The sequence below is a fragment of the Kitasatospora sp. NPDC032757 genome, assembly GCF_055579305.1.
The window spans coordinates 9293-120021 of the sequence record NZ_JBVINN010000028.1; the positions used below are offsets into that span (position 1 = coordinate 9293).

The 110729-nt window shown below is 70.0% G+C and carries 104 protein-coding genes and 5 pseudogenes; 55 read left to right on the forward strand and 54 right to left on the reverse strand.

What is annotated here, in order from left to right; all coding sequences use genetic code 11:
- Positions 1–1782 (reverse strand): glycoside hydrolase domain-containing protein (locus ACZ5WK_RS26455; protein ID WP_465550726.1); only part of this gene is annotated, 1782 nt, incomplete at its 3' end.
- Between the two features lie 877 nt (positions 1783–2659).
- On the opposite strand from ACZ5WK_RS26455, the gene ACZ5WK_RS26460 reads away from it, so the two are divergent.
- Together ACZ5WK_RS26460 and ACZ5WK_RS26465 are read left to right on the forward strand one after the other, a co-directional pair.
- Complete coding sequence (locus ACZ5WK_RS26460) at positions 2660–3178, forward strand: hypothetical protein (RefSeq protein ID WP_465550728.1); 519 nt, start codon at positions 2660–2662, stop codon at positions 3176–3178.
- Between the two features lie 96 nt (positions 3179–3274).
- On the forward strand, positions 3275–3526 hold the full coding sequence (locus tag ACZ5WK_RS26465; protein ID WP_465550730.1) for a hypothetical protein: 252 nt from the start codon (positions 3275–3277) through the stop codon (positions 3524–3526).
- Positions 3527–3686: 160 nt separating this feature from the next.
- Here the strand turns inward: ACZ5WK_RS26465 and ACZ5WK_RS26470 are convergent, their stop codons facing one another.
- Complete coding sequence (locus tag ACZ5WK_RS26470) at positions 3687–4532, reverse strand: SDR family oxidoreductase (RefSeq protein WP_465550732.1); 846 nt, start codon at positions 4530–4532, stop codon at positions 3687–3689.
- A 90-nt stretch (positions 4533–4622) separates the two neighbouring features.
- Positions 4623–5387 carry an SDR family NAD(P)-dependent oxidoreductase gene (locus ACZ5WK_RS26475; RefSeq protein ID WP_465550734.1) on the reverse strand — a complete coding sequence of 255 codons (765 nt, stop codon included), beginning with the start codon at positions 5385–5387 and terminating at the stop codon, positions 4623–4625.
- A gap of 224 nt (positions 5388–5611) precedes the next feature.
- On the opposite strand from ACZ5WK_RS26475, the gene ACZ5WK_RS26480 reads away from it, so the two are divergent.
- The gene (locus ACZ5WK_RS26480; protein ID WP_465550736.1) at positions 5612–6496 is read left to right on the forward strand and encodes a helix-turn-helix domain-containing protein; all 885 of its coding nucleotides are present in this window, start codon (positions 5612–5614) and stop codon (positions 6494–6496) included.
- Between the two features lie 926 nt (positions 6497–7422).
- Here ACZ5WK_RS26480 and ACZ5WK_RS26485 read toward each other — a convergent pair.
- Positions 7423–8304, reverse strand: a complete 882-nt coding sequence (locus ACZ5WK_RS26485; RefSeq protein ID WP_465550738.1) for a phenylalanine 4-monooxygenase — start codon at positions 8302–8304, stop codon at positions 7423–7425.
- A 124-nt stretch (positions 8305–8428) separates the two neighbouring features.
- Here ACZ5WK_RS26485 and ACZ5WK_RS26490 point away from each other — a divergent pair, with 124 nt between their 5' ends.
- The 5 genes from ACZ5WK_RS26490 (at position 8429) to ACZ5WK_RS26510 (ending at position 15398) form a co-directional block, all read left to right on the forward strand.
- A complete protein-coding gene (locus ACZ5WK_RS26490; protein ID WP_465550740.1) occupies positions 8429–8650 on the forward strand; it encodes a hypothetical protein in 222 nt (73 codons plus the stop codon).
- A gap of 385 nt (positions 8651–9035) precedes the next feature.
- On the forward strand, positions 9036–9719 hold the full coding sequence (locus ACZ5WK_RS26495; RefSeq protein WP_465550742.1) for a TnsA-like heteromeric transposase endonuclease subunit: 684 nt from the start codon (positions 9036–9038) through the stop codon (positions 9717–9719).
- A gap of 11 nt (positions 9720–9730) precedes the next feature.
- Positions 9731–11800 carry a transposase family protein gene (locus tag ACZ5WK_RS26500; RefSeq protein ID WP_465550744.1) on the forward strand — a complete coding sequence of 690 codons (2070 nt, stop codon included), beginning with the start codon at positions 9731–9733 and terminating at the stop codon, positions 11798–11800.
- A complete protein-coding gene (locus tag ACZ5WK_RS26505; RefSeq protein WP_465550746.1) occupies positions 11797–12936 on the forward strand; it encodes a TniB family NTP-binding protein in 1140 nt (379 codons plus the stop codon). The genes ACZ5WK_RS26500 and ACZ5WK_RS26505 overlap by 4 nt, the downstream gene beginning before the upstream one ends.
- Positions 12933–15398 (forward strand): DUF6262 family protein, encoded by a 2466-nt coding sequence (locus tag ACZ5WK_RS26510; protein WP_465550748.1) that lies wholly within the window; start codon positions 12933–12935, stop codon positions 15396–15398. The genes ACZ5WK_RS26505 and ACZ5WK_RS26510 overlap by 4 nt, the downstream gene beginning before the upstream one ends.
- A gap of 97 nt (positions 15399–15495) precedes the next feature.
- On the opposite strand, the gene ACZ5WK_RS26515 is transcribed toward ACZ5WK_RS26510, so the two are convergent.
- From ACZ5WK_RS26515 to ACZ5WK_RS26530, 4 genes are all read right to left on the reverse strand, one after another.
- Positions 15496–17994, reverse strand: coding sequence for a translocation/assembly module TamB domain-containing protein (locus tag ACZ5WK_RS26515; RefSeq protein WP_465550750.1), 2499 nt, complete (start codon positions 17992–17994; stop codon positions 15496–15498).
- A gap of 1029 nt (positions 17995–19023) precedes the next feature.
- A complete protein-coding gene (locus ACZ5WK_RS26520) occupies positions 19024–19668 on the reverse strand; it encodes a dihydrofolate reductase family protein (RefSeq protein ID WP_465550752.1) in 645 nt (214 codons plus the stop codon).
- 565 nt (positions 19669–20233) lie between these two features.
- Positions 20234–20563 carry a hypothetical protein gene (locus ACZ5WK_RS26525; RefSeq protein WP_465550754.1) on the reverse strand — a complete coding sequence of 110 codons (330 nt, stop codon included), beginning with the start codon at positions 20561–20563 and terminating at the stop codon, positions 20234–20236.
- Between the two features lie 21 nt (positions 20564–20584).
- Entirely contained in the window at positions 20585–20740 is a 156-nt protein-coding gene (locus ACZ5WK_RS26530) for a hypothetical protein (protein ID WP_465550756.1), read from the reverse strand.
- 280 nt (positions 20741–21020) lie between these two features.
- Between ACZ5WK_RS26530 and ACZ5WK_RS26535 the strand changes: the two genes are divergently transcribed.
- A complete protein-coding gene (locus tag ACZ5WK_RS26535; RefSeq protein WP_465550758.1) occupies positions 21021–21530 on the forward strand; it encodes a transglycosylase SLT domain-containing protein in 510 nt (169 codons plus the stop codon).
- Between the two features lie 339 nt (positions 21531–21869).
- On the opposite strand, the gene ku is transcribed toward ACZ5WK_RS26535, so the two are convergent.
- From ku to ACZ5WK_RS26550, 3 genes are all read right to left on the reverse strand, one after another.
- Positions 21870–22952, reverse strand: coding sequence for a non-homologous end joining protein Ku (ku, locus tag ACZ5WK_RS26540; RefSeq protein ID WP_465550760.1), 1083 nt, complete (start codon positions 22950–22952; stop codon positions 21870–21872).
- Positions 22953–23230: 278 nt separating this feature from the next.
- Positions 23231–23638: a hypothetical protein gene (locus ACZ5WK_RS26545; RefSeq protein ID WP_465550762.1), complete on the reverse strand. Its 408-nt coding sequence runs from the start codon at positions 23636–23638 to the stop codon at positions 23231–23233.
- Positions 23639–23728: 90 nt separating this feature from the next.
- Positions 23729–24289: a TetR family transcriptional regulator gene (locus ACZ5WK_RS26550; RefSeq protein WP_465550764.1), complete on the reverse strand. Its 561-nt coding sequence runs from the start codon at positions 24287–24289 to the stop codon at positions 23729–23731.
- A 176-nt stretch (positions 24290–24465) separates the two neighbouring features.
- Between ACZ5WK_RS26550 and ACZ5WK_RS26555 the strand changes: the two genes are divergently transcribed.
- The 7 genes from ACZ5WK_RS26555 (at position 24466) to ACZ5WK_RS26585 (ending at position 30485) form a co-directional block, all read left to right on the forward strand.
- A complete protein-coding gene (locus tag ACZ5WK_RS26555; RefSeq protein ID WP_465550766.1) occupies positions 24466–25314 on the forward strand; it encodes a patatin-like phospholipase family protein in 849 nt (282 codons plus the stop codon).
- A 232-nt stretch (positions 25315–25546) separates the two neighbouring features.
- On the forward strand, positions 25547–26410 hold the full coding sequence (locus tag ACZ5WK_RS26560) for an LLM class flavin-dependent oxidoreductase (protein ID WP_465550768.1): 864 nt from the start codon (positions 25547–25549) through the stop codon (positions 26408–26410).
- A 187-nt stretch (positions 26411–26597) separates the two neighbouring features.
- Complete coding sequence (locus ACZ5WK_RS26565) at positions 26598–26912, forward strand: hypothetical protein (protein ID WP_465550770.1); 315 nt, start codon at positions 26598–26600, stop codon at positions 26910–26912.
- A gap of 89 nt (positions 26913–27001) precedes the next feature.
- Positions 27002–28030, forward strand: a complete 1029-nt coding sequence (locus ACZ5WK_RS26570) for a homoserine dehydrogenase (RefSeq protein WP_465550772.1) — start codon at positions 27002–27004, stop codon at positions 28028–28030.
- A 108-nt stretch (positions 28031–28138) separates the two neighbouring features.
- On the forward strand, positions 28139–28768 hold the full coding sequence (locus tag ACZ5WK_RS26575; protein WP_465550774.1) for an RNA polymerase sigma factor: 630 nt from the start codon (positions 28139–28141) through the stop codon (positions 28766–28768).
- The gene (locus ACZ5WK_RS26580) at positions 28765–29826 is read left to right on the forward strand and encodes a CU044_5270 family protein (protein WP_465550776.1); all 1062 of its coding nucleotides are present in this window, start codon (positions 28765–28767) and stop codon (positions 29824–29826) included. Before ACZ5WK_RS26575 ends, ACZ5WK_RS26580 begins: the two co-directional genes overlap by 4 nt.
- A gap of 320 nt (positions 29827–30146) precedes the next feature.
- The gene (locus ACZ5WK_RS26585) at positions 30147–30485 is read left to right on the forward strand and encodes a cyclic-phosphate processing receiver domain-containing protein (RefSeq protein ID WP_465550778.1); all 339 of its coding nucleotides are present in this window, start codon (positions 30147–30149) and stop codon (positions 30483–30485) included.
- On the opposite strand, the gene ACZ5WK_RS26590 is transcribed toward ACZ5WK_RS26585, so the two are convergent.
- Complete coding sequence (locus tag ACZ5WK_RS26590) at positions 30445–30798, reverse strand: DUF4259 domain-containing protein (RefSeq protein ID WP_465550780.1); 354 nt, start codon at positions 30796–30798, stop codon at positions 30445–30447. The two genes, ACZ5WK_RS26585 and ACZ5WK_RS26590, sit on opposite strands and share 41 nt — an antisense overlap.
- 130 nt (positions 30799–30928) lie before the next feature.
- On the reverse strand, positions 30929–31699 hold the full coding sequence (locus ACZ5WK_RS26595) for an SDR family NAD(P)-dependent oxidoreductase (protein ID WP_465550782.1): 771 nt from the start codon (positions 31697–31699) through the stop codon (positions 30929–30931).
- A gap of 56 nt (positions 31700–31755) precedes the next feature.
- Between ACZ5WK_RS26595 and ACZ5WK_RS26600 the strand changes: the two genes are divergently transcribed.
- The gene (locus tag ACZ5WK_RS26600) at positions 31756–32727 is read left to right on the forward strand and encodes an ArsR/SmtB family transcription factor (RefSeq protein ID WP_465550784.1); all 972 of its coding nucleotides are present in this window, start codon (positions 31756–31758) and stop codon (positions 32725–32727) included.
- A 532-nt stretch (positions 32728–33259) separates the two neighbouring features.
- Here the strand turns inward: ACZ5WK_RS26600 and ACZ5WK_RS26605 are convergent.
- The 3 genes from ACZ5WK_RS26605 to ACZ5WK_RS26615 form a co-directional block, all read right to left on the reverse strand.
- On the reverse strand, positions 33260–33679 hold the full coding sequence (locus ACZ5WK_RS26605) for a hypothetical protein (protein WP_465550786.1): 420 nt from the start codon (positions 33677–33679) through the stop codon (positions 33260–33262).
- A gap of 881 nt (positions 33680–34560) precedes the next feature.
- Positions 34561–35103, reverse strand: a complete 543-nt coding sequence (locus tag ACZ5WK_RS26610; protein WP_465550788.1) for a hypothetical protein — start codon at positions 35101–35103, stop codon at positions 34561–34563.
- Positions 35104–35388: 285 nt separating this feature from the next.
- Positions 35389–35769: a hypothetical protein gene (locus ACZ5WK_RS26615; RefSeq protein ID WP_465550920.1), complete on the reverse strand. Its 381-nt coding sequence runs from the start codon at positions 35767–35769 to the stop codon at positions 35389–35391.
- Positions 35770–36456: 687 nt separating this feature from the next.
- Between ACZ5WK_RS26615 and thpR the strand changes: the two genes are divergently transcribed.
- Complete coding sequence (thpR, locus tag ACZ5WK_RS26620) at positions 36457–37074, forward strand: RNA 2',3'-cyclic phosphodiesterase (RefSeq protein WP_465550790.1); 618 nt, start codon at positions 36457–36459, stop codon at positions 37072–37074.
- Positions 37075–37219: 145 nt separating this feature from the next.
- Here the strand turns inward: thpR and ACZ5WK_RS26625 are convergent, their stop codons facing one another.
- Together ACZ5WK_RS26625 and ACZ5WK_RS26630 are read right to left on the reverse strand one after the other, a co-directional pair.
- Positions 37220–37591: an undecaprenyl-diphosphate phosphatase gene (locus ACZ5WK_RS26625; RefSeq protein WP_465550792.1), complete on the reverse strand. Its 372-nt coding sequence runs from the start codon at positions 37589–37591 to the stop codon at positions 37220–37222.
- Positions 37588–38301 (reverse strand): phospholipid carrier-dependent glycosyltransferase, encoded by a 714-nt coding sequence (locus ACZ5WK_RS26630; protein WP_465550794.1) that lies wholly within the window; start codon positions 38299–38301, stop codon positions 37588–37590. The genes ACZ5WK_RS26625 and ACZ5WK_RS26630 overlap by 4 nt, the downstream gene beginning before the upstream one ends.
- A gap of 619 nt (positions 38302–38920) precedes the next feature.
- Between ACZ5WK_RS26630 and ACZ5WK_RS26635 the strand changes: the two genes are divergently transcribed.
- Positions 38921–39514 carry a hypothetical protein gene (locus tag ACZ5WK_RS26635; protein WP_465550796.1) on the forward strand — a complete coding sequence of 198 codons (594 nt, stop codon included), beginning with the start codon at positions 38921–38923 and terminating at the stop codon, positions 39512–39514.
- Between the two features lie 490 nt (positions 39515–40004).
- Here the strand turns inward: ACZ5WK_RS26635 and ACZ5WK_RS26640 are convergent, their stop codons facing one another.
- Positions 40005–41105 carry a hypothetical protein gene (locus ACZ5WK_RS26640; protein ID WP_465550798.1) on the reverse strand — a complete coding sequence of 367 codons (1101 nt, stop codon included), beginning with the start codon at positions 41103–41105 and terminating at the stop codon, positions 40005–40007.
- An 839-nt stretch (positions 41106–41944) separates the two neighbouring features.
- On the opposite strand from ACZ5WK_RS26640, the gene ACZ5WK_RS26645 reads away from it, so the two are divergent.
- The 3 genes from ACZ5WK_RS26645 to ACZ5WK_RS26655 all read left to right on the forward strand — a co-directional run bounded on the left by ACZ5WK_RS26645 (position 41945) and on the right by ACZ5WK_RS26655 (position 45864).
- On the forward strand, positions 41945–42136 hold the full coding sequence (locus tag ACZ5WK_RS26645) for a hypothetical protein (protein ID WP_465550800.1): 192 nt from the start codon (positions 41945–41947) through the stop codon (positions 42134–42136).
- A gap of 257 nt (positions 42137–42393) precedes the next feature.
- Entirely contained in the window at positions 42394–42936 is a 543-nt protein-coding gene (locus tag ACZ5WK_RS26650) for a hypothetical protein (RefSeq protein ID WP_465550802.1), read from the forward strand.
- Between the two features lie 84 nt (positions 42937–43020).
- Positions 43021–45864 (forward strand): M48 family metallopeptidase, encoded by a 2844-nt coding sequence (locus ACZ5WK_RS26655; RefSeq protein ID WP_465550804.1) that lies wholly within the window; start codon positions 43021–43023, stop codon positions 45862–45864.
- Positions 45865–45939: 75 nt separating this feature from the next.
- Here ACZ5WK_RS26655 and ACZ5WK_RS26660 read toward each other — a convergent pair whose 3' ends face one another.
- Together ACZ5WK_RS26660 and ACZ5WK_RS26665 are read right to left on the reverse strand one after the other, a co-directional pair.
- A complete protein-coding gene (locus ACZ5WK_RS26660) occupies positions 45940–46299 on the reverse strand; it encodes a DoxX family protein (RefSeq protein WP_465550806.1) in 360 nt (119 codons plus the stop codon).
- Between the two features lie 184 nt (positions 46300–46483).
- On the reverse strand, positions 46484–46978 hold the full coding sequence (locus ACZ5WK_RS26665; protein WP_465550808.1) for a cupin domain-containing protein: 495 nt from the start codon (positions 46976–46978) through the stop codon (positions 46484–46486).
- Between the two features lie 81 nt (positions 46979–47059).
- On the opposite strand from ACZ5WK_RS26665, the gene ACZ5WK_RS26670 reads away from it, so the two are divergent.
- Positions 47060–47911, forward strand: coding sequence for a LysR family transcriptional regulator (locus tag ACZ5WK_RS26670; RefSeq protein WP_465550810.1), 852 nt, complete (start codon positions 47060–47062; stop codon positions 47909–47911).
- A gap of 792 nt (positions 47912–48703) precedes the next feature.
- Here the strand turns inward: ACZ5WK_RS26670 and ACZ5WK_RS26675 are convergent.
- Positions 48704–49648 carry a LysR family transcriptional regulator gene (locus tag ACZ5WK_RS26675; protein ID WP_465550812.1) on the reverse strand — a complete coding sequence of 315 codons (945 nt, stop codon included), beginning with the start codon at positions 49646–49648 and terminating at the stop codon, positions 48704–48706.
- Positions 49649–49763: 115 nt separating this feature from the next.
- On the opposite strand from ACZ5WK_RS26675, the gene ACZ5WK_RS26680 reads away from it, so the two are divergent.
- The 5 genes from ACZ5WK_RS26680 to ACZ5WK_RS26700 all read left to right on the forward strand — a co-directional run bounded on the left by ACZ5WK_RS26680 (position 49764) and on the right by ACZ5WK_RS26700 (position 54832).
- Positions 49764–50576, forward strand: a complete 813-nt coding sequence (locus ACZ5WK_RS26680) for an inositol monophosphatase family protein (protein WP_465550814.1) — start codon at positions 49764–49766, stop codon at positions 50574–50576.
- Positions 50577–50625: 49 nt separating this feature from the next.
- Entirely contained in the window at positions 50626–51270 is a 645-nt protein-coding gene (locus ACZ5WK_RS26685) for an NADPH-dependent F420 reductase (RefSeq protein ID WP_465550816.1), read from the forward strand.
- Positions 51271–51625: 355 nt separating this feature from the next.
- Positions 51626–52819 (forward strand): hypothetical protein, encoded by a 1194-nt coding sequence (locus ACZ5WK_RS26690; RefSeq protein ID WP_465550818.1) that lies wholly within the window; start codon positions 51626–51628, stop codon positions 52817–52819.
- 879 nt (positions 52820–53698) lie between these two features.
- On the forward strand, positions 53699–54298 hold the full coding sequence (locus ACZ5WK_RS26695) for a hypothetical protein (protein ID WP_465550820.1): 600 nt from the start codon (positions 53699–53701) through the stop codon (positions 54296–54298).
- A gap of 33 nt (positions 54299–54331) precedes the next feature.
- The gene (locus tag ACZ5WK_RS26700; protein WP_465550822.1) at positions 54332–54832 is read left to right on the forward strand and encodes a hypothetical protein; all 501 of its coding nucleotides are present in this window, start codon (positions 54332–54334) and stop codon (positions 54830–54832) included.
- Here the strand turns inward: ACZ5WK_RS26700 and ACZ5WK_RS26705 are convergent.
- From ACZ5WK_RS26705 to ACZ5WK_RS26715, 3 genes and pseudogenes are all read right to left on the reverse strand, one after another.
- Positions 54748–55392: a dihydrofolate reductase family protein gene (locus tag ACZ5WK_RS26705; RefSeq protein WP_465550824.1), complete on the reverse strand. Its 645-nt coding sequence runs from the start codon at positions 55390–55392 to the stop codon at positions 54748–54750. The genes ACZ5WK_RS26700 and ACZ5WK_RS26705 overlap by 85 nt on opposite strands.
- A gap of 515 nt (positions 55393–55907) precedes the next feature.
- Positions 55908–57102 (reverse strand): annotated as a pseudogene (locus ACZ5WK_RS26710) (IS3 family transposase).
- A 494-nt stretch (positions 57103–57596) separates the two neighbouring features.
- The gene (locus ACZ5WK_RS26715; protein ID WP_465550826.1) at positions 57597–58142 is read right to left on the reverse strand and encodes an NUDIX hydrolase; all 546 of its coding nucleotides are present in this window, start codon (positions 58140–58142) and stop codon (positions 57597–57599) included.
- 572 nt (positions 58143–58714) lie between these two features.
- Between ACZ5WK_RS26715 and ACZ5WK_RS26720 the strand changes: the two genes are divergently transcribed.
- Positions 58715–59494 carry a hypothetical protein gene (locus tag ACZ5WK_RS26720; protein ID WP_465550828.1) on the forward strand — a complete coding sequence of 260 codons (780 nt, stop codon included), beginning with the start codon at positions 58715–58717 and terminating at the stop codon, positions 59492–59494.
- Positions 59495–60320: 826 nt separating this feature from the next.
- On the opposite strand, the gene ACZ5WK_RS26725 is transcribed toward ACZ5WK_RS26720, so the two are convergent.
- Both ACZ5WK_RS26725 and ACZ5WK_RS26730 read right to left on the reverse strand, forming a co-directional pair.
- Positions 60321–60821: a cupin domain-containing protein gene (locus tag ACZ5WK_RS26725; protein WP_465550830.1), complete on the reverse strand. Its 501-nt coding sequence runs from the start codon at positions 60819–60821 to the stop codon at positions 60321–60323.
- Positions 60822–60881: 60 nt separating this feature from the next.
- Positions 60882–61541, reverse strand: coding sequence for a hypothetical protein (locus ACZ5WK_RS26730; protein ID WP_465550832.1), 660 nt, complete (start codon positions 61539–61541; stop codon positions 60882–60884).
- A gap of 239 nt (positions 61542–61780) precedes the next feature.
- Between ACZ5WK_RS26730 and ACZ5WK_RS26735 the strand changes: the two genes are divergently transcribed.
- Complete coding sequence (locus ACZ5WK_RS26735) at positions 61781–62167, forward strand: DUF6193 family natural product biosynthesis protein (RefSeq protein ID WP_465550834.1); 387 nt, start codon at positions 61781–61783, stop codon at positions 62165–62167.
- A gap of 10 nt (positions 62168–62177) precedes the next feature.
- Here the strand turns inward: ACZ5WK_RS26735 and ACZ5WK_RS26740 are convergent, their stop codons facing one another.
- The 4 genes and pseudogenes from ACZ5WK_RS26740 to ACZ5WK_RS26755 form a co-directional block, all read right to left on the reverse strand.
- Positions 62178–63074 (reverse strand): IS5 family transposase, encoded by an 897-nt coding sequence (locus tag ACZ5WK_RS26740; protein WP_465550922.1) that lies wholly within the window; start codon positions 63072–63074, stop codon positions 62178–62180.
- Between the two features lie 40 nt (positions 63075–63114).
- Positions 63115–63869, reverse strand: a pseudogene (locus ACZ5WK_RS26745) (IS701 family transposase); the annotation flags it as partial.
- A gap of 98 nt (positions 63870–63967) precedes the next feature.
- Complete coding sequence (locus ACZ5WK_RS26750; protein WP_465550836.1) at positions 63968–64096, reverse strand: hypothetical protein; 129 nt, start codon at positions 64094–64096, stop codon at positions 63968–63970.
- A gap of 72 nt (positions 64097–64168) precedes the next feature.
- Positions 64169–65122 carry an AraC family transcriptional regulator gene (locus tag ACZ5WK_RS26755; protein ID WP_465550838.1) on the reverse strand — a complete coding sequence of 318 codons (954 nt, stop codon included), beginning with the start codon at positions 65120–65122 and terminating at the stop codon, positions 64169–64171.
- Between the two features lie 142 nt (positions 65123–65264).
- On the opposite strand from ACZ5WK_RS26755, the gene ACZ5WK_RS26760 reads away from it, so the two are divergent.
- Positions 65265–65981: an SDR family oxidoreductase gene (locus tag ACZ5WK_RS26760; RefSeq protein ID WP_465550840.1), complete on the forward strand. Its 717-nt coding sequence runs from the start codon at positions 65265–65267 to the stop codon at positions 65979–65981.
- Positions 65982–66598: 617 nt separating this feature from the next.
- On the opposite strand, the gene ACZ5WK_RS26765 is transcribed toward ACZ5WK_RS26760, so the two are convergent.
- Positions 66599–67129: a DUF6326 family protein gene (locus ACZ5WK_RS26765; RefSeq protein WP_465550842.1), complete on the reverse strand. Its 531-nt coding sequence runs from the start codon at positions 67127–67129 to the stop codon at positions 66599–66601.
- 124 nt (positions 67130–67253) lie between these two features.
- On the opposite strand from ACZ5WK_RS26765, the gene ACZ5WK_RS26770 reads away from it, so the two are divergent.
- From ACZ5WK_RS26770 to ACZ5WK_RS26780, 3 genes are all read left to right on the forward strand, one after another.
- On the forward strand, positions 67254–68393 hold the full coding sequence (locus tag ACZ5WK_RS26770) for a sensor histidine kinase (protein WP_465550844.1): 1140 nt from the start codon (positions 67254–67256) through the stop codon (positions 68391–68393).
- On the forward strand, positions 68390–69046 hold the full coding sequence (locus ACZ5WK_RS26775; RefSeq protein WP_465550846.1) for a response regulator: 657 nt from the start codon (positions 68390–68392) through the stop codon (positions 69044–69046). The genes ACZ5WK_RS26770 and ACZ5WK_RS26775 overlap by 4 nt, the downstream gene beginning before the upstream one ends.
- A gap of 43 nt (positions 69047–69089) precedes the next feature.
- Positions 69090–69964, forward strand: a protein-coding gene (locus ACZ5WK_RS26780; RefSeq protein ID WP_465550848.1) for an IS5 family transposase whose coding sequence is annotated in 2 segments (ribosomal slippage) — positions 69090–69480 and positions 69480–69964 — 876 coding nt in all. Because the reading frame shifts where the segments join, the coding sequence is not laid out codon by codon here.
- A 354-nt stretch (positions 69965–70318) separates the two neighbouring features.
- On the opposite strand, the gene ACZ5WK_RS26785 is transcribed toward ACZ5WK_RS26780, so the two are convergent.
- Positions 70319–70549: a hypothetical protein gene (locus ACZ5WK_RS26785; protein ID WP_465550850.1), complete on the reverse strand. Its 231-nt coding sequence runs from the start codon at positions 70547–70549 to the stop codon at positions 70319–70321.
- 421 nt (positions 70550–70970) lie between these two features.
- On the opposite strand from ACZ5WK_RS26785, the gene ACZ5WK_RS26790 reads away from it, so the two are divergent.
- Entirely contained in the window at positions 70971–72314 is a 1344-nt protein-coding gene (locus ACZ5WK_RS26790) for an outer membrane protein assembly factor BamB family protein (protein ID WP_465550852.1), read from the forward strand.
- Between the two features lie 83 nt (positions 72315–72397).
- On the opposite strand, the gene ACZ5WK_RS26795 is transcribed toward ACZ5WK_RS26790, so the two are convergent.
- A complete protein-coding gene (locus ACZ5WK_RS26795) occupies positions 72398–72877 on the reverse strand; it encodes a hypothetical protein (protein WP_465550854.1) in 480 nt (159 codons plus the stop codon).
- Positions 72878–72921: 44 nt separating this feature from the next.
- On the opposite strand from ACZ5WK_RS26795, the gene ACZ5WK_RS26800 reads away from it, so the two are divergent.
- On the forward strand, positions 72922–73170 hold the full coding sequence (locus ACZ5WK_RS26800) for a hypothetical protein (protein WP_465550856.1): 249 nt from the start codon (positions 72922–72924) through the stop codon (positions 73168–73170).
- A gap of 187 nt (positions 73171–73357) precedes the next feature.
- Here the strand turns inward: ACZ5WK_RS26800 and ACZ5WK_RS26805 are convergent, their stop codons facing one another.
- Positions 73358–74251, reverse strand: a complete 894-nt coding sequence (locus tag ACZ5WK_RS26805) for a hypothetical protein (protein WP_465550858.1) — start codon at positions 74249–74251, stop codon at positions 73358–73360.
- Positions 74252–75088: 837 nt separating this feature from the next.
- Here ACZ5WK_RS26805 and ACZ5WK_RS26810 point away from each other — a divergent pair.
- The 4 genes from ACZ5WK_RS26810 (at position 75089) to ACZ5WK_RS26825 (ending at position 79640) form a co-directional block, all read left to right on the forward strand.
- Positions 75089–75883: a C40 family peptidase gene (locus ACZ5WK_RS26810; RefSeq protein WP_465550860.1), complete on the forward strand. Its 795-nt coding sequence runs from the start codon at positions 75089–75091 to the stop codon at positions 75881–75883.
- Positions 75884–76249: 366 nt separating this feature from the next.
- Complete coding sequence (locus tag ACZ5WK_RS26815; RefSeq protein WP_465550862.1) at positions 76250–77284, forward strand: endonuclease/exonuclease/phosphatase family protein; 1035 nt, start codon at positions 76250–76252, stop codon at positions 77282–77284.
- Positions 77285–77508: 224 nt separating this feature from the next.
- Entirely contained in the window at positions 77509–78216 is a 708-nt protein-coding gene (locus ACZ5WK_RS26820) for a hypothetical protein (protein ID WP_465550864.1), read from the forward strand.
- Between the two features lie 449 nt (positions 78217–78665).
- On the forward strand, positions 78666–79640 hold the full coding sequence (locus tag ACZ5WK_RS26825; protein ID WP_465550924.1) for a GNAT family N-acetyltransferase: 975 nt from the start codon (positions 78666–78668) through the stop codon (positions 79638–79640).
- Positions 79641–79672: 32 nt separating this feature from the next.
- Here ACZ5WK_RS26825 and ACZ5WK_RS26830 read toward each other — a convergent pair.
- The 6 genes and pseudogenes from ACZ5WK_RS26830 to ACZ5WK_RS26855 form a co-directional block, all read right to left on the reverse strand.
- Positions 79673–80062 (reverse strand): annotated as a pseudogene (locus tag ACZ5WK_RS26830) (transposase); the annotation flags it as partial.
- A gap of 290 nt (positions 80063–80352) precedes the next feature.
- Complete coding sequence (locus tag ACZ5WK_RS26835) at positions 80353–80499, reverse strand: hypothetical protein (protein WP_465550866.1); 147 nt, start codon at positions 80497–80499, stop codon at positions 80353–80355.
- Between the two features lie 715 nt (positions 80500–81214).
- Complete coding sequence (locus ACZ5WK_RS26840) at positions 81215–81472, reverse strand: pentapeptide repeat-containing protein (RefSeq protein ID WP_465550868.1); 258 nt, start codon at positions 81470–81472, stop codon at positions 81215–81217.
- A gap of 29 nt (positions 81473–81501) precedes the next feature.
- Positions 81502–82017 (reverse strand): hypothetical protein, encoded by a 516-nt coding sequence (locus ACZ5WK_RS26845; protein WP_465550870.1) that lies wholly within the window; start codon positions 82015–82017, stop codon positions 81502–81504.
- 895 nt (positions 82018–82912) lie between these two features.
- Entirely contained in the window at positions 82913–83296 is a 384-nt protein-coding gene (locus ACZ5WK_RS26850; protein WP_465550872.1) for a hypothetical protein, read from the reverse strand.
- Between the two features lie 557 nt (positions 83297–83853).
- Positions 83854–84126 carry a hypothetical protein gene (locus ACZ5WK_RS26855; protein WP_465550874.1) on the reverse strand — a complete coding sequence of 91 codons (273 nt, stop codon included), beginning with the start codon at positions 84124–84126 and terminating at the stop codon, positions 83854–83856.
- A 244-nt stretch (positions 84127–84370) separates the two neighbouring features.
- On the opposite strand from ACZ5WK_RS26855, the gene ACZ5WK_RS26860 reads away from it, so the two are divergent.
- The 3 genes from ACZ5WK_RS26860 to ACZ5WK_RS26870 all read left to right on the forward strand — a co-directional run bounded on the left by ACZ5WK_RS26860 (position 84371) and on the right by ACZ5WK_RS26870 (position 87757).
- Positions 84371–85381: an ArsR/SmtB family transcription factor gene (locus tag ACZ5WK_RS26860; protein WP_465550876.1), complete on the forward strand. Its 1011-nt coding sequence runs from the start codon at positions 84371–84373 to the stop codon at positions 85379–85381.
- A 229-nt stretch (positions 85382–85610) separates the two neighbouring features.
- Positions 85611–86963, forward strand: a complete 1353-nt coding sequence (locus ACZ5WK_RS26865) for an ISL3 family transposase (protein WP_465550926.1) — start codon at positions 85611–85613, stop codon at positions 86961–86963.
- 23 nt (positions 86964–86986) lie between these two features.
- A complete protein-coding gene (locus ACZ5WK_RS26870) occupies positions 86987–87757 on the forward strand; it encodes an IS3 family transposase (RefSeq protein WP_465550878.1) in 771 nt (256 codons plus the stop codon).
- Here ACZ5WK_RS26870 and ACZ5WK_RS26875 read toward each other — a convergent pair.
- From ACZ5WK_RS26875 to ACZ5WK_RS26890, 4 genes are all read right to left on the reverse strand, one after another.
- Complete coding sequence (locus ACZ5WK_RS26875) at positions 87705–88379, reverse strand: hypothetical protein (protein WP_465550880.1); 675 nt, start codon at positions 88377–88379, stop codon at positions 87705–87707. The genes ACZ5WK_RS26870 and ACZ5WK_RS26875 overlap by 53 nt on opposite strands.
- A gap of 385 nt (positions 88380–88764) precedes the next feature.
- Entirely contained in the window at positions 88765–89307 is a 543-nt protein-coding gene (locus tag ACZ5WK_RS26880) for a hypothetical protein (protein WP_465550882.1), read from the reverse strand.
- Positions 89308–89334: 27 nt separating this feature from the next.
- A complete protein-coding gene (locus ACZ5WK_RS26885; protein ID WP_465550884.1) occupies positions 89335–89787 on the reverse strand; it encodes a hypothetical protein in 453 nt (150 codons plus the stop codon).
- Between the two features lie 1147 nt (positions 89788–90934).
- Positions 90935–91282: a hypothetical protein gene (locus ACZ5WK_RS26890; RefSeq protein ID WP_465550886.1), complete on the reverse strand. Its 348-nt coding sequence runs from the start codon at positions 91280–91282 to the stop codon at positions 90935–90937.
- 573 nt (positions 91283–91855) lie between these two features.
- Between ACZ5WK_RS26890 and ACZ5WK_RS26895 the strand changes: the two genes are divergently transcribed.
- Both ACZ5WK_RS26895 and ACZ5WK_RS26900 read left to right on the forward strand, forming a co-directional pair.
- The gene (locus tag ACZ5WK_RS26895) at positions 91856–92401 is read left to right on the forward strand and encodes an SMI1/KNR4 family protein (protein ID WP_465550888.1); all 546 of its coding nucleotides are present in this window, start codon (positions 91856–91858) and stop codon (positions 92399–92401) included.
- A 42-nt stretch (positions 92402–92443) separates the two neighbouring features.
- Positions 92444–92683 carry a hypothetical protein gene (locus tag ACZ5WK_RS26900; RefSeq protein WP_465550890.1) on the forward strand — a complete coding sequence of 80 codons (240 nt, stop codon included), beginning with the start codon at positions 92444–92446 and terminating at the stop codon, positions 92681–92683.
- Here the strand turns inward: ACZ5WK_RS26900 and ACZ5WK_RS26905 are convergent, their stop codons facing one another.
- A complete protein-coding gene (locus tag ACZ5WK_RS26905; RefSeq protein WP_465550928.1) occupies positions 92684–93802 on the reverse strand; it encodes an IS630 family transposase in 1119 nt (372 codons plus the stop codon). It abuts the gene before it with no gap.
- Positions 93803–94707: 905 nt separating this feature from the next.
- Here ACZ5WK_RS26905 and ACZ5WK_RS26910 point away from each other — a divergent pair.
- From ACZ5WK_RS26910 to ACZ5WK_RS26930, 5 genes are all read left to right on the forward strand, one after another.
- Positions 94708–94893: a hypothetical protein gene (locus ACZ5WK_RS26910; RefSeq protein WP_465550892.1), complete on the forward strand. Its 186-nt coding sequence runs from the start codon at positions 94708–94710 to the stop codon at positions 94891–94893.
- A 21-nt stretch (positions 94894–94914) separates the two neighbouring features.
- Positions 94915–95214 carry a reverse transcriptase domain-containing protein gene (locus tag ACZ5WK_RS26915; RefSeq protein ID WP_465550894.1) on the forward strand — a complete coding sequence of 100 codons (300 nt, stop codon included), beginning with the start codon at positions 94915–94917 and terminating at the stop codon, positions 95212–95214.
- Complete coding sequence (locus ACZ5WK_RS26920; RefSeq protein ID WP_465550896.1) at positions 95211–95969, forward strand: reverse transcriptase domain-containing protein; 759 nt, start codon at positions 95211–95213, stop codon at positions 95967–95969. The genes ACZ5WK_RS26915 and ACZ5WK_RS26920 overlap by 4 nt, the downstream gene beginning before the upstream one ends.
- Positions 95970–96584: 615 nt before the next feature.
- A complete protein-coding gene (locus ACZ5WK_RS26925; protein ID WP_465550898.1) occupies positions 96585–97628 on the forward strand; it encodes a winged helix-turn-helix domain-containing protein in 1044 nt (347 codons plus the stop codon).
- 93 nt (positions 97629–97721) lie between these two features.
- Positions 97722–99296: an ISL3 family transposase gene (locus ACZ5WK_RS26930; RefSeq protein WP_465550900.1), complete on the forward strand. Its 1575-nt coding sequence runs from the start codon at positions 97722–97724 to the stop codon at positions 99294–99296.
- Positions 99297–99651: 355 nt separating this feature from the next.
- Here ACZ5WK_RS26930 and ACZ5WK_RS26935 read toward each other — a convergent pair whose 3' ends face one another.
- From ACZ5WK_RS26935 to ACZ5WK_RS26950, 4 genes are all read right to left on the reverse strand, one after another.
- Entirely contained in the window at positions 99652–100152 is a 501-nt protein-coding gene (locus tag ACZ5WK_RS26935) for a hypothetical protein (protein WP_465550902.1), read from the reverse strand.
- A gap of 250 nt (positions 100153–100402) precedes the next feature.
- Positions 100403–100930 carry a hypothetical protein gene (locus ACZ5WK_RS26940; RefSeq protein ID WP_465550903.1) on the reverse strand — a complete coding sequence of 176 codons (528 nt, stop codon included), beginning with the start codon at positions 100928–100930 and terminating at the stop codon, positions 100403–100405.
- Positions 100931–102001: 1071 nt separating this feature from the next.
- Positions 102002–102391: a hypothetical protein gene (locus tag ACZ5WK_RS26945; RefSeq protein WP_465550905.1), complete on the reverse strand. Its 390-nt coding sequence runs from the start codon at positions 102389–102391 to the stop codon at positions 102002–102004.
- Positions 102388–102756, reverse strand: coding sequence for a hypothetical protein (locus ACZ5WK_RS26950; protein ID WP_465550907.1), 369 nt, complete (start codon positions 102754–102756; stop codon positions 102388–102390). Before ACZ5WK_RS26950 ends, ACZ5WK_RS26945 begins: the two co-directional genes overlap by 4 nt.
- A 74-nt stretch (positions 102757–102830) precedes the next feature.
- On the opposite strand from ACZ5WK_RS26950, the pseudogene ACZ5WK_RS26955 reads away from it, so the two are divergent.
- The 4 genes and pseudogenes from ACZ5WK_RS26955 to ACZ5WK_RS26970 form a co-directional block, all read left to right on the forward strand.
- Positions 102831–103136, forward strand: a pseudogene (locus ACZ5WK_RS26955) (helix-turn-helix domain-containing protein); the annotation flags it as partial.
- The gene (locus ACZ5WK_RS26960) at positions 103054–103482 is read left to right on the forward strand and encodes a transposase (protein WP_465550909.1); all 429 of its coding nucleotides are present in this window, start codon (positions 103054–103056) and stop codon (positions 103480–103482) included. The pseudogene ACZ5WK_RS26955 and the gene ACZ5WK_RS26960, both read left to right, overlap by 83 nt.
- A gap of 707 nt (positions 103483–104189) precedes the next feature.
- Positions 104190–104549 carry a reverse transcriptase N-terminal domain-containing protein gene (locus ACZ5WK_RS26965; protein WP_465550930.1) on the forward strand — a complete coding sequence of 120 codons (360 nt, stop codon included), beginning with the start codon at positions 104190–104192 and terminating at the stop codon, positions 104547–104549.
- Positions 104550–105201: 652 nt separating this feature from the next.
- Entirely contained in the window at positions 105202–105504 is a 303-nt protein-coding gene (locus ACZ5WK_RS26970; RefSeq protein WP_465550911.1) for a hypothetical protein, read from the forward strand.
- A gap of 408 nt (positions 105505–105912) precedes the next feature.
- Here the strand turns inward: ACZ5WK_RS26970 and ACZ5WK_RS26975 are convergent, their stop codons facing one another.
- Positions 105913–106815, reverse strand: a complete 903-nt coding sequence (locus ACZ5WK_RS26975) for a hypothetical protein (protein ID WP_465550912.1) — start codon at positions 106813–106815, stop codon at positions 105913–105915.
- Between the two features lie 80 nt (positions 106816–106895).
- Between ACZ5WK_RS26975 and ACZ5WK_RS26980 the strand changes: the two genes are divergently transcribed.
- A complete protein-coding gene (locus tag ACZ5WK_RS26980; protein WP_465550914.1) occupies positions 106896–107378 on the forward strand; it encodes a hypothetical protein in 483 nt (160 codons plus the stop codon).
- Positions 107379–107698: 320 nt separating this feature from the next.
- Here ACZ5WK_RS26980 and ACZ5WK_RS26985 read toward each other — a convergent pair whose 3' ends face one another.
- From ACZ5WK_RS26985 to ACZ5WK_RS26995, 3 genes and pseudogenes are all read right to left on the reverse strand, one after another.
- Positions 107699–108361 (reverse strand): TniB family NTP-binding protein, encoded by a 663-nt coding sequence (locus ACZ5WK_RS26985; RefSeq protein WP_465550916.1) that lies wholly within the window; start codon positions 108359–108361, stop codon positions 107699–107701.
- Positions 108362–108710: 349 nt separating this feature from the next.
- Complete coding sequence (locus ACZ5WK_RS26990) at positions 108711–109472, reverse strand: hypothetical protein (RefSeq protein WP_465550918.1); 762 nt, start codon at positions 109470–109472, stop codon at positions 108711–108713.
- A pseudogene (locus ACZ5WK_RS26995) lies at positions 109363–110729 on the reverse strand (hypothetical protein); the annotation flags it as partial. The gene ACZ5WK_RS26990 and the pseudogene ACZ5WK_RS26995, both read right to left, overlap by 110 nt.

Genomic DNA, 110729 nt, shown 5'->3' on the forward strand with positions numbered 1-110729 from the left:
AGGGCTGTTCACACCGGGGAGCGCGGCGAAGCCGGACCAGTTGCCGTTGGCGAAGCGGGTCTGGTGGTAGACGTTGCCGTCGTTGCCGATCGCCAGGACCTGGCTGGACCCGTCGGGCAGGCCGGCGATGGCGACGTCCCCGGCCGCCATTCGCGGGCTGTTCACACCGGGGAGCGCGGCGAAGCCGGACCAGTTGCCGTTGGCGAAGCGGGTCTGGTGGTAGACGTTGCCGTCGTTGCCGATCGCCAGCACCTGCGAGGAGCCGTCCGGCAGACCCGCGATGCCGGCCCGGCGGGCCGCCATGGTGGGCGTGCCGATCCCGGGGAGCGCCGCGAAGCCGCTCCAGCCGCCGTTCGCGGCGCGGACCCCGTGGTAGAGCTGGCCGTCCAGGCCGATGCCCAGCTCCTGCGAGGAGCCTCCCGGCAGCCCGGCGACCGCGGCCTCCGAGCCGCGGAACACACCCGCCCCGCCCGCCAGCGGGCTGAAGCCGGGCCAGTTGCCCGAGCTCTGGCGCACGCCGAGGAAGAACCCGGAGGACTGCGACGGCGGGGCGCCGGTGAGCTGGATGTCGAGGTAGTCCTGGTCGATCCCTATCGTGAAGCCGCCCCAGGTCTCCGGGTCCTTCGGTGAGGCGTACTGGTGGGCCCGCTGGTGGTTGGACCAGTAACCGGCCGGTATCGCCGGGTCGTTGGTGTCCTCCTGGCCGTTCCAGTTGGCGCTGAGGACGGCGTCGGGCATGGTGTAGGCGCTGTTGCCGGCGTTGGTGGCCAGGTCCTTCATGCCGGACGAGGAGCTGCTGTAGACACCGGAGTTGTAGCCCAAGGCGTGCAACTCGTTGGTCCAGGCAGTGAGGAAGCCCAGCACGTTGCCCGAGTACTGCGCGACGTAGGCCTCCATGTCGTAGTAGAGGATCGTGCCGGGGCCGAAGCCGAGGGCCTGGGCCTGGCTCACCGCGTCGTCGGCGGCGTTGGCGCCCTCGGCGGCGGGGGAGGCGATCTTCGAGGCCTGGACGCCGACGTACAGCGGCATGAAGGCCCAGCCGCCGGCCTGCTGCTGCTGGACCCAGGAGGCCGTCAGGTTCGGCTGGGCGCAGGCCCGCTTGGCGCCGCCGATGTAGATGCCGACCGCCCGGTACGGGGAGGAGGTCATCCACGCGTTCATCGCGGCGCCGGAGGGCGCCGTACAGGCGTCGAACCCCTTGCCGGTGTAGTTCGTCGCCGACGCGGGTATCGACGCCGACGCCGCGGCCATGGCCAGGTCGGACGGCGGGGCCGCGGCGCTGGTGGACCGCGGTGCGACGGCCGCCCGGGGTGCCGCGGGTGCCGGCGCCGGCTGGTGCGCCGGCTCGGGGGTGAGCCCGGCGCCGGTGATGATCCGCCGCACCAGCGGCTGGTCCGCGTCGTACGTCCCGGTCACCGCGACGACACCGTCGTTCGCCAGGATCGTGTGCGCGACGGGGTTGGAGCCCTCCCGGTCCGGTGCGGCCGCCGTGGCGGGCTCGACCAGCAGGGCCTCCGTGCGGCCGATCAACCGCGGCGGACAGACCTGCTGTTCGCCCGGATGCCCGAGGTACACGGCGTGCTGGTCGAAGCGGACACAGGCCTGCGGGTCCACAGCCAGATCCACCACCGGCCAGGCCGCCGGCACCTGGAAGACGTGGCCCTTGTACGTCACCGTCTTGGTGTCCGGACCTCCGGCGGGCGCGGCTTCGGCGGAGCCGGCGGCGGGCGCCGCCATGAGCACGGCCGCCGCGACGGCCGTGGCGCTCCGGAGCGCTGTCATACGGGACTTCACCCAGATCTCTCCTGACATGGCGAAGGCCGCGCGCTGAGAGGTCGGCCGCGGCGTCGGCGGCCACGATATACACGCCCGCAACGGCCGACCGTCGCGGGCCCCTCCCGTCCGGCCTCGCGGCCCATCTCGGGGCCAGTGCGGATCACCCGGCCGTGGATGCGGCGGAGGTGGGCCAGGACCGAAGCCGGACCAGCTGCTCCTTGCCGAGCTCCGCCCGGCGGGCCTTCGAGCTGGCCGGCCAGGCCCCGGCGGCAGCCCCTCGTCCGCTTTTGCGCGCGCGGCACCTTCGTATGTCCTTCCCCTCCACGAACGCTGCTGCTGGCGCCGCTGGAGGCCGCCACCGCCGGTGACGGTCTCCAGTGACACCCCCGACGGTTCGCCGCTGAACGACGTCTCCTGACAGTGAGTCAGGGGAGCCGGGTGACGAAGGGGGGCGCGGCGACAGCGCGGCCCGCGGCGGGTCCTTTCGGGCGAGCTTCATCCGCATTCGAATCTATTTGTCCGGAGCATCGTTGACGGAGCATCGGCACGGGCCGAAGGTGCGCCGTCGGGTCCGCGTTCGGGGCCCTCCCACCTCCTGGGTGACGGCGTTTGACGAGATCAGCAGGCCGCTGACCGTGCTCGAGAGCTCCGGCAGCTGCTGGACGGAGAACCAGGTACCGCAGGCCGTCGTCCGCACCAGCCGGGACTCGGACGTCTCCAACAGCTCCCTGTCCCGGCTGTCACGGGCGCGAGGGGGGATCCACCGGTGTGATGCCGAACGAGCCGCCCGGACCCTGGCGCCGGCGGGCATCACGGCGAGTCCGAGTCGGTACGTCCGCGTGTGCTGCGGCCGAGGGCGGTCCCGCCCCGATACGCTGGATCGGTGAACCGCCTCCTGCCGTGGCCGCGCAGACATCCGGTCGGCCGGCCGGAATCGCGGACGGACTACGCGGGCGCGCTCTACGGCTCCCTCCTCGCCGCCTCCGTCATCGCCGCGGCGAGCGCGGTGGGCGACTTCCCCCGGCTCCAGCTCGTGGTGCTGCTCCTCGTGACCGGCCTGGTCTTCTGGGCGGCCCACGTCTACGCCCACCTTGCCGGCGAACGACAGGTCGGCCAGACGATCGGCTGGGCCGAAGCACGACAGGTCGGGCGGCACGAGTGGTCGATCGTCGAGGCGGCGGTGCTGCCCGCCGTGGCCGTGGGGCTGAGCCCCTTGCTGGGACTGGGGCTGAGCGGCACGGCGTGGCTCGCCCTCGCGGTCGCGGTGGCTCAGCAGGTGGCCTGGGCCTACCTCGGCGCCGTGCACGCCGGAGCGTCCCGCACCCAGGCCGGTGTCGAGGGGATGATCAACCTCGTCCTCGGTCTGGTCATCGTGGCGGCGAAGGCGGCCATCGGACACTGAGCGGGGCGAGGGGGACGGGATCGCTTCGGTCGCGGACCAGCCGTCCCGGCTCGGTCTGGCCGGGACGGGTTGTGCCCGGACACCGTGCTGGCCCGCGTGTCGTACGGGCAGGCCCGCGCTCTGCTGGACGAGCACACCGCGGTGCGCGGGCCTGGCACGGGCCGGGACCTGCACGAATGGCGGCACTCCGGTCTGACCCACCTCGGCGAGGCCGGGGCGAGCCTGCTGATGCCGATGGCGAAGTCGCGGCACAAGAAGGCGGAGAACGTCCGCCGCTACTTCAAGCCGTCCCCGGACGCGACCGCCGAGGTCACCAGCCTGCTCGCGCCCGGCGACAGCCGACGCTGAGTCACTTCTGAAGTTGCGTTGCCGCCCTGGTCGGAGTCCCTTGGGCATCGAGCATGAATCGAAGAGGCCGATGTGACCATCAGGGTCCGCCGCTGCTTTGCCTACCTGCGGCCCGCCGGGCGGGCTGGCCCCGCCTGGCGCGTGGCGTCCGGTCAGCAGTTCAGTCGGCGGTGTCGTCGTGTGCCAGGTTGCCGCCCAGCTCGCGGGAGGCCTCGGCCTGTGCCAGCAACTCCTGAGCCTTGGCCTTCACGCCCTCGATGGCGTCGGCGCCGGCGACGAACCGCAGCGGCGGTTCCTGCCGATCGGCGATGGTGAGCAGGGCGCGGGCGAGCTTGGCGGGGTCGCCGGTCTGCTGGCCGTTCATGCTCTTCCAGGCATCGATCGTGGCGCGGGTGCGCTCGGCGTAGTCGTCGATGGTCGGCTCGGGCCAGGTGGTGGAGGCGTCCACCAGCAGTTCGGTGCGGAAGAAGCCGGGCTCCACCACCGTGGTGCGGATGCCGTACGGCTCGACGTCATAGCGCAGCGACTCCATCCAGCCCTCCACGCCGAACTTGGAGGCGGCATACGCAACACAGAACTCCTGGCCGATCAGGCCGGCGGACGAAGAGAGGGTGATGACGTGGCCGGCACGCTGCTTGCGCATGAGCGGCAGGATCGCGCGGGTGACGTTCATGGGGCCGAAGAGGTTCGTCTCGATCTGCTGGCGCATCTGCGCGGGCGTGATCTCCTCGAAGTAGCCGGCGAAGAAGTTCCCGGCGTTGTTGATCAGGACGTCGATGCGCCCGAAACGGTCGACGGCGGCCCGCGTGGCGGCCTCGGCATCGTCCAGGCTGGTGACGTCCAGCCTGGTGACCAGCAAATCGTCCTGCGGCCCGCCCAGGGTCTTCTCCACCTCCTCGGGGCGCCGGCCGGTGGCGACGACCTGATGGCCGGCGGCGAGGGCCTCGCGGGCGATGTCCGTGCCCAGACCGCGTCCGGCACCGGTGACGAAGATGACCTTGCTCATGAGAGGTTCCTTTCGGGCGCGGTCGGCGCCCTGTGCGGGGTGTGGTGGCGATGCGTGGCAATGCCACGAGCTGTCTCGGTGGATGCGTGGTCAGGCCTGGTCGGTGGGCATGATCCACAGCTCGCCGACGGAGGCGTGGCGGGGACGGGTGACCATGTAGGCGACGCCCTCGGCGATGTCCTCCGGCGTGAGGACCTCGGTCTGCTCGTAGAAGGGGTCGGTCATCTCACCACGCATCTCGGGCTTGTTGTGTGAGGCCAGTTCGGTGTCCACGCCGCCCGGCTCCAGGACGCCTACCCGCACGTGCCGCTGGGTGACCTCTTGGCGCAGGGACTCGGTGAAGCCGTTGACGCCGAACTTGGTGAGGTTGTAGACGCCGTAGCCGTTCCACGCCACGCGGCCGGCGATCGAACTGATGTTGACGATGTCGGCGACCCGGCGCGGGACCTGTTCGGCTGCCGGCAGCAGGTGCGGCAGGGCGGCGCGGGTGGTGTAGAGCAGGCCGTGCACGTTGACGGCAACCATGCGCTCCCACTCCTCGGCGTCCGCGCCGACGACCGGGCCCAACAGCATCAGGCCGGCGTTGTTGATCAGGATGTCGAGGCGTCCGAACCGCTCGGCGGTCTGCCGCACGGCAGCCTCGGCCTGGAGGCGGTCGGTGATGTCCGCCTCCACCACCTGTGCGGTGCCGCCCGCCGTCTCGATCTCGGCGGCCAGGTCGTCCAGGCGGTCCCTGCGGCGGGCCACGAGCGCGACGGCGGCACCGTGCTCGGCGAGCCGACGGGCGGTGGCGGCGCCGATACCGCTGCTCGCGCCGGTTACGAGGGCGACGGTACCGGTCAGTTTCAATGCCATGGATGGTTTGTCCTGTTCTCTGGCCTTACAGCACAGGCGGTCACATTCAGACCAATCAGAGACCGGCCGGCGAGTGCCATGAAGTGCGTTGAAGTGGCTTCGCTATCCAGGCAACCACCCGCCGACCCCGCCCGGACGCCCGTACGGGGTACCGCTCTTCGGGGGGTCTGCCAGTACCCCTTCCAGGGCACGCCGCCCGCCCGGGCCCGCCGTACGGTGGACCCATGGACCGCAGCACCGAGATACGCGAGTTCCTGCGCACCCGCCGGGCCCGGATCACCCCCGAACAGGCCGGTCTCGCCCCGGACCCGCGGGCCCGCCGGGTCCCGGGGCTGCGCCGCGAGGAAGTCGCCCAGCTCGCCGGGGTCAGCGTCGACTACTACATCCGCCTGGAGCGGGGCCGCAGCCAGGGCATCTCCGAGACGGTCCTGGACGCCGTCGCGCGCGCCCTGCAACTGGACGACACCGAGCGCTCCCACCTCTTCGACCTTGCCCAGCCCACCGCCGCCCGGGCCCGCAGCAGCCGCCCGCTCAGCCCGCAGAAGGTCCGACCCGTCCTGTACCGGGCGCTGGACTCCCTCAGCGTTCCCGCGATGGTCCTGGGACGACGCATGGACGTCCTGGCAGCCAACCGCCTCGGTTACGCCCTCATCGCCGACTTCCAGGCCCGACCCCACCGGGAGCGCAACTCCGCCCGCTTCATCTTCCTCGACAAAGCCGCCCGCACCTTGTACACCGACTGGGAGCGGGTTGCCGGTGACTGCGTGGCCACCCTGCGTCTGTACGCCGGGCGCCACCCCGACGACCCCCAGCTCACCGAGCTGATCGGCGAGCTGTCCGTCCACAGCGACGCCTTCCGCCGTCTGTGGGCCGACCACGACGTCGTCGCCCACACCGGCGGCACCAAACGGCTGCACCACCCGCTCGTCGGCGATTTGACCCTTGACTACGTGGTCCTGGCCGTCGAGGGCGACCCCGACCAGACCCTCGTCATCTACACCCCCGAGCCCGCCTCCCCAACAGCAGAAGCCCTCGGCATCCTCGCCAGCTGGACCAGCACCTCCACCACCAGGCCTCAGGCCCCGGAAGAGACTCGCCGAGCCGGCTGATCCCGCCCAGGACCCCAGCTCCCCATCACTGGTCGGCCGCCCCCGGGTCGCGCAGAGGCCGCAGGACCCCGGGCAGCTCCGGCAGCTGGAAGGAGTACCGGCCGAGCAAGTAGACGTGATGCGTGGGCGAGGGTGAGGGCGGGTTCCCGGTCGAGGTGGACGGCCAGATCGACGGCCCGCCGGACGAGCCCGCCTCGGATGCTGGCGATGATGACGGGGTGCCGGTGCAGTGCCAGCCGGGCCCACGGGTCCAGGGCCTCGACGACGCGGTTGAGCTCTCTGCGCCCCGATTCCCTTCCTCGACCGTCGACGGGGACCCAGCCGGCGTTTCCGGGTTCGTCTGCAGAACTGCGGCCAGGCCTGTTTCGAGGTCGAGTGTGGTTCCGAGGGCATCGACAAGAGTGGCGTGGTGCGCGTAGACCATGACTTCCCGGATCCCTGTTCCCAGGTCCAGGAACCCTGCAAGGTCGTGAACCAGCTTCATCTGCTGTGCGGTGAGCCACCGGTTGACCGCCTCGTCCTCCGGAACGGGCTCCGACGTGTTGGTCAGGCGATCTCCGACGGGCTGTAGCCGGACACACTCCAGGCCAGAACCTGACGCTGGCGAGGCGGAAGGTCTCCGAGCAGTTCCATGAGTTCGTGTCGGCTCTCCCACTCTGCCAAGAGGCGGTGCGCTCTGTCAGCGTGAACTGGCGGCAGCGGGAATTCTGGCGTTCGATTCGGGGGTCAGGCTGTGCGCCGGAGGAAGACGCCGTGGAGCCCGGTCATGGGTCGCTGCTCACGGGTCGCTGCCAAGCCGGGGTGTCGGCGCACGCCCCCCGATGACCGGGTCCAACGCCCTCGTGCGGCTTCCGGTCCCCTCGGTCACACGCAGGCAGTGCTGAGCAACTGGTCGGCCGGCTCCGGAGCCCGCCCGCGGAAGCCCCCTACCGGCGGACACTCCTAGCGGTCCTCAGCCGGGCCCCGGTGTCGTCGTCGAAGTCCTCGCAGAACGCGGCGAGGGCATCGGTGAGGTGATCCATCGAGCGTGCGGCGAACAGGACGGGCTGGTACCCCTCGACCCGGTACGCGGTGCCTGCCATCGCGCGCAGGTCCCAGTCGCGGATCTCGCACCAGGGCAACCGGCGCAGCTCGCCGGGCGAGGAGAGCAGCGCCGCGCCGTACGCCTTGACCGCCCCGGCCTCGGTGACCACGCCGCATTCGAGGGTGTACCAGTACACCTGGCTGAGCAGGCTGAGGGCTTCCTCGGTCCGCACCTGTGCGGCTGCCCGGCCGACCAGGCGGTACAGCTCGGCGAACCGCGTCGAGGCCAGGTGGACGCCGTGGCCGAACACGTCGTGGATCACGTCGGGTTCGGGCGTGTACAGCGGAGCTGCGGGGTGCCGGACGAACTGCACCGCGTGGAAGTAGCCGTGCCGCAGCGCCCCCAGGAACCGCCGGTTCGGCACGAAGCCACCGGCCAGGGTGAAGTCGAATCCGGTCCGGGCCCGCAGGTGCGCCCCGACCTCGCCGTGCTGCGGGATGCGGTCCGCGGGGATGCACGCGTCCTCGCGGGCGGCCAGCACCGCCCGGCACGCGTGGGCCCGCAAGGCGGGCTCCAGCGCCGCGTGGACCGTGCGCCACGTCGCGTGCTCCGCAGTGCGGTAAGCGACCGACGGCGAAGGGTCGCCGACCCAGTGGCTGCGCGCCAACGCGACGAGCGCGCCTCGCCGCGCCAGATAGCGGGGGTCACGCAGACCGGGGTGCAGAGCGACAGGAGCGAGCCTGCCGTCCGGCGTGACCGGGACCAGCTCCGATGCATCGCTCATGGCTTCTACCGTTCCCCGGTGGGACCGTGAATCACCATCAACGACTCCAAGGCGCCCCCGGCTGGGCTGGAACGATGAGGCTTGCCCGAGGTCTGCGTCGTACCAGCGGGAAGGAGCTTTCTGCGTGCACACCGCCGGGGCACGTCCCAAGCTCGTCGTCACCTCCGACGGCCGCGGGGTGGTCGGTCACGCCGGCTCGTTCCTGGTCGCCGACCCGGCCGACGCCACCGACCTCACCGGCGCGTTCAGCAACGCCCTGCGCCGACTGCGCCCGCGCGGCACCGGACACGACCGCGCCGTCGAGTCCAGACCGGATGAGCCGGAGACTTCGGGGACACTTTTCTGACCCCAGACCCGCAGCAGGCCGACCGCTCCCATGCCCCTCATGTCGCTCACATGGCCGTATGCCCGTGGCCAGCACGGATCCTCTCCCGACCCCGGACAATGACCGTGCCGAGCACGGTGGAGACGTACGCGATGCGCACTTGTAGGTTCCGCGCTTCGGCGTCCAATTCCGGGCCGCCATGTCCAGCGGATGCCCAATTGGACAAGACGCGTGGAAGCGCTGGCCAGCGCGTTCACTCTTTCGGGCTACCTCGTAGTCGTCGCTGAGACAGCGGTCACGGCCTGGACTCACCGTGGTCGTGGCGGTTGAAGGGCGGCAGAAGGGGGGCGACGTACTCGTGTCCGTAGGAAGTGTTGTTTCGTCAGCGACGTTACATGCAAGGCACGTGGACGGCAGTGCGTTCGCGGAGTGCGCCTTCAGTGAGGCGTCGCTGAGCGACCTCTTCGACGCGGTCCCCTGGCGCACGTTTCGCTGGCACCTGGGCCAGAAGCACTATTCTGGGTCCTTCTGGTCGGCGACGGAGCAGGCTCTGGTGATCTACGAGTCCCGGCTGGAACTGGCCCGGTTGCTGTTCGCGGATTTCGACCCTGCTGTGTCCCGGATCGTCGCACAGCCATTCCTGATGACCGCGCACGTCGATGGCGCGGTGCGCAAGCACATCCCTGACTTCCTGCTTCGCACCGCCAAGGGCCCGCTGGTCGTGGACGTCAAACCGGCGCACAGGGTGTCACGTCCGGACGTCGCCTTCACGTTCGACTGGAGCCGACTCGTCATCGAGTCGCGTGGCTGGGGCTACCAGGTGTGGAGCGAGCCGCCAGTGGCGCTGTTGGAGAACGTACGTTTCCTGGCCGGCTACCGCCGGGCCTGGCTGTTCGACCCGATGCTCCTGGACGCACTTCGGCTGGCCGATCTGAACGGCGCGACGCTGGCCGAGGCATTCGGCTCAGTCCCGGCCTTCGATCCCGACGCGGTGCGCTCGTCGGTGTTCCATCTGCTCTGGTCGGGGTGGCTGACCACGGATCTGGACCGTCCGCTGGGATCGGCGCACGTTCTGCGGCGGCGGCCGTGAACTCCGGGACCGTGAGGCTGGGAGTCGGCACCCGGATGCTCTATGACGGCGAACTGGTGGAAGTCGTCGAGACCGTAGCGACGACGGCTGGCAACGAGGTCGTCCTGAAAGACAGACTCAGCCGGTTGCTGCGGGTATCGGTCAAGGAACTGCTGTTCTCCGACCGGGTGCAGTTCGTGCCCGACGAGCCGGGACCGTCCTCGGCCGACGACATCGACCTGGCGGCCGTTGTGCTGTCCCGGCTGGGTCTTGAGGAGCGACAGCAACTGCTGGAGAGAGCTGCGCACGTCCGGGAGGTCCTCTACGGCTACCGGTCGGGCAGCCGTGAGCTGGCCGGCGAGGGCGAGCCGCGTCCCGGCTACGATCCGGCGCTGCCGAAGATGGTCCGCTATCAGACCAAGGCCGACGAGCTCGGCGTCTCGGTACGCACCATCGGCCGCTGGGTGGCAGGGCTGGAGAGCGGCGGCGAAGCCGCTCTGGCGACCATGGCGTTGACGAAGAGCGTCCTGGATCGGTGTGATCCGCGCTGGGTGGAGACGGCGATCGAGGTGATGGTCGAGTACGTCGACCAGGCCACGCCGATGCGCAAGACCGTGATCGACCGAACCCGGGCCAGGCTGATCGCCCGTTTCGGAGAGGGCGCGGTGACGGTGCCCTCGAAATCCAAGGCTTACGAGGCACTGGCGCTGCTGGAGAAGCAGCATCCGACGTTCCGGTTGAGTACCAAGCGGAACAGGGACATCGCCGGTCGGCCGAAGGAGGCTTACGGCAGACTGCGTGCGACCCGGCCGGGTGAGTACGTGCTGATGGACACCACCCGGCTGGACGTGTTCGCCTTGGACCCGCTGACACTGCGATGGGTGAACTGCGAGCTGACGGTCGCGATGTGTTGGTACACGCGCTGCATCGTGGGGATGCGTCTGACGCCGGTCTCCACCAAGGCGGTGGATGCAGCTTCGGTCCTCTACCAGGCATACCGGCCGCTGCCGGTGCTGCCGAGCTGGCCGGCCGAGGCGGTCTGGCCCGAGCACGGGATCCCGCGGTCGGTCCTGATCGACCCGCAGGCGATCGAGGGGCCGATCGCGCGGGCTGCTGGGCCCGCGTTGGCACCGGAGACGATCGTCATCGACCACGGGAAGATCTACGTCTCGGATCACCTGACCAGCGTCTGCGCGCGGATGGGGATCTCTATACAGCCGGTCCGGCTTCGCACGGGCCGGGACAAGGGACCGATCGAGCGATTCTTTCGGACCCTGCGTCAGGACCTGCTCTATGGCTTGCCCGGCTACAAGGGCCCTGACATCTTCTCCCGCGGGGTGCACCCGGAGGGTGAGGCGTTCTTCTTCCTCGATGAGCTCGCCGACAAGATCCGGCAGTGGATCGCGGCAGTGTACCACCACAAGCCGCACCGCAGTCTCGTGGAGCCGGGGGTTCCCGGCCTGCGGATGTCCCCGGCGCAGATGTTCGCTCACGGCATGGCCAGGGCCGGCCATATCGAGGTGCAGCGGGATCCTCATCTGGGCCTGGAGTTCCTGGAGACCTCCTGGCGGACGATCCAGCCCTACGGGGTGGAGATCGGGGGGTGCCGCTACGACGGCACGGGGCTGCCCAAGGACGGGCGGCCGAGTCCCTACCCGAATGGGCTGTGGCCGTTCCAGGTCAATCCGGACGACATCACCCGTGTCTACTTCCGTGACCAGGACCGGCGCTGGCGCGTCCTGCACTGGGAGCATGCCCCGGTCCTGAACATGCCTATGAGCAGGGACGCACTGCGATATGGACGCGCATTGGCCGCGAAGCAGTATCGGCATCCCAACGACCGCCTGGTGACAGCTGACTTGTTCGAGCGGTGGAATCTGGGATTCGGCCAAACGCTGGCCGAGCGACGGATGGCGTTGCGCATGGCTCGTGATCAGGCGGCGTTCGTGATCGACATCGAGGACGACAAGCCTGTGGCCGAGGATTCAGGACCGCCTGCACAGGAGGTTGGCGATGACGACGCGGCCGACTTCGAGGGCTTCGACGGCGGAACTGACCTCGACGAAGACGCCTTCTACGCCGACGCCCTGGAGGACCTGTGACCGCGGTGGGGGCCGGCCCGGCGGCACCGGAGGATCCGGCGTGGCGTGCCTTGCCCCTGGACAACCTGACGCTCACCAGGAAGGAAGGCTTCGCGGCGTTCGCCGAGGCGAGAGAGACACCCGCTCCGCCCATACTGACCATGGCCAGCCTCAAGGCGCTCGATCCGCAGGCGCTCGAACACTACAACGATGACCGTCGCAGGTTCCTCTCCAACCTGCGGCCGATCAAGACCATGCAGGCTCGGGAGCTGTCCGCGGACCTCGCTGACATCTTCGACGCGGGGGTGCACCAGCCCAGTTGGCAGGCCAAGGGCATGGCAGCGATCGACGCGTTCCCCGGCCTGGGCAAGACCACCGTCGGCCTCTCGTTCGCCAAGAAGGTGCACAACACCCTGATCGGTCAGTACGGGAGGTTCACCGAGGCCGGGCACGAGCGCTGGCCCGTGATCCGGGTCGGCATGATGGGCGATACCAGGGTCAAGGACTTCAACTGGGCGATGCTGGAGTTCTTCGCCCACGCCGGGCGCAACAGCGGCAGCGCCAACTCGTTCCTCTCGCGCGCCCTGGACTGCGCCGTGTCCTGTGAATCGAGGCTCCTGCTGGTCGACGACCTGCAGTTCCTCCAGTTTCGTTCCCGCCGCGGCACCGAGCTGGCCAACCAGTTCAAGACGATCGCCAACGAATTCCCGCTGATGATCCTGTTCATCGGCCACGACCTTGAGGGCAAAGGGCTCTACGACGATCCCCAACTGGCCCGCCGGGTCACCCCGCTGGGACTCCAGGCGTTCAGCATCGAGCATGAGCCCGGCCGCGAGCAGTGGCGCCGCTTCCTGCTCTCCCTCGAACAGCGCTTGGTCCTGGCCGGCAAATACCCCGGGATGCTCGCCGATGACCTGTCCGACCAGCTCTACGCCCGCTGCAGTGGGCACATCGGCTCGCTCATGTCGCTGATCAGGCTCGGCTGCCTCCGCGCGATGCGCACTGGGGAGGAGCGTCTGACCGAGAACGTGCTCGCCCAGGTCAAGCTCGACCGGGCAGCCCAGCAGCAACTGGCCGAGTGGGAGGCGTCCCTCGCCTCCGGGAAGTCGACCAGCAAGCCGAACAAAGGCGGGAACAAGGACAGAGGGCAGCGATGACGGTGGTGCCCCGGACGCTGCCGATCCGGTTGCCCCCGATTCCGGGTGAGGCGCTGGACTCGTGGCTGGGTGCCATCATGCACCGCAGCAGCATCGATCTCCGTGACCTGCTCATTGCCGCTGGAACGCCGTTCCCCACCCGGCTCGACCACGCTCCGGACTACACCACCTACCTCACAGCTGAGGAAGCCGACCGACTCGCCCGGATCACCGGCACCGAAGCAGACCTCCTTCACGCCATGACGTTACGCCGCTACGACGGCTCCGCGCTGGCGCTGCACGACACCCGCAGAGCGGTACGCCGTGTCAGGCTCTGGGGCCGCGGCGTCGGCTCCCGGTACTGTCCGCGATGCCTGGCCGAAGGCGGCGGCCGCTGGCCCCTCCGCTGGCGTCTGACCTGGTCGATCGCCTGCACTCACCACCAGGTGCTGCTCGCGCACACCTGCCCGGTCTGTGGGCGATGGCCGCACCGCCGACCTTCCACCAGCCATCAGGTGCGCCGGCATGAATGCTCGGCACGAACCTCCAGTGGCGGGACCTGCAGAGCCGACCTGACGCGCAGCGAGCTCATCCCACTTCCCCCGGGCAGCCCGGTCCTGCCCGCACAGGAATGGGTCAACGGACTGCTGAGTCGGATCGAGGCCGGCGACGCCGACCCCAGCCTGCGCGAAGCCTTCACCGATCTCACTGCCATCGCCGCCCGCAGCCTCCTGCGGGCCGAGCCGGGCGACTTCATCGCCTGCGGGCAGCGGATCGAGCAGGCACGCCAACGCCACGGGAACAGCGCGCTATACGCGCCGGTCGACGCGGCCGTGATCGCCGGACCCTTCACCCGCGCGGTCGAAATCGTGCGCGATCCGCTCTCCGAAGCCGCCTTCACCGCCATTCGCACGCTGGTCGACCGCGAGGCCACGGTCATGCCGAAGGGGCCGACAGAGCAGATACGCCGCGGCATCACACGGCTGGCCTCGGCGTGTCTGGAAGAGCAGTTCTGGCGAGCCGTCGATCCCCACCTCTCTCTGGGGCCTCGGCTTCGCTATCGCACCTGCACCACCCGACCCCGGGCCCCAGCACACCGAGACCGCGTGGTCGTCGCGCGGACGCACTCGCTGCCACAGTTGCTCTGGCTGGACTGGGCGCTGCTGCTGTTCCCTCCGCAAGCCAACCTCTCCGACCGCTACAACTACCATTTATGGCGAGCAGCCCTGGCCGCGACCGTCATGCTCCCGGGCTGGTGGCAACAGCGCTACGACCTCGCGACCTCACTCCTGCACGGCGATCGACGGCTACCCCTCGCGGAGTTCCTTTCCAAGATCGCCAGGGGCAGCACCGACCTGCCCGCCGCGATCTGTCTTCTCGCCGAGCACCTCGACCAGCACCCAACACCCATCGACTATGCCCGCCGACGGAAGTTGAAAGGCACCGACCTGCTGCCCGAGGCCACATGGACCGACATCCGCCGCCGGACCGGAACGCCGCCTGACGACCAGTACCGACTCCCGGCGGTTCGCAGATACCTCTACCAACGCATGACCGGCTCGGACCTCTACTCATCCTCCGGTTCGCTGAACCTGGACTCCGTCGACAGGACCAGGAACCTACCGGTCATCTTGACGCCGTCGCTTCTGGAGGCTCTCGACGAGCACGCCGCGAACTACCTGACCTCGCAGCGCATCAGTGAGCCCGTCACCTGGTCACCCCCCCTGGCGATGGTCGACCACCTTGACCTGCCAGGCCGAGACATGCCTCTGCCTGACACCGAACATGCAGCCAGATTGATCAGGAGTCGCCTCTCACCAACAGCCGCCGCCAACGCACTCGGCACCAGCCCTGAGCACCTCAGGCTCGCTTTCGAGGCTCGGCACCAGGCAGCCGGGGCGCCATTGCGACAGCATCGACCAGATCGCTGCGAAGGAGTTGAGGAACCCGTGCCCAGACGCATTGATGTCAACTCTTCGGCCGAGGCCCGAGCCAAGCCGCCGCACGGGTCCACGGCCAAACGGACACCCGCCCAAGTACTGCGCGAGGCCAGAGCCCGCGACAGCGACGCCAAACGAGCCCGGGTACTCAAGACCCTCAACGAGATGGCCACGACGGGAGAGAAGATCACCTTCCTCAGACTCGCTCGCACAGCACGGGTCTCGAACTGGCTGGTATACGCCGAGGGACTGCGCGAGCACATCGAGGAAGCGATCAAGAAGCAGAGCGGGGCTGCACAACGCGAGGCGGAGGTGGGTTCGCCCACCTCCGCCGAATCGCTGGCGGCCGACCTGGAGTTGGCCAGGGCAGAACTCAGAATCTTGCGCGCGGAGCGGGATCGGCTCAAGACAGGCATGGCGCGGCTGCGGGAGACCGAGGCCGAGCGTGATCGGTTGCGTAAGGCGCTGAAGGAGACCGAGGAGAAGCTGGAGTCCATGCTCAATGAGAGCCGCTCGTCTTCAAGTCACCGCGCAGAGAAATGACACGAAAGCCGGAACGATCAAGAAGATTCAGAGTGCGGAATCAGACAAAGGCACAGCCCATGGATTCACCACATCTGAACGCGGAACCTACAAGCCCTCAGCTCTTGCGGATCAACCCGGTGAACCCAGCGACAGCGAGCGTGGTGAACCCCCATCCCAGGAGTGGGGCCGCCGAATTGTAGACCCTGTAATACGTTCCCAGTCCAACATCATCCTTTGGCTGCCAGTATTCTGCCTGATGGACATCCACGAGCGGCACGACGACGTCCAATGCATAAGTCCAAGAATTGAAGCACGGATATGAATTCGTGCAATGTGCTGCATTCGGTGGCTGCGATGGAGTTTGACTGCTTGTGACCTGCGGGCGAGTCGGCAACATGTCATCAGGGTGCAGTGAATAGAGGAACGCCCCCGCCAGGTAGACGGCGGTCAGCCAAAGTGCGGCCAGGATCGGGAGATACCCATACCGAATGGTGGCCGCAAGCACGAGGTTTCCGAACTTACCGAGAGTACCCATGTTGCCGAGCTTTCGGCGATTAGACTCCCGGGCAATCAATACCTTTCGCGCCTCGCCGTCATGGCCAGTGTTTCCATACACGCGAGCGAGTTGATCGTATGTTTGGGCGTGGAATTCCCCCTGCCTGGAGAGCCATTTACAGCGGTCCTTTGCTCGCGCGGGAGCGCCACCATTGAACCCATTGTACGAAAACCCTAGAAGTTTAAGCTTACCGCTTGCCGGCCATCGATCCCTGGAATCCTCCAGCATATCAATACTTGCCCCGTCCAGCCGCATATCCCCGGGCATCTTGAACTTTGGCGTCCATGCAAAAATCTGGGACACGCGCATCTTAACGCAGGTCAATCCGATATCCTGGCCCCGCAGGGCGCCAGAGCAATGGAAGCTTCCATCTATCTGACAGTTGTCGAAGTCGACGACTCCTGCCGATTCGAAGTGATACCTGTCTACGTTGCCCAGCCAAACGCTTCTCGAAATTCTGGCCCCATCGGCAGACAGTGAGTTATCAGTACTGCGGAAGCATCCTCCATCGCAATCGAGCTCGCCGCCGATCTGCATGTGCAAGAGCAGAACTGTTCCCACGGCGGTCAGTCGAATGGTTCTCCCGGAGCCCTGCCATGCCCCTAATAGGACACCTTCGCTAGTGGTCGCCCTGCTGGCATCCAGCGAGGCGCCCAGGTATGCTCCACGGCAGTCCATTTGGCCGCCAAACTGCGCATTTCTGAATATCACTGGCCCTATCGACTTGAAGCGTAGGGGGCTGCCGGCCTGATCCTCAACATCGAGCCTGGCATCGCCGTTTATTGTGATTCTGGCGGCATTCAGTCCGTTTCCGAAGACCCCGCCTTGGCAGAGAAGGTTCCGCGAAATTGTGGCACGACTCAGCGAGACGGCTCCGGCAGCAGAAAAGCGAAGCCAGTTCTCCCAGCCGAGGCGAGCATTCCCTCCCACCACAGCCCCTTTCCCAGTAAGCGCCAGCGGGTATCCGCCAAAGGCCCCCCCATCGCAGTCCAGATCCGTTCCGACCCTTGCCATGTCGAGATCTACGGTGCGACGGGCCTCAAAACGCGCCACCCCGCCGTTCATCCTCAGGGTTCCGAGTCTCAGGTAGCCCCGGACAACCACCCTCTCCGCCGATATGCCTCCGTGGAACAACCCGCCTCGGCAGTCCAAGTCGCCGCCGATTTCAGCGGACACAAGGCCAACGGAGCCTCGTGCCCTGAAGCGACTGGAGACTGTCGTCTCAGCCCAGAGGATCGCACTTCCCCTAATTCTCATTAAGGATAGATCGAGAGCCCGTGGGATGCCGTAGAACTGGCCTCCGCCACATTGGACGTCTCCGTCAATCTGCGCTGCGGTGAATCGCACCGGGCCAGTTGCCAAGAAAGATGTGAGGCCGTCCTGAGAGTTGAGCCAAACACTTCGCGTGATCTTGGCGCCTGCAGCGTCCAGCGCCGCCCCCTCTGAATAAAGGAACGCTCCCCCTGAGCAGTCCAGATCCCCCCATATCTTCGCCCCGGTAAGATCAACCGGCCCATCCGACTGAAATCGGATAATATTTCCCTTGCTATCTGGGGTCGCGCGAAGATTAACGTTGCCGGAAACATCCAAGCCTGGCGCTTTTAATCCGCTCGACAGGCGACCACCGTCGAGATCCAGATTGCCATCAATGCGCGATCGCGCCAGGTTCACCTGCCCAGTTGATCGAAACCCACCATCCAGGAGAACATCACCCTGAACATGGAGCCGGTTGGCCCGCAGTCCAGGGATGGCTGTTCCGGTAAGGGCCAGACTCTTGATGGCGGAACTCGCAAGATATACCTCTCCCCGAAGGGTGCATTCTTCCATCCTAAGATGGTGACCAACTACCATCGCCTGCAGGTCGAGAATTCCGGTTATTTCGGCATTCTTGATCACGACCCCGGCTGCCGCGACCTGCCCAATCTCGCCGGCAAGGAGTCCCCGCACTACGAGTGCGCGTATTTTCGAGTTTGACACTTCCCTAAAGTCTGCCACCTCCCCCAATCCAACCTTTTCAACCAGAATCTTCTCTGCCTGCGTTAAAAAGTCGGCTAACATGGCGCACGTCAATCCTGTCCATGGCCCTATGCCACTATCAATTGTGATACAGTGTGGTGTGGTCTGCAACTCGAAGTATTCGCGGATCGTTACAGAAGTCACATTCGCAGTGGAGCGCGCCCGAAGCGCCCGCGAAAAGGACTGCATGCATAACAATTACTGAGCCCGAAACTCCGCTACAGTACCGCCTCCTGCACGCCACCGCCCGGATCACGGGCGGAGCCCGCCGCCTACGCCTGCGGATCGCCGCCACCAGGCTCTGGCGCCACGAACTGACCGCGGCGTTCGACCGCCTGGTGGCACTACCCCGACCGGCCACGTGACAGACCAGGCCGCCCCTGACCACCCATGACCCGAGGCCCCAGGAGCACCCGGCCATCGCGCCGGGCCCTCGGCATGCCCAACAACCGATGGCAGCCCCGCGACCTCCGACACCGGGATCACCCCAGATCAGCCGAAGCGAACCGAAGCGCGGAGGCTAACAGCTGTTGGGCGGGTCCGATAGCCCTAAGCGGCTATCGAGGCCGTGATCGTGCCGAGTTTGGTGTTCGCCACAGGCTGAGAGTAGGCCCCGGCAAGCGGTGCGTCAGGTTCTTCGGCATGGGGACCTCGTTGCACAGTGCGCTCCCCAGCTGACGCAGTCCCGCAATTCGCCCGCTTGCGTGCGCCGGCCTCGACCGCCGCCGCACCGTCAGAGCAGAGGATTGGACACGGTTCCCTGGAACGCGTCCGATGGACACGACCACGGAACGCCGATGCCCTGCAGGTCACAGCGATGCCGTCGGACACCGGAACGCGGAACCTACAGCACTTCGTCCGTGGCGTACTCGCGGACCGGGCTGTCAGGGTGCAACCGGACGCCGGCTCTGGCTGCCCGGCTGTTGTCCGTACGGCGCGACGGGAGCAGCCCGCCGCAGGAGGCGGCGCGGGGCGGGGCGGGTGTCGGCGGGCAGGGCGGCGAGGACGTCCTCCGGTCGGAGGCCTGCTGCGCTCTGTCCGCCGGCGCGCGGGATCTGCTGTGGGGCGGTTTCAGTCGTCGCGCCCGGTACCGCGATCGGGTGCGCTCATGTCGCCCGTCCCGGGCGTGCCCTCGGCGAGCCCGTAGCGCAGGTACACGGTGCCCTTCGGGCCGGCTGCCGGCGGTTCGAGGAGTGTGACGTTCGTGGGCACCGCGCCACCGTCGAACACCTTCTTCCCGACGCCGAGAACGATCGGGTGCACCCAGAGGTCGAGACGGTCGAAGAGTTTCTCGCGCAGAAGGGTCTGCACCAGGTTGAGGCTCCCGACGACCTTCACGTGCTCGTGCCGGTCACGGATCTCGCGCACCGCGCCGGCCAGATCCGGGCCGAGCTGCGTGGACCCGGCCCATGAGAGGTCGGGCCTGCCGCGGGAGGCCACGTACTTCGGGACGCTGTTGAAGAGCGTGGCGATGCCCTTGTCCTCGCCGCCTTCCTGGTGCGGCCAGTAGGCGGCGAAGATGTCGTACGTCCGCCGGCCGAGCAGGAGGGCGTCCGTGCCCTCGTACGCGGCACCGATCTGCGCCCCGGCGACCTCGTCCAGCAGGGGCGCCTGCCAGCCGCCGAACGGGAACCCCACAGGGTCCTCGTCGGGGCCGCCGGGCGCCTGCCCGACGAGGTCGAGGGTTGCGAACAGCTCGATGTGGATGAGGCCCATGCCTTACTCCCGATTCCTCGAAGAGCACATGCCGACCGGTCTCGAAGCGCGCAGCACGGTGCCCTGCCTACGCCATCAGGCCGGGGCGCTGCACCGGCACTCCTGCTCACGATAGATCACAGGCCGCGTCCGGGCAGGGTGGCCGGCCTGCGTCCGGCGTCATGGCCAGGCCACCCGGTGTGGCGTCGACCAAGGCGATCGGGCAGGTGCCGGGCGACCTCCGGCTTCACAGCCCGGGCGGCATCGGACGGGAGCACCGCCGCGCGCCACAAGACGTGGCGCAGGGAGGAGCGGCTGGGCTGGACGCCGCCGCATCGGCGCTCGGGACGGTCCGCTCGGGGGTGGGCGGGGAGGTCCGGGGCGCCGGCCGCCGCTCGGCGCCTCCAGTGCCCACCCTGACGGAGCCGCAGAAGCGCGACGGCCACCTCGTCGACGCGCAACTCCCCGCCACCGGAGCCGGCCTTGCGGTCGGCTCCGGGCGGCAGCCCGGACGCCGGGTCGTGGAGGAGCGACTGTGCGTGGGGTGGGAACCGGTGTGTTGTCGCTGAGGACGGCCCCGAAGGTCTCACGGCAGGCGCTTGAAGCCCGCTGATTGGTCAAGGTGGAACGTGGATCCCGGCTGGTCCGGTTCCCAGCCCAGGGATCGTGCGGAGCGGATACTCGCCGCGATCATTCCCGGCAGGACCGGCCCGGCTGGGGCATTGAGCCAGTTGCTTGGGTGAGACTGTCCAGTTCCGACCACAAGCACGGTGCCCGGACGGTCCGCAAGCTCGACCGCGAAGGTCAGGGGGCTCCAACAGAGCCCCTGGGAGTAGGTGGGTCTCCTGCGGACCCGCCATCGATAGGTCGCGCCATCCACGGTGATGCGTCGTGAGCCCTTCCTGACCAGCGCCATTCGGTCCTCCTCAGCTGGACCTTATCGGGCCGTCTCGGCCCCTGCACCGCCCGGGTCCTGGGCGCCGACGCTGTTCCCGGTCGCCGCGGTCAGGGAGTGGTCGCCGTCGACGGAGGGCGTGCGGTCCGGGGCCGAGGTCGCCCGGCTGCTGCCGGTCCGGGTGCTCTTGTCCCGCATGACCTGGTGGGTGGTGCGGATCCGGGACCGGTGGATCTTCAGCGGGCGCCCGTCGTCCCCAGTGAGGCCGTGGAGATGGGCCCAGCTCGTCCCCGCCTGCCCGCCAGGACTTCGAGCCGCCGGGCGACCTGGACGATCTTGCGGCTCAGACGGCGGAGATCCTCTCGGCATCGCCCGGACCGGCCGTCCATCACTCGTAGATCGCCTGTCTACGCACGCTGCATAGCGTCCTTTCCCACAGCCGGCCCGACCCCGGGCCGTCGCCGAAGGGAGAACTCTCGTGCTGCGCAAGACCCGCGCCCTGCTGACCGGTTCAGTCGCCGTCCTGGCCCTCAGCCTCACCTCGACCTCCTTCACCGCCAACGCCGCCGGGGACCAGAGCGGCATTGACGCCTGCGCCCGCGAGGCCCAGTTGGCGGGCTTCGCGAAGGACAAGTCCGGCGAGGGCCGCAACGACGACGCGATCTACGCCGTGGCGATCGCCATGGCCGAGTCCGGCTGCGACCGCCTGGCCGTCCACACCAACCTCCCCACCGACCCCGACCCGGGCACCAAGGACCTCGGTGCCTGGCAGATCAACGAGCGTTGGTACCCCGAGGTCCACGGCCACGATGCCGGGATCGTCACCGCCGAGAACTGGCAGGACATGGGCTGGGCGGCCCGCAAGGCCTACGCGATCGACAACGACGGCACCGGCCGCGGCTGGGCCTCCTGGGCGGCCTGGCACCTGGGCACCTACCAGCAGTACCTCGGCCAGGCGCGCGACGCCGTCTACCGCGTCTGGCAGTGACGCCCCGCCGCGGGTGACCACCTCGAGTTCCCGCGCCCGCCCGGCCGCCCCTGGTGCCCCCACCCGGCACCAGGGGCGGCGTGCGTCAACCGTCCCCGTGCCCGCACCCCGACCCGCCGCCTTGGGCCACTGCTCCTCGCCGGCCACAAGACGTGGAAGGAGCGGCTGAAGGACGAGGCCGAGACGGCGAAGGCCGAGCGATCCGCGCGAACCGCCGGGGGAGCCAGGCAGCGCTCGACACACCTCCGGGCGGCTCAGGCCCGGTCGGAGTCGCCCGGTGCGGGGACGGGCGGGGCCGGGCGGTGGGGCGGTCGAGGCCTTCCGCGAGGCGCTGTGCCGTCAGGATGCGGCGCGACGGGGTCGGCCGGATTGTTCGAGGGCGTGCTGGAGTTCGTCGCGGGTCATGGTGGAGCGGTGGGGGACGTCGAGGTCGGCGGCTCGTTTGTAGAGCTCGGCCTTGGTGAGCTGGGAGAGCTGCTGCTTGCCGGTGGCGCTCGCGGGTTTCCTGCCCGCGGCCCGGCCGGCGGTCGACGCCTTGGCGGAGGTGCTCTTCTTGCCGCCGGCGGCCTTCGGGGACCGGGACGCGGCTGCGGGGGTCTTCCGGCCCGCGGACCTCTGCGTCCTCTCGGCAGGTTCGCCCTTGCGGGCGCTGTCGACGCTGCGGCGCAGGGCGTCCATCAGGTCGATGACGTTGGTGGCCTCGGGCGCGGGGCCGGTGGAGACGGCGATCTCGCGGCCTGCGAGCTTGTCCTCGATGAGCTGTTTGACCTGGTCATCGTAGGTGTCGTGCCACTCGTCGGGGTTCCATTCGACGGCGAGCATGCCGATGAGCTCCTCGGCGGTCTTCACCTCCTGCGCGGACAGCTTCACGTTCTCGGGGAGGTCGTCGATCTCGCGGCGGGGGTCGCGGACCTCGTCGGCGAAGTGCATGGTGTGCAGCTCCAGCAGGCCGCTCTCGGACCGCACCGCGGTCAGGTACTCCTTGCCGCGCATCGCGAACATGGCCAGTCCGGCCTTGTTCGAGTGCTCCAGGGCCTCGACGAGGAGTGCGTAGATCTTGGCGTACTCCTGGCCCTTCGGGCCGAGGTAGTACGTCTTGTCGAAGAAGATCGGGTCGACCTGATCGAGGTCGACGAAGCCGCTGATGTCGATGGTGCGGGAGCGGCCGGGGGAGATCTGCTCCAGCTCGTCGGGCTCGACGACGACGTACTCGCCCTCGGCGACCGGGTAGCCCTTAACGATCTCGCCGAACTCGACCTCTTTGCCGGTGCGCTCGTTCACCCGCTTGTTGCGGACCCGGTCGGAGGTGCCGCGCTGCAGCTGGTGGAAGTGGACGTCGTGGGACTGCGTCGCGGTGTACAGGGCGACGGGCACGGTCACCAGCCCGAAGGTGAGCACCCCGGTCCACACGGGTCTGGCCATGACGACTCCTCCTTGCACCACGCCGGTGTCCGCCGCCGGTCGTGCGGGACGACGGGTCCACCGCCAGCGTCGCCGCCGGACGGCCGTCTCGCACGCGGTGCTGGGCCGACGGCGACCCCGCCGGCTTCGGCCCGGTCGGAAACACGACGGCGCCCACCTGGCACCTGGGCATGAGTTCACCTGCCCAAACCCCGGCCGGGCTGTCATGACCGGGTGTGGTCGGTCGACCGCGTCGCGACGGACATCCGCATCCACGGGGAACAGATCTCTGCGGGTCGTCATGCCGCCGGTCGGCGGTCCTCGCCCGTGCGATGCCGGGCCGGTCGGGACGCGTCGGTGTGGCGTTCCCGGGCGCGCCTGAGGGCGAGGTGGGTCAGCCAGGCCATGCCCAGGGTGAACGGCGCGGCAGTGTCCTCGGGCGGGCCGGGGATGGCGGAGCAGACCACCATGAGGGCGAGCGGGATCCAGACCCGCAGCAGCGCGTGCCGGACCGCCGCCGTCCCCGGTGCGAGCCCGGCCAGGAAGGGGAGGAGGAGGCCGATCATGGCGCACGGCACGGTGAGGCCCAGGTGCTTCACCGCCTCGAACGCCGTCCAGGCCGACAGGAGCAGGCCGAGCGCGCCCCAGGCGGCCCGCAGTGCCCGCGGCACCGGCCTGGTCCTGCCGCCGGCGGATTCGGGTGTCATGGTGTCAGGTGCTTTCCGGTCGGTGTCGTGCCAGGAGGTCGGCGCGGCGGCCGAGGGGGCCACCCGCGCGGGCCCCGGTCTCTCGTGCGTTCACTGCTTGATGAGTCCAGCGAAGCGGTCCAGCGCTTGGTCGGTGCGGTCGCGGTCGCCGGTGGTTGTGAGATCGAACAGCAGGCCCCGGACAACGGCCATGACCAACGTGGGCGTGACGGTGTCGTCAGGACCGGTGGAGACGTCGCGGAACGTGGCCCCGAGAGTGTCGAACCAGTCCGTGATCGCCTGGCCCCGGTCGGGGTAGTTCTCGGGGTGGGCCAGTCCCTCGGCGTGCACCTCGAAGAACAGCCGGACGAACGGCGCACGTTCGTCTGCGCTGATCCACGCCCAGATACCGCGCAGTCGCTCCTGCACGCAGTCCGTGGCCGCCGGAAGGTGCTCGCCGAGGCGCACCGCACCTCGGCGACGGGCCTCGGCGAGGACCGCGGCGACCAACTCCTGTTTGCTGCCGAAGTCGTAGAGCAGCATCCGTGGGCTGGTGTCGAGGGCCGCGGCCAGGGGTCGCAGGCTCAGCCCGGCCAATCCGTGCGCCAGCACGTAGTCGGTCGCCCGCGCCAGTGTGCGCTCGCGCCGGGCGGGATCTGAAGGGCGCCCCACGGTGGATCTCCTCTCGGCAGCCCAGCAGCCCAGCAGCCCAGCAACTCGGCAAGCCCAGCAACTCGGCATCTCGGCATCTCGGCATCTCGGCATCTAAGCATCTCGGCAACTCGGAACCGAAACGGCGTCAGCAAATATATGGTACGACTGTTTCAATAACGCGAGGGGAGACCATCATGCACACTTTCGACCGAGCACTCGTCCTGGGCCCCGGGGGTCATGTCGGTGCGGCCTGGATGGCCGGCCTGGCCCACGGGTTGCGCCGTGACGGCCTGGACCTGGGGGAAGCCGACCTGATCGTCGGCACGTCGGCCGGCGCGATCGTCGGAGCGCTGCTCGCCACCGGCCAGGACCCGGGGCGGCTCGAGACTCCGGCCCGCCGGCCCGCTCACCGGCTCACGGCGGACCCCGCGCGGATGGGCGCGGTGTTCGCCGTGCTCGGCGATCGCAGCCTGGAACCCGGTGAGGCGAGGCGTCGCGTCGGCCGGCTCGCGCTCGACAGCACGAACCCCCAGGCCGATGAGGCGCTGATCGCGGGCCGCGCCGCCCTGATCGGTGCACAGGCGTGGCCGGAACGGCGACTGCTGATCACCGCCGTGGACGCAACCACCGGTGAGCCCGTGGTGTGGGACCGCGACAGCGGCGTGCCGTTGGTGCACGCGGTGGCGGCGAGCAGTGCCTTTCCCGGGGCCGCGCCGCCCGTTGCCATCGAAGGCCGGCGGTACATGGACGGTGCGCTGCGGTCGGGTACCAACGCCGATCTCGCCGCCGGAGCCCGCACGCTGGTCCTGGTCGAGCCGATGGCCCACATGTCTCCCCGCGAGCCACTCAACCAGCAGCTGGCGGCCGTGGGGGCGGACACCGTGGTGACCATCAGCCCCGATCCGGCCTCGGTGCGCGCTTTCGGCGCGGACATGGGCGACCCGGCAGCCTGGGAACCGGCCTACCAAGCGGGTCTTCGTCAGGCCGGCGACATCGACGCGCAACTCCGCTCCGCCTGGAGGGCGGAAGCCCACGCGGACTGACCGCCGATCAGGTCGGTGATGCGTGGGCGGTGGCAGACCTGCGGATGAGCCGCCGCGCAGGCCGACCCCTGCGTCAGCACGGCGGCGCATTGGGCCGGCCCGCCTGCTTCTGGTACTCGGCCATGCCCGGGCCGTTCCCGGGATCCTGATGCATCGGCGGTCCGGCCTGCCGTGAAGCCGCCCGAAGCCGAATCCGGTTGCCGCGTCGTTTCCGGCTGTGCATCCTGCTGGGATGCGCTTCTCCATCAACATCCCGAACTTCGGTGACTTCGCCGACCCCCGAAACGTCGCGACCGTGGCGGTTGCCGCCGAACAGGCCGGCTGGGACGGGCTCTTCGTCTGGGACCACGTACTGCACCGGCAGCACCAGGGGCGTCCGTTCGGAGACCCCTGGATGCTGCTGACCGCAGCCGCGCTGGCGACCTCCCGGATCCGCTTGGGCACGTTACTGACGCCGGTCCCTCGTTACCGTCCGCAGCAACTGGCCCGCCAAGTGGCCACCCTGGACTGCCTCAGCGGCGGCCGGGTGACCTTCGCCGCGGGCCTGGGCGGTCCGATCGACGACGAGTACCGCAGCTTCGGCGACACCGCCGAGCCACATCTCCTCGCCGAGCGGCTGGACGAGGGACTGGAGCTGTTGCGGCGCTTCTGGTCCGGCGAGCCGGTGAACCACCACGGCCGGCACTACGAAGTCCGGGACGTGACGCTGCTGCCCGCCACCGTGCAGCGGCCCGGTCCGCCGGTGTGGATCGGCGGGTTCTGGCCGCGCCGCCCGCCCATGCGGCGGGCGGCGCGGTGGGACGGCGCGGTGCCGCTCTTCGAGACGGCCCGGCACGGGCATGTGCCCGATGTGGCGGAGGTGGAGGACCTGGTCGGCTATGTACGCAAACACCGCCCGGCCGAGTCCGAGCGTCCCTTCGAGTTCGTGCTCGGCGGTGCCACGCCCCCGGACGCGGCGAAGGCCAAGGACGTGATCGGTCCGCTGTACGACGCCGGCGCCACCTGGTGGGACGAGCGGCAGGTCCAGACCGGCCCCGGCCTGGACCGCCTCACACCGGTGCTGCGCCGCATCGAGGCGGGGCCGCCAGTGCTCTGATCAGCCACTCGAGGTCGTGCCGGACGCGCGACGAAGGGCCCGGCGAGCGGCCCGGCCCGGCGGCGGCCACCGGTCAGCCACAGATCCACCGTGCTGGACCTGTCACCGCCGGACCTGCCACCGCGCCCTCGGTGGGAATACCGCGTCTTCGAGGTTTGCGACGCCGGGCGCGGGTGACACGTAGGACATGGGTAGCTATGTGATCACCGTTCCCGGGACAGTCCAGCGACCGCTGGAGGAGTCGGCGCGCCGTACCGTACTGGCCGTCGTGCACGGTGCGGATCCTGAGGAGGTCGGTGCGCAGGTCCCCGACCTCGACGTGCTGACCCTGGACGAGCCGGAGGGAACGTTCGTCCTGCGCCTGGAGGTCGAGGCCGCCGACCGCACCGCCGCCGGTGAAGCGGCGCTGGTCCTGGCCCGGCGGGCTTTCGCGGCGGCCGGGTACGAGGAGGATGCGGTGGGCATGGGCACTCCGGCGGTCACCGGCATCGACGTCGGCTGATCCGCACCGTCATCCCGTCGTTCCACCGCCGATCGGCCGACGGTTCACCTGTCGAGGGTGTGCACAGCCGAAGAAGGAGACGCTCCGCAGTGACACCTGCCGTGGTGCCGAATTCACCGGACGACGTCGCGGTGGTGCTGTCGGGCTACGGTCCGGTCGGCCGCGCCTACGCCGACCTGCTGCGCACACGGGGCGATGAAATCGCCCACCGGTACGGCGTCCGGCTGCGGCTCGGCGCCGTCCGGACCGGCTCGGCACACTGCCTGCCGCGCCCGGGCGATCCGGTGCCGCCGCGTCCGGCCTGGGGGCCGCCGGTGGCGCTGGAGCAGAGCCTCGACCGGAGCGGCGCACGCGTGCTGGTGCAGGCGCTGCCTTCCTCACCGGCGGTGCGGCGGCAGGCCGCCGCGGAGGCCGTTGTGGCCCTTGGCCGCGGGGTCCACGTGGTCACTGCCGCCAAGGGCCACCTGCTCACCCACTGGCGCGCACTTGGCGAGGCCGCTCAGGCCGGCCGCAGCCTGATCAGGATCTCCGGGGCCACCGGGGCCGCGCTGCCGACGGCCGACCTGGCGCGGGCGGGTGTTCGCGGTCTCGGGTGTGAATCCGTCCGGGCGTGCCCCAACGGGACCGCCACCTTCGTCCTCGACCGGCTGGCGGAGGGGGAGTCCCTGGCCGAGGCGGTCGGCGAGGCGCAGCGGCGGGGCATCGCCGAGGCCGACCCCTCGGCCGATCTCTCCGGTGAGGACGCGGCCACCAAGGTGCGGCTGCTCGCGGCCCTGTTGTGGGGGTGGGAGCCGTCGGCCGTGCGGGTGTGGACGGAGCCGGTGGACGGGCACGCCGTGCCGGTGGCCCTGGCTGCGGCTGCGCGGGGCAACAGGCTGCGGGCGGTGGCGGGCGCGAGCGTCGACGAGCCCTTGGTGGTCCGAGTCAGGCTGGAGGAGACCGCGCCGGGTGATCCGCTCCACGCGCTTTCCGGTCCGGAGAAGGCTGTCGTCTACGGCTGCCCGGAGGCGGGGGACATCACCGTGAGCGGTGGCCGTTCGAGCCCGGTCGGTGCGGCCCTCGCGATGCTCAAGGACACCCTCGACGTGACGACGGCCGGCCGCTTCGGGTTCGGCTGAGGGCTGCTCGGCGGACCGGGGCGGGCGAGCAGTCGGCCGCCCTGACCGTGACACAGCTCACTGGAACTGTTCCGTGCCGGCCGGACAACCACAGGCGTGGACTTTTCGATGCACGAACGGATCAGAGCCGGGGATCCCGGCGCCTTCCGGCAGTTGTTCCAGGAGCACGCGCAGGCGGTCCGCCAGCACGCGGTCCGGGTGAGTGGTGACCGTGCCGGCGCCGAGGACGTCATGGCGGTGGTCTTCCTTGAGGCATGGCGTCTGCGGGGCAAGCTCCGCGACGAGGGGACCACGCCTCGGCCCTGGCTGATGGGCATCACCGTCAACGTGCTGCGCAACCGCGCCCGGGCGGCCCGTCGGCATGCGGCCGCCCTCGCCCGCATGCCGGCGCCCGAACCCGCCCCCGACTTCGCCGACGAGCTGGTCGGCCGCCTCGCCGACCACGATCAACTCCTGGCTGCCAAGGCCGCGCTGGAGAAACTCCGCCGTGGGGAGCGCGAGGTGTTCTCCCTGTGCGTGTGGGCCGGCCTCAGCTATCCCGAGGCCGCCGAGGCGCTGGGCATCCCGGTCGGCACCGTACGTTCCAGGCTCTCCAGGGCCCGCACCCGGCTGCGTGCCCTGGCCGACAAGGAACTCCGGCAGGCTTCGAGAATTCGTCCGGAACCCCTGCGGGCAGCCGGACAAGTACAGGGTGGCCGGATGGTTCCGGCCCGGTCGCACAAGGAGTGGAACAGATGACCAGCACCCCGAAGCGGCGGCAGTCGCTCGACCACACGGAGCTGAGGCACCTGCTGCCCGCGGCCGAAGCAGCTGCCGCCCCGCTCGGCCGGCAGCGCCAGATCGAGGAGTTCCTGATGAACGAGATCGCCCGCACACCCGAAGCCGCAGTGCCGGTCCGCCCGGCGGCCAGGAGCCGTCGTCGGCTGCTGATCGCCGTGCCCGCCACGCTGGCGACCCTCGCCGTGGCCGCCACCGTGGCGGTCCTCACGCCCGGCGAGCAGGGAGCAGCCCCCGCGCGGAGCGAGCGCGTCGCCGCCCCCGTCGTCCCGGTCACGGTCGGCTCCGTCACCGGCCTGGCCGGCGCGGTGGAGCGGATCTCCCAGGCCGCGCAGGCCACGCCCGACCTCGTCCTGCGCCCGGGCCAGTACGTCTACATCGAGAGCACCGTGTCCCACCTCGCGAGCACCGTCGACGCCGACAGCGGCACGGTGAAGTCCTGGGTCGACAAGCCCCACCAGCGGCAGGTGTGGCACTCGGCCGACGGCCGCAGCGGCTGGCTCACCGAGGAGGGCAAGACCCCGGAAGGCGGCACGGCGTTCAACTCGGGCACCGGCGCCGCCCTCAACGGCCCCTCCTACGACTACCTGCGCACCCTGCCCACCGACCCGCAGGAACTGCTGCGGAAGATCTACGCCGAGACGAAGGGAGCCGGCAGCGGGCCGGACCAGGAGGCCTTCGTCACCATCGGCGACCTGATCCGCGAACAGGCCGTGCCCGGCACGCTCGCCGCCGCGCTCTACCAGGCCGCAGCCCGCATCCCCGGCGTCGTCCTGGTCGACAGTGCCACCGACGCCGCCGGGCGCACCGGCATCGCCATCGCCCGCACCAACACCGCCAGCGGCTCCCGCGACGAGATCATCTTCGACCGCACCTCGTACGCCTTCCTGGGCGAGCGCAGCGTCCAGGTCACCGAGGTCTCCGGGGTCAAGCCCGGCACCGTCACCGCCAACACCGCCGTCCTCAAGCGCGCCGCCACCGACGCCCCGGGCATCCGGCCCGGCACCGCACAGGCCTGACCACCCCGCCCGCCGCCCCCGGCCTCATCCCCGGCGGTGGCGGGCGGATGGACCCGATACCTTGTCAGGAACCGCTGCTGCGGTCCACAGCGGGTCGGGTCCGGCGCCGCGGCGCGGTGGTACGACAAGGTGCCCGCGACAACCCGTTCGCCGGCCCCGCTCAGGCCCCACCAGATCAGCGGCGAGGTGGATACGCGTGAGTGAGCAGGGACCGGACGGCGCCGAGCCGGCCTTCGAGGTGCCCCACGACCTGCGTGCCGAGCAGCTGCTCCTCAGCACGACGATGCCCGCCGCAGCCGCTCTACTGCGATGATGATCGGGTGAACGAGGACCCATCCGCGCCGACGCCCGTCATCCTCGGCATTGACGACCTCCGACCGCTCCCCAGAGCCACTCGGATCGCCCGCACCAGCCGCGAAGGTATTCAGCTCTTGCAAGAGCACCGCGCCGGCTTCATCGACGAACTCTGGCTCGACCACGATCTCGGCGGCGACGACAACATCCTGCCCGTGGTCACCCTCATGGAAGAGGCCGCCTTCAGCGGACAGCCCTTCCGAATCGGAACGGTCTTCGTTCACAGCGCCAACCCCATCGGCGCCGCGACCGTCGTCCAGGCACTCACACGCTGGAACTACCGAGTCCGGCGGGCCACGGCCTGAAGAATCCGGCACGGGGCTGAGACCTCAGCATTCGACTCGTGAGACCGGGAAAGCAACCGCGGGCGCGAAAAGCAGCGTCCGACACGAGCGGCGAGACCCTGCACCGACGAAGACGGCACCCGAAACCAGCCCGCGCCCCGGAACCATGCGGCTGGCACATCGTCACTCGAAAAGTGGCGTCAGTACCCGCGAGCTGACGAGCCCCACTGCCCCGGACCAGGGTCTCGCGCTCCTCCTCGGCGGCTTCGTCCAGAGCGCAGGCGAAGTCTGCGGCCATGTCGTTCTCGAAAGGGCCGATGTCCCAGGTTCCCATGACGATCTCCTCCCAGGCCTGCTGCGCCCCGCGTCTTGCGCCCGGGCCTCATGCGCCCGCGTCCTGTGCCCGCCTGCTGCGCCCCGCCTCTTTCGCCCCGTTCGGGCAGGGGCCGAGTTCCCGCCGGCGCTCAGTACACCGATCCGCCGGTGACGTAGATGATCTGGCCGGTGACGAATCCCGCGCCGGGGCTGGCCAGGTAGGACGCGGTGTGCGCGATGTCCTCCGGCCGGCCGACCCGGCCGACCGGGATGGTCTGCGCCACGATGCGCTGGTGCTCCTCGAAGCCGCGGCCTCGCCGTTGGGCCGCGACCTTGGTCATGTCGCTGACGATGAAGCCCGGGCCGATGGCATTGGCGGTGATGCCGTGTCCGCCGAGCTGGAAGGCGAGCGACTTGGTGAAGCCGATGAGGCCGGCCTTGGCGCTGGCGTAGTCGACGCGGCCGGCGTCGCCGAGCGCGGAGATGCTCGACATGTTGACGATCCGTCCCCAGCCGGCGGCGGTCATGTACGGGGTCACGGCCCGGGTGAGGAAGAAGGCCCCGCGCAGACTGACCCCCACGACCGCGTCCCACTGCTGGGTGCTGGTCTCCTCGACGCCGAGGTTGGGGCCGCCGATGCCGGCGTTGTTGACCAGCACGGTCGGTGGTCCCAACGCGGCGGCGATCCGGGCGACGGCGGAGGCCACGGCCGTCTCGTCGTCGACGTCGGAGCCGAACGCCGCCGCCGTTCCGCCGCTGTCCGTGATGGCGTCGACGGTGTCGGCGCAGTCGGCCTCGTGCAGGTCGACCACCGCGACCGCCATTCCGTCGTGCGCGAGTCGTTTGGCGACTGCGGCGCCGATGCCGCGGGCCGCTCCGGTGACGATCGCTACGCGCTGCGTGGGGGCTTCATGTGTCATGGGGGAGAGTCCACCCCACACGCATTTCGCCGCCAATCAATGTAGCCTGCAGCTTAATGATCACTTTCCGGCTCGGCGTCGAGGATCTGGCCGACACGCGGTTCGCCCTCTCCCCGCTGCACGAGACCGTGTGCAGCCTCCGGGTGCTGCGCGAGCCGGGACTGTCCGCACTGCACCTGCCGTGGCGCAGGTCGGTGCTCGGCAGGCTGGGCGCGCTCGACACCCGGCTGCTGATGTCCCTGGTCGCGACGAGGCGCACCCTTCCCGACTTCGTGACGCCGAGGCCGGAGAGCTTCGCCCCGGCCTTCGAGGACGAGCTGGCCGTCGTCCGCCGGACGCCCCCCGAGGTGGTCCGCCGGGACCTGCTGGTCACCCACGAGCCGGACCCGCTCCCCGACGCCCTGCGCGACGCGACCGGCGACGACGCGACCGTCGTGGCGCTGCGTGATGCGATCTGCGAAGTCCTGCGGCAGTACTGGGAAGTCGCCGTCAGACCGGTGTGGCCGCAACTGCGCCTGCTGCTGGAGGCCGACATGACGTACCGCGCGAGGCAGCTGGCCGTGGGGGGTGCCCGCTTGCTGTTCGCCGACATGCACCCGAACCTGCGCTGGCACGACGGCGTGCTGCACATCGACCGGATGATCAGCCGGCACCACGTCACGGCGCCCGGCCAAGGACTGCTGCTCCTGCCGTCCGTGTTCGCCCACAAGCCCGCGCCCCCGGTCAGCCCGGACCGGCCACCCACGGTGGCTTACCCCAGCAGGGGAGTGGCGACGCTCTGGGCCCCGGCCCCCGTGGCCGACGCAGCCGCTCTGGCCTCCCTGCTCGGCGCGCCCCGGGCGGGACTGCTCCGCCTTCTCGAAGAACCGCTGCCCACGGTCGAGATCGCCCGCCGACTCAGGGTCACCCCGAGCGCCGTGTCCCAGCACCTGCGCGTGCTGCACGCCACCGGCCTCGTCACCCGGGCGCGCGACGGGCGCCACGTCCTGTACCGTCGCAGCCCGCTCGGCGACCAACTGACGGGGTAGCGACGGCGCCCGGGGCGGGGGCAGTCAGGGCGAGGGATGGAATGGGAGGAGTCGGTGCTCGTTCGGCAGGCTGACAGGGCTGCTGCTGCCTGCGGCGCTGTTCGTCGCGTAGGTCCTCGCTCGCTGCGTGGACTTTGCGAGCAGCTGATCTTCCTGATCGAGGCCGAACTCCTCGTAGACACCGACTCCCAGAGCCGACGCGTCCCCGCGCGACGTGGGCGGCGCACCGGGGACAGCCTGACCCCGCGACGCGTCTGTGTGTACGGCCGCCTGCCACGTGCGGCCGTCGTCGCACACCGTGCACCGCGCACCCGGAACACCCGCCGGTGCGAGCCGGGCCCGATGGTCGCCCTGTCCAGGCTCTCGTTCAGGCCGGGGTGTCACTGGGCAGCGATCAGTGGGTGCTCCTCGAGGAGGAAGCGCGTGCGACGGGTCGTGATCGTGAACCGTGCGAGGGCACGCTGGCCTCACGTCCGCCCAGCATGCGGTGGCGGTGAACAGGACGATCGCCGCGCGTTCGTCCTCGCTCGGACTACGAGCCCTTGGGGACGCCCGGGTACCACTCGCTCCAGCCGTCCCACGGGGTGAGGGTCCGGGACCAGGTCACGTTGTTGCTGTCGAGGGAACTGATGGTGAAGTTGAAGTCGCCCTGGTGGTTGAGAACCTTCACCTGCCGGACGAAGGGGCCGCCGCCGAGGGAGCCCCATGCTCCGTTGTCGTCGTTGATCCACACCGCGTGGTCCAGGCCGATCACAAAGCGGACCTCGCCCTTCGACGTCTTCATGATGGTCTCGCCGGAGCCGTAGGCGAACCCGCAGTAGAAGAGCCCGCCACGGTTGGAGCAGGTCTTCCCGACGACGACCGGCTTGTCCGATGCCCCAGCGGCGGGGGCGGCGGCCAGTACGGCGGCCAGTGCCGATGCGACCGTGACCGCACTTCGGATCTTGTTCATGGTTCTCTCTCTTGCTTTTGGCAGGGCTGTGCGCCGGAGATGGTGATCCGGGCGCGAACCACCCTGTCGTCCTTGCGGACGCCCGGTCAAGATCCCGCCGTGACAACGGCGCGAGCCCGGGCAGTGCACTGCCCGATCGTGCAGGCCGGCTTCGTTCACGAGATCTCGTGAACGAAGCCACGGCTTCGACCCCCGAGCGCCCGGTGTCGTGGGAGCTGGAGGCCCTGGACCCGGCCGAGCTGCAGCGGCTGCCGACGTCGACCCTTGTGGCGGCCGGACGGGTGCCTGCGGGGTGCTCGCGTAGGAGCGGCGGGCACAGGCAGGCAGAGAAGGCCTGGAGCGCCGGCGCCTGCACCTGGTGCGCTGGGGCCATGGTGTCGACGACCGGGGCTGGTACCTCCACCACCCGGACATGCGCGGCCCCGCCCGGGCGAGAGCACTGGCGCCGACCCTCCCGGGAATGCTCGCGGAGGTTTCCTGTGGCACCTGGGGCGGTGGGCGGAGGCTTCGGCATGTCGGACGTGGAATTCCTGGAGGTATGGCTGCAACACCCTGATTTCCACTTGATCAAGTAGCGCCTCGGCGTCGATCTTCTCGGCGGGGGTCGCCTGGCTGGAGGAGCCTTCGCAGGGTTGCGCGATGCCAGCAAGGATGACAAGCGACGGCTTGGTGCCATGAATTCCGGCAAATCGGTTCCGACTGCTGAAGTTGAATTCGTGATGTCGCTCTGCAGGTCCTGAAGCCGGATCCGCGCCCGCGCGGCCCTCTCGGCGTCGGTCGAACCGCCGCCCTGCGCATACCTCACAGTCCAGGGCCACCGACAGCATCTGCCGGTTGTCAGGCGAACGGTACCGACTCCACCCAATCAAGTTGACCGCATGTCACTCTCCACGACGGCGCTTGTAGTACGCGTACGTCAGAGCCAGGAGAAGAGGGCCCCAGAGAATCAGCGGGAGAGTGGCCGCTGCCGCGAGGGCCTTCCACCAGCCGTTGGAGTACTCGACGAGGGGGACCCCGCCGATGTGGAGAAAGGCGAGCGGCAGTGGGTCCCACAGCGCGATGAGTGCCAGACCGCCCAAGGCGGCCGGAACGATCGCTGCGAGCGGTGGAATACGTCGGCCGCCGATGATCGGGATCCAGGAAGGAGCGACTTCGCCCCATCCGGCCACCAGGCCGAAGGAGAGGTAGGCGAGCCCCTCGGAGAGAAGGCTGAGCCCGAAGACGTAGAGGATCACCCACCAGTGCCACGTCTTGTGGACGGCGTAGACCTGGCCCATCTCGAAGTCGAACGCGAACGGCAGGCGCCAGAGGCACGATGGCAAAACGGCCAGGGGTATGACCTGGGCGGAGCGGATGGCCCACCTGGGGACCGGCTGCGCGGTGTCACCGACCGTCGGGGACGGATGAAGCGTCTTGAATCGCATGGGCCGATCTTCCTGGTCCGGCGGGCGCAGGGGATCGGCCTGAAGTAGTGTCCGACGGTCACCCTCGCGAGGGGCATCGAGTCCTCCGCTGGAAGGGCGGCCGCGGCTCCGGGCGAGCTTCGATGGCAGGGATGGCTGCTACGAGCCGGGCGAACGGCTGCTTCGCCGACACCAGCCGTACCCCGGAAGGCTGACCGACATCACGCTTTCAAGTTCGGTAGCTCGTCATACCCGGGGAAGAAGGTCAGGTCACCGCAACCGGCCGGTTCCGACTACCGCGTCACGTCACAGTTCGCCGGAGACCAGCCACCGCCAGCGTCGGCGCTCCGTGACCAGGGTCGCGGCGGCCAGCAGGGTCACGGGGCCGGCCGCCCACACGGGCCAGGCCAGCCATGAGGAAACCACGGCCGCGGCGAGCTGGAGCAGCACCAGGAGGATCGTGACGAAGCCCGGTACTGCGATGATCACCTGCGCTTTGTCACCTGGAGTGGAGAAGCACGCGGGAAGGCCGACCAGGAGCACCACGGACAGAGCGGCGAGCCACCAGGAGTGGCCGGCCAGCACCCAGGGTGTCGCCACCCAGGCGACGAGTTCCACCGCGAAGCGCAGAACGGACGCGGCGCGGTCGTCCGGTCGAGCCGAAAGCGGTCCCCCCGCAGTATTGATCACCTGTGGACGGTTTCATCGCCCGCACCCAACGGTCAAGTGCCCGAGCACCGTTGCTCGCCAAGCAGGCTTCTTCCTGTGCCCTGTGCAGCTGGCCGCCGCGCGGCCCGGCTGACGCAACCCGCAGGACGAGGACCGGCTGCTGTTCGCCGACGACATCGGCACGGCCCGGCTGTGCGCCGCGACCGGCTGCACCGGCCGACCCGGGAACGGTGGGCACGGCGCAACAGAACACGCCGGTAATGCGGTCAACGGGTCGGTGGACGGCCTTGCCCGCGTAGGACAGCCGGAAGGAGAACAGCAGGACACCGACTCGCCCGGCGAGCCGCATCGTCACGTCGCCGGAGTCGACCTCGGCCTCCATGCCCGGTTGGTGAGTCTGCGGGACGCCCAGGGAGCCGCCAGGCGCTGAAGCGGAGCGGAGCGGAGGGGCCCGAGGGCTGCGGGAGCTCGTCGTGCCGCGCGGCGGGGGACAGGGGCTACTCGGCGGGCGGCCTGCGCGGTGCGGGCCGGCGTCCGGGTGCCCGGCCGGGCGCTTCCCGGCGCCGGGGTCCGGCTTGCTCCTGGGCCTGGGCGTCGGCGCTGTGCCCCGGGGCGGCGCGGCGGCCGCAGCGGGGTAGCGGCCGCTGATCAGGGCGGCGGCCCCGGCGAGCGCGCGCGGCCTGCCCTCGGCTAACCTCCCCCCTCGTGGACGATCACCCCGAGCCCTCGACCCTGCGCGTCTTCGTGGCGCTGGCTCCGCCCGACGACGCCAAGGACGAACTGGCCCGGGCCCTGCAGCCCGCCTACGCCATGTACCCGCGGCTGCGGTGGAACCGGATCGAGGACTGGCACATCACCCTGGCCTTCCTCGGCGAACTGCCGTCCACGGCAGTGCCGCTGCTGCGGTCGGCGCTGGCCGGTCCGACGGCGTCGCGCCCCGCCCTGCGCCTGGGCCTGCGGGGCGGCGGCCACTTCGACCAGCGGCTGCTGTGGAGCGGGATCGACGGGGACCTGGAGGGACTGCACCTGCTCGCCGCCGACGTCCGGGACCTGGTCAGGTCCTGCGGGATCGAGTTCAGCGACCGCCCGCTGCGCCCCCATCTGACCCTGGCACGGTCCCGCCGCGACGATCCCACCAGCGTGCCGCAGGCCGCGGCCGGGCTCACCGGGTTCGTGGGCCGGCCGTGGCAGGCCGAGCGTCTCCACCTTGTCGGCAGCAACATCGGCCGTGGCCCCGGGCCGATCCGCTACCGCGACATCGAGGCGTGGCGATTCGGTCCCGCCGTCCGGGCCGGGGGCGACGGCGCTCCCACTGGGCCGTAGCCGGCAGGCGAGTGCCTGCGGTGGGTGGGTGGTTGTGTCGGTCCGTTGGTGACGGAACCCCGGGTGGGGTGGTGCTGCGCCGGGGCCGGGTCGGGCCGTGTGGCCCGAATCTCGCAGCCGGCTGCTCCTCCGTTCGAGGCGGAGCTCAGAACGTGAGGTAGACCGGCCCGCCGAGCCCGGCCAGCGAGCAGTACCAGGCAAACGGTTTCAGCGTGTGCGTCTTGAAGTACTTGCTGAGGAAGTGCACGGCCGCGTACCCGCCGACGAAGGCCAGGACGCTCGCGACCGGGACCTGTGCACCGAGGTCGGCGCCGTCCGCGTCGATCAGCGAGGGCAGTTCGAACAGGGCGGCGGACCCGATCACGGGCGCGGTGAGGAGGAACGCGAAGCGGGCCGAGTCCTCGTGGGACAGGCCGTTGAGGACACCGGCGCCGATGATGATCCCCGTGCGGCTGATCCCGGGCAGGAAGGCGGTGATCTGTGCCGCCCCGCTGCAGACCGCCTGCCAGAAGCTCAACTGGACGATTCGACGGTCCGACTGTCCCTCGGCCGAGAGGTAGCCGCGGCCGCGCCCGCCCCGGCGGCGTGCCAGGCGCGACGGCGCACCGGGCCGTCGTCGAGCCAGCCGTGCAGGCAGAGCAGCCGGGCGAGGATCAGCGCGGGCAGTACGGCATCGCTCATCGCGAACTGGGAGTAGAAGACCACCGGCGGCGGCAGCGCGGTGACGGCGCCGAAGACGTGCGCGAGCTGCCGGCGCAGGCCGAGGCGGCGCAGGGCGACGTACGCGAGTGGGAAGACCAGTGCGCTGACCACGGCGTTGATCCCCATGATCAGGTGGTACGCGGTCACCGGGTCGTCGGCGAGCCGCAGTGCGGGCGAGATCAGCAGCGGGTAGCCGCCGGGGATGACCACGCCGACCGGGATCTCCGTCGGCGGCCGGCCGGCGAGGACGCGGGCCAGGACGAGGTATGAGTCCTCGTCGGGGTGGACGGACGGGTAGCTCAGGTGTCGGGCGAGGCCGAGCCGTAAGAGCATCTCGGCGGCGTACCCGGCGGTCAGGGCGGCGGGCCAGAACCAGCGGCGCAGGCGCAGCTCCCCGAAGCGCCGTGCCGCCCAGCCGGTGGGGCGGCCGGTGGGGCGGCCGGTGCGGGTGGTCGGTGATGGTGTGGTGGCGGCCGGCGCTCCGCTCGGCCGCTCGGACGTGCTGGGTGCGCTGTGCTGCTGCATCGAACTCTGTTTCCTCCCCTGATGGTTCGGCTCCGCCGGGCACCGGGGCACCCGGGCACGCGGGGCGTCGGAGGGCGTGCCGAACCGCGGCGCGGCCCGTGCCGGGGCGCGCCTCATGTCGTGCGACTATGTATATTGCTGATCTACATATGCAGGTGAAGTGAGTCGATGGGGAGGGGTCTGGCGAGAGCGGGCATTGGTTCCCCCCGGAACACGGCTGCGGGCATGCCGCAGGAACATCTGGCTATGGCTGTGGGAAAGCAGTGCGCGCCCCGGCGGCCCCGGCTGTCCGGGTGCCGTCGTCAGGGCGGCTCTGCTGCGACGCGAACAGGGAGGCTGGCTGTCGGCCCCGCCGCTCACTGTGGAAGACGTGTGGCGGGCGGCGAGGTTGCAGGGGGCGGCGAAGAAGATTTTCCGACTACCTGCCCCGGCTCGCCCGGCCGCCCATACCCACCCTCGGTGGCGCTGCAGGCGACACCCCCGGGGTTACTCCTGGTGGGCCGTCAGTCCCGGCCGGGATCATGCGGCCGCAGGCCGCCGTTGCTCGTTCCTGGCGCCGGCCGGCCGGTGTCCGCGGCGTGCGGTCGACGAAGATCATTCCGCGTCCTATGCTGTCGCGATGTTCGACACAACGCCCCCTACCCTGCTCTTCGTCATCGGCCCGGCGGCGGTCGGCAAGATGACGGTGGGCGGCGCCATAGCAGAGCGCACGGGGTTCAAGCTCTTCCACAACCACCTGACCATCGAGCCGCTGCTGCGACTGTTCCCCTACGAGTCGTCTCAGTTCCAGCGCCTCAACCATGCCTTCCGTGAGCAGATCTTCGCCGAGGCCGCCGCGAGCGACCTGCCCGGGCTGGTGTTCACCCTTGTCTGGGACTTCGACGATCCGGAGGACGCCGCACTGGTGGAGCGCTATTGCGCCCCGTTCCGTGATCGCGGTTCGCGTGTGCTGTTCCTGGAGTTGTCTGCCGACCAGAGCGTCCGGCTGGAACGCAACGCGGGTGAGTCCCGTCTGGCGGAGAAGGCCTCCAAGCGGGACCTCGCATGGTCCAATGCAAACCTGGTCGGCATGGACGCGAAGTATCGCCTCAACTCGGTCGACGACTTCGCCCATCGCCCGGGTGCGCACCTTTTGATCGACAACACCCATCTCGGACCCGCCGAGGTTGCCGAGCGGGCCGTGGAACACTTCGGGCTCCGACCCTCCTCCTGACCGCCAGTATCCGGGGTTCTGGTGACCGTGCCCGCCGTGCCCGCCGTGCCCGCCGTGCCCGCCGGGCCGGCCCGCGCTGCCAGGACTGACCCGGCGGCACCCTGACGAGCAGCCCGCCGGGCCCTGCCGGGTAACGTCCCGGCGGGGGAGGGTTGCGCCGCGGCGCCGGCCTCAGACGCCGCCCCGCCGTCCTGGTGTGGGAGCCGGGTCCGGGCCTCGACCGGTACCGGGCCGGCAGTGCGGCCTGGCAGGGGTGTGCGTAGGCGGCCAGGGCGGCGACGCGTTCGGCCTGCTCCAGCCGGCCCGACCCGGCCGGCCGCTCCTCGCTCAACCCCTGCCGGACGGATTCCAGGTCACCGTTTCCAGGTCACCGCTCCAGGACCCCGCCGCCAGGCAGGCGTGCCGCTCGGCTCGTACGGCTACCAGTGCCCGCTGCCCCGGATTCGGGCCGAGGTCCGTGTGCGTCGCCGCGCGGCCGGTGCGGGCGAGCTCAGCGCCGCCAGCGGTAGAAGGCGTCCCATTCCTCGGTGATCCAGGTACCGTCGCCGACCGGCATCACAGTGTCGACCTCGGCCATCGGGTACTCGATCCGGCCGTGCAGCGCGCCGGTGGCGGGGTCGGCGAGCCAGTGACTGTGCTCCCTCCAGCCGTCCCTGCCGAACATGTACACCGCGGCCTCGTCGTACGGGTTGTGGAGCGTCACCATCGCCGTGTCGTCGTCCACGAATCCGCTCGAGGAGGAGATGTACGGGTCGTTGTGCACCGAGCAGTCGCCGGTGCCGGGGGCCGGGAAGTCGCTCAGGCCTAGCGAGGCGGTGACCTGGTACGTGGGGAGGCTGTGCCAGCTGACGTCCCGTCCCCTCCGGTCGACGGTCATGCAGCGGGCGTTCCTTGAGTCCATGCCCAGGTACTCGCGCTCGCTCCAGAGGGGGGTGCCCCGGTCCTGCGGCAACCGCCTGCCCAGGACGATGGCACCGGACTGCCACCGCGCCTCGTAGTGCGTTGCCGCCGCCCGCCCTCCGGACACGGTCACGCCGGAGATCTCGTCGTTGTCGTCCCAGAGCAGGCTGACGAACCGCCCGTAGCCGCCGCACGGGAGCACGCTCCGTGCCAGCACAGTCCCCTCGGCGTCCAGGGTGAGGATCAGGGCGCTGTCGGGCAGTCCGGAGGGGAGCCGCAACCAGATCCGGAGGTCCTGATCGGCGCTGCCCGCCGAGGAGTCGCCGGCGGCGCGGCGGCATGCGGCTCCGGTCGTCGAGAAGTCGAGGTAACCCCAACGGCCCACCTCCCACGTGCCGTACGGCTGTTTCCACAACGTCGTGCCGTCCCGGGCGACCGCGACGTACTCCGTCGCGGTGCCGAAGACGGCGAACGACAGGTCGGGAGCCGCCCACTCCCTCGACCACCGGTTGGGCGACGGGGCCGGGAACTCGGCTGCCAGCTCCGTCTGTTCCTTCAGTTCGTAGATGCGCAGCGACTCGGCGCCGCGGACCTCCAGACGGGGAACGGGGCCGGTGGGGTCGAGGAAGGTCCGGGCGCCGTCCCGGTCCGGGGTCGGGTACTTGGCCACCAGCCGGGGTTTGATCGTCATGCCGGCATCCTCTCGCGGCGGGCCGACAGCGCGTTCCCCGCGCGGATCGGGCGGCTCCGGTGCCACCGGCGGTTTCTCCGCCGCCGAATGGTCGCGGCGGGTGGCGGCCCCGCGTGGCGACGTCGTCCACGTGGTGTGGACCTGGCTCGTGGAGACCGGAGGCGCCCCCCGGAGGCCGCGATCGTCGACCTGGAGATCCGCGCCTGGACCCATCAGCGACCAGACCTCCGAAGTCCTCATCGGCCGACCGTCCCGCCGCGCCGTTGTGGTTGCATTCCCGAGGCGCGGAGAGTGCGGCCTGGATCAGAAGGTCCGGGTCCGCGCGCCGACCCACCAGTGCGCGAGCCCCTGGAGTTCATGCACTGCCTCGGCCACCGTTGTGGGGGCTTCGCCCGTTGCCATGGCGGCCTGCTGCCACGCGCCGGCAGTGCCCGCGCCACGGATGTCGCGTCGCCGGTTGGCGCCTGCGCCGCCGGGCCCGGCCTCGGCCTGCTGCTCGCCGCGCTCACCGTCCGCGGCGTTGACGTCCTCGCGGGAGCCGCCACTACGTCGGTGCGCGCGCGTCCCGCACGGCGACGTCGTGGCGCTGCGGCCCCGGCCGGGCCCCGCGCACCGAACAACTGCTCGCCATCACCGCAGCTCTCCTCGGACTCCTCGCCTCCGCTCGGCGCGTTGATCAGGTCGCGGTAGCGGCGGCTCCGGATGTCCGCGAGGACCGGGCGGATCGCCTCCCGGTGGGGGAGGTGGTCGGTCAGGTCGATCCAGGGCCGTCCCGGATCGGGGCCGGGCATCCCGCCGATGAACTGCTCCAACTCCGCGACCACCACGAGTAGCGCGGTGTGTTCCTCGCGCGGGGCAGGGTCGGCGAAGTCGACGACATCGCGCTGTATCCGCGCGCAGGCCCACCGGAGCGCTTCGACGATGGTGACGTGGACGGGGAAGCGATCGGGGCGCCGGGGCAGGCGCAGCCGGTCTTCCAGGTGGGGGAGCGCGGCCAGGACGCGTCCGGCCTTCACGGCGACGCCCGGTGAGGCGGGGATGGCCGTATACGGAGCGGCGCCGGCTCACCGATCCCCGTCGAGCAGAGCCCGGTCGACACTCGGTGCGGCGGGAGCTGACCGGGAAGGCGGTCCGATCGCGACGGCTCTCCTGGTGAACAGACGGGCCGACCTGGAGAAAGCCCTGCCAGGCCGTCACTGCCCATGTCAAAGTGGACAGTCCTCAACCGGTCCAGTGCGGGTCGGAGGGGCGTCGAACACCTGGGGGACGAGTGGGATCAGGCACTGACATGCCCTGCGACGGCCGGTCGAACGCGCTGGTGCGTGACCTGGTGCGTTCGGTCGTGGCGGCTCTTGCACCGGAGGAACTGCCCCTTGTGGAGGGGCTCCGCCGCTTCGACGACGCCACGGTGGTGCGGCGGCTGAGCCGCAGCGGCGGACGCCGCGAGCCGCTGGGGTTCGGAATCGGAGAGTTCGCGGCGCTGGTGACGCCCGTCGTGTGGCTGGTACTCGACGAAGTGGCGCAGCGGATGGTGACCACGACGGTGGAGCGCGCCTCACAGGGCATGACGGGCATGATGCGGCGGCTCTTCCGGCGGCCGGCGCCCGCAGCCGAGATCCAGCCGCTGACACGGGAACAACTGGCCGAGGTCAGGGAACTCGCCCTGACGGCAAGTCGGCAGCGCGGTCTCACGCCCGAACGCGCCGAGGAGATCGCCGACGCGATTGTGGCTCGGCTGGCTCTGTCCAACGCACTGGACGGGCCCACTCCGCCGGCACCGGAACCTCCCGCCGGTCCCGCCGGTTCGGGCCCGGTCACCGGGCGGGACTAGGTGAATGCCACCGGAGGACCGGCTGAGCGACGTTGGATCGACGAAAGGGTCCTCGGCGCGGGAACGGGCCCCCGGTTCGTCACCTTGTTGCTTCTGATGCTGACCGCCGGCGGGGCCATGATCCTGGACGTGGTCAGGGTCCTGGCCGACGGGGACGAGACCGGATGCAGCCTCGCCGCGGGCGTGGACCCCGCTGACGGCAGCTACTGGAACGCCTCGCTCAGCATCTCCGGCCAGGTCACCGCCGCCCACTTCTGCCTGTCCCTGTGGGCACCCGCGCCGCCGTGGTGGCAGGTGGCCGGCTGGCCCCTTCTGCTGGTGGTCACAGCCGGGCTGCTCTTCGCCGTACTGCCGCTGTGGAAGGCCCGGTCGAGCCGTGTCGTCCCCCTGGCGGCGGTCGATCCGGGTGGTGAACTCCTCGCCCTGATAACGGAGCTGTGCACGGCGACGGGCGTGGCGCCGATGCCCCGGGTTGTGATCGATCCCGCGGCAACCTCGGTCAGTGCGGTGGTCTTCGGCCGCTCTCGCCGCCCGGTCGTCTGCCTGCACGGCGGCCTGCTCGCCGTCCGGCAGCACGACCCGGAACGGTTCCGGGCCGTACTGCTGCACGAACTCGCCCACATCGCCAACCGCGACGTCACCCTGACGTACCTCACGGTCGCCCTGTGGCGGGTCTTCCTCGCGCTGGTGCTGCTGCCGTACGTGCTCTGCGAGGGCTACGTGATCTACGGCGTGGTGGCGGACGGCGGCCTGCCACGGCTGGACCGGGCAAGGGCGTTGGCCGTCGTCATGGTCATGCTGCTGTATCTCGCCCGCTCAGACGCACTGCGTAGCCGGGAAATCTACGCGGACCTGACCGCACTACGGTGGGGTGCGGACCCGCACGGCTGGGCCAACACCGCCACGCCGCCTGGGAGAGCGGTGCGCCGCGCTCTCGACGCGTTCCTCGAACTGTGGCGCACACATCCGCGCTGGGGTCTGCGCCAGGGGGCACTGGCTGATCCCGCACCGTTGTTCCGCACCGCGGTCCTGCCGCTCTTCCTCATCGGCACCGTACCCGTCCTGGCCGTGCAGCAGGTGCTCTGGCAGATCGCGCCGTATCGCGCGAACTTCACCAACAACCTGATGACGGTACTGGTCATCGTCCCCGGTGCCCTGGTGACCGGCGTGATCGTCGTCGCCCTGTGGCGGGCGGTGGTATACGCCGTACTGACCAGAACCCGAGTGCCCTCCGGGGCGTGGGCCGGAGGGTGGCTGGGCGCTGGAATGTCGGCCGGCCTGGTCCTCAGCGGCTGGGGTTCGGGCTGGGCCTGGCTGCCCCAGCGACCGCCGGTCCTCCTGGTACCGGTGGCGGCGGGAGCAGCCTTCGGATGGTGGGTCACACAGTGCGCGCACCTGTCGACCCGCACCTCACGAGGCCGGACCCTGCGCCCCGCCCTCACGCTCTGCCTGATCGCCGGCACCGTTGCCATGACGTCGTGGCTCACCTGGTGGATGCTCGCCGGGACCACGAACCTGAACGGGGCCATTCCGGATGCCCAGAGCATCGCCCGATCCATCCTGCAGTGGCTCCCCTCCGCGGCCCCGACCGGGGACCTGAGTAGGATTCCCGGCATCGCCGCAGTGCAACCACAGCTGGCGAACGTCGCCGACACACCCATGGGCGCACTGACCGTCACCGTTCTGTGGGTCGTGCCCCTGCTCGCATGGGCATCCGGCCCGGTGGCCGGAACCCCCCGCTGGGTGCCGGCCCGGGCGGCCCTGCCGGAAGACCCCGTGGCACCACTGCGCAAGGTCATGCTGCCCGGGCTCCTGGGCGGGGCACTGGCATGCCTGGCCGTCGTGGGCGTCCAGGCCTGTATCCACACCGGACAGCCGGTACCGGACGCACGGGGCGGACTCTACGCCCTGCGGTACACGGGCCTCCTGCTACTGGCGCTGTGCCTGCCCGCAGCCGTGGCCGCCGCCGTCGCGAGCACCGCGGACCGGCGCTACCGGCTGGTGAGCAGTCTCATCGCTGCCCAGACGGCAACCCTGCTGGGACTCACCGCGATCACACTCCTCGTGTCCGTGGACGGCTGCATCACTCCCCTCAACGTCCTCTCGGACACCTGTGCCTGGCGGCCGGCCTGGTGGCGACCGTTGTTCCCGTTCACGTTCGTGCTGAACAACGCTCTCGTCCTCTCCGCGCTCACCTCCGTCATCACCGCTCTCGCCGCCACGGCCTTTCACCGTCGACGACCGCGGGACGCACGGACCGCCAGCCGCCCCGACGCCTCTGTCCGTGGACCCCGCGCGCACCGCCTCGCGGTGGGCCTGCTGTGCACTGTGGCAGTTGCAGCCACCGCGACGGACGGTGCCTTGTGGAGGTACCGACTGGGCTTCACCGTCAACGAGATCACTTCCCAGCGCTCCCTCGTACAGGCCTGGGGGCTCCCGGACCCACCGCTGTCGGAGCTCACCCGCGTGAGGCAGATCCGAGCCTGGTACCGCCTCACCGGCGACGACCTCATCGACCTGGCGGTGTCGTACGACAACCAGGTGATCACCGCCATCCGAGCGGCCCAGGCAGCCAACGACAACTGGGACGCGTTGGACCGACGCCTCGGGCCGGTCTGCACCCGTTGGGGGGACGCCGCCTTGTTCGAGACGGTCTGGTTCCGCATACCCGCCGATCCGCTCCTACGAGCCGACTGGCACGAACTGGTCACCAAGGCGGACAAGGCGAATCGCCGCTGCACGCAAGCGCTGACCGCACGTGACCAAGACGGCCTGAGGAACGCCCTACGCGACCTGTCAGCGGCTCGGCGCTGCGCAGAATCAGTCAACGCCGGGATCGACAGAATCCTCCGCGCAGGCGGCTTCCGGGGCACCTCCCGCCCGCCCGCGAAGGGCACTGCGGCGACCTGTGACCGCTCCAACCGGTAGTGCTTTTGCTTACGTCAGCAGCCAAAGCCGTCCTCACCCTCGAGCGGCAACGCTGAAAAGGCTCACTGTGCCCGATCACGGCCTGGTGGCCAACCAGATGGTCACGGCCGCGGTGGCGGTGAGTCCGACATTGAGTGTGATCCGGCGGTCTCCGCCGGTCAGGTGAACGGCGATCGCACCGGTCTGCAGGAGGACGAAGCCGATGGCTGCGGCCGGCGCCAGCCAGGGAGCGGTGCCGGTCAGCGGTGGCAGGACCAGACCGGTCGCACCCAGTATTTCGACCATCCCCAGCGCCCTGAGAGCAGGCAAGGGCGTGCGGTCGACCCAAGCCATCATCGGTCGGAGTTGATCGCGGCTGCGGATCACCTTCAGCGTGCCCGCGTAGAAGTAGAAGAGCGCGAGCAGTCCCGCGATGATCCAATAGGCGATGTCCATGGTTCCCGTTCTTGGGCCCCCGGTTCGCGGGGGCCCGTCGATTGCGTCGATTGCGTCGATTGCCAGGGAAGCCCCTGGAGGAGGCCGGTCCGTCGTCCGGAGTTCGGACACGAAGGCGGGAGCGCCACGGCCCCACCGGAGGGAAGCCGGAAGGAGGCGGCCGGGCCGCTCCGTCCCGTCGGCTTCAGGCGAGGTCGGTGGCGGGATGTGTCGCGTAGCGGCCCATCGTGTCGATGTTGGCCTGTGGCGTCAGCGGCCGGCCGCCGGCGAGCGCCTCCTGGAGGTCTCGGAAGTACTGCACGTACAGGTCGGGGGTGAAGGTGCTGAGCATGACAGCGGGTTCGTCGGTCAGGTTGGCGAAGGTGTGCGGGGTACCGGGCGGAACCATCACGAGCGTGCCCGTGGTGGCGTCGTGGTCCTCCTCTCCGACGGTGAACCGCACGGTGCCGGAGAGGATGTAGAAGCCCTCGTCGTGTCGGGCATGGCGGTGCTGAGGCGGTCCCTGGGTGTGCGGGGCGAGGACGGACTCGGCGATCGCGAGGCGGTGGCCGGTGTGGCTGCCGTCCTCCAGAACGCGCATGCGCGTGGTGCCCAGAACGATCGTCTCGCCGTCTCGGGGACCCACCACCGATATGGCGGGGTCGGCCTGTGGCTCGCTGGTCTTCGCTTCTTCGGTCATGTTCACGAGTGCACCGCCGGGGGCCTGCCGGTGTCCAAGACCCATTCCGCGGCGCCGATACCTCGTGGGTATATTTGCAGCGTGGAGCTACGGACCTTGCGCTACTTCGTGGCGGTCGCCGAGGAACTCCACTTCGGCCGGGCCGCCACCCGGTTGCATATGAGTCAGCCGCCGCTGAGCCGGGCGATCAAGCAGCTGGAGGCCGAGGTCGGGGCTCTGCTCTTCGCCCGCTCGACCACCGGCGTCACGCTCACTCCGGTGGGCACGGTGCTGCTCGACGAGGCGCGAGCCCTGCTCGAGCACGCCGACCGCGTCCGGGTACGCGTGAGCGCGGCAGCCGGCGTCGCGACCATCACCGTCGGCATCCTGGGCGACGGCACCGACCCGGGAGTGGCCAGGCTGGCTGCGGCCTACCGCCGAAACCACCCCGGCGTCGACATCCGCATCCGCGACACCGATCTGACCGACCCGACGTGCGGACTGCGCGCCGGACTGGTGGACGTCGCCCTCACCCGGGCGCCGTTCGACGAGACCGCCCTGACGGTGCGTGCGCTGCGGACCGATCCGGTCGGCGTGGTCCTGCGCGCCGACGACCCGCTGGCCCGCAGCGACCGGCTGCGACTGGCCGAGCTGCGCGACCGCCGCTGGTTCCAGTTCCCGCAGGGCACCGACCACATCTGGCAGTCGTACTGGAACGGTGGCAGGCCGCGTGAGGGACCAGTGGTGCGCGGCGTCCAGGAATGTCTGCAGGCTGTGCTGTGGAACGGCACCGTCGGCCTGGCCCCACTCGGACACGACCTGCCCGCGGAGTTGACCGTGGTGCCGCTGATCGACATGGCGCCGAGCCGAGTGGTGGCGGTGTGCAACCAAGGGGACACCAACCCGTTGATCCGATCATTCATCGAGATCGCGACAGCCGCGTACCGCCACTGAGTACCGGCAACGGTGCTGCCGCAACTCGTGAACGATTCGAACGCTGCAGCCCTCGTGACCGCCTCCCGAAGTGGTGAGCATCTGCTGCCCCTTCTGGGCTCTGGCACGAGTTCTGTGGTGTCTCACGCTGCGTGATTGTTGATCTTCTTGTCCGCCTTCGTGAGGTTGCCCGAAAATCGTCGGGCGCTGTCGTGCTGCCGCTGACACTTCTGGCCCGTGAAAGAGGTGTTGGTCCGGTTGGAGACGCTATGTTTCCGGCGGTCGCGGACGTGAGGGTGCTGTCGGTCGATGTGGACGACGAGGTGATTCGGGTCGAGGTGAGGTCCACGGCGGTCGGGGCGTCCTGCCCGGGCTGCGGAGTCCGGTCGAGTCGGCTCCACGGCTCCTACCTGCGCCTCAAGCGGACATGCCAAGCGCAGGCCAGCGGGTGCTGTTGCGTCTGCACGTCCGGAGGTTCATCTTCGCCGGCACGTCGTCTGCCGCGACCGGGCCCAGTTCTTCGCCGAAGGAGCCCGGACCGGCGCCCCGCAGGCTGTCCAAGTCGCGGACGGGTGGCACTTCTGGCACAACGTCAGCGAGACCGCCGAGCGATGCGTCACCCGCCACCGCACCTGCCTGCGGACCGTCGTTCCCGAGCTGCACAGCAGCCCGAGCAGGAAACCTGCGACTGGGACCAGCAGCCGGGCTTGCACTGGCCGACCGGCCACCGCTTCGCCGACCGGAGCCGCACGGATAGGTGATGTTCATGAGAACGGGAGTCAACTGCCGCAGGCCTTCCCCCCGGCGTGTCCGTCACTGCCCGTTCCGGTTGGTGAGGGGCGGTTGAGAGGCGGCCGGTGGTGCGAACAGTGCCTGGGCGGTTTCGGTGGCCAGGTCTCGCAGCCAGGTGTGGGCGCGGTCGTCGTCGTAGCGCTGGTGCCACAGCAGGTACAGGGGGACCTCGGGCAGCGGGAGTGGCGGCGGCAGTGTGGCCAGGCCGAGTTGTTCCCGGGCTGCGCGGGTGACCGCGTCGGGGAGGGTGACGACCAGGTCGGTGCCGAGGGCGAGTTGCAGTGCGAAGGCGGCGGAGGGCCCGGCGGCGACGACGCGTCGTTCGAGGCCACGGGTGGTCAGAACGTCGTCGATCGGGTCGCGCAGGCTTCCGCGTCGCGAAACGGTGAGGTGTTCGGCGGCCGCGTAGCGCTCGATGCTCAGCGGGCCTTCGGTGAGGGGGTGGCCTGGTCGGACGGCGACGACCAGCCGGTCGCTGCCGACGAGGCGGTGGCGGATGTCGGGGAGCGTCGGAGCGCTGGAACTCGATTCGAGGTCGACCTCACCCCGTCGCAGCTCGGCGTCGTCCGTCCCGGGTTCGGCGGACAGGCGCAGCCGGACGCCGGGGGCTTGGCGGTGGACGGCGGTGATCAGGGCGCTGCCGCAGGCGGCGGTCAGGGCGTCGTGCCAGCGCACGGTGAACACCCGGTCCAGAGCCGCCAGGTCGAGTTGCTGCCGTGCGGACAGAAGGTGGTGGGCCTGCTGTACGAGGGCGTGGACCTGGGCGCGCATGGCCAGCGCGCGGGTGGTGGGGACCATGCTGCGGCCGGTGCGGACCAGGATCTGGTCGCCGGTGGCCTTGCGGATGCGGCCCAGGGAGCGGCTCATCGCCGGTGCGGTGACGTGGAGGCGGGCTGCGGCGCCGGCGACGCTGCCCTCTTCCAGCAGTGCGTCCAGGGCCGTGAGCAGGTTCAGATCCAGTTGCATGTCAGTAATTCTATAAGTGAATAGCATGCACTTGTTGTTAATGATCGGGAGGCCTACCTTCGAAGTGCGGGCGCGAGGCAAGCCGCCCGCACACATCGAACCCAGGGAGCCCGCCATGAGCACAGCCATGCCTTTCGCCGCCGACACGACGCTCCTGTCCGAGACGACCGCCGCGGTGAAGACCGCAGGCCTGACCCTGCGCGACCGCCACACCCCGCACGCTCGCGGCGTGAGTCTGGAGGAGGTCGTCGCTGAGATCCACGCCAACGACGACGCGGTGCTGGACGTGCTGCGGGAGCCGCTGCTGCGGGCCCGGCGGGGATCGCAGTGGGCCGAGGACGAGCTGGCCGGCGGTGCGCTCCCATCGGGGGAGTGGTGGGTCGCCGACCCCGCCGAGGGCAACATCAACCACGTTCACGGCATGGAGGACTGGGCTGTGACCGCCACCCTGGTCCGCGACAACCGGCCGGTGCTCACCGTCGTCCACCTGCCGCTGACCGGCGACACCTACACCGCTGTCACCGGCGGCGGTGCCCGCCTCAACGACCGGCCCCTGATGGTGTCCGCCAAGACCGATCTGGGCGCCGCGCTCGTCGGCACAGGCCAGGCCCGGCCCGGCGAGGACGAGCGCACCTTCCGACGGATCGGTGAGTCGGTCACGGCCATGCTCATCAACGGCCTGGTCGTGCGCGTGTCCGTTCCCGCCACGATGCAGCTCATCCACGTCGCGGCCGGACGCACGGACGCGTTCTGGCAGTTCTCCGACGTCCGCTCCGGTCTGGTCGCCGGTGCGCTGCTGGTCTCCGAGGCCGGAGGCACCGTCACCGACCTGGCGGGCGAGCCCTGGCACACGGGCAGCCGCGACTTCCTGGCCACCGCCCCCGGCATCCACACCGCCGCCCTCAAGGTCCTGTCGCCGATCGCCTGACCGGGCACCTCCGCTCTACCCACCCTCACACCGCAAGGAGCAGCACCTCATGACCAGCATCGGCATCCTGGGCGCCGGCCGCGTCGGCGCCAACCTCGCCGGCAAGCTCTCCGCAGCCGGACACCGTGTCACCCTCGGCCTCCGGAAGCCGGAAGGGGCCGCAGCCCTTGCCGCCGGCATCGCCCCCCAGATCGCCTTCGCCGACCAGCGCACCACCGCCCGCACCGCGGACATCGTGATCAACGCGACGCCCGGCCACACCTCCCTGGACCGCCTGGGCGGCCTGCGCACCGAGCTCTCCGGGAAAATCCTCGTCGATCTCTCCAACGCCACCCGCGACGCCGATGACGGCCTGCCCGGCGACTTGTGCTATCCCGGCAGCAGCCTCGCCGAACAACTCCAGGCCGCCCTCCCCGACACCCAGGTGGTCAAGACCCTCAACACCATGTTGTTCATGGTCATGACCGCTCCCGAAACCCTGGCCACCCCACCGACCGCCTATCTCTCGGGCGATGACCAGAACGCGAAGAAGACCGTCACCGGCCTGCTCGGCGACCTGGGCTGGCAGCCCGCATGGATCGAGGACCTCGGCGGCATCACCACAGCCCGCGCCACCGAAGCCATGATCCTCGTGGTTCCCCACATCCTGCGCCGACACGGCTTCAAGCCCTTCGCCGTCTCCCTCGCCCGCTGACCCATCGAGACCAAGACCGGGTTCGGGCCAAGCCAGTGGCGGGCTCGTGCGCCGAACGGAAGGTCGTGGACGAGTACTTCGCCGTCTCGGAGAAGGTCGAGGCGCGTCGCGGGCCTTCACCGGGGTGGTGACCAGTTGGCCGACGGCCTGGTCGGGCAGTACCGCGTGCGGAAGTACGGCGGCCAGCGGGCGCCGCGGAAGTACGGCGTGGTGCACCTGCAGGCCGCCGTCTCCTCTGCCTCACTCGATTGGGCCCCCGTCAGCTCTTGAACTCCCGTTCATCCGGGCGTTGCCCGCCACCGTGTGGGCCGGTCGATACTGCTTCCCGAAATCGGGCGACCCATCGGGAGACAGCATGTTCAGCAAGTCCTACGCGGCCGCGGGCCTCGCCCTCGCGATGACCGTGGTGCCGGCAACCGCGGCGACGGCGGACGACGGCCGCGCCGCGCACGGTGCCCGCGCACCGTTCACGCTGGCCGTGTACGGCGACGCCCCGTACGGCACCTCGCCCACCGACACGTCCGAGTTCGAGGCGACCCCGGCGTTCATCGCCTCCGTCAACGCAGACCGGGACGTCAGCACCGTGATCCACGTGGGCGACATCCACTCCGGCAAGCAGTACTGCACCGAGGCGTACGACCGGTCGATCGCTGCGCTCTGGAAGACCTTCGCCGACCCGCTGGTCTACACGCCCGGCGACAACGAGTGGTCCGACTGCCACAAGGCCGCCGAGGGCGGCGGCAAGTACAACGCCGCCACGGGCCGGATCGACCCCGTCCTCGACCCGGCCACCGGCCAGCCCGTCGACTACGCCGCCGGAAACCCCGCGCAGAACCTGGAGCTGGTCCGCCGGACGTTCTTCGCCCGGCCCGGCCACACCCTGGGGAGCGACACCCTGCGCGTCCTGTCGCAGGCCCAACTGCCGAACTGGAAGCACCCCGAGGACTCCGCGTACGTGGAGAACGTGCTGTGGGTCAAGAACGGCACCCTGTTCGTGACGGTCGACCTGCCCGGCGGCTCCAACAACGACGCCGACCCCTGGTACGGGGCGCCGACCGCCTCCCAGGAGCAACTCGACGAGGCCGCCCACCGCACCGCCGCCGACCTGCGCTGGCTGGACACCGCCTTCATCCTCGCCCGGGCCGGCGGCGTCTCCAGCGTGGTGGTCACCGCCCAGGCCGACATGTGGGACCTGGACGGCAAGCCGGCCTCGCACGTGGCGAACTACGAGCCGTTCGTCGCCAGCCTGGCTTCGCACACCACCGCCTTCGGCAAGCCGGTCCTGCTGCTGATGGGCGACTCTCACGTCTACCGCTCGGACAACCCGCTCACCCAGGGCTCGGCCTGCACCGGCGACGAGGGGGTCTGCTCCTACGACGCCTGGAACAGCCACCCGAGCTACCAGGTGCCGAACTTCCACCGCATCGTCGTCCACGGCAGCACCGTCCCGCTGGAGTGGCTGAAGCTGACCGTGACCCCGGGCGCCCACAACCCGACCACCGCCACCTCCTTCGGCCCGTTCACCTGGACCCGGATCACCGAGGGCTGACCGCACACCCGCACGCGAGTGGCCCGGCCCGGTGCCGGCCGTTGTCTGGGGGCGGTGTTCGGCCTGGTCGCGGGCCCCGGTCTACACCAGGGCGGTGACCGGGTGGCCGACGGCCTTCTCGGGCAGCATCGCGTATGCGGCAGCGGGGCGGCCGTCGGCCCGTCCCGGCCGTCGCTGCCGGCGCCGTTGTCCCTGCTGTCGTCGTCGCGGCGTTCGGGGCGTCCCGTCCCGGCCCTCCGTCTCCCTCTTCTGCCGGTCCCGGCCGCTGCCCGGGCCACCTGTGCGGCCGCTCCTGCTGTCCCGGCTCACCGTTTGGCTGCTGTCCGCCGGCCGTCCTGCGGCCCGGCCCAGCCGCACGTTGCCGTCTTGGTCCGGCTGCTGTGCCCGTCGCGCCGCGGTGCGCGTCACGTCGCCGTTCGGGCTGTCCCGGCCCGCCCTCCAGCTGTCCCGGCCGCGCCTCGTGCGCCCTGCGGCTGTTCCCTGCCGTCTCCGGCCGCCGGCTCGTTTGCCGACTGCTGTCCGTCCCGGCTCCGGCCGGCCGCCGCGGCCGCCTCGTCCTTGCTCGTCCAGCAGGCCCGCGGGCCTGCTGTCAGCTGAACGCGCCGCCGACGTGCAGGTGGTGCGCGCCGCGGCCAATGGGATGCGGCGCGCACCAGCCGCCGATCCTTCCAGAACGGCCTTCGGAGCCGCCGCCCCGTTCCGGCTGCTGCCCGGCCCGCCCGTGCCGGCCGTCGTGCCTCGGCCGCCTGCGGTTGCGTCCTGCCGTCCTGCCGCGACATGTCGATGTGCCGGTTGTCCTCGGCAGTCAGGTCAAATCCACTGGGCGAGCGGTCCATGCCGTGAAACGATCCCGGTTCACGACCAGAGAGGCGGGGCGGCATGGGGCTGGACTACAGTTACGAGATCTTCATGCCCCCTCGGAACGTTGTGAGGGCACTGACGCGGCTGGCCGAACTCGCACCCCAAGGCCGCGATACGCCGCCGCTTCCGATCACCCTGCCAGATGGCGAGCAGTTGATCGTGCCGTTCACCTCGAGGTACAAGAGCGAACCGGTCGGCTGTTCAGCAGGCGGCACGCTCGAGCTGGACACCTCAATCATGATCGGCGTCGACGACGCGATGCGCGAGTTCCTCCTCCGCCATGTCGACAGGGTCGACGAGTTGGGAAGAGTGTCGGTCGGGTACATCTACCTGACTGTCAGGTTCTCGCGCGCATGGCACCCGAACTTCGCGTCGCTGCAGTTCACAGCGGCCACCTCGGGCATGAGCCGGATGTTCGAGCGGTCCGCGAGCGTCAGGAAGGTGTTCACCGACCTCACCGCTGCCACCGGTGGTGTGTGCTGCCTACTCGACACAGAGACCGACATCTTCGACATCTGCTGGCTCAACGGCGAGACGGTCAGTGGCGAGACTGTTCCGGGCGCCCGTTTCTCGCGCTTCCGCGATCTCGTCGCCGCCTGGCGCGAGCCGGCGGAGTAGAACGGGAACCACGCCCGCAGGGACGCAGCGCAGGTGTCGCTGGCGAGGGCACGCGCCGACTTCGACATCATCCTGCTGCACAACAATGCCGTGGACGGCAGCGCCTCACTCCTCAAGCACGGGCACACCGACACGCACCTCGTCATCGCCCGCGCACCGCACCTACCGATGGACGAACCCGTCGCCACTTCCTGGACGAGCGCTGAGCACCGCGTCCACCCCTGGATCGACCGGCACCACGCTGGCCAAGGTCACCTGGGGCATCCGACGACGCCCGAGGTGAGCGCCACCTTCAAAGACAGCGTCGCCGACGCCGGCCAGGCACTGTGGGACGAACTGTGGAACGCGGCCAACACCTGGCGGCCGATGGCCGGCTTCGATCCGCGCTGGCCAGAACCCCGGTTCCAGCCGCTCCCGCCCGCCACGGCAGCGGCGGCCCTGCGCGACCGCTACGTCCGCTCGGCCGACGGCCCGGCATCGCGGCGGGGTGCGCTCATGTCCCCGGTGGCGGGGGTGCCGTCGGCGAGGCCGTAGCGCAGGAAGACGGCGCCCCGTGGGCCGGCGACGGGGGGTGCGAGCAGTGTGACGTTGGTGGGGACCGCGCCGCCGTCGAACACCTTCTTCCCGGTGCCGAGGACGATCGGATGGACCCAGAGGTCCAGGCGGTCGAACAGCTTCTCGCGCAGGAGGGTCTGCACCAGGTCCAGGCTGCCGACGACCTTCACGTGCTCGTGCCGCTCGCGGATTCCGCGCACCGCACCGGGCAGGTCCGGCCCGAGCTGGGTGGACCCCGCCCACGGGAGGTCGGGCTTGCCGCGGGAGGCCACGTACTTCGGGATGCTGTTGAAGAGCGCGGCGAACGGGTTGTCCTCGGCCTGCGGCCAGTAGGCGGCGAAGATGTCGTACGTCCGCCGGCCGAGCAGGAGGGCATCCGCGCCCTCGTACGCGGCGTCGACCTGCGCCCCGGCGACGTCGTCCATCAGGGGGACCTGCCAGCCGCCGAATGGGAAGCCCACCGGGTCCTCGTCGGGACCGCCGGGCGCCTGCCCGACGAGGTCGAGGGTCGTGAACAGCTCGATGTGGATGAGGCCCATGGCGTGCTCCCAATGAGTCGGTTGTCCTGTCGGGAAGTAAGACGGGCCGGGACGGGCAAACTCATCGCTCCGCCGCCGCCCGGCTGCTCACCTTGATGGTCCCCCCGGAGGCGTGCCGATGCCTTGGCCGCGCCCCGGGCCGATACCTTGGCGGCCAGGTCACACCGAGACAGCGCACCAGGTCAAAGGTCAAAGCATTGGTGAGGGCGCGCCGGGCACCTTGATGCCCGCCCCCTGGAATACGCCGGTATTCGCCGTCCGGGACGGGCATCAAGGAGTGGGTGATGGTGCTGGTCGGAGCCTGGTGCCGGTCAGTTCCCACCGGGCGCCCGGTGCGGCTTCTAGCGCCGCTTCAAGCAACGTTTGCCCTGTGACGGGCTTGTGGCAGGGGTTTGGCCTTGCCGGTAGTACGGGCACGTTTCGCGTGCGGGCTCAGCCGAGTGAGCCGTCGCTCTTCAGGCTCTCGAATCCGCCGGCGGAGGTGAGGGCTTTGCCCTATTTTGTAGACTCGCTTGTTATGCGACCAAGTCCAGGTTAATGACGCTCGTGGCGTGTTGCCGTTCATAGTCGACCGGGCTGCGGTAGCCGAGGGCGGAGTGACGCCGCCTTCGGTTGTACCAGGCCATCCAGGCGAAGACCGCCATGCGGGCTTGCGGTCTGGTCAGCCAGCGTGAGCCGTAGAGCAGTTCGCGCTTCAACGTGGCGAAGAACGACTCCGCGAGGGCGTTGTCGTAGCTGGAGCCGACCCGGCCCATCGAACGCCGTATCCCGTGCGCCCGGCAGACCTCGGCGAACGCATCCGACGTATATTGCGCCCCGAGGTCGGAGTGAAATACCACGCCGCGCACGTCGCCGCCCCGGGCGTCGGCAGCGGCCCGGACCGCGTCGACGACCAGGCCGGCGCGCATGTGCTCGGCCAGTGACCAGCCCACGACCCGCCGCGAGTGCATGTCGATCACCGTCGCCGGGTACATCCACGTCCCGCCGACCGGCAGGTCCGTGATGTCTCCGCACCAGCGCACATCCGGTCCGGGCGCGGAGAAGTCCCGCCCGACCAGGTCCGGTGCGGGCGGCACGCTCCGGTCCGCGACCGTCGTGCGGACCGTGCGCCGCAGATGCCGGCCGGCGATCCCGCGCTCGCGCATGAGACGGGCGACGCGCTTGTGGTTCACCGCACCGTGCTGCTCTCGCAGCTCCCTGGTGATCCTCGGGACCCCGTAGGGCCGTTCGACTCGCCGTGGATCTCCTCGATCCGCGCGCCCAGGTCCTCGTCGGCCGCCTTTCGTGTCGCCCGGGTGGCCGCCGCGGCGATCCACCGGTAGAACCCGGAGGCCGAAACGTCCAGCACCCGACACAGCCGCTGTACTCCATACCGGTCACGGAACTCGGAGATGAACCGCCAGCGGCCGGTCATCGACCCATCTCCTTGGCAAAATACGCGGCCGCCTTCCGCAGGATCTCCTTCTCCAGCTCCAGCTCACGCACCTGCTTACGCAGCCGGCGCAGCTCCTCGCGCTCCGCCGCCGTCATCGGGCCCTCACCGCCCGTACCAGACGCGCCGGCAGCCGCCCGGGAGCGCTGGACCCACTGGCGCAGCGATTCGGGGTTGACGCCCAGCTCGCGCGCCACCGACGGGATCCGCCGCCCGCTGGACTCCACCAGCGCGACCGCGTCCCGCTTGAACTCCCCCGAGTACCTCACAGCACCCATGAGGACATCCTCTCCACGGACCCGAAGATCCGCTTCTCAGAAGTGTCGACAACTCGGGGTAAAGCCCATTCCAGCGATGCCCCCTCGAAGCGGGTCTCTGACGTTCACACAGGCCCTGACACCGGTACTGCTTGGTACTACGACGGACCCGGCTGGAACGTTCGCGTGTGCGTCGGTGACTTCCTGTACTCCAACTCGTACTCCTGCGAGGGCTACTGGTAGGCCGGTGGGCCCGTAAAACCCTCCACGGCACCCCCTCCTTGCGGAGGGGGTGCCTGACAGTGTCCAGACCGAGTGACGGCCCCCGGGATTGCGCACCCGAGAGCATGCTCGACGCGGGGCGCTTCGGACCGTCGGGCGGGCAGGGAGACGAGGGTGCTGGTGTATCAGTCGGCGGGGCGGGTGGTGTCGGCGGCGCTCCGTTCGGTCACGGGTGTCCTCCCGGGGGGCGGGTGAGCGTGAGGTTGCCGGCCCGCCCGCCGTCTCCCGAGGGGTTACAGGAGCCGGAGGTGGTCCAGGGCGAGGTAGGCCGCGGCGGTGTCGGTCATCTCGCCCGTGCGGAGCACGCGGGTGCGGAACTCGTCCAGGGCGAGGGTGGCGACGTGGATGAACTCGGTTCGCTCCGGCTGCGGTTCGGCGACCTTGGTGCAGCCAGTGGCGACGAAGGCGAAGCGGCGGGTGTCGCCGTAGGCGTCGTGCCAGTACGGCCCGACCACCTGGACTTCGCCCCGGTAGCCGGTCTCCTCCAGCAGTTCCCGGGCGACGGCATCGGCCGCTTGTTCCCCGGGTTCGATGAAGCCGCCGGGCAGTTCGAACAGCACGCGGCCTGGGCCGGGCCGGTACTGGCGGGCGAGGATGACGCGCTGGTCGGGGGTGAGGGCGAGCACCGCGCCGGCCGGGCGCTCGCTCTTCAGGTAGAACTCCTCCCTCCTGCCGTCGGGCAGTTCGAAGTCGACGCGGTCGACGGATCGGCCGAACCTGCTGAAGACGGTGGTGCGTTCGATCTCGCGCCACGACGTGGGGGTGGTGTCGGTCGTCATGGCCAGGACTGTACGGCTCTGGCCCGGTGCGGGTAGCCGGTGCGCTGCCGGTACCCGGCGGCGGGCTGGGCAGGTCCAGGAGACGACCGGAGCGGGTGATGGCGGCAGGGCAGATCGGTGGGCAGTCCGCGCCGTGGCCGATACGCCGAATCCTCTCCTTGAAGCGACAGACCGGACCGCCGGTGCGGCCGGGCGCTACGCGAGCTGCACGCCGCCATCGATCTCACCCAGGCGTCGACCACCCCCGCTGTACGCACCGCTCTGCTCGGTGTCATCGCCCGACTCGTCAACCTGACCGCCTGGTCGTCCTTCGACGCCGGCCTCTTCGACGAGGCCCGCCCCTGTTCGAACTCGGCCTGACCGTCGGACGCGAGCACGGCGACAACGGGCTGCTGTGCCACCTGGCCACGAACGCCGCCCGCCAGGAGATCCACCAGCGCCAGTCCGACCAGGCTCTGCTGCCGGCCGGGCAGGTGAACGGGCGCCTGCCCGTGGCGGCGCGCGATGCTCGCCGCCGTCCGCGCCCAGGCCCACGTCCTCAAGGGCGACGAGCCCAAGTGGCCCGGCACCTGATGGCCGCTGAGTACAGCTACGAACGCGCCGCCGACCCAACTGCCGGGCCGGCCTGGACGCGGACCATCACCGCGGCCAAGGTCGGCAGCGACACCGGCCTCGCCCTCTACCTTCTGTCCACCGCCACCGGCCGCCACGCTCCCCAGGTCGTCGCCGACCTCCGGCGGGCCGGCGAGGCCGCCACCACGCAAGACCGGGCACGGGCGATGGCCACCGCCCGCCTGGCCACCGTGCTCTACCGCCAGGGCGACCACGCCGAAGCCGACCACTACGCCGCGCAGGCCGGAGCGCCAGCGGCCACCGTCGCCTCCGCCCGCCTCGCCTGCGCCCTCACCGACATGCGCCACGCCGCTGTACGGTGGCCGCCCCAGGAGCCGGATCAACCGGCAGGCCCTCCTGCCGGCGGTTTTTCGGTGAGTGCCCGGCAGGGACCTGGGGCTGGGGATACTGCGGGCATGGTGTTCTATGTGCTCGCCGCCCTCTTGTTCGTTCTGTTCGGGGTGGACATGCTGATCGGCCTCGTCACCCGGGACAGGGGTGAGGGGTCGCGCTGGGAGAGGTGGCAGATCTTCGGCTACGGACCGCTGTTCGTGACCATCTGTGTGGCACTGGCTCTGGATGTCTTCCTCGAACCTGACTGGTCGTGGGCCGCCCGACGTCCTGTCCTCCTCGGGCTTCCCGTGGTGGCCGGCGTGTTCGGGGTCGGCTGGTTCGTCACCTTCCGGCGCCTCCTCCGCGCGAGGAGAGCCGTCCGCGAGTCCGCGGAGCTGCGGACCTGATGACCGCGGGTGGCGGGCGCGGGGGGGGGGGGGGGGGGGGGGGGGGGGGGTGGGGGGGGTGGGGGGGGGGGGTGGGGGGGGGACCAGTTCTTGTGGGGTTGGGTTGGTCGCTTATTGTGGCCTTTTTCGTNNNNACGTACCCCCCCCCCCCCCCCCCCCCCCCCCCCCCCCCCCCCCCCCCCTCCCCCCCCCCCCTCCCCCCCTCCCCCCCCCCCCCCCCCCCTGCGAGCGGCTGCGCGGATTTCCGGTGCGGACAAGCTACCTGCTGACGGAGGCTGGCCGGGCGCTGCGGCCGCTGTCGGTGGAGGTGTACCGGACGGGGGTCGCGATCGGAACGGTGCCGATCCGGTGTGCCTCGGTTCGGCATGTTCGGGCAGTTCCCTGTGCTGCCGCCGCGGCTCCCGCTCGCCGGGTCAGCGACCTCCCGCACGGCGAAACTGCTCGCCCGACGCCCGACATTGCGCAGCAGCCCTCATACGCGGCGTTGACCGGAACCGATCACGAGCGTGCCGGCTCGGTCAGAGGCCCGGTGCCCCTGCTCCCAGGTGTGAGGTGCGGTGCTTCCCGGTCCGCCCCGCCGCGCCTGGCCGCCGGGCCCCGGGACGGTGGCCGCCGGCTGGTCCCGGCTGGCAGGGAGCGGTCCGGTCGGGTGGCAGGCCGAGCGCCTCGTGCAGGGCCGGCAGGTGCTCGCGGGCGGCGCGGGTGTGCCGGGTGGCCTGGGTGAGCTGCCCGCCGTCGATCGCTCCCAGCCGCTCCGGTCGCTCCTTGTCGGCCGGCGGTGGGGGAGTGGCGGCCGCCGGGCTGGTGCTTGAGTCGTTCCGGCAGGTCAGTTGCCGGCCGCCGCCTCCAGGGTGGCGCGCCACAGGGGGCTGTCGACGTAGTGGTTGTCGTACTGCTCGGAGGAGTCCTTGATCTCCTGCGGGCTCGCCTCGCCGCGCATCACCCGGCCGAGCAGGCGCAGGTAGTCGAAGCGGGGCATACCGGGGGTGAAGGTGAACAGCACGTCGGCCTCGGAGCCGGGTGCGGCGGCGAAGGCGTGCGGGGTGTGCGGGGGGACGAGCAGGAAGTCGCCCTCGTGCAGGGTCTTCACCTCGTCGTCCACCAGCACCTGGAGGGCGCCGCCGATGACGAAGAACAGCTCCGAGGCGCGGGTGTGGAAGTGGGCGGGGGCGCCGACCGCGCCCTTGGCGAAGGTGGAGCGGTAGCTGGTGATGGGGCTGCCGTCGGTGCCGCAGTCGGCGAGCAGGGTCATGACGCTGCTCGGGTCGCTGGTGGTCTCGGCCTCGGCGGCGCGGGTCAGGACGGGCTTCAGCGGGCTGGCGGTCATGGTGGCAATCCCCCGTGTCGGGTGGTCCCGGCTGTCTGCCGCGACCTCGTGATGATCACTCTAGTTCGGCAGTCGACCACCAGAATGGTGCATTGTCAGGCCGAAATGGTGGGTCAATTGGCGTTCGGGGAGATCGCATTCTTCGCCCGCTCGACCGACTTTTCGGGCGCCGAACCTGGGTTCCCGGTGGCCGGCGCCTGGTTGAGGGCGACGAACGGGCGCATCCGACGTACGTGGCGGTCGCCAGCCCCTGGTGTGACCGGCGCTGCGTCGCTTTCGGTCATCGACTGGTCGGCCGACGGCGAGAGCGGCGGGGTAGACCGTGAGGTGGCCGTCGGTGGTGGGCTCGGTGATGGTCACGTTGAGGGTCGCGCCCATGTGGAATTCCTGTACCGCCGGCAGGGTGCGGGTTTCGCCCGGTTCGAAGGGTGTCGACTTCCACCGCGAGTCGTACTGCCGGGACGGGGTGGTGAGTGCGCTGAACCGTCCGGTGCCGGAGGGGCCGTAGTAGCCGACGAGGTCGACGACGACGTCCACCGAGCCGACGTGGTTGTAGATGTCGATCTTCCCGTCGGTGCCGACCGGGACGACGACCTGGTTCGGAACGGTCTGTCCCGAGGTGAAGTTGACGTTCGAACCGACCGGCCGCTGCGTGCCGGTCGGGTAGACCGTCAGGTAGCTGTCCCTGGTTCCTGCGGTGACGGTGACGTTGAGGATCACCGCGCGGGCGTCGGCCGTGCCGTTCGGGCCTGGCGACCTGGACCGAGCGGACGCCGTCCCCGCCGAGGTGGCCGCCGTCGTCACGGCTGTCGATGAACCGCCCCGGGTTCGATAGAGATCTCAGACCGCGTTTGAGATCTGCCCTGTTCCGTGACTGGAGTGCCACCAGAGCGGCCGCCGCGCCAGCCAAGGGGCCTGGCACGGGGATCAGTCATTCCAGAGTTCGCTAATGTCCGAGCATGGCCGACAACGACACGCTCCGGACAGCACCTACCGACCCTGTGGCAGCCCAGTGGCAGCTCGTGCGGGAGATGAAGGCGAACCGCATCGACAGAGCCCTTGTGGAGGCGGCGTATGCAAACCCTGTCCTCCGGGGCCTGTTTCCGCTCGTCAGTCATGGATCGCTTCAGTTCAGCCGCTGTACCGGCTTCCCTTGGTCGCGAGACGTGCCCTCGATCTTTCCCGACCACGGAGGGTTCCGCGTGATTCGGCTGTATGAGCCGGGAGGGCAGATCATTGGCTCTCTTACAGCCGATGAGGCCGTGGAGCTCGTGGTCTCGCACCTTCCTGCGGACTGCGGTACTGCCATTGACGGCACACCCGATGTCCTCGAACCGCTCAGCTGAGTCAGACAACTTATCGGGATGCGGGGCCTACGAGCGGGCGCGGGCCCGGGCGGGTGGCTGGCCGGCCTCGGGTGAGTCGGCGGACCATGATGCCGATCATCGCCCAGCGGATCATGGTCTCGGATCGGGCTGGGCTTCTCTCGTAGTCCCTGGCGAGGCGGCGGTGGGCGGTGAGCCAGGAGAAAGTGCGCTCGATCGCCCACCGCTTGGGCTGGACCTGAAATCCGCGCTGGCCGGGATCTTTTCGGACGATGTCCAGCTCACGGCCGAGGATCTGGGCGGTCCAGTCGACCAGGCGGCCGGCGAAGCCCTGGTCCGCCCAGAATTTCTGGATTCGCGGGTGGTCGAGCCGGGCCCACAGCAGCGGGTGACGACCGCCGTCTCGGTCCTGGACGCTCGCGGCAACCACGTGGACGGCCACCAGCAGGCCGAGGGTGTCGGTGACCAGGAACCGCTTGCGGCCTTTGACCTTCTTGCCAGCGTCGAATCCCCTGGTCGACGCGGGCACGGTGTCAGCGGTGCGGACCGACTGCGAGTCGATCAGTCCCGCGCTCGGCTCGGCATTGCGGCCATCGGCCTCGCGCACCTCGCCGCGCAGGGCGTCGTGGATACGCTCGACGGTGCCATCGTCGTGCCACCAGGTGAAGTACCAGTACACCGTCGGCCACGGAGCGAAGTCCTTCGGCAGCTGCCTCCAGGCACACCCGGTCCGCACCACATAGAAGATCGCTTCCACAATCCGCCGGCGCGGATGCTTCTCCCGCCGCCCACCCTTCGGGCCCACCCGCGCCGGGGGCAGCAACGGCTCCACCAACGCCCACTGCTCATCCGTCAGGTCCGACGGATACCCACCCCCAACACCACTCACGACGGGCTCAACGAACGCCTCGGGAACGGGACACGGCAGATCTCAAACTCGAGTCTCCACCGAACCCGGGGCGGTTCACCTTCGCCCCGGGACCGGCGCTCTGCCGGTGCCAGGCCGAGGCGGGCAGGCGGACAGCGGCCTCGTCCGCGCGGATCGCCGTGCGGCCCTTGTGGATCCGTACCCTGGTCGCGCAGGAGACCGCCAGCACGTAGCCCACCTCGCGGGCCTCCAACCCGGCCTGCAGACCGGGGTTCTGGCCGTAGGCCTCGTCGCCGGTCACCCACGACGTTCCAGCTCCGGCATCCAGAGCCGCCGTAATCATCTGCAAGGCGAGACGGGGCTCGGTCGCGAAGACGACATCCTCGGGCACTCCGGCCCTGCGGCGCCGTTCGGTGTCATTGCTCCATGTGTGTTCGGGAAGGTAGAGCCGGCGGTCGATCAACGCCCGTCCCCGGCTGGAGGCGTAGGCGAGGAAGGTGCCCACTTGGCTGTTCTCGATCCGTCCGGCGGTGCCGGTGTACTGCCGCTGGACGCCCGCCGAACCACGACCCTTCTTCAGGAAGCCCGTCTCATCCACGATCAGAACACCGTCGTGCCGAGATGGTCCACGACGTAGCGGCGGACCTCGTCGCGCACCACGGCCACATCCCGGCGGGCACTCCGCAGCAGCCGCTGCATCGGCCCGGGACGATGATGACCGGCGTGCTCGGCCAGCTGCCAGCAGTACTTGCGCTCGGTCCTGGACAGCAACCCGAGCAGATAGGCGCGGGCCGCGGCCCGAGGTTCCACTCGCCCGAACAGGCCCGCGATTCGAGCCGTGGCCTGGTCGAACAACGCCTGCCATCGAGCAGGGTCTACGCTACGGCCTGCGGCCACCGCACGATCTTCAAGAGTCCACACAGCCCTTGATCATCTCGCGGTGGCCGCACGCATCAGGCGTCGTAGTGCTCGTCGTCGTCACCCTGGACCTTCGCCTCCAGAACATCCGCCACTTCGCGCATCGTCGCAATCACCGCATCGCTCGGGTCTTTGGACACACGATCCGCCCGGAGCTCCACCACATCGGGGCCACCGCGAGGCCGGGATCGGCGGCGACCACCGCTTCCCAGCCCGCTGCGGTGATGTCCTGGCCTTCACCGCCAGTTGTATCCGCGTGGTTCGTTGCCTGCCGCCTTGACCTGCTTGCGGTAGGCCCCCGGCGGTGATCCGAAGTGTCGTTTGAAAGCTCTGGCGAAGGCGAACTCCGACGTGTACCCCATGTGCTGCGCGATTGTGCTCAGCGGGGCCGCCGAGTGGTGCAGCAACCGCGCCGCGGTGGCCATCCGCCAGTTGGCCAGGTAGGTCAACGGCGGCTCGCCGACCACCGAGGCGAAGCGGCGGGCGAACGCCGCACGGGACAGCCCGGCGCGGGTGCCCAGCGACTCCACGGTCCAGGGATGGCCGGGATCGTCGTGGATCGCTTTCAGGGCCGGGGCGACTGCCGGGTCGGTCAGCGCGGCCGTCCAACCCCGGGTCCGCTCCTTAGGCAGCTCGGCGTACCACGACCGGAGGATGTACAGCAGCAGCAGATCGATGAGCGCCGTGACGACCGCGTCCGAGCCCGGCTGCGGCGCGTGGAACTCCGCGCACAGCTGATCGACCGCCGAGCGCAGCACCGGGTGGCGGCCCGGAACCGCGGGGAGGTGGATGACCTCCGGTAGATCGCTGAACAGCGGATGCGGGCGATCAACGTCGATCGCGTACGCGCCGCACACCAGCACCGTGTGCGGCCCCGGTCCGTCCACGGTGACCTGGCCGATCGGCGAGGAACGGTCTACGCGCTCCGGTACGAAGTCCACCGGATCGCGGCCCGGCACATCGCACAGGGTGTGTCCGCTGCCGCGCTGCAGGAACACGATGTCGCCGGGGCCGAGCGCGAGCGGTTGGCCGTGCGGTGGCAGCAGGTGGCAGTGTCCTTCCACGACCACGTGGAATCCGGCTCCTGAGATGGGTTGGAACTTCAGGGCCCACGGGGCGTGCGCGTCGGTGCGGGTCACCATCGGGCGTCCCGTGCGCAGGACTTCGAGGGTGTCGCTCAGGATGTCCATAGCGCCACTCTAATGCCTGCATGGCGAGACGATATGACATGGAATCGAGATTTCAAGTCATTCACCGTCTCGATGTGGAGGCGTACGTTCTTGCCATGGCGGTGCCGAGCCCCGGCACTGGATCGACGAAGGAATGGATCCCATGTCTCTGGCTGGCAAGAAGATCGTGATCATCGGTGGAACCTCCGGCATCGGCTTCGCGGTAGCCCAACAGGCTGCTTCGGCCGGCGCGGGCGTCGTGGTCGCCTCCAGCAATCAGGACCGCGTGGACGCCGCGACGAAGCGGTTGGGCGAGCCGGCCGAAGGCCGCCGCCTGGACGTCGCCGACGGCAACGCCATCGCCGCGTTCTTCGAGCAGGTCGGGGAGTTCGACCACCTCGTCTACACCGCGGGCGAATCTCTGCTGATCAAGCCGCTGGTCGACACCACCCCGCAGGAGGCCAAGGCCGTCTTCGAGCGCCGGTTCTGGGGCGCGTTCCTCTCCGCCAAGTACGCTGCACCGCGACTGCGCGACGGCGGCTCGATCACTTTCAGCTCCGGCGTCCTCGCGATCCGCCCCCTGTCCGGAACCGCGCTCACGGCAGGTATCACCGGCGGCATCGAGGCCCTGTCCCGGGCACTCGCCGTCGAACTCGCCCCTCTGCGCGTCAACGTGATCCAGCCCGGTGTGATCCGCACCGAGCTGTGGGACGGCAGTGTCCCGGACCCGGAGGCTTTCCTCCAGGGCGCCGGGTCCGAGCTGCTCACGCGGCGTGTCGGCACTGCCGAGGAAGCCGCGGCGGCCTATCTCTTCGTCTTGTCCAACGCCTACGTCACCGGCACCACGCTCGCGATAGACGGCGGCGCGGCACTGGTGTGACATAGGTGCCACGCAAACCAGCCAACGGAGCAACGCCGCACCCACGCGACGCGTTCCTGGCCGCAGCAGTCGACGACGCGAGGCCGGCCAGACGTGCGGATCCGAACCGCCCGGCCCGAAGCGGAGAGCCGGTCGACCTGACCGTCCCGGAGATCCGCCGCCTGATCGGCGCACTGTTCAGCCCGCCGATCACAGCCCCGAACGCACTCCTGCACTGGTCGAACGGGCGCAGAAGTCACCAAGCTTCGGCACGTCGCAGCCACTACCGGCAGGGGCTCCCCGCTCCTCCAGCGCGTAGATCGCGAAGTCACACTGGAGTATTAGTGGTACAGATCGCAGGATAGGCCCATGGGAGCCTGACCCGGTTTCCCGGACACGGTTGGTGTGGTGATCATGACCGGGGACCTCCTGGGTGTTCGGTAGGGGCTGCCGGACCTGATCGGTCGGCTCGTCGTGGCGGGTGCCAGTGACGCGGGCGACGGCGTTGCCGCGCTTGAGGTCGGTGTCGACGATGCGGTGGGCCTGTGTGCGCATCCGATGACGTGACCTGCCGGTAGGGGCCTTGGAAGGCCCCTACCGGCGGGTGGCTCCGAACAGGACGGGGACTGTTGTTGGGCTCACGCTTGAGGCTGGGCGCGAACGGTTTCATGGTCCGGGCTGGTCGCTATGGTCGCCGACGGTGCGGTGCGGGGCCAGGTCCACGCGAACCGCACGATGAGGGCGAGAAGGATCAATTCCAGTACGACGCCAAGGCCGTAGAAATACAGCCAGGACGCGCCCACCACGTTGAATGCCGTGACGGGGACGTAGAGCGAAGCCACGATGAGGTTCGCGATGCGGTTTACCCTGGCGGGCAGCGTCATCGACAGCACCACCATGAGGATCGGGATGGCCACGAGTGTCAGCGCCGTGGTCGAAAAGGTCTGGGAGAGGTCGAACTTGAAGACCCTGCCGTCGAGGATGTCTTCGACGACGCCGGGCGTGAAGAAGTTGAGAATGTCCACGTAGGCGTATAGGAACAGGAAGCTTGTCCACGTTGCGGCGAGCTTGGCTCTCACCGGCATCCGCTGGTCTTCCAGTGTGGCGGTGGCGGGTCGACGTGTTCTCATCATTGACTCCGTTGTTGTGGTGAGGATCGGTAGGTCCACGATCGCTGAGCCCGGCGGCGGGCGCCTCGGCCCGGAGGCTGGGGTTCGCCTGGCCGATGGAATGGTCTGTCTCTCGTTCTTTCGGCGGGTACGCCGAGGCGCGCCGGATCCCTAGGCTGGAGCCGTGTTCACTTTCCGGCGCTCCATCTGGCATGAGCCGCGGCCTGCTGACGCCCCACCCATCGGTCGGCTCGACTGGCTGCTGGTGGGCGTGCTCGCGGCCGCCGCCTTGGTCGAGGGCATCGCTCGGCCGGGCTTGGCCTGGCGACCCCTTGTGACGGTGCTCGCCCTGGCGCTGATGCCTGCCCTGCTCTGGCGGCGGGGTCGCCCCCTGATGGCCGCCCTGGTCGGCTGGGGCGTCGCCGGGCTGCTCTCGGTCCTCCAGCTGACTGCGCACACCGGGGACCTCGACCTCTACTCCATGATGGCCGTCCTGATCCTGCTCTACTCCCTGGTGCGGTGGGGCTCGGGCCGGGAGATCGTCTTGGGGACGGCGTTCGTGACAGTCGTCGTCGCGCTGGGGATGTACGCCTCCTCCGCGGGCTGGGCCGACGTTTTCGGCGGGAGCGTCCTCTTGCTGTTGTTCGTCGCCCTCGCGGCGGTGTTCCGCTACCGCGCGGACCTCTGGCATCGCCAACAGCGCGAGATCCGCAATCAGGAGCGGGTGGCGCTGGCGAGAGAGCTGCACGACACCGTGGCCCACCACGTCTCGGCCATCGCGGTGCAGGCGCAGGCCGGTGGCGTGGTCGCAGGCATCCAGCCTGAGAAGGCTGCCGAGGTCCTGGCCGCAATCGAGTCTGAAGCGTCGCGAACCCTGGCGGAGATGAGATCCATGGTGCGGGTGCTGCGTGAGGAGGAAGCCGTCGCCTACTCACCGCAGCTGGGTGTCGCGGACCTGCCTGCTCTGGCGCGCGCCGACGCGACACCCACCATCGAGGTCTCGCTGGACGGTTCGTTAACCCGGCTGGCACGACCCGTGGACGCCGCGCTCTACCGGCTCGCGCAGGAGTCGCTGACCAACGCCGCACGGCACGCCCGGAGCGCGACCCGCGTCGCGATCGACGTACGCCGGGAGGGCGACGCCGTCAGGCTGCGTGTCAGCGACGATGGACAGACCGAGCCGGGGCCAGCCCCGGAGCCTGGGTTCGGCCTGCTGGGCATGGCCGAACGCGCCCAGCTCCTCGGCGGATCGCTCTCCGCGGGGCCGGGGCCCGAGGGTGGCTGGGTGGTCGAGGCCGTGCTGCCGGTGGAGGCGTTGGCATGAGCATCCGTGTTGTCGTAGCCGACGACCAGGACCTGGTCCGGACCGGGCTGGTGATGATCCTCGGCGCGCAACCCGACCTCGAGGTCGTGGGGGAGGCAGCAGACGGGCTCGCAGCGCTCGACCTGGCGACCCGGCTGCGTCCCGATGTCCTCCTCGTCGACATCCGGATGCCCGGGCTCGACGGCGTCGAGGTGACGCGGCGCCTGGCCGGGCCAGACGTGACGGACCCGATGGCGGTCGTCGTGATCACCACCTTCGACCTCGATGAGTACGTCCTCGGCGCCCTACGCGCCGGCGCCCGCGGCTTCCTGCTCAAAGACGCCGGGCCGGAGCTCCTCGTGCAGGCCATCCACGCGGCGGCCAACGGGGACGCGCTGATCGCCCCCAACGTCACCCGCCGGCTGCTGGCGACCTTCGCCGACCAGGCGCCGGTGGTACCGGTCCAGCCGAGCGACCCGCTCACCGAGCGCGAGGAGGAGGTGCTCGCGCTGGTGGCACGGGGCCGGACCAACGCCGAGATCGCCACCGAGCTCTTCGTCGGCCTGAGCACGGTCAAGACCCACGTCGCATCGTTGATGACCAAGCTCGGCGCACGCAACCGCGTCGAGATCGCGATGTGGGCACACGACACCAGACGCGTGAGAGCCAATTAGGGTCTGTTGCGAAAGTGGATCTTGAGTTTGCGATGATCATGGTGTGGCGCGAGGGGGATCTGACAGACCGCAATGGGCTCGGCTGGAGCCGTTGCTGCCGGCGGGGAAGAAGCCGGGGAGGCCGCGGACGTGGACGCGTCCGCAGCTGATCGACGGGATACGGTGGCGGACTCGGGCGGGCACACCGTGGCGGGACATCCCCGAGCGATACGGCCCGTGGGACCGGATCTACGACCTGTTCCGCCGGTGGCAGCGCGACGGCACGTGGAAGCGGATCCTGGAACAACTGCAGGTCCAGGCCGACGCACAGGGCCTGATCACCTGGGATGTGAGCGTGGACTCGACTGTCTGTCGCGCCCACCAGCACGCCGCCGGCGCGCGTAGAAAAGGGATCTTCAGCGCGAGCCGCCCGGCGGAATCGACACCGAGCCGGACGACCACGGGCTCGGACGGTCCCGGGGCGGCCTGACCACGAAGATCCACCTTGCGACCCAGCAGGGGCAGAAACCGCTCTCGCTGCTGATCACCGCCGGGCACTGGCACGACAGCCCACAGTTCCAGCCGGTCCTCGAACGCATCCGCGTCCCCCGCACCGGTCCAGGACGACCACGCACCACGCCCGACAAGGTCCGCGCCGACATAGCCTACGGATCCCGTGCGAACCGCTTCTACCTGCGCAGACGCAGGATCGGCTGCACCATCCCGGAGAAGGCCGACCAGGTCCGAAACCGCAAGAAGCTCGGTTCCCGGGGCGGTCGGCCGCCGGCCTTCGACAAGGAGGACTACAAGGAGCGCCACGCGGTGGAGTGCGGGATCAACCGGCTGAAGCGCCACCGCGCGGTGGCCACAAGATTCGACAAGTTGGCCGTGCGCTACGAGGCAACGGTGCTGGTCGCAGCCATCAACGAGTGGCTGTGACCAGCACTTTCGCAACAGACCCTAGTTCGGACAAGTAGCGCCACATGTGTTGCGCTCGATATGGTCAGCCAAACAGCGCCGAGCTGCATCAACTGTGGAAACGTCGCCGTTTCAACAGCTCCGCCCCCCAGAGAACCGCCGTCGGCGGAGTGGGCCTGGTGTAGCGGCACCGTGTGCCGCCCGGTCGCCGTATAGACGGTCACCGGGATCGACACCAGCGAGTCATCTCTTCAGTCAAGTGTCGCAGGCGCGGGAGTGTCGTAGGGCATCGCATCACCGCCCTGAGCGGGATAACGGGGCTGACGCTGGCCGTTGCAGTCTGCGAGCGGGCCGTCTTCAGTCACGGTCACCTCATCAACGCCGCCCGATCACCGGGGGTGGTTGGGGTGTGTTGTCCGGGTAGTTGGGAGGGCTGCTCGGCGGCACCGGGTGCGGCGGCGGGACCGGATGCGGGCCCGGGGCGGCGACGATGGTGTGGGTGGTGGCGGTGAGGCTGGTGGCTGCGGCTCCGAGGCCGAGTACGGCGACGACCACCACCGCTGCTGCGGCGGTGGTTCTGCGTTTCATGGTCAAGGTGACGGACATGCTTGTTCCTTTCGTGATGCGCGCGCCCGACGGACACAGATGCCCTGGGGCGGGGTGAACGATCACCGATCGTCTTGGCGGACGGATGGGAGATCTTGACGGGAGCTGTGAGTGCCGTTGCCTCGTACCGGGCTGGCCGCTACCCCTGGCCGTTGTGGCCCCTGTTGCTGGGACCGGTTGTCGGGCCTGGTTGGGGTGCGTTGTCCGGGCAGTGGGGAGGGGGACTTGGCGGCAGCGGGTGCGGGTTCGAGGAGGCCGCGACGGCTGGACCGGCGGCGTCCTGACACACCCCCAGCCCGCCACCCACGCCTTCGGCATGCGGGCGCTGCCGGGCAGGGGCGGGTCATGATCGAAGTAAGGTGGTCCATTGGGCGTGATCACTCAAGAGGGAAGACAGGCACGGAAGTTGAATCGTATACGAATGACGGTGGCGCTCGGACTGGTGCTGTCCGCGGGTCTCGTGACCGGGTGCTCCGGAGGGGCGGACGCCGGTGCCAAGGCCGGCGGCGGGGAGACGGGAAAGGCAGCGGACTCCGCGCCCGCGACGCCGAAGGGCCCGGTCTACCAGGGCAAGCCGGTGCCCGGGCTGGCAGCGCAGCCGGCCTGGAGCCTGACGGACGATGAGGCGGGGAACTGCGCGGGCAAGGCGTCCGAGAAGGACACGTCGCAGCGCGACGTCTGCACGGTCGGGGACGCCGTCATCGTCACCGGCTACCGCGACGGGCAGTCGGGCACGAGCACCTTCACCGCCCGGCTCCTCGACGCCAAGACAGGCACGCTGCGCAAGAAGTTCGACTTCGCCCTCCCCGAGAAGAGCGGCGGGTCCACCCCGACGGTGGCCCTCGCGCAGGTGGGCGAGTGGCGGGACGGTTCGCCGGCCCTGCTGATCCGCAACCGCGTCGATACCCCGGGGGACGCCCTGAAGAAGGCCTCGACCCAGACCGTGCTGACCATGTACGCGCCGTCCGGCGAGAAGCTGGGGAGCTCCTCCTTCGACGGCGACACCCACATGTCCACCCCGGTCAGGCACGGCTACCTCGTGGACACCAGCGGCTCCGGCGGCGCCAAGTTCATCCCGATCGGTGACGGGGAGACCCTCACCACCGAAGCCTCGTCCGTCGATCTCAAGGGGGCGGTCGGTTCCGGTCTCGGCTACTCCTCGCAGAAGGACGTCTCCTTCCAGCCGTACGCCGAGTGGCTGACCGCCACGGACATCCGCACGGGCAAGAAGGCGTGGAACACCAAGGACCTCGCGCCGCCGGCCGCCGTTGCCAAGCTGATCACCTCGGCCAAGGCGACCAGTGCGCGGCTGATGCCGTATCAGGGCGACAAGGCCCTACTCGAATGGTCCTCGTACGGCGATTCCGAAGCGGTCATGACGCTGATCGACGTCACGAGCGGCCGCCGCCTCGCCGAGGGGCCGGGCATCGACACCAACGGCACCATCGATGACGACGGCCTCGCCATCTCCCCGGACGGCAAGACCGCCGTGGTGCAGTACGGCAAGGGCGCGGTCGCCTGGAACACGGAGACCGGCAAGGAGCTGTGGCGCCAGGCCGCGGACGAGGTGAACATCACGCCGCGCGCCCTCCCGGGCAACGGCGTCCTCTACGCGTACCTGAACGGCACCGGAGCCGCGCTCGACGCCCGCGACAAGAAGCTGCTGACCTCCGGGATCCAGGAGATGCCGCAGTTCACGACGAACGGGTACGCCGCCGTCCGCAGCGCCGGGAGCCTCTTCGTCTTCGCCACCCAGCCCGTCTGACGGGCGCCCCGCCCCCCGGTTCATTGTGGCCGGGGGTGCGGCGGTCCCCGCCCACAGGCCCGAACAAGCGCCGAACTTCTCGGTCAGCCAGCCGACCAGCACCGCCCCGAAGGGCGTGGAGCCCTTGCAGGACCAGGGTTTACAGGGTCATGACCCGGCCCCCGGTACGGCAGGTCGCTGCCGAGCTGGACGCGGTGGTGCGCGGCCTGCGCGAAGAAGCTGGCCGCGAACCCGGTGCCAGCCAGCAGCAGGGTGGCTGAGACCGGCCCGGGGGACCAGCCGGCCGCGGCGGCGAGCGGCCCGGAGGGCAGAGCGCTGAGAATCACCATGAGGACGGAGGGCCGGCTGTGCCGGGCCGTGGTTGCCAGCGCGGCCAGCAGCGAGCCCGCCGCGAAGGCGACGGTCAGCAGCCCGAAGGTGGTGGCGCTGGTGTGGAAGGCGGTCTTGGCCATCATGGCCATGGTCAGGTGGAAGCTCAGGCCGAACAGGGAGATCACCGAGACCAGGCCGATGACCAACGACGGGTCTGGCCGGCGGGTGACGTAGCGGATGCCGTTGATCACCCGCCGCCGACCGGACCGGTGGGGCGCCAGGTGGAAGCGCTCGGTTGTCGTCCGAAGTTCTACTTTGCGGACTGCGCGAGCGGCCCGGGAACCTCGAAGACGCGGTGCCTGGGAGGACGACGGCCGACATCGGAAACGTCGACGCCGAGATCCAGGCGGGCAAGATTGAGTTCTACATGCGCTTCCTGGAACGCGGCGGAGTGAGGGCGATGGCCATCCGGCTCGCACGTTACCCAGAGGACGTTCGTCTCGTCATGGCGAACCTTCCAGGAGACCAACTCAGCGTTGTGTAGAACTGGCTGCGGACCACACCGGAAGAAGCCGGCGGCAGTCAAGAGCTGGAAGAGTTGGACGCACAGTGACAGCTAGCAGCAAAGGCGACCAGGGGGGCTTGAGCGCCAAGCTGTCTAGGGAGCGCTCCCGGTGCTGAGACGCCGCCAGCGAGGCGAGCGCGGCGACGCATCCCCCAGATGGGGTGCGTCAGATGATGAACGGCCTGCGGTCGGTGGTCGGGTTGTGGGGTTCGACCTGCCCGGGCTGGTCGTTCTGGGCGGGGCAGTTGCCCGGCACCCGGGCATCCGGCTTTCCCTCCACCTTCTTCTTGGCCTTGTCCTTCGGCTTCTTCTTGCTTTTGTCCTTGGACGTGTCCTTCGGCTTGTCCGCCTTGTCCTTGCCCTTGGGCTTGTGGGGTGTGTTCTTCGACTTCTTGTCCTTGGGGTTGTCCTTCTTCGGGGTGGCGTCCTTGTCGCCGGGTGCGGGTTTGTCGGTGGGTGTGTCCTGGGGGCAGGTGCAGCCGCCGCCGGGTGTGGGCTGGTCACCGGGGTTGGGCTCCTGGCCCTCGCTGTCCTGGCCGCCGCCCTCGGGATCCTGGTGATCGTCCTGGCTGTCCGGGGTGTTGTCGGTGGGCGGGTCCTGCGGGGTGTCGGTGCCGTCGGCGTGCGGTTGTTGGGGTGTCTGCGTGTCGGTCTGGTCGTCGTTGCTGTTGTCGGACGGGTCGTCTTCGCTCTGCTGGCCGTGGAAGGGCTGCTCGGTGGGCGGGGTGTTCGGCGTGGGGGTGGCGGGGGTGGGTTCCTGGGGGCTGTCGGGGTCGTCCGTGGTGTCGGGGTAGGTGCGGGCGGGGGGTGGCGTGGTGGCGCTGGGGCCGGGCCGGGAGGGTGTGGGGGGCTGGGGCGGGGTGGTGTGGAACAGGGCGGGGACGGCCCGGGGGGCGCCCTGGACCGGGGTGGCCTGGCTGCCGGTGGCGGCGAGGGTGGGGATGGCGAGGGCGGCGCCCAGGAGCAGGCCGGCGCCGAGCCACTGGCCGGGGCTGCGGCGCGTGTTGGTGGTCTTACGGTGCCGGCCGGCACCGGCGGTGAGCCATGTTCCCCGTCGCATGTCAGTTCCCCTTTTTTCTCGTCTGCGGTCATGGATCCCGGTGAGCTTGCCCAGCGGGTCGCGGGCGGGGCAATGAGGTGAGGCGTCCGGGACAGTCTGGGCCTGTCCGGCCACCTCACACGGGGTGCTCACGAGCTTCGGGACGCGCGGTGCGGCGTGTGGGCCGTCGGCCCTGCGCACCTCGCGCGCACCCCGTCTCACCTGCCCGGACAGGCCGAGACTGTCCCGGACGCCGAAAGGTCTGGCCGGACATGCTGGCCCTCGAAAAGGCTTCCTGACGGGCCGCCGCGGGTGTGGCCGGTGAGAGAGGTCGTGATGACACTGCAGACGCAGCGGCTGCCCCGGGTACGGGTGGTGGGTATGGCGGCGGGTCAGGTCCCGGTGCCCGAGCGGAGCGTGTGGCTGGGGCCGGTCGCGGCGGCCGGCCCGCGGGTGAGCGCGGCGGCACGTACGGCCGGTGTGGCCGCCCGGGCCGCGGCGGATGCGGTGCCCGTCGCCGCGGGGGTGACGGCCCCGGACGGCGGGGGCGAGGACGCGGACGGCGGGCCGGGGCGAGGCGGAGCGGCTGTGGCAACGCGGCCGGTGTGGCGGGGTGTGATGCCGCTCGTGCTCGTGGTGCTGTGCGCCGTGTTGGCGGGTGCGGGGGTGCACCGGATGGCCGGGGGCAGGACGGGTCCGGCCGCGGCGGTGTCGCCCGCCGTGCCCGGCGGGACGGGGCTCTCCTCGGACCCGGTGTCGCCGGGTGGCCCCGCCGCCGGCGAACCCGCGCCCGGTGCTGCCGTTGCTCCCGGGGAGCCCGACCCGACGTCCGGTCCTGCCGCTGGCGTTCCCGCTCCCGTGACGACGAGGGAGGTTGTGCTGCGGTGGGGTGACACGCTGTCCGAACTGGCGGAGCGTCACTACACGACGGTACGCGCGTTGCAGGAGCTGAACGGCCTGGGCGACTCGGCGCTGATCTACGCCGGAGCCACCCTGCGCGTCCCGGAGCGGGTGGCCGGGCCCGGCTCCTCGCCCGCTGGGGTGGCGCCGGCGGTACCGGCCGCGGACGGCGGCTCGGGTGCTCGTCTGCGGTTGGCCGCGGCCGGGGACCAGCCGGGCATCGATGTCGAGTCCGGGTTTTCCGGCTCTTCGGGTCTGCCCGGGTCCCTGGTGATGCCGGGCACGACGGAGCCGGGCGCCCTCGGTGTTCGGGAGCTGCCGCAGGAGGACAAGGCGCCCGTCGCCGAGCCGAGGACCGGCGCGAAGAAGGACGCGGCCCGCGGGAAGGACGCGGCGCGGGGTTCCGCGGCGGCGGTGGCCTACGCCCGCGCGCAGCTCGGCAAGCCATACGCGTGGGGCGCCGTGGGGCCGCGGTCCTTCGACTGCTCGGGGCTGGTCATGCGGGCCTGGCAGGCGGGTGGGGTGAGGCTTCCCCGCACCACGTGGGGCATGGCCACAGCGGGCAGGGCGACCACCCGCAAGGCTCTGGTACCCGGCGACCTGGTGATCACCAACGGCGGCGGCCACGTCCAGCTCTACATCGGGGGCGGCAAGGTCGTCCACGCCCCCGGCCGCGGCAAGTCCGTCACCGTCGCACCGCTCGCACCGGCGTCGAGCGTCGTCGCCTACCGCCATATCGGTCCGCGCTCCTGACGGGAGTCGGCGTGGCAAGCGTGGTGTCGATGCGGGGCGAGCCAGGCGTGGACGACGTGAGGTCCCAGAGCCGCGGCACCGTCCACCGGTCCTGCTCAGCGCGGTGCCGGGTCGCTCGGCACCTGGGACGGCGCCGCGCGATCGGGCCCCCGGGGCAGCGGTTCCGTTCGCCCGGCCGATCCCGGGAGCGGTCCCGTGGTCCGCCTGACGCCGGCGGCACGAGGGCCCGGCGGCGCGACCGGGCGGCACCACTGGCCCGGCGGCGCGACCGGGCGGCCCGGGAACGGGCGGGCCTTCAACGACCGAATTACCAGTCCATCACCCTACGGCGGCCCGATGGGCCGTCAGATCCAAGGAGAGTGCTTCATGCGTATTCCCTTCACCCCGCGGCGCGCGGGCGCGCTGCTGGCGGCCGCGGCGGTCCTGGCCGCATCGGCCGTGGCCGCCGGCTCGCACGCCGGCCCCTCGGCGGGCTCGCGCCTGCCGGTGGCGGAGGCCGGGCCGGAAGCCGTGCAGCCCGCGGGCGCGGACCTGTCGCTCACGCCCGTGGGGGCCAGGAGCGCGGCCGCGAAGCTGCCGGGCAAGGTCAACGCGCTGACGTGGAACGTCTGCGGGGCGTCCTCCTCCGCGTGCGGGAAGGAGAACCAGGCCTCCCGGGAACTCGACGTCGTCGTGAACCGCGCCAATGCCGACCCGTCCCTGATGGTGATCATGCTGCAGGAGGTGTGCAAGGGCGCGCACGCCGACGCTTTGCAAACCCGGCTCGGCAGTGGCTGGGCCGTCAATTTCCGCCCCGCCCCCGTGATGGGCGGCGCGGCGGGGGAGATCCACCAGTGCACCGTGCCGGGCGCGGGGAAGCAGGAAGCCGGCGTGCTGGTGGCGCTCAAGCGGCTGCCGGGTTCCCGGATCACGGACGCGGACGAGACGTTCACGGGCGTACCGGGGGGCGCTGACCGCAGCGGCCGGCCCACCCAGGGCGCCGCGTGCCTGCGCGATGCCACGTACAAGCTCATGGCCTGCTCCTCGCACTTCCCCAACAAGGACGACGACAAGAAGACCGGCGGGGAGTACGACTCCCGTCAGGCCTGCGCGGAGCGCTACGGCGCGTTGGGGCGGACCTGGCAGGCCAAGGGCTGGCGCACGATCCTGGGCGGCGATCTGAACCTGGCCGAGGACAGCGACCGCACCTACCTCAAGGCCCTGTACGACGGGGGGAACTTCGAGGGGGACCAGCGCAACCGGGACACCCACGACGGCTTCGCGTGGGGGAACCACAAGCTGGACTACCTGTTCTTCTCCGACCGCGGCTGGAAGCTCGAGGGCGCGACCGTCGACTCCTCGAGCGCCATCACCCAGCTCAGCGACCACCAGCTGCTGAAGGCCACCGTCCGCACCAGCTGACCGTCCCCGCGCCCCCTGCCGCCGCCCGTCCGCCCGGCGGTTCGGCACCAGGCAGAACACACCGCCGTCGCACGACCGGACGCTGCCGGACACCCCGCTGACCTGCCCGGACAGTTCCCGCTCGGGCGACCCCTCTTTCACCTGCGGTGCGGGTCCGTCCGTCCCGGACCCGCACCCCCGTCCCGCATCTCCATCCGATGACATTCCAGGAAGGCACCACGTCCATGAATGCGAAACGCACCACCGTCAGGGCCCTGATCGCCACGGCCACCGCGCTCGCCATCGGCGGCACGGCGCTCGCCGGTGCCTCGGCGCTGTCCGGCGATCCCCACCGCCCGCCGACGTCGGCCACGGCCACGCCCCAGGCCGCGACCACCGCGCCCGTCACCGGGCCGGGTGCGGCCGAACACGCCGGGCCGCCGGCCGATGCGGCGGTGCAGCCCGCGGCCGCCAAGAGCAGGGAGGGCGAGCCCTGCTCCGTGGGCAGGGAGGTCAGGAACGTGAAGTTCGTCAGGACCGTCAAGAGCTGGCCCAACAAAGCCGGCTACCTGGACTCGGCGTGGGGCCCGGGCGAGCTGAAGGTCGAGGACAAGGCAGAGATCTCCCACAAGGTCAGCAGCACCTTCGGCCTGTCCGACGGAGTGATCAGCGCCGCGGTCGGCTTCGACGTCACCGAGAGCCGCAGTCGCAGCTTCTCCTTCACGGCGCCTCTGCCGAAGAAGGCGCACTACACACTGCGCGTCGGGGAGGTGTACAAGGAATACCGCTTCGACGTCTACGAGAAGCGCGGCACGGTGTTCTGGGCAGGGAAGCTGCCCGGCCCTCGCTGCGTTCCGGGCAGCAAGCCCACGTGGGTGAAGGTCGGTACCGGCACCGCCACCATGTTCTGGCAGTTCGACCACAAGCTGACCCAGGGGCGCGACGCAAGCTGAACAGGCCAGCTGACATCGCATCGCCCAGCAGGACACCTGCTCCGCCGGCGATCTGACCTCAGGGGTGGTGCGTCGTGGGTACCGACGACGCACCACCCCTGAGACCGACCGGCCGGCGGGGGCGGGTGACGGTGTCGGGGCGGGATTCGGCCACGCAACGGCGCGGTGCAGAGTTGTGGCTGCCGGAGACCGGCGCCGTCAGCGCGGTGGAGCAGGGGCCGGGCGGTCGGTCTGCCCGAGAATGGGCGGCCTGGGCAACCGGGTAGCGGGTCGGGGCGGCGGCTGCTGTTGGCGTTCGCGTGAAAGTACCAGGCTCGGTACACGGCTACGGGCCCAGCGAACTGTACGTTGCAGGGCGCCATTGCCGTTGGACCTCGGAGTTCGAAACTCCGTTGCCACTGACGGCGATCGGGGACGATCCTCCGTGTATGGACTCTCCACAGCAAGTGATGGAACTGGGTGATGTGACACTTCGCCGCTTCGACCGCGAGGCGGACCTTCCGGAGTTGTTCGAGGTCATCGAGGAGTCGCTGGAGCACCTGCGCCCGTGGATGCCGTGGGTTGCCGAGCACAGCCTGGCCAAGACCGCAGAGTTCCTGGCCCGCCGCCAGGAGGCTTGGGAGAGCGGCCGGGAATTCAGCTACGCGATCGTGCTGAGCAGGGCCATCGTCGGTGCCTGCCAGCTGTTCCAACGTGACGACTGCCCCGGCAACGGCCGCGAGATCGGCTACTGGCTGCACCCGGCAGCCACCGGCCGCGGCGTGGCCACCCGGGCCGCGCGCCCTGGTCGACCAGGCCTTCCGCCTCCCCGGCGTCGACTACGTCGAGGTCGTCCACGATCAAGCCAACCGCGCCAGCGGTGCTGTCCCGGCCCGACTCGGCTTCACCGAACGCCTTCGTCGCCCCGCCGAGCGCCTCGCCCCGGCCGAGACCGGCGAGGATCAGGTCTGGCGACTGACCCGCCAACAGGCGGACAAGCTGGCCGCAGATGCCTGTTAACGGACACAGGTGGGAGCTCCAGAGCCGAGGCGGCTGACGGTGGCGGATCTTCCACGAGCCCGACCCTCATGAGCGGGCAAAGAACGGGTAACCCAGGGCTATGCCGAGCTCGTCACCCGTTTCGACGACCATCTCGCGGTCCGACCCGAGATCATCGAGGACTACGCCCAACTGCGCCGGGTCATGGTGGAGCTGAGGGCCAAGGGCGGACAGCCGCCCCTGCACTGGCTCTAGCACAAGGCCGGCCTCTCGGAGCAGGGAACCACGCTGCTACCGAAGAGCAGCCTGAGCCTGATACTCCAGGGTTAGGCGTTGCCCACGAAGGTGCATGTCCGGGCCTTCGTCAGAGCGATGGGAGTGTCCGCCTCCCGGGTGGCCAGGTGGGAGAAGGCTCTGTCGAGAAGGTCGAGCACGGCGCCGCCTGAAGGCGCGGCTCAGCGATCACCCGTCCGCATCAGAGCCGGCCTGGCTGGGCTGCAGTGACGGCGGTTGCGTCATCGGCCGGCCCGAGGCGTACGGCGTCCAGCAGTGCGACCCAGGAGGTGCGGCCGGTTTCCAGGGCGGCGACGAAGGAGTACGGCCAGCCGGGAACGAGCTGGTCCGTTTTGCGGTCGCCGCGTCCGTAGACGTGGCAGAAGAGCCGGTCGTCGCTGGTGGGGGCGTCGGGGCGGAGCTAGTTGCTCACGTCGACGGCCAGCACGATAGGGCCGTCGGCAGCCTTCGGCAGCGGCAGGCCGGCCAGCATACGACGCAGCCGGGCCGGCTCCAGCCAGCCCCGGTCCAGCGCGCGCTCGGCGCCGCCTGCTACGTGGACGACCGCGCCATCCACCACGCCGGCGACTGGACCGACACCCTCACCAACGTCAGCCGCGCGATCGGCCTCGACTACGCGGGCGTTCCCGTTCCCGCCTGATCCACACCACGTGAAGGGCCCGTCTCCCCCGGACTTCGTGTCAGGGGAAGCGGGCCCTTCTGCATTTCCGGATCTTTACGCCGTAAAGGTCTCTTTGGTCAGGCCCATGCGCGCAGCGATCCCCCGGTACTCGATCGCGGGTGCGCTGGCCGGTGCGTAGATGGGGTGGGCCGTCTGCGCGGAGTAGGCCTCCGCGACCTTCGTGCTGCGGCGTACGGAGGGGCTCAGGACGAGCTGGCCGTAGGCCTCGCGGAGCTCTGGGCCTCCGAGTCGCTGTAGACCTTGCCCTGGCTGTCATGGGAGACCGACTCTCCTATCACGATCCGGTCGATGCCCAGGGAGATGCCGAGCGGGCCCAAGGCCTTGTTCATCTCGGCGAGCGTGGCTTCGAGCTCGGTTAAGGTGACTGCCGTCGTCGAGACCCCGCGACGGCCCCCGGCTGCCAGCTCCGTGAAGGTGTCGCTGCCCTACGCGCTGCAGTCCGCCGGCAAGGCCCGCCGCCTGGTACGTACCGCCCTGCTCGGGTGGGCGCTGGAGGTCCTGGTCGAGGCCGCCGAGATCTCGCGAGCGAGTTGGTCGGCAACGCCGCGAAGACCGGCTGCCGCCGGAGATGACGGTCACGGTCGAGCGCATCACCGACCGGTGCGTGCGGATCAGCGTCCGCAACGGCTCCCGCGTCCTGCCCTGCCTGATCGCCGCCGAGTCCGGCCGCGGCATGGCCCTGGTCCACCACCTCGCTGGCGGCCACTGGGGCGTGCCCCCGAGCCCTACGGCAAGACCGTCCACGCCGACCTGCGCACCCGCTCCTCCTCGGCATAGCAGCCAGACGCCGTCACCCAGGGACGGCCACTGGGCAAGCCTCAGCCTGGCACGGCGGGTCGGTGCCGACCACGGCACCGCCGCGTGTCCCCGGGCTACTGGCCGGGGCGCTCGAGCGGGGCGCGTTGCGCTGTGTCGCGGCATCGGCCTTGCAGCGCGGTTGATGAGCGGTCGTGGTGTCCGGCCTCTCCCGTACCCTGCTGCTCTGCCGCGGTGGCACACGGCCGTACGGCCGTCTCCCTCGGCGGAAGTCCCGGCAGAGGACCGTCAGGGCGGGCTGGACCCGGCTGTCTGCCGACCGGACCCGGAAGACACAGACTGCGACGGTGCAGGTGATGCGCCGGTGAGGTCGGCGCCGGTGAGGTTAGCGCCGGTGAGGTCGGCGCCGGTGAGGTTCGCGTTGGTGAGGTTGGCACCATCGAGCTCGGCGCCGGTGAGGTGAGCGTGGGTAAGGTTCGCCAGGATGAGGCGGGCGTAAGAAAGCTTCGCCTTGTCGAGGTTGGCGTTGGTGAGGTTGGCACCCATGAGGTCGGTGAAACCGAAGTAGGATCCCGTCAGATCTGCCTCGGAGAGATTCGCGTTGACAAGATTCCAACCGGCGATGCCCGCGCGCGGCAGGTAGGAGCCGTGCAGGTCGATATGTGCGGAGCCGTCTTTTTTGGATCCCGACCGCCGAGAACCTCCAGGGCGGCGGAAATGTCGACCGGCACATCGGTCGGCGTGCCCGGAGTTGACACGGGCGGTGAGGCCGGCTTCGGTGCGCGGACGCGGACGTACGCACTCAGGATGTTGATGATGGTGGGCTGGTCCCTGCCCGAGTCGGTCATAGTCCGCTGCAGTGCGTAGATTCCCCCGAGGCGTATGTCCACCGAATCCGACCCAAGATTGGTGACCGCCGCGTTGTACCGATCAGTGATCTGCCCCTGCTCAGCCACCGCCATCGTCTGCTGCCCCTGCTGAAGCGTCTGCTTTCCCTGCTGCAGCGCAGCAAAAGTGAGGATCAGCGCAACGATCGCGGCAACACCGGGAAGCCCCGTCCCCACCGCCATCGCCCACTGCGCCCGCAGCATCCGACGCTCCCGCTGCTCCGCCGCCACGACAGCGGGAGCCGGAACAGTGGGTGGCTGCACCGTCGCGATCGCGGGGGCCGGCGCCGGAGAGGGCTCCGTCGCCGTGGCACCGGCTGGTGCGGTGGGCGGCTCCGTTGTGGCGGTGACGGTATTCGGATCGGAAGGTGGCCCAGCCTCCGTGGTAGTGGACAACGTGGCGTTGTCCGGTCTTTCGGCAGGATCAGCAGGAACGGGTGGGTGCTGGTCCATAAACCCCCCTGACACAAGAGCTGGCAGCACGGTCGGGACGGTACCGGCGCGCTGTCGGATGACTCCTTCAGTCTGTCGCGGCCTCCCCGTACCGCGGGGGCGATGCTCTGACGCTGTGACACATCTGTTCCGGCCTGGGGCGGCCGCGCCCCTGTACCCCACCACCGGCGGCCCCCAGGACACCAGGAACTGGCGTGCCGCAGGCAATGGGGTGCGGCACGCGCCGCACCCCCGTTCCCCCCGAACAACTGCTCCGCCGGAGACCGGCCGACCGGGAGTCGGAGGGGCGGGCATCCGGGACACCCGATCTCCCGGGCCTTGGAACAGCTCGGCTCGTCAGCCGTGTTGAACCGGTTCGAGGTCCCCGTACCGGGCAGGCAGCACCGCGCGAATGCCCGGTGGAGTGTCGGTGCCGACGGGGATGAGCTCGGGACGCGGGTCGCCGGCGATGAGACCGAGCCGGGGCCGTCCCACGCGTGGGACAGCCCCGGGCGCTGCTGGTGCGGGCGGTGGTCGAGATCCGCGGGCGCCTGACGGATCTCACGGACGGACCTGCTCGCCGCGACCGCACGATCGCCGCGCTGCGCAAGCGACAAGACGTCAGCCGCAGAGCTGATGCCCGATCACGTGATACACCGTTGCGTTGCTAGCAGGTGATCCAGGCCCTGTTGGACACTTCGACCCCGTTGCCGTTGTTCCGCAGTGTCACCTCGTACAGATGGCGGCCCGAGGTACAGCCGGTCGAGAGTGTGATGGTGTTGGCCCCAGACCATGAGTACGACGAGACCTGTGAGCCGTCCCGGTAGAGACGCATCGTCAATGACGGTGAGCCTTCACAGCCGGAGGCCTGCGTGCGACCACTCACTGTCGTGAACGACTTGGTCGGCGCGTAGGCGTACATGCCACCGCAGTAGGGTGCGGCGGCCGAGGTGCTCGTCGTGGCCACGGGCGATTCCTGCGCGGCGGCGGTGCCGCCCGTCAGGAGCGCCACTCCCAGGACGATGGCGCCGAGGGCAAAGGGTGCACGCATGGGTCCTCCTAGTGGACGAGTGCTTGGCCGGTGCTTGGGCTCGAACCGGCCTGGAAAAAGCTTCTTTGACGGGAGCGAGATCGACCACGCCCCTCGGGTACCGCTGAAGGTCCCTGGCGGCGATGACGCAACTGTCCGCAGCCGGACAATTGGGGGCTTTGTGCTGAGGACTCACTTCACCGCCGAGGATCTGGCGCGGACCGTGCTCGCTGGCAGCCGCGCACTGCCGGTTGCCGATGCGGTGAGGAGTCTTCAGGCGATCCGCCTCGGCTCCATCCCGGCGCCCCACTCCGTGGCGGAGCCCCGTCATTGAGCGGTTGCCCGAAGGAGCGGCGTTGCTCGTCGGCCTGGCCCCAGTCTCTGGCTGGATACCGGACTTCCTTACCCCCGGCGAGTCCGACCACTCCGGGCCTGCGGCGGTCGAAGCTACCCTGGAGACCTATCACAACGTCGCCATCGCTCCTCCCGCCCATCAGATACGGAAGGAGCTAGGAGGCAGACCGCGCATGAGGCCTTCGCGGTAGGTCCGACCGCCACCGGGCGCGTCCTGCGTTCGATCAACTGGCGTAGACCTGACCGGCCCAGAGGCCGCCCTCGCTGACACACCGGTAGTACTTCACGTTGGACGCCGCCAGGAAGTACGAGGCGCGGGCATCGCAGGCCGACTTGGCTTTGAAGTACTCGCCGGTGTACTGCCAGGTGTACCCGGCCTGGACGGTGGGCCCCGACGAGGAGGGGACGGGCGTGGCCGCCACGGCCGGTGCCGCTGCGGCACCCAGAGCGAGCGCGGCACCGACAGCAATGGCCGCGAGAGCACGACGAATACGCATGAACGCCTCCATGGGTGGTTTCTCGATTCGGGCGACCTTCCGGCCCTGGGGAGCCCCGGTATCTCGCGGTTCCAGGCCCGTCGCCCTCGGGACCCATCTTGACGGTGCCGGCGGGCACGGTCCCAGCCCTTTCGGCCGTCGCCGAAACACCTGTGCTGAGGCCCACTTGAAGCAACTGCGCACAGCCGGAGACGATGGGCACCGGGAAGGTGGGTATTCGAACAGAACTCGGGAGAAGCCTCACGTGTTACGCATCACGTTCACCCCGCAGGACCTCGCCAGGACCCGGATAGCGGCGACATGGGGCCCGCTCGGCGAGACGCTGCACGCGCTGACAACCCTGCAACAACCGCATAGCAGGGCAATGTTCGGCGCATGGCGACACAAGGTCCACGCCCTTGTCCACCCGGCCTTGTCCCTCTTCCAGGAGACCGTCCTGGACCTGTTCACCGTCACCGGCGCCGCATCATCCGTCGAGGAGGGGATCGAGGCACTGCGCGCCTCGCCGACAGAGCGTCTGCGGGCCGAACTCGAGGGGGCCGTCGAAGGCCGGGCCCACTACTCACGCTCCACGGGCCCCTGGGCGGGTTTGGCGTGGGGCGACATCGCGCACGACCGAACGGACCGCGAGGAACTGCTGACGTTCCTCCGCGAGGTCCACCGCGTCGCCGTGGCCCCCCACTGGCAGCGCATCCTGCCCCGCCTGCGGGCCGAACAGACCACGCACGCCCTCAGACTCGCCCAGGACGGACCCGAGGCGATGCTCGCCGGACTACCGCCCGAGTTCCGCTGGAAGCCACCTACGCTGGAGATCGGCAGGGGCGCCCTCACCGGCACCGTCGACCTGGAGGGCCGAGGCCTGTTACTGGTCCCGTCCGCCTTCTGCCAGACCAGGCCGATCACCTACACCGACCCGATGGACGACCAGGCACCCGTCCTGCTCTTCCTCCCCGTTATACGCGGAGTTGCCGATGTCACCGCACTGCTGACGACGACCCGCCACGGGACCGATGGTGCTTTGTCCGCGCTCCTGGGACGCACACGAGCCCGCACCCTCCATGCCATCAGCGACGGCCCGTGCACCACCGGGCAGCTCGCCGAGCGCCTCTGCGCGTCACTGCCCACCGCGAGCGAGCAGGCCTCTGTCCTCCGCAAAGCCGGCCTCATCACCACCGCCAGACGCGGCAGTGCTGTCCTGCACACGCTCACCCCCCTCGGCAGTGCCCTGCTCAACGGCCAACACTTCTCTCAGTGACGGGTGAAAACTGGTTCTGGATCAACTTCCGTGCTCTGTGTACGGTGAGTGACGATGCGGGGGTGCGGTCGGCGTCGGGAAGTTGCCCGGAATTCGCCAGCGGCCTGGCCGCGGTGGCCGACAGTGCGGGACCGTGGACGATCTGGGACCCCGCCTGGAGGGGCTGCTGTTTCCGTCGGTCGCGGGCGTCGCGGTGCTGTCGGTCGATGTGGACGTCGAGTCGGTGAACGTGAGGGCCCAAGCTTCGGCGGCGGGGCACAGTTGCCCGGGGTGCGGGGGCTGGTCGACCCGGGTGAACAGCTCTTACCTGCGGTTTCCCGTCGACGGGCCGGTCGGGGGCAGACGGGTCCGGTTGAGCCTGCGGGTGCGGCGCTTCTTGTGCGGCAACTCGTCGTGCGGACGGCTGACGTTCGTCGAGCAGATCGAAGGGCTGACCCGGCGCCACGGCCGCTGGACCGAGCGGCTGCGGTCGACGCTCGCCGCAGTCGGCCTGGCGATGGCCGGGCGAGCCGGGGCCCGGCTGGCTGAGGTGTTCGGGGTGTCGGTGAGCCGGAGTACGGTGCTGCGGCTGGTCGAGGAGCTTCCTGATCCGGAGCCGCCGCGCCCGCGGGTGGTGGGCGTCGACGAGTACGCGACGCGCAAGGGCCGCGCCTATGGGACGGTGCTGGTCGACGCCGAGATCCGCCGGCCGGTGGACCTGCTGCCCGACCGGGAGGCGTCGAGCCTGGCGGCCTGGTTGGCCAAGCGGCCGGGCGTCGAGGTCGTCTGCCGGGACCGCGCGCCGTTCTTCGCTGAGGGCGCCGCTGCCGGAGCGCCCCAGGCCGTCCAGGTCGCGGACCGCTGGCATCTGTGGCACAACCTCAGCGAAGCGGCCGAGCGGACCGTCGCCCGTCACCGGGAGTGTTGCGTGCGGCAGCTCCACACCGAGTCCTGCTGCTACTGCCGAACCGGGTCTTCAAGAGGAGCGCACGGATCAGCCCTGGCCGACGGGATTCCGCTTCGCCGACCGCACCCGGGCCCGGCATGCCGCGGTGCACGCCCTGCTGGCCGCGGGCCACAGCCAGCGTGCCGTCCAGCGGCAGCTCGGGATGACCTGGCGAACGGTCAAGCTCCTGGCCGAAACAGCAAACTCGGAGGATCTCTTTCGTGGCCAGTGGCAGGGCCGGCCGTCCGTCCTCGACGAGTACAAACCCTATCTCGACGACCGCTGGAACGAGGGCTGCACCAACGCCTGGAAACTCTGGGAGGAGATCGTCCCCCTCGGCTACAAGGGCAGCTACCAGCGCGTCAGCGCCTACTTGCGGCGGAAGCGGACCTCCCCGCGGCCCGTGACCGCGCAACCGCCCTCGCCCCGCACGGTCGCCGGCTGGATTCTCCGACGACCCACCTCGCTGTCCGAGTCCGAACAGTTCCAGCTCAAGACCGTCCTGGTCCACTGCCCCGAGCTCGACGTCCTGACCCGGCACGTCCGCTCCTTCGCCGTCATGCTCACCGAGCGCCAGGGCGACGTCTCCCCGACTGGCTCGACGCGGTTCGCCTGGGAAAAGCGACCGCCTTCTTCGCCAATCGCAGGACGCGGTAGCCGCGCGCTACGCTTTCATCGACGTGGAAAAGGCCGGCGAGACGACCCCGGGCGGGTACAGCGTGGCCTTCCTCTGCCGCACGCTGGGCATCTCCCGGTCCGCCTATTACGCTCACGTGGCCGCACGGCCCGCCCGCCGACGGCGCGACCGGGCCGAGGAGGCGCCGGTGTGGGAGATCCGGGTGCTGTACGCGGGGTCGCGCGGCGACTACGGCGCTCCCCGGATCCATGCGGCCCTCGTCCGGGCCGGGCGCGTGGTCAATCGCAAGCGGGTTGAGCGGCTGATGCGCGTGAACGGCGTCGTCGGGATCACCCGGCGCCGACGGCGTGGGCTGACCCGCCAGGCGACGCGGGCGGTGTTCGCCGCGGATCTCATCGGCCGGGACTTCACCGCGCCGAGGCCCGGGATGCGCCTGGTCGGCGACATGACCGAACTCGTCACCCTGGAAGGGAAGATGTATCTGGCGACCTGCATTGACCTGGCCACACGCGAGGTGATCGGCTGGGCCATGGCGGACCACCACCGCGCCGAGCTTCCGGTGGCGGCGTTGCGGATGGCGGCCGGGCGCGGGCAACTGGAGGCCGACTGCGTTTCTGCTTGCGTACGGGGTTCGGTACGGTTCCCGGAGCCTGCGTTCTGCCGCACCCTGCGGCTGCTGCTGGCGCGAAGGCGGTCCTGCGGCCTGGTGGTTCGGGTCCCGCAGGACCCGAGGTCCCGTCTGCTTGCGCTGCGGCTGTGGGCTACCGGCCGTTCGGCTCGGTGTGGTACCTGGCGGAGATGGTCCAGGCGATGAGGGGGCCGTGGGTCTCCCGTGCCTGTTCCAGGGTCATGCCGGCCGGATCGGTCCAGACTTGTTGGCGCAGCGTGTGCCGGTCTTTCCCGGCCGGCCGCTTGTCGGTCATCAAGCGGCTGCCCGGCATGTCCCAGTCGATGTGGGCGTGGCCCTGTCCGTCGAGGATGTAGTGCGGGCCAGGGCTGTCGGGCTCCGGTTTGGGAGCGACGTGGTCCCGGTACAGCAGCTGGGGCGGCAGGCGCTCGATCAGCTCGGGAACCGCGTGCTCCAGGGGCGTTGACGGCGCGAAGTACGCAACGATCTCCACCTGCCCCGTGAGGGCGGGGCCCCGGCCCGCGTCAGGGATGACGACGATCCGTGAGGCCCGCCGGCAGGTGTCGATCGTCATGCTGAAGACGGGCCGCAGCTCATACGTCCGCGCGATCGCCGCCAGCCGCGCCCGCAGCTGCTCCTCGGCGTCCTCACTGGCCTGCCGGACGGCCTTTGAACGGACGATCCGGCGCAGCCGCCACGTGGCGGGTACGCCGGAGCCGAGGGCTGCCTGCAGGAGGACGAGAAAGATGACGGCGGCGCCGCCCAGGAACTGCTTCGCCTTGGCCGGCCCGCGGTGTCCGTCGCTCATCTGCCCATGCTCGCCGAACTTTCCTGCCTGGCGCCTGAGTACGCGTACTCAGAGTGCTGACTGGGGCGGGTGTCGAGGGCCGTACCCGGTTCGCGCGGTGAACGCCTTGCTGTGCCCGTGCTGGACGTGCCGGGGTTCGATCGGCGGGTAGGAGGGTTCGGAGCTGGAGCTGTGGGAGGAGGCGGGCCACAGCCGCACCGCCAGCCCGGCTCGTTCGAACGGGTGCGCAACCTCGCAGTGCGGATGGTGGAGCAGCTGCAGCAGAACGCGTTTCCCGCCGTGCAGCAGGTGAGGACCGTCGTTCATCACGTGCCCCCACGCCGCCGGCCGGGCCCTGTACCCAACGTTCTGCAGCTCCACCGCGCTGTGCTCTCCGAGCGCGTGCTCACCGGCCACCTCGTCTCCGACGGCCAGCCACAGCGACAGGTCCGGGGGAAGCAGCCCCGGTTCGCGAAGGAGGGGAAGCAATGGCTTGTCGGTGCCGGGCACCACGCACACGGGAGACTCGCTCGTTTTGCCCAGGCCGTCTCACCCCGGGGAAGGTGTGCCGGGTCTGCGGATGGTCGATCAGCAGCAGCGTCTTCGCCCACCAAGCCGCGAACGACCGCGTCTCCTCGGCGCCCAGCACCGCTTGATCCCGCCATACGGCTTCGACCGCTGGTCTCCCCTTGTCCTCGAAGAGTTGCGCGAGCCGTCCGTTGCAGTTCGGGGAGCCGGGCCAGCTTCCGCACACGTCCAGCTTCAGGGGCTGCAGCGTCTCCTGGCGTTGGGGCTCGCCGGTCCGCCCCAGCACGTACTCGCCGCCCACCATGGTGGTGAACGGTCCGCTGTCCCGCCACATCTTCAGCCACCACTCCGGGTAGACGTGCTCGCCCTTGCCCTTCTTGGCGACCGCCGTCTCGCAGAACACACAGATCCTGTTGCTCATAGGCGGCAGCGTAGAGCCCCGCACGGGTCACAGCGGCTGGCCGCGCGAGCGCCGTCGTTCCACGCTCGGACCGGCGAGCCCACCGACCGGGGCATCAGTAGGCCGCAGCCACGAGTTCCTCCGGCGACCGGCCGGCAGCCGCACCTGCTCACCGTCCACCCCGCTGACCTGCCCACGCTCGTCAGGCAACCACAACTCCGCGAGGCGGCCGTACCTGGCCTCGCCCCGGCCGGTCGACCGCACGCTAATCCGAAGGCCCGTCCAGGCCCTGCCCGGCCCGACGACAACGACGACCAGGGCGACGTCGTCGAACCGCCGCTGTCCGGGCTGGGACGGACCGTGTACCGGCGCGGCGCCGACAACCCGAACGGATCGACCACCGCGCTGCGCGCCGATGTCCTGGGTGCGCTCGGCGTTCTCAAGGTCGCCATCGCCGATCGGCTCCAGCGTCTGCTGCGCCCCCGGTGCGGCGTCGAACAAGGCGGTGAGGCAGGCGCTGGGCGACCTCGCGTTGCACGGTTTGGTCGCCTCCGACGGCAACACCAGGGACCGGCACAAGACGTGGCGGCTGGAAGGCGCGGCCGGGTTGGACGCGGCCGGGCAGGTGCTCGGGATGGTCCGTTCGGAGATGGGCGGCACGGCGCGGGGCGCCGGCCGCTCTGGCGCCCAGCACGCGATGGCGGTCAACGAGACGATCGCCGCGTTCGTCCTCGGCGGCAGCGCGCCCGGGGCCGCCGGGGGGGGGTGGGCATGGTGCGGTCCTGGTCGACCGAGGTCGAGTTCCTGTTGCCGGGCGGGCGGCGCAGGGTGCGCCCGGACGGTGTGTGGCAGGCCCCGGAGATCGGGGTGCCGGTTTTGATGGTCGAGGTCGACCGTTCGACCATGGCCCCGGCCGACGTCGCCCGAAGTTCCCCCGGTACCACGAGCTGTTCCGCACGAAGGTCCGCGACAACGACCCGGCCCTCGCCGACCAAGAGCCGGCCGACCGGACGGTGCACTGGTGGCGCCGGGCCTACCCCGGCCACACCCGGGCCTGGTATCCGCCGGTCGCCCTGGTCGTCACCGGCGCCGGACCGGTGGCGCTGGCCAACCGCCAGCAGGCGGTGGCGGACCTGGCGCGCCATGCCTGGGGCGGCTCCTGGTGGACCATCACACGGCACGACAACGACGGGGACAGCTGGCGCGAGTACGACGACGCCGTACCCATCGTCGCCACCACCCTGGAGCTCCTGGCCGAGCACGGCCCCCTCGGCCCCGTCTGGTGGCGCTACGGCCGCCCGGGGCGCCATTCCCTGCTGGACGCGCTGGACAGCCCGGACACCCGCGAGGCGTACGACGAGCGCCAGAAGGCCCGGGAGAAGAGGGCCCGCCAAGCCCACCGCGAGCCCGGCGGCCCGTGCGAGTGCACGGCAAGGGGTTCGCCGCGGCTGCTGCCGAGAAGCGGCGACGCCGCCCGCTGCTGGCCGTGCCCGGCTTCGCCGTCGAGCTGCCGGTGCCCGAGCTGCCGGTGCCCGGGCTGGCGGTGCCCGGGCTGGCGGTGTCCGGGCTGGCGGTGTCCGGCGGGCGCAGCGGCCCAGGCCCGGGCCGCTGCGCCCCGGGGCCACGGATCAGGCGGTGGAAGGCGCTCTCAGCCGAAGTTCTGGATTACCACACTGCATGCCAGGCCACACATCACGCTTACGGCGGATGCGACGAAGCGCCATGGAGCCCACCGCATCCGGGGTGGCAGGACCCAGGCAGCCGCGACAAGCACCAACTGCGCGCCCATCAGGCTGTGGGCAGCGTCGTACTGCAGGCCCCAATCCCGCCCACAGGCACCCCGTGGCATGCACTGGTCGACCGCGACCGCGCGCACCAGTGCGAAGTACCAGTAGAGGATCTGGCAGAGCGGTAGCAGAACCGTCGCGACGAGCGGGAACTTCCACGCGTCGCGGTCGTGCGATCGCGACGCGGATCCGGCCGGGATGTTGTCCATGGACCGATCCCACCGTGCCGAACCGGACCACACATGAGCGCGACTACTCAGTTGGAACGGATCAGGTACCCAGCTCTTCTCTGGCCACCCAGCGCGGCAGCGGTCATGACTCCGGCCCGGGCAGCCGGAAGCCCTACGCCAGCAGTGCGCTTCTACTCCTCGCCGAGAGGCGGCATAAGGACGGATGCGGGTCCGCTCCGGCCTTGCTCGGCCTGCTGCTCCCTACCGGGCGCCCCGTCGGCCCCCTGGGCGGAGGTCTGGGAGCGGCTGCTCCTGGTCGTCACGCTCGCGGGTGCCGACTGTCCCTGGGAGGGCGGGCACCTGGCCGCTCCCGCCCCGCAGGCCGCCCGCCGCCGCCGGGCCGTCCCGCTGCTCCCGCCCCGCCCCGCCCTGGTCGCCGCCGCCGCGCCGTCCCGCTGCTCCCGCCCCGCAGGCCGCCCGCCGCCGCCGCGCCGTCCCGCTGCTCCCGCCCCGCCCCGCTGCTGCTGCCCACCCCTGCTGCGCCCCCGCTAGTGCTGTGGCCGGATAGGTCCACCGGGTTGCGACGCCCGGCACGGCGCTAGGCTCCGGGCCATGACCGCGATCGACGACCTGCTCCGCCTCGCACCGCCGCCATCCGCCCCGGTCTGCGCGACCGGCGACTGGTCGGCGGTCGAGGCGGCCCTCGGCCTCGGCCTCCCGGCCGACTTCAAGACCCTGGTGACGCGCTACGGCTATGGCCTGTTCGCCGACTTCATCGCGCCACTGACGCCGTTCGGCGAGCGCAACCTGCTGCAGGAGCAGGCCGATCGCATCCTCAGTCGGGAGTCCTCCTTCCGCAAGCACAACCCGGAGAAGTGCCCCTACCCGTTCCACCCGGAACCGGGCGGCCTGCTCCCCTGGGCCGGGCTCGACAACGGCGCGTACTTCTGCTGGCTCACCGTCGGCGAGCCCGACGACTGGACTGTGGTCGCCTGGAATCCACGCAGCTGGTTCTACGAGCCGCATGCCATGGGCGCGGTCGAGTTCCTGCACGGCCTGCTGAGCCGCCGGATCGAGACGGAGACCTGCGGACTCTTCGACGAGGACGACGAGGACGTCCTGGCCCCCAGCACCGGCTTCGAACCGGCCTGGACCTAGCTGTGACCGCTATGGTTCGCCGGGTTGAGAGGGAGGACCGGGGTGTTCGTCGAGATCGTGTTCGTGGGGCTGCCGATCGATCGTGACGAGGTCGAGGAGGCTCTGGAGGCGGCGTTCGAGCTCGACGGCGAGGTCACCGGCGCGGGCGGCGGCATGGGTCGCTGCCATCTTGACCTCGCAATCGAAGAGGACTCGGACCCTGCTGCGGCACTGGATCGGCTTCGGGCGGTGCTGTCCGAGCTGGGGGTCGTGGACTGCGCGACCTTGAACGTCAGTGAGTGATCAGGCCGCGATGCGCGCTCGTCCGCCCCAGCGGATGCCCTTCTCGCTGCGGATGCGAGCGCGCTTGCGGCGCTGGGCGGCCAGCAGGTCGGGGTGGCGTGCGTTCTTGTTGCGCCAGCGCAGGTACGCGTGCAGGGCCCGGGTCTGGACGGTGTGGTTGCGGTGGTTCGAGTTCGCGATCGTGAACTGCCGCAGCGGCCCGAAGTGGGCCTCGATCGGGTTGGCCCAGGACGCGTAGGTCGGGGTGAAGCACAGTTCAACCCGGTTCTTCCTGGCCCAGCGCCGGATGGTCTCGCCCTTGTGGGCGGACAGGTTGTCCAGGATGACGTAGATCGGGGCGCCGTCCGGGCGGGCCGCGCGGATCGACTTCAGCGCAGCCAGGGTGTTGCTGGCGCCCTTCTTGCGGCGGTTGACGCCCCACAACCTGTCGTCGCCGATCGAGTAGCAGCCGTGGAAGTACCGGACGCCGTGGGTGCGGTGGTAGGTCGCGGGATGCCGCTCGGGATGACCGGCGGGTGCCCAGCCAGAGCCGGCGGTGGGGCGGATGCCGAGCGGACCGAACTCGTCGAACGCGAATACCCGGTCTGGGAAGCGCTCCAGCACATACTCGATCCGGTCGAGCTTGGTGTCGCGGTCGGGGTCGGGTGACTCCTTCCAGGTCTTGGTGCGCTGGAAGGTGACGCCGCGGCGGGCGAGCAGGCACCGTAACGCCTCGCGACCGATCCGGATCACTCGGCCGTGAACACGTCGCAGGTAGGCGGCGAGCTTCCGGATCGACCAGCGGGTGAAGAGCTGGCCGAGCTTGGTCGGGCGGGTGGTGGCCGTCTGGACGACGAAGTCCTCGTCGTCAGGACTGAGCAGGCGGGGACGGCCTCCCGCCCACCGAGGGTCCAGGGCGGCCAGGCCGATCTCGTTGAACCGGTGGATCACGTCGCGGACGGTGTCCTCGTCGGCCTGCACCAGTTGGGCGATCACTGGGACCCGGTTCCCGCCTGCCGAGGCCAGCAGCATCATCGCCCGCCGGAACCGCACCGAACTGGTGCTGCCCCGACGCACGATCTGCTGCAGCTTCTGCCCTTCCTGGTCGGTCAACCTGCGCACACGGACAGGCTCTGCCACCACACCCCCAACGGTCGGATCAACGGACGCCACCGCACATCCAACCGCCAGCAGCACCAACCCGGCGAACCATCCCGGTCAAAGCACTAGGGACGTCGTGGTCGGCCGCCCGCGTCGACCACGCGGCCGCCGACCGGATGGAGCACTGGTGGCGCCGTGCCTGGCCCGGCGACACCCGCGCCGGGTACCTGCCGGTCGGCCGGCGAGGCGCCAGGAGGCGGTTGCCGTTCTGTCGGTCGGGGCCTTGGGCGAGCGGTGGTGCGCGGTGGGCCTGGACGACAACGGGGACGGCTGGCGCGAATACGACGATTTGCTACCCGTCGTGTGTGCCACGAATGCGAAAGGAACCGTATGTAGGAACAGTTCTGGAAGCAATGCTGTGCGAGAGATGAAGGTTATGGCCCTTCGGCGGGGCCCTGTGGGGGGAGGCTTCAAACCGCCACATGCTGCGAAAGCGGTGACGCGATCGTGGTGAGCGATGTGGAAAAGGCGTCCTGGAGGCGTCAGGTGGGGATCAGGAAGACGAACGCAAGTGAACCACTGCTGAAGTGTCGTTAGTGAAATTTAAGTGGCATCAAAACCGGGCGCCTGCGACGGAGTCCGGGATGAGTCTGGCGGGAGCCCGCATATTGGCCAGGCGATGTCCGGCATGGAGGTGGCGTGATCCTGGTCTGCTGCTCTTGCATGGAACGTGGGAAGGCACGTCCCGACACTGCCGCCGAGCACGGGGGCAAGAGGGAGCACCTCAAGCGGCTGAACCGCAAGGGGCTGAGTACCGTCGCGGGGCGTGTTGGCGGACCGGTTCGTAGTAGTGATGAAGCCTCTGTAATGGAGGCGGAGCGAAGGGGCCGGGTCATCCGTGGCTGTGCGTGTCTGGTCAACCGGACGTTCTCCGGGAGGAGCCGATGGACAAGCTGAAGTCGCCGGGCAAGCCGTTTGATATCTCGAAGTGGGAGATTCTGGGGGCATATCGGGAAGTCAAGAGGAATCAGGGTGCGCCGGGTGTGGACGGACAGTCCATTGACGAGTTCGAGAAGGATCTGAGAGGGAGCCTCTACGAGATCTGGAATCGGATGTCGTCGGGGACGTAATTTCCCCCTCCGGTGCGGGCAGTGGAGATTCCGAAGCAGCATGGTGGTGGCATGAGAATGCTTGGCATTCCCACCGTCGCCGATCGTGTTGCGCAAACCGTGGTGGCCTGGCATCTTGCGAGGCGGGTGGACCCTGTGTTCCATCCCGACTCCTACGGATACCGACCCAATCGGTCGGCTCTCGACGCCGTGGAAACCTGCCGGAATCGGTGCTGGAAGAAGAACTGGGTGATCGACCTCGACATCCAGAAGTTCTTCGACACCGTCCGCTGGGACCTCGTCGTCAAGGCCGTGGAGCTCACACTGACGCCGTATGGGTGAAGTTGTATGTTGAACGGTGGCTTCGAGCCCCGCTGCAACTGCCCGACGGCACCTTGCAGAAGCGGGACCGAGGGACCCCACGGGGGTCGGCGGTCTCGCCCGTGCTCGCCAACCTGTTCATGCACTACGCGTTCGACCTCTGGCTCGCCCGGACGTACCCCGGCGTCCAGTTCGAACGGTATGCCGACGACGCGGTCGTGCACTGCGTCAGCGAGCGCCAGGCCCGCGAGGTCCTGGCTGCCCTCGCGGACAGGATGGAGGAGGTCGGGCTGCGGCTTCACCCGGACAAGACCCGGATCGTCTACTGCAAGGACGGCTACCGGCGCGGCTCGTACGAGCAGACGTCGTTCACCTTCCTGGGGTTCACGTTCCGGGCCCGCGGGGCGCGCAGCAGGAAGGGGAAGAACTTCACCGCCTTCCTGCCGGCGATCAGCGAGGACGCCCTGAAGAAGATCAGCGCGGAGATCCGCTCATGGCGGCTCCACCAGCAGATCCGCCTCACCTTCTTCGACCTCGCCCGTCGGATCAACCCGAGGGTGCGGGGCTGGATGCAGTACTACGGCGCGTTCTACCGCTCCGCACTGCATCCCCTCCTTCACCGCATCAACGCCTACTTGATGCGGTGGATCCGCCAGAAGTACAAGCGGCTGCGGACGTTCAAGAAGGCTCACGCGTGCTGGCTGCGGGTGACGCGTCAGTACCCGAGGCTCTTCGCCCACTGGGCGTGGACGCCCCGTGCCTGGCGATCAGGATGACAAGAGCGGAGTGACGGGAGACTGTCACGCTCCGTTCTGTGGGAGCCCGGGGGTGAGATTCCCCCGGGCGACCCGACCGACAGCCGGTTTAGCATTCCCGGCACGGCGGCCCCACCACAGCACCACCGGGCCGCCGAGCAGAGCAGCTGCGCCGTGACCCCGGCGCTGCTGGCCTCCTACCGGCCGGGTCCCGCGGAACGCCCCCCTCGTCCCCCGGGACCCGGCCGCTGCGCTGCACGCCGGCTCCGGGCCGCTGCCCCGGCTACGCTGCTGGCGGCGCTCGCCGGACCCGAGACGCACACACCAGGCCATCACCGGCGGGCGCCGCCGTTTCGTCGTCCGTCCGAGCGAAGGCGGCGGAATCCACCGCTGCCCCGGCGCGGCCGGCTGCCACGGGTCGACGGTCATGCCCGCGGTGTCGAGTCCGCAGACGGTCGCCGGATCGCCGGCTACGTCCGAGTCGGAGCCGGTCGCGTGCACGACCAGCAGCACCGGGTTCCCTGGGCTCAGAAGAAAAGGCCCTCCCGGACCGGTGGGGGATTCGGCTCGTTTTGGCCTGCCCCGAAACGACTGCGGCCGGAAGGCTCATCCGCGGGCGCGGGTGAGGAGGATGTTGTGCTACGGGTTCACTTCACTGCCGAGGACCTGGTACGGGTGCGGGTCATGGTGTTGGGGCCGCTCGCGGAGACGCAGCTGAGCCTGCGGACGGTGCAGCGGCGTGACCGTGCGGTGCTGTTCGGTGGGTGGCGTGCGCGGACCGGTCCGCGGATCAGTGCCGAGGGGAGGGAGGCAGCGCGGTTCCTCAGCGGGGCTGCCTGCGGGGGGCTGGTGGACCTGTTCACCCTGGTGGGCGCGGTGGGCTGTGTGGACGAGGGGGTAGAGCGGCTGATCAGTGTGCCGGCCCTGCGGCTGCGTGCGGAGTTCTCCGTCAAGCCGCGCACGGCTGGGCGTCCGGCGCCGTGGCTGGCCGAGGTGATGGATGCAGCCCCGCAGGCGGTGCGACGGCTGGGCGTCGTCCTGCGGCACTGCCACCGCGTGGCGGTGGCCCCCTACTGGCCGCATATCGACCAGCACCTTCAGGGGGAGGTGGCGCGGCGCGGCCGACTCGTGGCGCAGGGTGGGGTGGGGGCGCTGCTGGACAGCCTGCGCCCGATGGCCGTGTGGAACCCGCCGGTGCTGGAGATCCCCAGTTATCGGCCGCTGGTCCACCCTGAAGTCGACTTCCACCTGTCGGGCCGCTCGTTCGTTCTGGCTCCGTCGGTGTTCTGCGGGCCGGTTCCCCAGCTGTTCGCCAGCCCTCAGGCCGACACGGTCGTCATGGCCTACCAGGCACTGCACAGCCCGGTCGATGCGGCTGCCCTGTGGGCCGCCCCCGCCGATGTCCGCCGAGGCGGTGCCCCGGTGCCGCCGGCTCTGATCGCGCTCCTCGGCCGTAGCAGGGCGATCGTGCTAGGCGTCATAGCCGACCATCCCGCATGCACGACGACGCAGCTGGCACAGCGAGCCGGCATATCGCCGGCCAGCGCCAGCGAGCACGCCACCACCCTGCGTAATGCCGGACTGACCGCCACAACCCGGCAGCGGACGACAGCCCTTCACACGCTGACCCATCTCGGCCACACCCTGCTGAGCATCAACGGCTCAGTTTCTGAGGTGTGAACGGTCAGCGATTCCCCCTACTCCTGGGGCTTCGTGGTCACGGAATGGGCCAGGGCCAGGGTCTGTCCAGCGAACGGCTCTGTCCCGTAATCGGTGGTAACGAAGGGTGACGGTCGTCGTTGTTGTTACGTACGAGATGCCAACGAGCTTGTGAGCATAGTGTTTTCAGGACTTTCGGCGCTGGTCGTCCAGGACGTGGTGGACGAGGGCGAGGTCATCCGGGTGTCAGTCCGGACCCAGGACGAGCCTGCGCCATGCCCAGCGTGCGGGCAGCCGACGCCGCACGTGCATGGCTTCCACCATCGAGTGGTCGCGGATGTGCCGGTGGACGGTCGGCGGGTCGTGGTGTCGGTGCGAGTCCGACGCCTGAGCTGCCCGGTTCTGGGTTGCCCGCGCCAGACGTTCCGTGAGCAGGTCCCCGGCCTGATCGAACGTTACCAGCGGCGCACGCGCCGTCTCGCCGACCAACTCGGTGAGATCGTGAAGGAGTTAGCGGGCCGGGCGGGCGCCCGCCTCTCCCGCGTCCTGGCTGCGACGGTCTCCCGCTCGACCGCCCTGCGCGTGCTCATGCGCCAGTCGGTGCCGCGGCCGCGCGTCCCGCGCGTGCTGGGCGTCGACGACTTCGCCCTGCGCCGGCGTCAGCGTTACGCCACCGTGCTCATCGACGCCGAGACCGGCGAGCGGATCGACGTCCTGCCCGACCGCACCACCCAGACTCTGGTCGCGTGGCTGTGCGAGCACTCCGGGGCCGAGTACGTCTGCCGGGACGGCTCCGGCTCCTACGGCGAGGCGATCCGCCAAGCCCTCCCCGAAGCGGTGCAGGTCAGCGACAGATGGCACTTGTGGAGCAACCTGTGTGGCAAGGTCCTGGCCGAGATCCGCTCTCACGCCGCCTGCTGGGCCACCGCCGTGAACCCGACCCGGCCCGGAGGCGTACGCGAGCAGACCACCCGCGAACGCTGGCACCAGGTCCAGAAGCTGCTCGGCCAGGGCGTCGGGCTGCTCGAATGTGCCCGCAGCCTCGACGTCGCGCTGAACACCGTCAAGCGGTACGCCCGCATGAAGGAGCCCACCGGCGACCGCCGGGCACCCCGCTACAAACCCACGCTGGTCGATCCGTACCGCGACCACCTGCGCCGGCGCAGGGCCGAGGACCCCGCGGTCCCCGTCACCCACCTGCTGCGCGAGATCAGGGAGCTCGGCTACACCGGGAGCGCGAACCTCCTGGTCCGCTACATCACCCAGGGCCGCGCCGATGGTGACAGGCCCGTCACCACCCCGCGGCGCGTCGCCTGCCTCCTCCTCACCCGTCCCGAGAACCTGCGAGACAAGGACACCGCCCTCCTGAGGGAGCTCACCCAAAGCTGTTCCGAGATGACCGAACTCGCCGGTCTCACCGGAGAGTTCGCGCAACTGCTGGTGCCGGCCAAGGGCAACGACGCCAAGCTCACCGACTGGATCACATCAGTTCGCTCCGTCGACCTGCCCCACCTGCGCTCCTTCGCGAACGGCCTGGAACTCGACCGGGCCGCCGTCGACGCCGGCCTCACCCTCCCGTTCCACAACGGCCGTACCGAGGGAGTCAACACGCGAACCAAACGGATCATGAGACAGATGCACGGCCGAGCCGGGTTCTCCCTGCTCCGCCACCGCATCCTCCTCCAGTGATCATCACCCAGCGCTACCACCGATTACGGGACAGAGCCGTTCTTTTTGCAGACCCCCGCACCCCGCAAATGTGACTTCAATGGATAGGTTGCGAGTCCGGCTTCTGCGACCTGGGATTGCGACTTGTAGTTTGCGAGCCGTTGCGAGCGTTACTTTGCGAGGTGTTGTTCGGCAGTGTGGCTCTCTGTGACTGCGATCCAGTGCGGTAGTAGTCGTCAGCAGTGCCGCTCAACTGTTGCGCGACGTTGAAGATGTGCACGAACGCAACATGGTCGCTGTCGATGAAGCCGGGTCAAATGACCCCGGCGGCCGTCAGGCCGCCCGGGTCATCGTGAACGCGGTGTCGGTTTCATGCTCACGGTGTCGCGTGGGTCTTGGCGGCAGCCGGACAGTCGTGTCGGTGGGGCTGGGGTCCCGCGATGTTGAGGATGGGGTCCTCTCCTTCGGGGATTTCGAAAACGAAGACGACGCCGGAGGAGGTGGCTTGGATGGCGCATTGGTTGTCGAAGGTCAGGGGCGTGTAGGGCTGCCAGGCGCAACCGGCGTGGTCGAGAGCCGCGATCACGTCCGCGTACTTGGGGTGGCCGGGGAACGTCTGCTCGGTGACCAGGCCCGCAGGGAGCTCGACGACGTCCCGCCAGGTCTGGAGGCAGATCAGGATGATCTTCTGGCAGCGGCAGACGCTGAGCTCAAGGTCGCCAAAAGCGAGCAGACGTGGCCAGGATCGCCGTTTCCCGACGACCACCTCAAAGGGCTCGCCGAGCGCCTCGGTCACCGCGTTCCAGTCGGCGCCGTTCGCCACCGGACCCAGCTGTCCCGAGCGGGCGAGTTTCGTCAGGACGTCCAGTAGCTCCATGAGGCGGGAGCCTGCCATCTGCGGAGATGGACTGTCCAACGGCTTTGGGTGGTGGTGGGCCGCCGCAGGTGCCCGAGCCCGGCAGCGGCCCGTGGCTACTCGCTCGCGTGGGTCTCGGTGATGGCCAGTCGAGCGGAGGACTCGTCGACAATGCCCTTCCCTGGGCGAAGGCGGCGATCAGGGACTGCCAGGCGATGTTGTTGACCGAGCGGGTGGGTGAGGTGACAGATCCCGGGCCGAGCGTGCTGGGTCACTGCTGGCAGGCTGTCAGCAGTTTGTCGGCATGGTGGGCCAGCCCTGGCAGGAGGACCGAGTTGGGCGAACGGGGCTTGTCTCGTCTTAGCCGGTTGGCGAGATGGATGGCCGGATCGGTTCTGGTGGTGCTGCGGCCCGGTGCGGCGAAAGGCGGGCGGAAGCAGGGGGCGAGGCAGGGCTCGCTGCCTGTGACCTGTGACCAGATGAGTGCGGAGAGGGCCTCGTGCAGTTGGTCCGTCGGGGCTGCCGGCTTTCGTTTGTTGACCGCGACGAAGCGCTCGGCGAACTCGGCGAACGCGTCGTCGCCGAGGTGCCAGGACTCGTGTTGCCGGCGGCGACGACGGTAGTCGACATGGTCGGCCGCGGGGATGGCGGCGAGGTGGTCGGCGAGCCGGTAGAGGCTTTCGCGCAGGTCGTCCGTGCGTTCGTCAGAGCCGGCGGCGACCGACTGCTGAGCCGGGGCGGTCAGCAAGTTGGTGCCGGGCGGGAAGCCGAGATACTCGGCTGCCTGTTGAGCGTTCATGTCTTCGACGGCCTGGACGAGCAGGATCGCGGCCGTGCGCCGGAACCTGCGCGAGTGAGGCGGGAACGGGCAGTCCGCGTCCGCCCAGAAGATCCGGAACCACTGGTCGGGTAGTTCCTGGGGGATGTTCTCGGGAGCGAAACCGTGGCCCAGGACGACGGTTCCGCCCCGCGAGGCGAATCCCTGGCCCCCGGCGACGACCGCCAGAGCAGCCCGTCCCTGTGGCGCCGGCCGCCGCTGAACCGGAGCTCCCGCCCGCCGCCGCGCCGGTCGTGGTGCCCCGCCAACAGGCCGGCACCCCGCCGAGCGTCCCGCCGGAGCCGTACCTGCGCGGCCTCGGCCGGTTCGACCAGGCGCTCGCGCTGCTCCACCGGGTGCTGCCCGACGTCCTCGCCCGGATCCTCCAGCAGGCCGAGCTCCACCGCCGCCGTGCCCCCGTTGCTCCCGGTCCCGAAGCCAAGAGCGACGCCACCTCCGGAACCACCTCCCCCGCGGCGGACGCGCCGACTGACGCTGCACCCCGGCCTGGTAGTCGTGACGGACATCGTGATGCCGATCGTGACGCGCTGTCCTTGGTGAACCTTGATGGTCCAGGTCAAAGCATTGGTGGCCGCTCACCGGAGCAGACGACCGAGGAGCGCTGGCGCGAGCTGGTGGACCGTCGGCGAGAGGCCGAGGTGCCCGCCCGGCCGGTGGAGCGGTACGGGCCGTGGGAGTGGGAGCGCCCGCTCGACGACGGCTGGGCCCGCACCATGTGGCGCGACCCCGACGCCGCCAGCCCGCGCGCCCGCCAGGTCCACGTCCTGCTCCACCACGGCCAGCCGGTCGGCTGGGTCGAAGCCGGCATCCACGACGTCCCGCAGTGGGCGGCGGTTCTCCACGGCGGCCCCGGCAGGCCGGACCGCTTCGTCCGCGACCGCGCCACGACCAGGTCGCCCTCCACCCCTCCGCGCTCCAGGCCATCGCCACCCTCCGGGCCGCCCACCGCGACCGCGATCCCAAGGCCCTGCCCGCCGGCGCCTGGCAGCACCCGAACCTGCACTGACCGACGGCCTGACGTGCCTTTGCACGCTAGTGCTGCTCCGCGGAAGTGCGTGGAGGGGTGTTGGGCTTGGCGGCGTATTCGTCGGTGAGGATGGTGCAGGTGCACCAGTCGCCCGTGCACGGGGTGCCGGCCTCTGCCCCGTAAGGGCCGAGGCCGGTCATGAGGCGGAGGACCTCCGCGCGGTCCTGCGCGGTGAGAACGGGGAAAGTTGACCGGGACAGCAATCGCCAGGCGACCGGGTCGTCGTCTATGTCACCGATGACCTGTGCGTCGATGAACAGGGTATAGAGCGGATGCTCAGGAAAGTCGTTGAGCCGCAGGACCAGCCAACGTCCTTCGACCCGGGCCGCGTAGGGGAAGACAGCCGTGTCCGTGTCGTGCCATGTGACCCCTGCGGGCAGCGCGGGGGGCTTCATGACCGAAGCACCGGGATCGATGGGTCGGGCAGGAGTGGCCCGGTGGGGTCGCCGAGGTACAGAACGCAGGCGCAGTCCAGTGCTTCCTCAGGAGATCCAGCCGGTGAGCCGCTGGGCAGGATGTTGTCTTCGTAGCCGTCACGGCTGGCGACGTAGAGCGCGAAGCCCCAGGTGTGCAGGACGCCGGTGAAACGCAGGCGGCACAGCGGCAGCGACACCTCACCGGGCAGTTCACCTGCGACGTAGGCGAATCCTGCCCGGTAGTGGACCGTCACCCCGGTCAACTGCGGCCAGTGGGCGCGGGCGTGGTCGTTCAGACGTCGACGCAGTGAGACCTGCATCGATGGCGGCGGGTTCTTCGGCATGGCTCCATCCTGCAGGCTTCTGCCATCCTGCGCCATGATCACCGTCTCGGTCGGTGGTGGACGAGGTGGGGCCGATGACGGGGGCGAAAGCGGTTGTGGTGGAGCTCACCGAACCGGTGCGGGCGCGGCTGGAGAAGCTGGCGGCATCGGCGACCGCGCAGGTCCGGCAGGTGCTGCGAGCGCGGATCGTGCTTGCGGCGGCGGACGGGCTGGCTAACGGTGCCATCGCGCGGGAACTGGAAATCTCGGTGAACACGGTGCGCAAGTGGCGGGGCCGGTTCGCCGTCGGCGGCCCGGATGGCCTGGACGACGCGAAGCGGTCGGGGCGGCCCAGGACGTACGGGTGCGAGGTGCGCATGGCGGTGGTGGCCGCCGCCACCAGCGCGCCACACCAGCGCGGTCGGCCCCGGCACCCCCGTCCGCCAGGAGTTCGAATACCACCGGCACGGCACTGTCTCGATCGTGGCCGCTCTCGACGTGACCACCGGCGAGGTACTCACCGAACCCATCGCCCGCAATGACGCGGTCACCTTCACCGCTTTCCTCGACCGTCTCGACACGGTGATCGACCCGGGCAGGCAGATCCACGTGGTGCTGGACAACGGCTCATCCCACACCGCCAAGCACACCAAGAAGTGGCTTGCCGACCACCCGCGCTGGCACGTGCACTGGACCCCGCCACACGCCTCGTGGCTCAACCAGATCGTGCGACACGAAGTCGCTTGAGAAGAGTGGGAATCACCAAGGAGGTTCGACGATGTCGAAGGTGTAGGACCCGAGCCAGTGCGCAGGGCTCGTTCCCGCCTCAGCGTGCGTTGCGAGTAATCGCGGGGTGCGAAGCCTGAGGAAGTGCCCAAGGATTCCCGTTCCATCCGGGGGTTACAGGCTGGGAAGTGCCGGACGGGTGAATGCAAATGAACCCTTGATGATGCCTCGTCATGAGCACTTCCGCCGATGGGTTGTTCCAGCGGGAGATAGGGACTGGCCGTTGTAAAGCGGCAGGCGCCGACCGGAGATATCTGACCGGTCGGGAGTGCACCGCCGTCCCCGGGGTGCAGAGGGCGCCCTCCCCGGCAGTATCTCTCTCATGCGGAACGTGACCACCCCGATGGAGTCCAGGCAATGCAGTTCTGGCCTGGTAAGCCGACCGCAAGGAAGGCCCAACTCTCCAGCGGGCGCAGGAAGACCCAGCAAGCGAATGCCGGTGGCCGAAAGGCGGCAGGAAACCGGGAACCACTTGCCGACACCTCCGTCGGCGGTCCCCGCATAACTGGCCGGATAGGGGCCGATGCCCCGACCTGAAAGGGTGCTGACGTGGGTCTGGTGAGCTTGTGAAGGCACGATGACCGAAGACACCGGAACCGAAGGGCAAGTTGGACGCCATGACGACACAGACGGCCGGCGCGGCTCAAGCCGCAGCGACCGCCGCCGACATGGCGAACGGACCGGAGGACGAGATCACCGACTGGCCGTCGATCGACTGGCGGAGGGTCGAGGACGACGTACGGCGTCTGCGCCAGCGCATCTTCACGGCATCGCAGGCAGGAGACCTGGCCAAGGTCAGGAATCTGCAGAAGTTGATGCTCCGCTCCCGCGCCAACACTCGCGAGTGTGCGGCGGGTCACGGAGGTCAACGCTGGCCGCAAGACGGCGGGCAGCCGGCCCCACCGCGAACACCACCTGTGGATCGTCCCCGACCCGCGCCGCCGCCTCCAGGAGCTCGTCGCGCACCGCGGCCACCGCGTCCGCCAGAGGAATATCCACCACACCCACCCCGCATACCTGGCGCATAGTCATGCCGATGTGGACACCGTAGAGCCCGCCACCGTAGTCCGCAGGCGAAAGCCGGCTACTGCGGCCACCTGCCTCTGGGAGCCGCATGGGCCGGGCCGCTGCGTGGCTACGGTGCGCTCTCGTAGGCGACTTCGGTGTCGGTGCAGTCCTGGGCGATGCGGGCGAGGGCGTCGTGCTCCCTGCCGTCGGCGGCGAGCGGGTCCCGCATGACCGGCCGGTGGTGTGCCGCGGTCGGTTCCGACCGCCGGCTTCCCCGGCTCCCCGGTGCCGGGGAGCCGGGGAAGCCGGCACCGGGGAGCCGGCACTGGGGAGGCCGGCCCCGCCCTGCCCTGCCCCGTACCGGGAGCGGGGTCCGCGGGCGGATGCCGCACCCCGTGCCCGTGCCCGTGCCACCCGGGTCCGTCCCGGCGGCCTCTTCCGGGTCTGTCCGGGGATGCCCGCCGGTCCGGTCCTGCGGGTGCCGCCCCCGGTGCCCCGCGGAGATCGGCCCCGGTGGCCCAAGTAGCATGTGGACCACGGTCGAAGGGGGGCGCGTTCATGGGGGGTGACGTGATGGAGTCCGCGGGTTTCGGGTGTGCAGCGTGCTGTGCGGAGGACGCCGTGGTGGCGCGGGCGCACCACCAGAGCCGCACCGGGGTCCGGGTCGAGAGGATGATTCAGGACGACTCGCACTTCATCGTCTCCGTCCAGCGCTGCGGCCTCTGTTCGCAGGCCTTCGTGAGCGTCTTCACCGAGTACGTCGACTGGGTCGCCTCGAGGGACGCGCAGTACCGGACCGTGCTGCCGATCACGGACGCTGAGGCGGACGACCTGATGGCGGGGCCGCTGAGCTCGCACCGGGTCGGGGCCCTGGGACACGGCCGCCGCCATCTGCAGAGCGACTGGCCGAGCGAGGCCGACGAGCCGTCCGTGTACTGGGACAGTGGCGCCTTCGAGGTACGCGAGGGCTACTGACCCCGGCAGCCCCTTGCCAGCCTTGTCGGGCTGGGCCTGGCGCCGTGCCCGTCGTCGGGGTTGCCGGAGGGCCGCTGGGGGCCTGCTGGGCAGGTGGGCCCCGTCGTGGTCCGCCGCCGCCATGCTGTGGCGGGTCGGTGGATCGCTGGTTGGTCTTGTTTGTGGGCTGGGGTTTTGCAGGTTGGTTGAGAAGTCCTGGGCGGGTCCGACGGCATGCCCGGGTGTACGTGCTGGTTCTGTGGGTGTTGGCGGTCGGGTGTCCGGGCGGTTTGACCTGCAGGTCTGTGTGATTGGTTGAGAATCACAGGATGTTGTGAGAAGTGTCGGGGTTTTCCGCAGTCCTGTTGAGAGCTCTTTCTGTGCCGGGTGCTGAGTGGGCGGTGGTGCGGGAGGGGCGGCCGCATGCTCTCAGGCGGTGGCGGTGGCGGTGGCGGTGGCGGTGGCGGTGGCGCGGCGTCGGCGGCGGAGGTCGCGTTGGGCTTGGGCGCGGGCGCATTCGCGGGAGCAGTATTTGACGCCGGTGGTGCGGTGCTGGCCGTACTCGGCGCGGCCGCGCTGGCGGACGAAGTCGCGGCCACAGTTGTCGTTGGCGCAGGTGCGTACTGTGGCGCCTTCGGCGAGGTGGTTGTACAGCTGGAGGAACGCGACGGAGTGGACGGTGGGGTAACGGTCGGCCAGGCCTCCGATGCCAATGCTGAAGCGGCCCAGGGCTGCGCCCAGGACGGTCTTCAGCTCCTTCACGCGTAGTTCGATGAGCAGGTGGCGCAGGTAGTCGAGAGACGGCGGCCACACCTCGTCCTTGTGTGTGTTCTGGGCCCGGATGCTGGCCAAGGTCTCGTCGGTGACTTCTGGTTCGACGAGTTCCTCGAGGCCTCCCTCGTACTGGCAGGCCAGCCAGGTCGTGATGGCGGCCTGGGCGGTTTCCAAGTGCAGTCGGACCTGTTCGCGGTGGACGCCGAAGGGGTAGGGCTGGTCGTCGAAGCCGGCCTCGGGGATGGCTCGGATCTTCTCGAGCTCCTCTTCTGAGTGGCTGTGCAGGTCGAGGTCGTCATTGGCCAGGTGGAACAGTGCCCCGTAGGTGCTGAAGACCTCGGCGATCCATTCGAGGTTGTCGGCCGAGAGGTCCATGAGTTCGCGCAGGTAGAAGTCCTCGGGAAGCTCGACCGGCTGCTGACCTCGCCTGGGCCCGGGCTTCCACAGGATCCAGTCTCCTTCGACCCATACGCCGGTGAACGGTTCCAGAGGTGGTGCGGGGATGACGGTTCCGGGCCAGAGCGTGGGACGAAAACGTGGGTCAACGTATGCCGACATGCCGTCAGCTTAGCGGGTAGCCTCGTAGTACGGAAGCACTGGTTTTGGTGCTACGGGCATGCGTTGAAGGGGAGGGCCGCGTGGCCGACTGGACCCACCGCAAGGCGATCGGGGATCAGCACGAACAGCACGTCATGTACGAACTCGAGCGCCGAGGCTGGACGGTCCACCCGTTCGGCCAGGGCACGTACCCGTCGGCGGTCCAGGCCGCGCTGCGCCTGACCGACTCGCCTCTGCGGCAGCTGCCCGACATGATCGCCGCGCGTGGCGCGCAGGTGGTGTGCATCGACGCCAAGACCTCGCTGGGCAGTTCGGACTCCCACCGTTTCTCCGTCTCCCGCAAGAGCCTGCTGGCAGGCCTGCAGTTCACGGCCATCGGGGTGTCCGTCCCGCTGTACTACGTCTTCGGCGACCTGAGGGTCCTGACCCCGGCGGAGGTGGCGTCCTACAGCGGCTACGGGCATCAGCACCCCGGCGGCTCCTACTGCCTGGTGAGTACCCGTCAGGCTCATCGTTTCGATGACGTCTTCGGTGCCGACGGCGGTCTGCGACAGGCGGGCTGACGGCGTCGGATCACCGGCGCCTCGATCGGGTGCGGGCCTCGCGCAGACCCTTTGGTCACTGCGCATCTGCACAGTTCAGAGCGATGACAGGGACTGAAGTGACTGAAGTCGGGGATTGGGTCCACGTGGCCTGCGGCCGGCTGTACCCGGCCCGTTGTACCCGGCGGGCCGGTGCGCCTCGGCTGACCCCGGCGGTGATCACCAGCGGTCTGGGGCCCGGGCCCGGAGCCCGAGTGTGTCGAGGACGCGCTCGCGGCGCTGCGCCGCCAGTGTCTTCGCGTGGGCTCGGGAGATCCGGGAGGCCAGGGCGCCGTCTGGCGTTACCGCCGCCTGCCCACGGGGCGGACCGGTCGGTGGTGTTGTTCGGCGAGGTGGTCGAGGGTGATCGCGTCGAGGGAGGTCTTGGTGATTTTCTCGGTGCCGTCGAGGATCGCGGTGATCGCGGCCTGGCGGATGAGGCGGGAGAGGCTGCCGATGCGGCCGGCGGTGCGCTGGTGGAGGTAGGGGGCCAGGCGCCGTAGGGATCCGGGGCGGTGGGCGGTGAGGTCGAGGGCGTTCTCGAACGCGGCCACGGTGGAACGGAACGGTGTCTGGTGGCCGATACGGGCGGCCAGGGGGTCGCAGTTGATCAGCGAGGTACGCCCGGCCAGCTGCGCGCCGCGCACACCGGAGAACAGCGGGGTGTCGGCGACGTCGATGCCAGCGTAGACGAACGTCGTGGGCAGGCGTTCGGTGAGGTCTTTGAGGAAGTCGGCGGCTTCCGAGCCGTTGGTGGTGCGGGGGTTGAGGCGGTGGATCTCGTCCACGAGGACCAGGCGCACCCCGACGCTGGTGTACATGCTGCAGACGGTGGCGGTGAGCAGGGCCTGGGTCATGCGGGGTGTGACGGGCAGGCCGATGAAGCGGGCGAACTCGGCGGCCTGGGTCTTGGCGCTGGCGCCGGGTGGGACCAGCACGTAGGCGACCGAGGTGCGCCCGGGCACGGGCCGCGTACGGGCTGGGTGTGCAGGTCGAAGGCGCGTCCGACCTCGAGTAGCGCGGTGCTCTTGCCGGTGGTGGGCGGCCCGGTGACGATCACTCCGGGCCGGGCGGTGCCCTCCTGGTGGCGCCCGAGCAGGGTCAGGGAGCGCACGGTCGTGGTGATCTGCTCGAGGACGGGGGTGCGCACGACGACGAACCGGGAGTGGTAGGCCAGGCGTTGGGCCGGGCTGCGCCTGGGTGCGTCGGGCGTGGGCGGTGCGGGTCGTTTGCGGTCGACGAAGCGCCGCCATTCCTCCCAGGTGGTGGGCGTTGCGGTCCCGGCGTGGTCCGCGGGCTGGCGGGTGGTCGGGGTCACCACTGCTGCGCCTCCTCGGCCGCGTCGAATAGCCCGAAGCCGGCGTCCCCGGCATCCCCGGCATCCGCGTCGTCCAGGTCGTCCTCGTCGTCCCAGCCGGGACCGGCGTCGTCGAGGCCGTCCTCGTCGTCCTCACCGCCCGGAGCCGGACTTCCTGGGGGTGGCACCGGCGTGGGCCACGGTGCGGCGGCGTCGAACAGCGCCGCGGGGGCCTCGTCTTCCCCGGTCGCCATCCCGACCCGTGCGACGCCGGCCCGCCGTGGCCCTGGAACGGCGTGCCCGCGATCGTCCGGATGCTGCCCGGGGCCGGCGTTTCCCGCAGCGGCGGTCCGCTTCTGCTGCCTCGTCCTCCCGCGCCCGGTGGCCTGTCCGCCTGGGTCCTCCACGGTGCCGGGTCCGGTGGGCCTGTCGGTGTCGTGGGAGAGGGCGGCGGGTGCGTGGCGGGTGATCAGGGCGTGTTCGCGGGGGTGGGCGGTGCCGTTTCGGGCACGGCGCAGGAGGTCGTCGAGGGCCTGGGCGAGGTCGGCTTCGCGCCGGTCGCGCTCCCCGCGCTGGGCGACGGTGTCCTTGAGGTGCTGCCACAGCTGGTCGCCGAAGGGCTGGTGGACGTGGTCGGCGTGGATCCACGGGATGGGCGTGAAGCCGCCGTCACCGAGGCGGACCCAGATCCGGCGCGCGTCGTGGGGGTTGTGGTGGACCTCCCACCAGCCCTGCTGCGCCGTGGTGCCGGAGGGCTGGCCGCGGTAATCGTTGAGCACCGGGTGGTCGTAGGTGCGGTGGTCGAGGCGGATGCCACGCTCGGTGATGGGCTTCCACACCACGGGCAGCAAGTTCGATGTAGTCGTCGCCAGCCAGGGGGAGCGGCACGTGCCCGGTGGCGCCGAGCATGGCGCCCCACATCTCGTTCGGGGTCAGGGCGGTGGCGGGCATCGAGGGGTGGCGCAGTCCCTCGGTGGGGCGGTTCTGCCACTCCAGCGCGATCCACTGCTGGAGCATGTCGTCGAGCTCCGCCAGCGTCCACAACCGTTCGCCGGCGATGGTCCGCCGCACCCGCACCGGGTCGTTGCCGGTGTAGGTGTTGAGGTGCTGGCTGAACATCGACTTGATCGACTCGAACGTGCGCTCCACGATCGCCTTGTCCTCGGGTGTGCGCCGCCTCGCCGGCCGCACGGAGATGCCCAGGTAGGCGCAGGCGTCGAAGAACGTCCGCCCGGCGAACACGGTGCCGTGGTCGATCACGATCAGATCCGGGATGATCACCGGCCGGGCCGCGGCCCGCGCGAACCGCGGATCGACGGCAACGAGCTCATCGAACGGCAGATCGGAGCCACTGGCGTGCACGGCCGTATCGAACCCGGGCCGCATCGGAACCGGAACCTGGGACTGCGCCAGCAGCTCGCAGGCGTCCACCGCCTTCGTCGTCCGCCCCCTGGCCCGCTGCCCCGACACCAGGCCGCCCTGCCCAGCTGCCCGGCCCTTGCGCCGACGAGCCTGCTTGGGCCGCACGACCGCGGCGATGATGCTGCGGGTCGCCACACACACCGCGGCAGTGAGCTCCACCCGCGCGGGCATGCCGTCGTCACCCAGCACCCACACATCCAGATCGGTCGAATCGATCTGCACCAGCTCACCCGGCATCGTCGCCGACGTCACCGAAAACGGCGGAACCGCCCCGCCCGTCCACCGCCCGTGGGCCGCCCCCAGATCCCGCGCCTCCACACCGAGGCGCTTCAGCAGCTTGTACAGGGTCGGCTCGGCGGGGACCTTCACCCCCTGCCCGTGCGCGGCGCGCACCGCCCGCCCGAGCTGCTTGAACAGCCGGCGCGCGTCACACGGCGCGTCTGTGCGCCGCTGCTGCCGATCCACCAGGAGCAGCAACTGGTCCACCACCCGCTGATCGGTCAGCCCCAGCTCCTTCTTACTGATCGTTTCAGAATGACTTTCGAAGGCGTCGGAGGCAGATGATGCTGCAGGCGAGGTCGAGTAGTCCCTGGTGGAGATCGGCGCGTCGCTCG

What these genes read in the sequence shown, in the direction of transcription:
- ACZ5WK_RS26470 (WP_465550732.1), bottom strand. Translation starts at nt 4,532, where the DNA reads ATGAGCAAGGTCATCTTCGTCACCGGTGCCGGACGCGGTCTGGGCACG.
- ACZ5WK_RS26475 (WP_465550734.1), bottom strand. Translation starts at nt 5,387, where the DNA reads ATGGCATTGAAACTGACCGGTACCGTCGCCCTCGTAACCGGCGCGAGC.
- ACZ5WK_RS26480 (WP_465550736.1), top strand. Translation starts at nt 5,612, where the DNA reads ATGGACCGCAGCACCGAGATACGCGAGTTCCTGCGCACCCGCCGGGCC.
- ACZ5WK_RS26485 (WP_465550738.1), bottom strand. Translation starts at nt 8,304, where the DNA reads ATGAGCGATGCATCGGAGCTGGTCCCGGTCACGCCGGACGGCAGGCTC.
- ACZ5WK_RS26510 (WP_465550748.1), top strand. Translation starts at nt 12,933, where the DNA reads ATGACGGTGGTGCCCCGGACGCTGCCGATCCGGTTGCCCCCGATTCCG.
- ACZ5WK_RS26515 (WP_465550750.1), bottom strand. Translation starts at nt 17,994, where the DNA reads ATGTTAGCCGACTTTTTAACGCAGGCAGAGAAGATTCTGGTTGAAAAG.
- ACZ5WK_RS26520 (WP_465550752.1), bottom strand. Translation starts at nt 19,668, where the DNA reads ATGGGCCTCATCCACATCGAGCTGTTCGCAACCCTCGACCTCGTCGGG.
- ACZ5WK_RS26525 (WP_465550754.1), bottom strand. Translation starts at nt 20,563, where the DNA reads ATGGCGCTGGTCAGGAAGGGCTCACGACGCATCACCGTGGATGGCGCG.
- ACZ5WK_RS26530 (WP_465550756.1), bottom strand. Translation starts at nt 20,740, where the DNA reads ATGCGGGACAAGAGCACCCGGACCGGCAGCAGCCGGGCGACCTCGGCC.
- ku (WP_465550760.1), bottom strand. Translation starts at nt 22,952, where the DNA reads ATGGCCAGACCCGTGTGGACCGGGGTGCTCACCTTCGGGCTGGTGACC.
- ACZ5WK_RS26545 (WP_465550762.1), bottom strand. Translation starts at nt 23,638, where the DNA reads ATGACACCCGAATCCGCCGGCGGCAGGACCAGGCCGGTGCCGCGGGCA.
- ACZ5WK_RS26555 (WP_465550766.1), top strand. Translation starts at nt 24,466, where the DNA reads ATGCACACTTTCGACCGAGCACTCGTCCTGGGCCCCGGGGGTCATGTC.
- ACZ5WK_RS26560 (WP_465550768.1), top strand. Translation starts at nt 25,547, where the DNA reads ATGCGCTTCTCCATCAACATCCCGAACTTCGGTGACTTCGCCGACCCC.
- ACZ5WK_RS26565 (WP_465550770.1), top strand. Translation starts at nt 26,598, where the DNA reads ATGGGTAGCTATGTGATCACCGTTCCCGGGACAGTCCAGCGACCGCTG.
- ACZ5WK_RS26575 (WP_465550774.1), top strand. Translation starts at nt 28,139, where the DNA reads ATGCACGAACGGATCAGAGCCGGGGATCCCGGCGCCTTCCGGCAGTTG.
- ACZ5WK_RS26580 (WP_465550776.1), top strand. Translation starts at nt 28,765, where the DNA reads ATGACCAGCACCCCGAAGCGGCGGCAGTCGCTCGACCACACGGAGCTG.
- ACZ5WK_RS26590 (WP_465550780.1), bottom strand. Translation starts at nt 30,798, where the DNA reads ATGGGAACCTGGGACATCGGCCCTTTCGAGAACGACATGGCCGCAGAC.
- ACZ5WK_RS26595 (WP_465550782.1), bottom strand. Translation starts at nt 31,699, where the DNA reads ATGACACATGAAGCCCCCACGCAGCGCGTAGCGATCGTCACCGGAGCG.
- ACZ5WK_RS26600 (WP_465550784.1), top strand. Translation starts at nt 31,756, where the DNA reads ATGATCACTTTCCGGCTCGGCGTCGAGGATCTGGCCGACACGCGGTTC.
- ACZ5WK_RS26605 (WP_465550786.1), bottom strand. Translation starts at nt 33,679, where the DNA reads ATGAACAAGATCCGAAGTGCGGTCACGGTCGCATCGGCACTGGCCGCC.
- ACZ5WK_RS26610 (WP_465550788.1), bottom strand. Translation starts at nt 35,103, where the DNA reads ATGCGATTCAAGACGCTTCATCCGTCCCCGACGGTCGGTGACACCGCG.
- ACZ5WK_RS26630 (WP_465550794.1), bottom strand. Translation starts at nt 38,301, where the DNA reads ATGCAGCAGCACAGCGCACCCAGCACGTCCGAGCGGCCGAGCGGAGCG.
- ACZ5WK_RS26635 (WP_465550796.1), top strand. Translation starts at nt 38,921, where the DNA reads ATGTTCGACACAACGCCCCCTACCCTGCTCTTCGTCATCGGCCCGGCG.
- ACZ5WK_RS26640 (WP_465550798.1), bottom strand. Translation starts at nt 41,105, where the DNA reads ATGACGATCAAACCCCGGCTGGTGGCCAAGTACCCGACCCCGGACCGG.
- ACZ5WK_RS26650 (WP_465550802.1), top strand. Translation starts at nt 42,394, where the DNA reads ATGCCCTGCGACGGCCGGTCGAACGCGCTGGTGCGTGACCTGGTGCGT.
- ACZ5WK_RS26660 (WP_465550806.1), bottom strand. Translation starts at nt 46,299, where the DNA reads ATGGACATCGCCTATTGGATCATCGCGGGACTGCTCGCGCTCTTCTAC.
- ACZ5WK_RS26665 (WP_465550808.1), bottom strand. Translation starts at nt 46,978, where the DNA reads ATGACCGAAGAAGCGAAGACCAGCGAGCCACAGGCCGACCCCGCCATA.
- ACZ5WK_RS26675 (WP_465550812.1), bottom strand. Translation starts at nt 49,648, where the DNA reads ATGCAACTGGATCTGAACCTGCTCACGGCCCTGGACGCACTGCTGGAA.
- ACZ5WK_RS26680 (WP_465550814.1), top strand. Translation starts at nt 49,764, where the DNA reads ATGAGCACAGCCATGCCTTTCGCCGCCGACACGACGCTCCTGTCCGAG.
- ACZ5WK_RS26685 (WP_465550816.1), top strand. Translation starts at nt 50,626, where the DNA reads ATGACCAGCATCGGCATCCTGGGCGCCGGCCGCGTCGGCGCCAACCTC.
- ACZ5WK_RS26690 (WP_465550818.1), top strand. Translation starts at nt 51,626, where the DNA reads ATGTTCAGCAAGTCCTACGCGGCCGCGGGCCTCGCCCTCGCGATGACC.
- ACZ5WK_RS26695 (WP_465550820.1), top strand. Translation starts at nt 53,699, where the DNA reads ATGGGGCTGGACTACAGTTACGAGATCTTCATGCCCCCTCGGAACGTT.
- ACZ5WK_RS26705 (WP_465550824.1), bottom strand. Translation starts at nt 55,392, where the DNA reads ATGGGCCTCATCCACATCGAGCTGTTCACGACCCTCGACCTCGTCGGG.
- ACZ5WK_RS26715 (WP_465550826.1), bottom strand. Translation starts at nt 58,142, where the DNA reads ATGACGACCGACACCACCCCCACGTCGTGGCGCGAGATCGAACGCACC.
- ACZ5WK_RS26720 (WP_465550828.1), top strand. Translation starts at nt 58,715, where the DNA reads ATGGCCGCTGAGTACAGCTACGAACGCGCCGCCGACCCAACTGCCGGG.
- ACZ5WK_RS26725 (WP_465550830.1), bottom strand. Translation starts at nt 60,821, where the DNA reads ATGACCGCCAGCCCGCTGAAGCCCGTCCTGACCCGCGCCGCCGAGGCC.
- ACZ5WK_RS26735 (WP_465550834.1), top strand. Translation starts at nt 61,781, where the DNA reads ATGGCCGACAACGACACGCTCCGGACAGCACCTACCGACCCTGTGGCA.
- ACZ5WK_RS26755 (WP_465550838.1), bottom strand. Translation starts at nt 65,122, where the DNA reads ATGGACATCCTGAGCGACACCCTCGAAGTCCTGCGCACGGGACGCCCG.
- ACZ5WK_RS26760 (WP_465550840.1), top strand. Translation starts at nt 65,265, where the DNA reads ATGTCTCTGGCTGGCAAGAAGATCGTGATCATCGGTGGAACCTCCGGC.
- ACZ5WK_RS26775 (WP_465550846.1), top strand. Translation starts at nt 68,390, where the DNA reads ATGAGCATCCGTGTTGTCGTAGCCGACGACCAGGACCTGGTCCGGACC.
- ACZ5WK_RS26785 (WP_465550850.1), bottom strand. Translation starts at nt 70,549, where the DNA reads ATGTCCGTCACCTTGACCATGAAACGCAGAACCACCGCCGCAGCAGCG.
- ACZ5WK_RS26790 (WP_465550852.1), top strand. Translation starts at nt 70,971, where the DNA reads ATGACGGTGGCGCTCGGACTGGTGCTGTCCGCGGGTCTCGTGACCGGG.
- ACZ5WK_RS26805 (WP_465550858.1), bottom strand. Translation starts at nt 74,251, where the DNA reads ATGCGACGGGGAACATGGCTCACCGCCGGTGCCGGCCGGCACCGTAAG.
- ACZ5WK_RS26815 (WP_465550862.1), top strand. Translation starts at nt 76,250, where the DNA reads ATGCGTATTCCCTTCACCCCGCGGCGCGCGGGCGCGCTGCTGGCGGCC.
- ACZ5WK_RS26820 (WP_465550864.1), top strand. Translation starts at nt 77,509, where the DNA reads ATGAATGCGAAACGCACCACCGTCAGGGCCCTGATCGCCACGGCCACC.
- ACZ5WK_RS26825 (WP_465550924.1), top strand. Translation starts at nt 78,666, where the DNA reads ATGGAACTGGGTGATGTGACACTTCGCCGCTTCGACCGCGAGGCGGAC.
- ACZ5WK_RS26835 (WP_465550866.1), bottom strand. Translation starts at nt 80,499, where the DNA reads ATGAACAAGGCCTTGGGCCCGCTCGGCATCTCCCTGGGCATCGACCGG.
- ACZ5WK_RS26840 (WP_465550868.1), bottom strand. Translation starts at nt 81,472, where the DNA reads ATGGGTGCCAACCTCACCAACGCCAACCTCGACAAGGCGAAGCTTTCT.
- ACZ5WK_RS26845 (WP_465550870.1), bottom strand. Translation starts at nt 82,017, where the DNA reads ATGCTGCGGGCGCAGTGGGCGATGGCGGTGGGGACGGGGCTTCCCGGT.
- ACZ5WK_RS26850 (WP_465550872.1), bottom strand. Translation starts at nt 83,296, where the DNA reads ATGCGTGCACCCTTTGCCCTCGGCGCCATCGTCCTGGGAGTGGCGCTC.
- ACZ5WK_RS26855 (WP_465550874.1), bottom strand. Translation starts at nt 84,126, where the DNA reads ATGCGTATTCGTCGTGCTCTCGCGGCCATTGCTGTCGGTGCCGCGCTC.
- ACZ5WK_RS26875 (WP_465550880.1), bottom strand. Translation starts at nt 88,379, where the DNA reads ATGAGCGACGGACACCGCGGGCCGGCCAAGGCGAAGCAGTTCCTGGGC.
- ACZ5WK_RS26880 (WP_465550882.1), bottom strand. Translation starts at nt 89,307, where the DNA reads ATGAGCAACAGGATCTGTGTGTTCTGCGAGACGGCGGTCGCCAAGAAG.
- ACZ5WK_RS26890 (WP_465550886.1), bottom strand. Translation starts at nt 91,282, where the DNA reads ATGGACAACATCCCGGCCGGATCCGCGTCGCGATCGCACGACCGCGAC.
- ACZ5WK_RS26895 (WP_465550888.1), top strand. Translation starts at nt 91,856, where the DNA reads ATGACCGCGATCGACGACCTGCTCCGCCTCGCACCGCCGCCATCCGCC.
- ACZ5WK_RS26910 (WP_465550892.1), top strand. Translation starts at nt 94,708, where the DNA reads ATGGACAAGCTGAAGTCGCCGGGCAAGCCGTTTGATATCTCGAAGTGG.
- ACZ5WK_RS26935 (WP_465550902.1), bottom strand. Translation starts at nt 100,152, where the DNA reads ATGGAGCTACTGGACGTCCTGACGAAACTCGCCCGCTCGGGACAGCTG.
- ACZ5WK_RS26940 (WP_465550903.1), bottom strand. Translation starts at nt 100,930, where the DNA reads ATGAACGCTCAACAGGCAGCCGAGTATCTCGGCTTCCCGCCCGGCACC.
- ACZ5WK_RS26945 (WP_465550905.1), bottom strand. Translation starts at nt 102,391, where the DNA reads ATGAAGCCCCCCGCGCTGCCCGCAGGGGTCACATGGCACGACACGGAC.
- ACZ5WK_RS26950 (WP_465550907.1), bottom strand. Translation starts at nt 102,756, where the DNA reads ATGCCGAAGAACCCGCCGCCATCGATGCAGGTCTCACTGCGTCGACGT.
- ACZ5WK_RS26960 (WP_465550909.1), top strand. Translation starts at nt 103,054, where the DNA reads ATGGCCTGGACGACGCGAAGCGGTCGGGGCGGCCCAGGACGTACGGGT.
- ACZ5WK_RS26965 (WP_465550930.1), top strand. Translation starts at nt 104,190, where the DNA reads ATGGCGAACGGACCGGAGGACGAGATCACCGACTGGCCGTCGATCGAC.
- ACZ5WK_RS26970 (WP_465550911.1), top strand. Translation starts at nt 105,202, where the DNA reads ATGATTCAGGACGACTCGCACTTCATCGTCTCCGTCCAGCGCTGCGGC.
- ACZ5WK_RS26975 (WP_465550912.1), bottom strand. Translation starts at nt 106,815, where the DNA reads ATGTCGGCATACGTTGACCCACGTTTTCGTCCCACGCTCTGGCCCGGA.